This is a genomic window from Arthrobacter sp. Y3223166, from assembly GCF_059090935.1.
Genome location: NZ_JBNHGE010000003.1, coordinates 1 through 114427 on the forward strand (window position 1 = coordinate 1; position 114427 = coordinate 114427).

Annotated in this window: 106 protein-coding genes and 1 tRNA gene (1 of these 107 cut by a window edge); 54 read left to right on the forward strand and 53 right to left on the reverse strand. The window is 68.1% G+C overall.

Annotated features, from left to right (window positions below):
• Positions 1 to 296: 296 nt before the first annotated feature.
• Positions 297 to 1727 (forward strand): primosomal protein N', encoded by a 1431-nt coding sequence (locus tag AC5RUH_RS02645; RefSeq protein ID WP_494075009.1) that lies wholly within the window; start codon positions 297 to 299, stop codon positions 1725 to 1727.
• Here AC5RUH_RS02645 and AC5RUH_RS02650 read toward each other — a convergent pair.
• From AC5RUH_RS02650 to AC5RUH_RS02660, 3 genes are all read right to left on the reverse strand, one after another.
• Positions 1609 to 3150, reverse strand: a complete 1542-nt coding sequence (locus AC5RUH_RS02650) for an HNH endonuclease (protein WP_494075010.1) — start codon at positions 3148 to 3150, stop codon at positions 1609 to 1611. The genes AC5RUH_RS02645 and AC5RUH_RS02650 overlap by 119 nt on opposite strands.
• Before the next feature lie 537 nt (positions 3151 to 3687).
• The gene (locus AC5RUH_RS02655; RefSeq protein WP_494023038.1) at positions 3688 to 4773 is read right to left on the reverse strand and encodes a glycosyltransferase family 4 protein; all 1086 of its coding nucleotides are present in this window, start codon (positions 4771 to 4773) and stop codon (positions 3688 to 3690) included.
• Entirely contained in the window at positions 4770 to 5648 is an 879-nt protein-coding gene (locus AC5RUH_RS02660) for an alpha/beta fold hydrolase (protein WP_494075011.1), read from the reverse strand. Before AC5RUH_RS02660 ends, AC5RUH_RS02655 begins: the two co-directional genes overlap by 4 nt.
• Before the next feature lie 314 nt (positions 5649 to 5962).
• Here AC5RUH_RS02660 and glpK point away from each other — a divergent pair, with 314 nt between their 5' ends.
• From glpK to AC5RUH_RS02680, 4 genes are all read left to right on the forward strand, one after another.
• Positions 5963 to 7477 carry a glycerol kinase GlpK gene (gene glpK / locus AC5RUH_RS02665; RefSeq protein ID WP_494075012.1) on the forward strand — a complete coding sequence of 505 codons (1515 nt, stop codon included), beginning with the start codon at positions 5963 to 5965 and terminating at the stop codon, positions 7475 to 7477.
• A gap of 164 nt (positions 7478 to 7641) precedes the next feature.
• Positions 7642 to 10131, forward strand: coding sequence for a leucine--tRNA ligase (gene leuS, locus AC5RUH_RS02670; protein WP_494075013.1), 2490 nt, complete (start codon positions 7642 to 7644; stop codon positions 10129 to 10131).
• 17 nt (positions 10132 to 10148) lie between these two features.
• Complete coding sequence (locus AC5RUH_RS02675) at positions 10149 to 11102, forward strand: DegV family protein (RefSeq protein WP_494075014.1); 954 nt, start codon at positions 10149 to 10151, stop codon at positions 11100 to 11102.
• Positions 11103 to 11199: 97 nt separating this feature from the next.
• Positions 11200 to 11784, forward strand: a complete 585-nt coding sequence (locus AC5RUH_RS02680) for a hypothetical protein (RefSeq protein ID WP_494023043.1) — start codon at positions 11200 to 11202, stop codon at positions 11782 to 11784.
• A 146-nt stretch (positions 11785 to 11930) separates the two neighbouring features.
• Here AC5RUH_RS02680 and AC5RUH_RS02685 read toward each other — a convergent pair whose 3' ends face one another.
• Together AC5RUH_RS02685 and AC5RUH_RS02690 are read right to left on the reverse strand one after the other, a co-directional pair.
• Positions 11931 to 12641, reverse strand: a complete 711-nt coding sequence (locus AC5RUH_RS02685) for a hypothetical protein (protein WP_494075015.1) — start codon at positions 12639 to 12641, stop codon at positions 11931 to 11933.
• A gap of 105 nt (positions 12642 to 12746) precedes the next feature.
• On the reverse strand, positions 12747 to 13301 hold the full coding sequence (locus tag AC5RUH_RS02690) for a phosphoribosyltransferase family protein (protein ID WP_494014032.1): 555 nt from the start codon (positions 13299 to 13301) through the stop codon (positions 12747 to 12749).
• Positions 13302 to 14267: 966 nt separating this feature from the next.
• Here AC5RUH_RS02690 and AC5RUH_RS02695 point away from each other — a divergent pair.
• From AC5RUH_RS02695 to holA, 3 genes are all read left to right on the forward strand, one after another.
• The gene (locus AC5RUH_RS02695; protein WP_494075016.1) at positions 14268 to 15071 is read left to right on the forward strand and encodes a ComEA family DNA-binding protein; all 804 of its coding nucleotides are present in this window, start codon (positions 14268 to 14270) and stop codon (positions 15069 to 15071) included.
• A 536-nt stretch (positions 15072 to 15607) separates the two neighbouring features.
• On the forward strand, positions 15608 to 17833 hold the full coding sequence (locus AC5RUH_RS02700; RefSeq protein ID WP_494127851.1) for a ComEC/Rec2 family competence protein: 2226 nt from the start codon (positions 15608 to 15610) through the stop codon (positions 17831 to 17833).
• Positions 17834 to 17976: 143 nt separating this feature from the next.
• Complete coding sequence (gene holA, locus AC5RUH_RS02705; RefSeq protein WP_494075018.1) at positions 17977 to 18984, forward strand: DNA polymerase III subunit delta; 1008 nt, start codon at positions 17977 to 17979, stop codon at positions 18982 to 18984.
• Positions 18985 to 18987: 3 nt separating this feature from the next.
• On the opposite strand, the gene AC5RUH_RS02710 is transcribed toward holA, so the two are convergent.
• From AC5RUH_RS02710 to AC5RUH_RS02720, 3 genes are all read right to left on the reverse strand, one after another.
• Positions 18988 to 19494 carry a DUF2231 domain-containing protein gene (locus tag AC5RUH_RS02710; protein WP_494075019.1) on the reverse strand — a complete coding sequence of 169 codons (507 nt, stop codon included), beginning with the start codon at positions 19492 to 19494 and terminating at the stop codon, positions 18988 to 18990.
• A 247-nt stretch (positions 19495 to 19741) separates the two neighbouring features.
• Positions 19742 to 20002, reverse strand: coding sequence for a 30S ribosomal protein S20 (rpsT, locus tag AC5RUH_RS02715; RefSeq protein WP_493978395.1), 261 nt, complete (start codon positions 20000 to 20002; stop codon positions 19742 to 19744).
• Between the two features lie 267 nt (positions 20003 to 20269).
• Positions 20270 to 20848, reverse strand: a complete 579-nt coding sequence (locus AC5RUH_RS02720) for a type II toxin-antitoxin system PemK/MazF family toxin (protein ID WP_494075020.1) — start codon at positions 20846 to 20848, stop codon at positions 20270 to 20272.
• A gap of 233 nt (positions 20849 to 21081) precedes the next feature.
• On the opposite strand from AC5RUH_RS02720, the gene lepA reads away from it, so the two are divergent.
• Complete coding sequence (gene lepA, locus AC5RUH_RS02725) at positions 21082 to 22935, forward strand: translation elongation factor 4 (RefSeq protein ID WP_493999775.1); 1854 nt, start codon at positions 21082 to 21084, stop codon at positions 22933 to 22935.
• 47 nt (positions 22936 to 22982) lie between these two features.
• Positions 22983 to 24212 (forward strand): radical SAM family heme chaperone HemW, encoded by a 1230-nt coding sequence (gene hemW / locus AC5RUH_RS02730; RefSeq protein WP_494014025.1) that lies wholly within the window; start codon positions 22983 to 22985, stop codon positions 24210 to 24212.
• On the opposite strand, the gene AC5RUH_RS02735 is transcribed toward hemW, so the two are convergent.
• A complete protein-coding gene (locus AC5RUH_RS02735; protein WP_494075021.1) occupies positions 24160 to 24786 on the reverse strand; it encodes a TetR/AcrR family transcriptional regulator in 627 nt (208 codons plus the stop codon). The two genes, hemW and AC5RUH_RS02735, sit on opposite strands and share 53 nt — an antisense overlap.
• A gap of 55 nt (positions 24787 to 24841) precedes the next feature.
• Here AC5RUH_RS02735 and AC5RUH_RS02740 point away from each other — a divergent pair, with 55 nt between their 5' ends.
• Positions 24842 to 25327 carry a DUF4188 domain-containing protein gene (locus AC5RUH_RS02740; RefSeq protein WP_494025936.1) on the forward strand — a complete coding sequence of 162 codons (486 nt, stop codon included), beginning with the start codon at positions 24842 to 24844 and terminating at the stop codon, positions 25325 to 25327.
• Between the two features lie 79 nt (positions 25328 to 25406).
• Here AC5RUH_RS02740 and AC5RUH_RS02745 read toward each other — a convergent pair whose 3' ends face one another.
• Entirely contained in the window at positions 25407 to 25829 is a 423-nt protein-coding gene (locus tag AC5RUH_RS02745; RefSeq protein WP_494014022.1) for a DUF4870 domain-containing protein, read from the reverse strand.
• 109 nt (positions 25830 to 25938) lie between these two features.
• Positions 25939 to 26781 (reverse strand): DUF3097 family protein, encoded by an 843-nt coding sequence (locus tag AC5RUH_RS02750; RefSeq protein ID WP_494075022.1) that lies wholly within the window; start codon positions 26779 to 26781, stop codon positions 25939 to 25941.
• Positions 26782 to 26927: 146 nt separating this feature from the next.
• Here AC5RUH_RS02750 and hrcA point away from each other — a divergent pair, with 146 nt between their 5' ends.
• The 3 genes from hrcA (at position 26928) to AC5RUH_RS02765 (ending at position 29978) form a co-directional block, all read left to right on the forward strand.
• Complete coding sequence (gene hrcA / locus AC5RUH_RS02755) at positions 26928 to 27941, forward strand: heat-inducible transcriptional repressor HrcA (RefSeq protein ID WP_494025935.1); 1014 nt, start codon at positions 26928 to 26930, stop codon at positions 27939 to 27941.
• A 73-nt stretch (positions 27942 to 28014) separates the two neighbouring features.
• Positions 28015 to 29148, forward strand: a complete 1134-nt coding sequence (gene dnaJ / locus AC5RUH_RS02760; RefSeq protein WP_494026062.1) for a molecular chaperone DnaJ — start codon at positions 28015 to 28017, stop codon at positions 29146 to 29148.
• A gap of 2 nt (positions 29149 to 29150) precedes the next feature.
• A complete protein-coding gene (locus tag AC5RUH_RS02765; protein WP_494075023.1) occupies positions 29151 to 29978 on the forward strand; it encodes a 16S rRNA (uracil(1498)-N(3))-methyltransferase in 828 nt (275 codons plus the stop codon).
• A 23-nt stretch (positions 29979 to 30001) separates the two neighbouring features.
• Here AC5RUH_RS02765 and AC5RUH_RS02770 read toward each other — a convergent pair whose 3' ends face one another.
• A complete protein-coding gene (locus AC5RUH_RS02770) occupies positions 30002 to 31003 on the reverse strand; it encodes a GerMN domain-containing protein (protein WP_494014019.1) in 1002 nt (333 codons plus the stop codon).
• Positions 31004 to 31281: 278 nt separating this feature from the next.
• Here AC5RUH_RS02770 and AC5RUH_RS02775 point away from each other — a divergent pair, with 278 nt between their 5' ends.
• The 5 genes from AC5RUH_RS02775 (at position 31282) to AC5RUH_RS02795 (ending at position 36998) form a co-directional block, all read left to right on the forward strand.
• Positions 31282 to 32388, forward strand: coding sequence for a PhoH family protein (locus tag AC5RUH_RS02775; protein WP_494014134.1), 1107 nt, complete (start codon positions 31282 to 31284; stop codon positions 32386 to 32388).
• On the forward strand, positions 32385 to 32858 hold the full coding sequence (gene ybeY, locus AC5RUH_RS02780) for an rRNA maturation RNase YbeY (RefSeq protein WP_493978405.1): 474 nt from the start codon (positions 32385 to 32387) through the stop codon (positions 32856 to 32858). The genes AC5RUH_RS02775 and ybeY overlap by 4 nt, the downstream gene beginning before the upstream one ends.
• 9 nt (positions 32859 to 32867) lie before the next feature.
• A complete protein-coding gene (locus AC5RUH_RS02785; RefSeq protein ID WP_494076061.1) occupies positions 32868 to 34202 on the forward strand; it encodes a hemolysin family protein in 1335 nt (444 codons plus the stop codon).
• 50 nt (positions 34203 to 34252) lie between these two features.
• Positions 34253 to 35194 (forward strand): GTPase Era, encoded by a 942-nt coding sequence (gene era / locus AC5RUH_RS02790; RefSeq protein WP_494023308.1) that lies wholly within the window; start codon positions 34253 to 34255, stop codon positions 35192 to 35194.
• A 115-nt stretch (positions 35195 to 35309) separates the two neighbouring features.
• Complete coding sequence (locus tag AC5RUH_RS02795; protein WP_494075024.1) at positions 35310 to 36998, forward strand: LCP family protein; 1689 nt, start codon at positions 35310 to 35312, stop codon at positions 36996 to 36998.
• A gap of 6 nt (positions 36999 to 37004) precedes the next feature.
• Here AC5RUH_RS02795 and AC5RUH_RS02800 read toward each other — a convergent pair whose 3' ends face one another.
• Entirely contained in the window at positions 37005 to 38945 is a 1941-nt protein-coding gene (locus tag AC5RUH_RS02800) for a M13 family metallopeptidase (protein WP_494025931.1), read from the reverse strand.
• 211 nt (positions 38946 to 39156) lie between these two features.
• Here AC5RUH_RS02800 and leuA point away from each other — a divergent pair, with 211 nt between their 5' ends.
• The 3 genes from leuA (at position 39157) to AC5RUH_RS02815 (ending at position 42526) form a co-directional block, all read left to right on the forward strand.
• Complete coding sequence (leuA, locus tag AC5RUH_RS02805; RefSeq protein WP_494023060.1) at positions 39157 to 40908, forward strand: 2-isopropylmalate synthase; 1752 nt, start codon at positions 39157 to 39159, stop codon at positions 40906 to 40908.
• Between the two features lie 68 nt (positions 40909 to 40976).
• Positions 40977 to 41729, forward strand: coding sequence for a DNA repair protein RecO (gene recO / locus AC5RUH_RS02810; protein WP_494023061.1), 753 nt, complete (start codon positions 40977 to 40979; stop codon positions 41727 to 41729).
• Positions 41726 to 42526 carry an isoprenyl transferase gene (locus tag AC5RUH_RS02815; RefSeq protein WP_494025930.1) on the forward strand — a complete coding sequence of 267 codons (801 nt, stop codon included), beginning with the start codon at positions 41726 to 41728 and terminating at the stop codon, positions 42524 to 42526. The genes recO and AC5RUH_RS02815 overlap by 4 nt, the downstream gene beginning before the upstream one ends.
• A gap of 24 nt (positions 42527 to 42550) precedes the next feature.
• Here the strand turns inward: AC5RUH_RS02815 and AC5RUH_RS02820 are convergent, their stop codons facing one another.
• Positions 42551 to 43567 (reverse strand): alpha/beta hydrolase, encoded by a 1017-nt coding sequence (locus AC5RUH_RS02820; RefSeq protein WP_494074479.1) that lies wholly within the window; start codon positions 43565 to 43567, stop codon positions 42551 to 42553.
• 92 nt (positions 43568 to 43659) lie between these two features.
• Here AC5RUH_RS02820 and AC5RUH_RS02825 point away from each other — a divergent pair, with 92 nt between their 5' ends.
• Positions 43660 to 44727, forward strand: coding sequence for a quinone-dependent dihydroorotate dehydrogenase (locus tag AC5RUH_RS02825; protein WP_494074480.1), 1068 nt, complete (start codon positions 43660 to 43662; stop codon positions 44725 to 44727).
• Positions 44728 to 44931: 204 nt separating this feature from the next.
• On the opposite strand, the gene AC5RUH_RS02830 is transcribed toward AC5RUH_RS02825, so the two are convergent.
• Complete coding sequence (locus AC5RUH_RS02830; RefSeq protein ID WP_493999757.1) at positions 44932 to 45516, reverse strand: DUF3043 domain-containing protein; 585 nt, start codon at positions 45514 to 45516, stop codon at positions 44932 to 44934.
• A 110-nt stretch (positions 45517 to 45626) separates the two neighbouring features.
• On the opposite strand from AC5RUH_RS02830, the gene AC5RUH_RS02835 reads away from it, so the two are divergent.
• From AC5RUH_RS02835 to AC5RUH_RS02860, 6 genes are all read left to right on the forward strand, one after another.
• Positions 45627 to 47006 (forward strand): M20/M25/M40 family metallo-hydrolase, encoded by a 1380-nt coding sequence (locus tag AC5RUH_RS02835; protein ID WP_494074481.1) that lies wholly within the window; start codon positions 45627 to 45629, stop codon positions 47004 to 47006.
• Between the two features lie 138 nt (positions 47007 to 47144).
• Positions 47145 to 47531: a HesB/IscA family protein gene (locus AC5RUH_RS02840; protein ID WP_493978415.1), complete on the forward strand. Its 387-nt coding sequence runs from the start codon at positions 47145 to 47147 to the stop codon at positions 47529 to 47531.
• A gap of 173 nt (positions 47532 to 47704) precedes the next feature.
• Complete coding sequence (gene ctaC, locus AC5RUH_RS02845; protein WP_493999755.1) at positions 47705 to 48550, forward strand: aa3-type cytochrome oxidase subunit II; 846 nt, start codon at positions 47705 to 47707, stop codon at positions 48548 to 48550.
• A gap of 17 nt (positions 48551 to 48567) precedes the next feature.
• A complete protein-coding gene (gene ctaD, locus AC5RUH_RS02850; RefSeq protein WP_493999754.1) occupies positions 48568 to 50295 on the forward strand; it encodes an aa3-type cytochrome oxidase subunit I in 1728 nt (575 codons plus the stop codon).
• Between the two features lie 2 nt (positions 50296 to 50297).
• The gene (locus tag AC5RUH_RS02855) at positions 50298 to 50699 is read left to right on the forward strand and encodes a cytochrome c oxidase subunit 4 (RefSeq protein WP_493999753.1); all 402 of its coding nucleotides are present in this window, start codon (positions 50298 to 50300) and stop codon (positions 50697 to 50699) included.
• Between the two features lie 143 nt (positions 50700 to 50842).
• Positions 50843 to 51628, forward strand: coding sequence for a GntR family transcriptional regulator (locus AC5RUH_RS02860; RefSeq protein ID WP_493999752.1), 786 nt, complete (start codon positions 50843 to 50845; stop codon positions 51626 to 51628).
• Between the two features lie 232 nt (positions 51629 to 51860).
• Here AC5RUH_RS02860 and qcrB read toward each other — a convergent pair whose 3' ends face one another.
• From qcrB to ctaE, 4 genes are all read right to left on the reverse strand, one after another.
• Positions 51861 to 53507, reverse strand: a complete 1647-nt coding sequence (gene qcrB / locus AC5RUH_RS02865) for a cytochrome bc1 complex cytochrome b subunit (protein WP_493999751.1) — start codon at positions 53505 to 53507, stop codon at positions 51861 to 51863.
• A gap of 2 nt (positions 53508 to 53509) precedes the next feature.
• A complete protein-coding gene (qcrA, locus tag AC5RUH_RS02870; RefSeq protein ID WP_493978421.1) occupies positions 53510 to 54538 on the reverse strand; it encodes a cytochrome bc1 complex Rieske iron-sulfur subunit in 1029 nt (342 codons plus the stop codon).
• 90 nt (positions 54539 to 54628) lie between these two features.
• A complete protein-coding gene (gene qcrC / locus AC5RUH_RS02875) occupies positions 54629 to 55441 on the reverse strand; it encodes a cytochrome bc1 complex diheme cytochrome c subunit (protein ID WP_493999750.1) in 813 nt (270 codons plus the stop codon).
• Between the two features lie 82 nt (positions 55442 to 55523).
• Positions 55524 to 56162 (reverse strand): aa3-type cytochrome oxidase subunit III, encoded by a 639-nt coding sequence (gene ctaE / locus AC5RUH_RS02880; RefSeq protein WP_493999749.1) that lies wholly within the window; start codon positions 56160 to 56162, stop codon positions 55524 to 55526.
• Positions 56163 to 56310: 148 nt separating this feature from the next.
• On the opposite strand from ctaE, the gene trpD reads away from it, so the two are divergent.
• The gene (gene trpD / locus AC5RUH_RS02885; RefSeq protein WP_494076058.1) at positions 56311 to 57363 is read left to right on the forward strand and encodes an anthranilate phosphoribosyltransferase; all 1053 of its coding nucleotides are present in this window, start codon (positions 56311 to 56313) and stop codon (positions 57361 to 57363) included.
• 92 nt (positions 57364 to 57455) lie between these two features.
• Here trpD and AC5RUH_RS02890 read toward each other — a convergent pair whose 3' ends face one another.
• Positions 57456 to 57737, reverse strand: coding sequence for an Lrp/AsnC family transcriptional regulator (locus tag AC5RUH_RS02890; protein ID WP_493978425.1), 282 nt, complete (start codon positions 57735 to 57737; stop codon positions 57456 to 57458).
• 47 nt (positions 57738 to 57784) lie between these two features.
• Complete coding sequence (locus tag AC5RUH_RS02895; RefSeq protein WP_493999747.1) at positions 57785 to 58192, reverse strand: DUF3054 domain-containing protein; 408 nt, start codon at positions 58190 to 58192, stop codon at positions 57785 to 57787.
• A gap of 136 nt (positions 58193 to 58328) precedes the next feature.
• Between AC5RUH_RS02895 and AC5RUH_RS02900 the strand changes: the two genes are divergently transcribed.
• The 5 genes from AC5RUH_RS02900 (at position 58329) to AC5RUH_RS02920 (ending at position 61019) form a co-directional block, all read left to right on the forward strand.
• Complete coding sequence (locus AC5RUH_RS02900; protein ID WP_494076057.1) at positions 58329 to 58703, forward strand: VOC family protein; 375 nt, start codon at positions 58329 to 58331, stop codon at positions 58701 to 58703.
• Positions 58704 to 58765: 62 nt separating this feature from the next.
• On the forward strand, positions 58766 to 59353 hold the full coding sequence (locus tag AC5RUH_RS02905; RefSeq protein ID WP_494023067.1) for a sigma factor-like helix-turn-helix DNA-binding protein: 588 nt from the start codon (positions 58766 to 58768) through the stop codon (positions 59351 to 59353).
• Positions 59350 to 59874 (forward strand): hypothetical protein, encoded by a 525-nt coding sequence (locus AC5RUH_RS02910; RefSeq protein WP_494076056.1) that lies wholly within the window; start codon positions 59350 to 59352, stop codon positions 59872 to 59874. Before AC5RUH_RS02905 ends, AC5RUH_RS02910 begins: the two co-directional genes overlap by 4 nt.
• A gap of 226 nt (positions 59875 to 60100) precedes the next feature.
• A complete protein-coding gene (locus AC5RUH_RS02915) occupies positions 60101 to 60430 on the forward strand; it encodes a hypothetical protein (RefSeq protein WP_494014006.1) in 330 nt (109 codons plus the stop codon).
• Positions 60431 to 60542: 112 nt separating this feature from the next.
• Positions 60543 to 61019 (forward strand): VOC family protein, encoded by a 477-nt coding sequence (locus tag AC5RUH_RS02920; RefSeq protein ID WP_494014005.1) that lies wholly within the window; start codon positions 60543 to 60545, stop codon positions 61017 to 61019.
• A 49-nt stretch (positions 61020 to 61068) separates the two neighbouring features.
• Here AC5RUH_RS02920 and AC5RUH_RS02925 read toward each other — a convergent pair whose 3' ends face one another.
• Complete coding sequence (locus AC5RUH_RS02925) at positions 61069 to 62208, reverse strand: glutamate--cysteine ligase (RefSeq protein ID WP_493999741.1); 1140 nt, start codon at positions 62206 to 62208, stop codon at positions 61069 to 61071.
• A 309-nt stretch (positions 62209 to 62517) separates the two neighbouring features.
• Between AC5RUH_RS02925 and AC5RUH_RS02930 the strand changes: the two genes are divergently transcribed.
• From AC5RUH_RS02930 to AC5RUH_RS02940, 3 genes are read left to right on the forward strand one after another with little or no spacing between them, the layout of a single operon-like run.
• Entirely contained in the window at positions 62518 to 63009 is a 492-nt protein-coding gene (locus AC5RUH_RS02930) for a cation:proton antiporter regulatory subunit (protein WP_493999740.1), read from the forward strand.
• A 2-nt stretch (positions 63010 to 63011) separates the two neighbouring features.
• Complete coding sequence (locus AC5RUH_RS02935) at positions 63012 to 64196, forward strand: cation:proton antiporter (protein WP_493999739.1); 1185 nt, start codon at positions 63012 to 63014, stop codon at positions 64194 to 64196.
• Positions 64193 to 64438, forward strand: coding sequence for a GNAT family N-acetyltransferase (locus tag AC5RUH_RS02940; protein ID WP_494074484.1), 246 nt, complete (start codon positions 64193 to 64195; stop codon positions 64436 to 64438). The genes AC5RUH_RS02935 and AC5RUH_RS02940 overlap by 4 nt, the downstream gene beginning before the upstream one ends.
• A gap of 595 nt (positions 64439 to 65033) precedes the next feature.
• Here the strand turns inward: AC5RUH_RS02940 and AC5RUH_RS02945 are convergent.
• Both AC5RUH_RS02945 and AC5RUH_RS02950 read right to left on the reverse strand, forming a co-directional pair.
• Complete coding sequence (locus AC5RUH_RS02945) at positions 65034 to 67421, reverse strand: ATP-binding cassette domain-containing protein (RefSeq protein WP_494074485.1); 2388 nt, start codon at positions 67419 to 67421, stop codon at positions 65034 to 65036.
• A gap of 191 nt (positions 67422 to 67612) precedes the next feature.
• Positions 67613 to 68554: a 5'-3' exonuclease gene (locus AC5RUH_RS02950; protein ID WP_494074486.1), complete on the reverse strand. Its 942-nt coding sequence runs from the start codon at positions 68552 to 68554 to the stop codon at positions 67613 to 67615.
• 61 nt (positions 68555 to 68615) lie between these two features.
• On the opposite strand from AC5RUH_RS02950, the gene AC5RUH_RS02955 reads away from it, so the two are divergent.
• Positions 68616 to 69518 carry a putative periplasmic lipoprotein gene (locus AC5RUH_RS02955; protein WP_494074487.1) on the forward strand — a complete coding sequence of 301 codons (903 nt, stop codon included), beginning with the start codon at positions 68616 to 68618 and terminating at the stop codon, positions 69516 to 69518.
• 91 nt (positions 69519 to 69609) lie between these two features.
• Positions 69610 to 70242, forward strand: coding sequence for a peptide deformylase (locus AC5RUH_RS02960; protein ID WP_494074488.1), 633 nt, complete (start codon positions 69610 to 69612; stop codon positions 70240 to 70242).
• A gap of 25 nt (positions 70243 to 70267) precedes the next feature.
• On the opposite strand, the gene AC5RUH_RS02965 is transcribed toward AC5RUH_RS02960, so the two are convergent.
• Complete coding sequence (locus tag AC5RUH_RS02965; protein ID WP_494074489.1) at positions 70268 to 72340, reverse strand: S9 family peptidase; 2073 nt, start codon at positions 72338 to 72340, stop codon at positions 70268 to 70270.
• A gap of 74 nt (positions 72341 to 72414) precedes the next feature.
• On the opposite strand from AC5RUH_RS02965, the gene AC5RUH_RS02970 reads away from it, so the two are divergent.
• Positions 72415 to 73317 carry a methyltransferase domain-containing protein gene (locus AC5RUH_RS02970; protein WP_494074490.1) on the forward strand — a complete coding sequence of 301 codons (903 nt, stop codon included), beginning with the start codon at positions 72415 to 72417 and terminating at the stop codon, positions 73315 to 73317.
• A 24-nt stretch (positions 73318 to 73341) separates the two neighbouring features.
• On the opposite strand, the gene yczE is transcribed toward AC5RUH_RS02970, so the two are convergent.
• Positions 73342 to 73989, reverse strand: a complete 648-nt coding sequence (yczE, locus tag AC5RUH_RS02975) for a membrane protein YczE (protein ID WP_493999731.1) — start codon at positions 73987 to 73989, stop codon at positions 73342 to 73344.
• Positions 73990 to 74256: 267 nt separating this feature from the next.
• Here yczE and AC5RUH_RS02980 point away from each other — a divergent pair, with 267 nt between their 5' ends.
• From AC5RUH_RS02980 to AC5RUH_RS02990, 3 genes are all read left to right on the forward strand, one after another.
• Positions 74257 to 74730, forward strand: coding sequence for an NfeD family protein (locus AC5RUH_RS02980; protein WP_493999730.1), 474 nt, complete (start codon positions 74257 to 74259; stop codon positions 74728 to 74730).
• Between the two features lie 60 nt (positions 74731 to 74790).
• Positions 74791 to 75726 (forward strand): SPFH domain-containing protein, encoded by a 936-nt coding sequence (locus AC5RUH_RS02985; protein WP_494013994.1) that lies wholly within the window; start codon positions 74791 to 74793, stop codon positions 75724 to 75726.
• Positions 75727 to 75997: 271 nt separating this feature from the next.
• Entirely contained in the window at positions 75998 to 76345 is a 348-nt protein-coding gene (locus tag AC5RUH_RS02990; RefSeq protein ID WP_493978444.1) for an RNA polymerase-binding protein RbpA, read from the forward strand.
• An 89-nt stretch (positions 76346 to 76434) separates the two neighbouring features.
• Here the strand turns inward: AC5RUH_RS02990 and AC5RUH_RS02995 are convergent, their stop codons facing one another.
• The 18 genes from AC5RUH_RS02995 to AC5RUH_RS03080 form a co-directional block, all read right to left on the reverse strand.
• Positions 76435 to 77166: a polyprenol monophosphomannose synthase gene (locus tag AC5RUH_RS02995; protein WP_493999728.1), complete on the reverse strand. Its 732-nt coding sequence runs from the start codon at positions 77164 to 77166 to the stop codon at positions 76435 to 76437.
• 507 nt (positions 77167 to 77673) lie between these two features.
• On the reverse strand, positions 77674 to 79308 hold the full coding sequence (locus tag AC5RUH_RS03000) for an amidohydrolase (protein WP_494074491.1): 1635 nt from the start codon (positions 79306 to 79308) through the stop codon (positions 77674 to 77676).
• 40 nt (positions 79309 to 79348) lie between these two features.
• The gene (locus tag AC5RUH_RS03005) at positions 79349 to 82168 is read right to left on the reverse strand and encodes a DEAD/DEAH box helicase (RefSeq protein WP_494025916.1); all 2820 of its coding nucleotides are present in this window, start codon (positions 82166 to 82168) and stop codon (positions 79349 to 79351) included.
• 67 nt (positions 82169 to 82235) lie between these two features.
• Positions 82236 to 83096 (reverse strand): twin-arginine translocase subunit TatC, encoded by an 861-nt coding sequence (gene tatC, locus AC5RUH_RS03010; protein ID WP_493999725.1) that lies wholly within the window; start codon positions 83094 to 83096, stop codon positions 82236 to 82238.
• Positions 83097 to 83101: 5 nt separating this feature from the next.
• A complete protein-coding gene (gene tatA, locus AC5RUH_RS03015; RefSeq protein WP_493999724.1) occupies positions 83102 to 83386 on the reverse strand; it encodes a Sec-independent protein translocase subunit TatA in 285 nt (94 codons plus the stop codon).
• Between the two features lie 42 nt (positions 83387 to 83428).
• Positions 83429 to 83764: a hypothetical protein gene (locus tag AC5RUH_RS03020; protein WP_494013990.1), complete on the reverse strand. Its 336-nt coding sequence runs from the start codon at positions 83762 to 83764 to the stop codon at positions 83429 to 83431.
• Between the two features lie 10 nt (positions 83765 to 83774).
• Positions 83775 to 85772 carry a helix-turn-helix transcriptional regulator gene (locus AC5RUH_RS03025; protein WP_494074492.1) on the reverse strand — a complete coding sequence of 666 codons (1998 nt, stop codon included), beginning with the start codon at positions 85770 to 85772 and terminating at the stop codon, positions 83775 to 83777.
• A 112-nt stretch (positions 85773 to 85884) separates the two neighbouring features.
• Complete coding sequence (locus tag AC5RUH_RS03030; protein ID WP_493978452.1) at positions 85885 to 86280, reverse strand: FKBP-type peptidyl-prolyl cis-trans isomerase; 396 nt, start codon at positions 86278 to 86280, stop codon at positions 85885 to 85887.
• A gap of 69 nt (positions 86281 to 86349) precedes the next feature.
• Positions 86350 to 87258: an FKBP-type peptidyl-prolyl cis-trans isomerase gene (locus tag AC5RUH_RS03035; RefSeq protein WP_494074493.1), complete on the reverse strand. Its 909-nt coding sequence runs from the start codon at positions 87256 to 87258 to the stop codon at positions 86350 to 86352.
• Positions 87259 to 87343: 85 nt separating this feature from the next.
• Positions 87344 to 88705, reverse strand: a complete 1362-nt coding sequence (gene pafA / locus AC5RUH_RS03040; protein ID WP_494013987.1) for a Pup--protein ligase — start codon at positions 88703 to 88705, stop codon at positions 87344 to 87346.
• Positions 88706 to 88707: 2 nt separating this feature from the next.
• Complete coding sequence (gene prcA / locus AC5RUH_RS03045; protein ID WP_494049943.1) at positions 88708 to 89439, reverse strand: proteasome subunit alpha; 732 nt, start codon at positions 89437 to 89439, stop codon at positions 88708 to 88710.
• Positions 89440 to 89441: 2 nt separating this feature from the next.
• The gene (prcB, locus tag AC5RUH_RS03050) at positions 89442 to 90278 is read right to left on the reverse strand and encodes a proteasome subunit beta (protein WP_494074542.1); all 837 of its coding nucleotides are present in this window, start codon (positions 90276 to 90278) and stop codon (positions 89442 to 89444) included.
• A gap of 3 nt (positions 90279 to 90281) precedes the next feature.
• Positions 90282 to 90485 (reverse strand): ubiquitin-like protein Pup, encoded by a 204-nt coding sequence (locus tag AC5RUH_RS03055; protein ID WP_493978456.1) that lies wholly within the window; start codon positions 90483 to 90485, stop codon positions 90282 to 90284.
• 42 nt (positions 90486 to 90527) lie between these two features.
• Positions 90528 to 92126 carry a depupylase/deamidase Dop gene (gene dop, locus AC5RUH_RS03060; protein ID WP_494014131.1) on the reverse strand — a complete coding sequence of 533 codons (1599 nt, stop codon included), beginning with the start codon at positions 92124 to 92126 and terminating at the stop codon, positions 90528 to 90530.
• Between the two features lie 14 nt (positions 92127 to 92140).
• Positions 92141 to 93829 (reverse strand): proteasome ATPase, encoded by a 1689-nt coding sequence (gene arc, locus AC5RUH_RS03065; RefSeq protein WP_493978557.1) that lies wholly within the window; start codon positions 93827 to 93829, stop codon positions 92141 to 92143.
• A 206-nt stretch (positions 93830 to 94035) separates the two neighbouring features.
• Positions 94036 to 95076: a tRNA (adenine-N1)-methyltransferase gene (locus AC5RUH_RS03070; protein ID WP_494074494.1), complete on the reverse strand. Its 1041-nt coding sequence runs from the start codon at positions 95074 to 95076 to the stop codon at positions 94036 to 94038.
• Positions 95077 to 95186: 110 nt separating this feature from the next.
• Positions 95187 to 96344, reverse strand: a complete 1158-nt coding sequence (locus AC5RUH_RS03075) for a site-2 protease family protein (RefSeq protein WP_494074495.1) — start codon at positions 96342 to 96344, stop codon at positions 95187 to 95189.
• The gene (locus AC5RUH_RS03080; protein ID WP_494074496.1) at positions 96341 to 97069 is read right to left on the reverse strand and encodes an HAD family hydrolase; all 729 of its coding nucleotides are present in this window, start codon (positions 97067 to 97069) and stop codon (positions 96341 to 96343) included. Before AC5RUH_RS03080 ends, AC5RUH_RS03075 begins: the two co-directional genes overlap by 4 nt.
• Positions 97070 to 97280: 211 nt before the next feature.
• On the opposite strand from AC5RUH_RS03080, the gene AC5RUH_RS03085 reads away from it, so the two are divergent.
• Entirely contained in the window at positions 97281 to 98141 is an 861-nt protein-coding gene (locus AC5RUH_RS03085; protein WP_494001254.1) for a PAC2 family protein, read from the forward strand.
• A gap of 161 nt (positions 98142 to 98302) precedes the next feature.
• Here AC5RUH_RS03085 and mshC read toward each other — a convergent pair whose 3' ends face one another.
• Entirely contained in the window at positions 98303 to 99565 is a 1263-nt protein-coding gene (mshC, locus tag AC5RUH_RS03090) for a cysteine--1-D-myo-inosityl 2-amino-2-deoxy-alpha-D-glucopyranoside ligase (RefSeq protein WP_494023083.1), read from the reverse strand.
• A gap of 111 nt (positions 99566 to 99676) precedes the next feature.
• Entirely contained in the window at positions 99677 to 100501 is an 825-nt protein-coding gene (locus AC5RUH_RS03095; protein ID WP_494074497.1) for an undecaprenyl-diphosphate phosphatase, read from the reverse strand.
• A gap of 198 nt (positions 100502 to 100699) precedes the next feature.
• Between AC5RUH_RS03095 and AC5RUH_RS03100 the strand changes: the two genes are divergently transcribed.
• Positions 100700 to 101635, forward strand: a complete 936-nt coding sequence (locus AC5RUH_RS03100) for an aldo/keto reductase (RefSeq protein WP_493999712.1) — start codon at positions 100700 to 100702, stop codon at positions 101633 to 101635.
• A 70-nt stretch (positions 101636 to 101705) separates the two neighbouring features.
• Here AC5RUH_RS03100 and AC5RUH_RS03105 read toward each other — a convergent pair whose 3' ends face one another.
• On the reverse strand, positions 101706 to 101984 hold the full coding sequence (locus AC5RUH_RS03105) for a hypothetical protein (RefSeq protein ID WP_493978463.1): 279 nt from the start codon (positions 101982 to 101984) through the stop codon (positions 101706 to 101708).
• Between the two features lie 52 nt (positions 101985 to 102036).
• Here AC5RUH_RS03105 and AC5RUH_RS03110 point away from each other — a divergent pair, with 52 nt between their 5' ends.
• The gene (locus AC5RUH_RS03110) at positions 102037 to 102270 is read left to right on the forward strand and encodes a DUF5703 family protein (RefSeq protein WP_493999711.1); all 234 of its coding nucleotides are present in this window, start codon (positions 102037 to 102039) and stop codon (positions 102268 to 102270) included.
• A gap of 27 nt (positions 102271 to 102297) precedes the next feature.
• Here AC5RUH_RS03110 and AC5RUH_RS03115 read toward each other — a convergent pair whose 3' ends face one another.
• Together AC5RUH_RS03115 and AC5RUH_RS03120 are read right to left on the reverse strand one after the other, a co-directional pair.
• Positions 102298 to 103455, reverse strand: a complete 1158-nt coding sequence (locus tag AC5RUH_RS03115) for an acyl-CoA dehydrogenase family protein (protein ID WP_494127852.1) — start codon at positions 103453 to 103455, stop codon at positions 102298 to 102300.
• Between the two features lie 32 nt (positions 103456 to 103487).
• Complete coding sequence (locus AC5RUH_RS03120) at positions 103488 to 104792, reverse strand: M20/M25/M40 family metallo-hydrolase (protein ID WP_494067822.1); 1305 nt, start codon at positions 104790 to 104792, stop codon at positions 103488 to 103490.
• Between the two features lie 252 nt (positions 104793 to 105044).
• Between AC5RUH_RS03120 and AC5RUH_RS03125 the strand changes: the two genes are divergently transcribed.
• Positions 105045 to 105128, forward strand: a tRNA-Leu gene (locus AC5RUH_RS03125).
• Here the strand turns inward: AC5RUH_RS03125 and AC5RUH_RS03130 are convergent.
• Positions 105093 to 105644 (reverse strand): DNA alkylation repair protein, encoded by a 552-nt coding sequence (locus AC5RUH_RS03130; protein ID WP_494074500.1) that lies wholly within the window; start codon positions 105642 to 105644, stop codon positions 105093 to 105095. The two genes, AC5RUH_RS03125 and AC5RUH_RS03130, sit on opposite strands and share 36 nt — an antisense overlap.
• Before the next feature lie 43 nt (positions 105645 to 105687).
• Positions 105688 to 107517 carry a thiamine pyrophosphate-requiring protein gene (locus AC5RUH_RS03135; protein ID WP_494127853.1) on the reverse strand — a complete coding sequence of 610 codons (1830 nt, stop codon included), beginning with the start codon at positions 107515 to 107517 and terminating at the stop codon, positions 105688 to 105690.
• A 114-nt stretch (positions 107518 to 107631) separates the two neighbouring features.
• Between AC5RUH_RS03135 and AC5RUH_RS03140 the strand changes: the two genes are divergently transcribed.
• On the forward strand, positions 107632 to 108183 hold the full coding sequence (locus tag AC5RUH_RS03140; RefSeq protein WP_494127854.1) for a flavin reductase family protein: 552 nt from the start codon (positions 107632 to 107634) through the stop codon (positions 108181 to 108183).
• A 41-nt stretch (positions 108184 to 108224) separates the two neighbouring features.
• Here AC5RUH_RS03140 and AC5RUH_RS03145 read toward each other — a convergent pair whose 3' ends face one another.
• Positions 108225 to 108731 (reverse strand): hypothetical protein, encoded by a 507-nt coding sequence (locus tag AC5RUH_RS03145; protein WP_494049951.1) that lies wholly within the window; start codon positions 108729 to 108731, stop codon positions 108225 to 108227.
• Between the two features lie 129 nt (positions 108732 to 108860).
• On the opposite strand from AC5RUH_RS03145, the gene AC5RUH_RS03150 reads away from it, so the two are divergent.
• The 5 genes from AC5RUH_RS03150 (at position 108861) to AC5RUH_RS03170 (ending at position 113953) form a co-directional block, all read left to right on the forward strand.
• Positions 108861 to 110036, forward strand: a complete 1176-nt coding sequence (locus AC5RUH_RS03150; protein ID WP_494127855.1) for a type III polyketide synthase — start codon at positions 108861 to 108863, stop codon at positions 110034 to 110036.
• Positions 110037 to 110053: 17 nt separating this feature from the next.
• Positions 110054 to 110779, forward strand: a complete 726-nt coding sequence (locus AC5RUH_RS03155) for a class I SAM-dependent methyltransferase (RefSeq protein ID WP_494127856.1) — start codon at positions 110054 to 110056, stop codon at positions 110777 to 110779.
• Positions 110763 to 112034 carry an FAD-dependent oxidoreductase gene (locus AC5RUH_RS03160; protein ID WP_494127857.1) on the forward strand — a complete coding sequence of 424 codons (1272 nt, stop codon included), beginning with the start codon at positions 110763 to 110765 and terminating at the stop codon, positions 112032 to 112034. The genes AC5RUH_RS03155 and AC5RUH_RS03160 overlap by 17 nt, the downstream gene beginning before the upstream one ends.
• Before the next feature lie 118 nt (positions 112035 to 112152).
• Complete coding sequence (mshA, locus tag AC5RUH_RS03165) at positions 112153 to 113385, forward strand: D-inositol-3-phosphate glycosyltransferase (RefSeq protein ID WP_494023092.1); 1233 nt, start codon at positions 112153 to 112155, stop codon at positions 113383 to 113385.
• Positions 113386 to 113440: 55 nt separating this feature from the next.
• A complete protein-coding gene (locus AC5RUH_RS03170; RefSeq protein WP_493999700.1) occupies positions 113441 to 113953 on the forward strand; it encodes a GNAT family N-acetyltransferase in 513 nt (170 codons plus the stop codon).
• 16 nt (positions 113954 to 113969) lie between these two features.
• Here AC5RUH_RS03170 and AC5RUH_RS03175 read toward each other — a convergent pair whose 3' ends face one another.
• Positions 113970 to 114427, reverse strand: partial view of a kynureninase gene (locus tag AC5RUH_RS03175; RefSeq protein WP_494127858.1) — the 3' portion only. It continues 772 nt past the right edge of the window; 458 of the gene's 1230 nt are visible here — the last part of the coding sequence; its start codon lies off the right edge, out of view; its stop codon occupies positions 113970 to 113972.

A 114427-nucleotide genomic window follows, 5' to 3' on the forward strand; every position in this document is an offset into this window, starting at 1 on the left:
CGCCTTCGGCTGACCCGGCACCTCCGGCTAGCACCGCGCCTTCGGCTGACCCGGCACCTCCGGCTAGCACCGCGCCTTCGGCTGACCCGGCACCTCCGGCTAGCACCGCGCCTTCGGCTGACCCGGCACCTCCTGCTACCGCGCCGGCTCCGGATGGTGCGGAGCAAGCCTTCGCCGGTTATGACGGCGCTGGTGATTTTCTGGCCCGGCTGGCGTCGGGTGCCGCCCCGCGTGCCGTGTTGGCCAGCCACAAGTCCTACGGCCCTGCTTCGTGGACAGCCCAGGTAGCCCACGCCGTGGCGAGCGTACGGCAGAGCGGCCGCGGCGCCGTCGTCGTCGTTCCGGACGCCAAGGACCTGGCGCGGCTGGAAGCCGAATTGGAGCGCGTCCTTGGCGCGGACCAGTATGTCCGCCTGACCGCCGAGGACGGGCCGACGCCCCGCTACCGGAACTACCTGCGGTTGCTGCATGGCGACGTGTCGGTGGCCGTGGGGACGCGCTCGGCCGCCTTCGCTCCGGTGCAGGATCTGGGACTGGTGGCGATGTGGGACGACGGCGACGACCTGTTGCTGGAGCAGCGTTCCCCGTACCAGCATGCGCGCGAGGTGTTGTTGCTGCGCACGGCACAGGCCGGTTGCGCGGCCCTTTTCGCCGGGGTCTCGCGCAGCGGCGAAACACAGCGGTTGGTTGAGAGCGGCTGGGCGTCGGCGCTCACACCTGCCCGGCCGTTCTTGCGCCAGGCCACCCCGCGGATCCTCAACACCGCGGATTCGTTCCAACAGGAACGCGATCCCATGCTGCGCCACGCCCGTCTGCCGCATGCCGCGTGGCTTGCCGCCAAGGAAGGCCTGGAGCGCGGCCCGGTGCTGGTCCAGGTGGCGCGGACCGGCTTTTCACCTGCCCTTGCCTGCCAGGACTGCCGCGCGCCTGCCAGATGCACCGACTGTAATGGGCCTCTAGCGCAGCCGGGCCGGTCCGCGGCGCCGGCGTGCCGGTGGTGCGGCCGATTGGCCACGAACTACTCCTGCCCCGAATGCGGGTCCCACAGGCTCCGGGCCTCTGCGGTCGGCGCCCTGCGCACGGCGGAAGAACTGGGACGTGCGTTCCCAGGGGCGACGGTCGTGTCTTCCTCGGGGGAACACATCAAGTCCGTGGTCGAGTCACGTAAAGCCCTGGTGGTCGCAACACCGGGAGCCGAGCCGGTGGCGCCCGATGGGTACGCCGCGGCGTTGCTGCTGGATGGCAACGCCATGCTCAGCCGCGAGTCTCTGCGCACCCCCGAAGACGTGCTGCGCCGGTGGTTCCGCGCCGCGTCGTTGGTGCAGCCGTCGTCCGAAGGGGGGCTGGTGGTAGTCACCGCCGACCAAGACGCGGTTGTGGCGCCGTTGGTTCGGTGGGACCCAGCCGGCGCCGCAGCCCGGGAAATTCAGTTGCGGCGTGAGCTTCAGCTTCCCCCAGCCGTGAGGATCGCTGCCCTGACCGGGAAGCCCTCAGGCATTGAAGCCTTCATGGCGGACTTTGAGCTCAGCGGCAGCCTTCGAAGCGTCGGACCCGTTGAGCTTCCGGCCCGATCGGGGGAGAGCAGCGAGCACCGCCTGCTGCTGTTCTTCAGCTATCAGGACGGACCCCGCGTGACTGCCGCGCTTCGTCACCGCAAGGCCGCGCTGTCCGCCAAGCGGGTCCCCGACCCGGTGCAGGTGCGCTGCGACGGGACCGACCTGCTGTAACCTTCCGCACGCGCGGTCCGGCGCCGGGCGCGGGAGCAGGGGCTGCTTTTGTTTCCGCCGGCGGAGTGCCTGGTAGTGGTGGCGGGGTGGAGGTGTAGGTGTGGCCGGTGGGTGTAGTGGTTTCCACCGTGTGGTGTGGTCCGTCAAGGGTGCGGCTGGACCAGCCTTCGGCTTCCTTTGACTGGTTGCATTGTTCGCACAGTCCCTGGCCGTTGGCCATGGTCGTTTCACCGCCTTGCCTCCAGGGCACGATGTGGTCGATGTGCCGGATCGGGGCGTCGCACCAGGGCCTTGCGCAGACGGCGTCGCGGGCGTGGATCATCCGGCGCATCCCGTCGGGGAATCTCCGTGCGGCCGAGTCCATCCCCAGCAGCTGCCCGGTCCCCGGCGCGGTGTAGAGGCGGCGGACCCAGACGTCCTCCACGCTGGCCTGTTGCAACACCTTGGTGCGTTGGGCCTGCTCGCGGGCGGTCTTCCACCCCGGCTCGGTCCCGGCCGGCGGCGCCTGCTGCCCGGCCCCGCCCGGCGGGCTGCCATCGGCTGCCGGCGGTTGCGGCGGGCGGGTGAGGTTGCGGGCGTAACCGGCCGGGACGATGCCGTGCCCGGTCAGCCAGGCCGGCTCGGCCTCACCCCGGAGCAGGGCGCGGTCGGTCATCACCAACTGGATTTCCAGCCGGGCCGGGTCGGCGGTGCTGCGCCCGGTGACGCGTTCGAACACGGTATCGGCCATCAGCTGGCCCCGCGACCGGGGGTCGCCCGTGCTGCGCAGCCGGTCCGCTTCCTTGTGCAGGGCGGCCATCACCGCCACCCCCTGGACGACCGGCAGCAGGGTCCGGACCGAGACCATCGTGTCCGGTTCGGGCCGGGAGGACACATGCCGGTCCGCTTCGGCCTTCGCAGCCCGCTCCACCACCGAGCGGGGATCGAGCCGGTAGGCCAGGCGCTTGGCTTCGACCCGCAGCGCCCGGTTCCCGAGCCCGCGCAACCGCTCCCGGTTCCCGGCCAGTTCCCGGTCCACCCGGGCCCGGTGCTCCCGGGACAGGCAGCCGGTCTCCTGGGCCAGGATCTCGGCCCGGTATTCATTCAGGTGCCCTGCGGCGAGGGCGGCCAGGGTGTGCGGCATCTGTGCGACCAGGGTCCGGGAGAGGTTCAGCACGACCGAGGCACGGTGCGGGGACTCGCGCCTAGCCAACCCGATCTGGGCGGCCACCCCGGCGCCCTGCCGGTCTTTCGGGACCCCGGCGCAGGCACGGCGGGCACGCACCGATTCCTCCAACGCGACCTGCACCCTGGCCTGCGCGGCCGCCGCGGCAGCCTTCAAACCCTCCAACGCCGTAAGCTCCTCCACCAACTCCCGCTCCGACGCACCCACGTCGATGCCCTCGAGGGCGGCAGCCGCAGCCCGAACAGCGGCAGAATCCACCGGTGCCGAGTCCGGCCCAGCGTCCCGCCTCGAACCGCTGCCTGCAGGTGATACCGGGGCAAGCACTGCTGCGGCGGGAGGATCGGGTACGGCCGGATCAAACATCTCAGCGTCTCAATCTTCAGCATGCGTACTGCATGGCCTCGACTACGAACGGTCACGAACCCTGCACGGATCCGCAGACGCCGCCGGCAAACCCCAGAATCCGGCGGCCAACGATGGTGCACAACTGCTACTGAAAAAAGGCTATCGGCCGCCACTGACAGTTTCGGAGGGTGCGGCCTCCGCATGCGCATCCGCATCCGCCTCCGGTGACGCTGCCGGTGGCGGTGACGATGACAGCGATGGTGCAGGTGACGGCAGCACGGCAAACGGTGGAGTGGGCCCTGCTCGAAAGCGCCACATTGAAACGGAACTCCACCGTCAGCCGCAGCTCAACCCGCTCGCGCGGTGTGGGAAGAAGAAATGAGTCGACGTGTCGATCGGGCGCTTCAGGATCGACATCCAACGGCTCCTTCCCGCCTGCCGGCCACCAAACTACCGGGACCGGCCCCGCCGTCGTTCCAGCACTTCCTCGGCGGCGGCGACCAGCTGCTTGGCCGACTCGTTCCAGTCGTAGGCCGCCGCTCGACGGATGCTGGCCTCCGACGCCGCGCGGAAGGCACCGGGCTGGTCGAGCGCCGCCACCGCCGCTGCGAAGTCTGCGGGCTCGTCCGGGTCCACGAGCGTGACGGCGCCGCCACCGACCTCGCGGAAGATAGGAATATCGCTGGCGATCACCGGTGTGCCGGCTGCCATGGCCTCGATCAGCGGCAGGCCGAAGCCTTCGTCACGGGAGAGGGTGACCAGCGCCGTGGCCCGTCGCAGCAGCTGCTGATACCCGTCGTCGGAAATCCCGTTGTGGAAGACCAGCCGGCGAGGGTCGACGGCCCGCGCCTCCAGTTCGGCCTGCCGATCAGGACGCACCGGGCTGAGCAGATGGAGCCGGTAGTCCGGCAGCAGCGCCATGGCGTCAACGATGGTTTCAACGTTCTTGTACGGCATGAACGAGCCCATGTAGAGCAGCGTCTTGTCGCGGCCGCCGGCGGGATCACGCGGCGCTCCCTGCGGCTGGGCGGCGTTGGAAACAATCCGGATCGGCCTGCGGGTGAGCCGGTGACGTTCCATCAGCGCCTGCGTGGTGTGGCTGATGGTGGCCACCGTGTCCGCACGGTTCAACAGCAGGCGCTGCGGCCAGTAGGCCTTGTGGTAGAGCCGCCACAGCCACTGCACCGGCTTCGGCAGGAAGCCCGGCGGTTTGGGGTGGGAGTAGTAGATCAGGTCGTGCAGCGTCAGGATAAGCCCGTATCTGCGGCCGAAACTGCCCATGGTCTGCATCGGGCAGACGACGACGTCGGCGCCCAGCTTGTTCACGCGGCGCGCCACGAAGAGTTCGGCGGGGGAGAGGGGACTGCTGATCTTGACCCAGGGCACGTCGGGCAGGAACTGCAGCTGCCGCTCGTCGTTGATCAGCATGCTCACGTCCGCCAGCCTGGACGCGGCCTCGATGAGGCTGGCGCCGTAGCGGCTGATGCCGTCCAGCTGGTCGGTTCGGGTGAACCGGGCGTCAATCAGGAGTTTCATGCACTCATTCCGTCGATGAAGTCCCGGATGAAGGCGGCCGCCGCTGCCGGGGTTTCGTAATGGATCAAATGCCCGACGGCGGGGATCACTTCCAGCCGGGAGTCCGGGATCATCGCCGCGAGCCTGCGCTGGCTGGCCACGGAACCGATGTCGTCCCGTTCGCCGGCGATCAGGAGGACCGGAAGCTCCAGCAGGCCGGCTACCTGCGCGACGTCGGCGGAGATGGAGGCCCGGAAGGCCTCCAGCACCACCCGGCGGTTCGCGAAGGCGCTGAAGTAGGCGTCGTGCTGCCCGTGGATGTAGGAACGCAGCTGCGGGTCGCGGGTCTTCGCCATCATGATGCTCATGCCCCGGACGATCAGCCGGTGGCGCAGCAGCCAGAGACCCAGCCGCTCGGGCAGCTTTGCCCCGGCGAAGTAGTAGAACCCGGCGAGCCGGGAGGGGATCGCCTTGGGTCCCTGCAGCGCGGGTTCGCTGATCGGGTTGACCAGGACGGCGGCCCGGAAGCTGCCCGGATGCGCCGCCAGGTAGTGGCCCACCACGATGGACCCGAAGGAGTGTCCCATGACGTAGGTGTCCGGGCCCAGCTTGAGTTCGCCGGCCAGGGCGTGCAGGAACCGGGTGTAACCCTCGATCCCGTGGCTGCCGGCAGTAAGCGGCTCCGATTCGCCGAAGCCGGGAAGGTCGGGGGCGATCACCCGGTAACCGGGCAGCCGGCCCACCACGAGTTCCAACCCGTGGTGATCACCGCGGAAGCCGTGGATGACCAGGAGGGTGGGCGCGCCGTCGTCGTCCGCGGGATATTCCCAGTAGCGCACCCGGGCGCCGTCGAGCAGAAGTTCGCGGCGCACCGCACGGTCGGCAACGGCGGTCACGCCGGGGTCCTTCCTGATTTCATGCCTTCGACTCTACCGACCTGCGGGCGCGTTGCCGCGCAGCGCGGCCAATGTTGCCCAGGGCCGACGACGGCGACCGCCGCGGGAGCGGCACAGGTGAGGGCACAGCCGGGGGCCGGCATCGGACAGGCGCGGGGCGCAGATACGGAGGCAGGCGCCGGCTGGCACACGCCGCAAGCGGGCCGCACGGCGGACGACGGCGAGGGCGCGCTCGATTGACGCTGCCGTGCGCCGCCGGTTAGGTTCAACAGCAGCCGGGCACCGAGGCCCGGATCGGAGCGTGGAGGACACAGATGGCGGAGTTCGTGCTGGCGATCGACCAAGGGACCACCTCCACGCGCGCGATTATTTTCGACCACGCCGGGACGCCGGTCTCCACCGGCCAGCGCGAGCACCGGCAGATCTTCCCGCAGCCGGGCTGGGTGGAACATGACCCGCTGGAAATCTGGGACAACACCCGCGAGGTGGTGGGCACGGCGCTGTCCCGGGCCAGCCTGACCCGGCACGACATCGCCGCCGTCGGCATCACCAACCAGCGCGAAACCACGGTGGTGTGGGAGAAGAGCACGGGCCGGCCGGTGTACAACGCGATCGTCTGGCAGGACGTTCGCACGCAGCAGATCTGCGATCAACTGGCCGCCGAGGGCGGCGTGGACCGCTTCCGGGAGCAGACCGGACTGCCGCTCGCGCCCTACTTCGCCGGCACCAAGCTGGCCTGGATCCTGCGCAACGTGGACGGGGCGCGGGAACGGGCCGAGGCCGGCGAGCTGCTGTTCGGCACCACCGACAGCTGGGTGCTGTGGAACCTGACCGGCGGGCCGGGCGGCGGCACGCACGCCACCGACGTGACCAACGCCTCCCGCACCCTGTTCATGGACCTGCGCACGCTCCAATGGGACCGGGAGATCCTGGACGCCTTCGGCGTGCCGGCCGCCATGCTGCCGGAGATCCGCTCCTCGTCCGAGCCCTATGCGACCGTGCACGGCTCGCAGCTGCTGCGGCACGTCCCGGTCGCGGGCATCCTCGGCGACCAGCAGGCGGCCACGTTCGGGCAGGCGGCCTTCAACCCCGGCGAGGCCAAGAACACGTACGGCACCGGGTGCTTCGTGCTGGTCAACACGGGCGAGGAGATCGTCAGGTCATCGCACGGCCTGCTGACGTCCGTGGGCTACCAGTTGGGCAAGGCGGCGCCGCACTATGTGCTGGAGGGGTCGATCGCCGTCGCAGGGTCGCTGATCCAGTGGCTGCGCGACAACCTGGGCCTGGTCTCATCCGCCCAAGAGGCGGAGCAACTGGCGGGCACGGTCGAGGACACCGGTGGCTGCTACTTCGTGCCCGCCTTCTCGGGCCTGTTCGCCCCGTACTGGCGGCAGGACGCCCGCGGCGCCCTGGTCGGCCTGACCCGCTTTGTGACCAAGGCGCACATTGCCCGGGCCGCGCTGGAGGCCACGGCCTTCCAGACCCGGGAGGTCCTGGACGCGGTGAACGCGGACGCCGCGGTGCCGCTGACCGGCCTCAAGGTCGACGGCGGGATGGTCGCCAACGACGCGCTGATGCAGTTCCAGGCGGACATCCTGGGCGTTCCCGTGAGGCGGCCGCGGGTCACCGAGACCACGGCGCTGGGAGCGGCCTACGCCGCGGGCCTCGCCGTCGGATTCTGGGAGGACACGGACCAGCTGGCCCGGAACTGGATGCAGGACAAGGTGTGGGAGCCGCAGATGCCTGCGGAAGAGCGGGAACGCAGGCTGCGTTTGTGGAAGAAAGCGGTCACCCGGACCTTCGACTGGGTCGACGACGATGTCCTGTGAACGTGCGGTAAAGTGGTCCCATGTTCGCACTGCTCCTTAGCTAGCCGCTGCCGCGGGGCCCAGGCCCTGCTTCAGCGGCCCGCCCCTCCGATGCCGAGGGGCTTTTGTGTGTCTAGGGGAGTCAGGCCAGTGCGCAGTACAGACAAAAGGACGAGGCAAGCACAGTGAGTACGCAGCCGGGAACGGAACAGCACGAGTACAGTTTCTCCGCCATGGAGGCCAAGTGGCCGGCCGTGTGGGAGGAACTTGATGTCTTCGCTCCCGCCGACGACGGTTCCCGCGAACGCCGCTACGTGCTGGACATGTTCCCCTACCCCTCCGGCGACCTGCACATGGGCCACGCCGAAGCCTTCGCCATGGGCGACGTGGTGGCCCGCTACTGGCGGCTGAAGGGCTACGACGTCCTGCACCCGATCGGCTGGGACTCCTTCGGCCTGCCGGCCGAGAACGCCGCGATCAAGCGCAACGCCCACCCCAGCGAGTGGACCTACGCCAACATCGACACCCAGGCGGCGTCCTTCAAGCGCTACGCGATCAGCGCCGACTGGTCGCGCCGGCTGCACACCTCCGACCCGGAGTACTACCGCTGGACCCAGTGGCTGTTCCTGCGGTTCTACGAGCGCGGCCTGGCCTACCGCAAGAACTCCCCGGTCAACTGGTGCCCGAAGGACCTGACCGTCCTGGCCAACGAACAGGTGGTCAACGGGGCATGCGAACGCTGCGGCACGCCCGTGACCAAGAAGAGCTTGAACCAGTGGTACTTCAAGATCACCGATTACGCCGACCGCCTGCTGGACGACATGGACGAGCTCAAGGGCCACTGGCCGGAGCGCGTGCTGGCGATGCAGCGGAACTGGATCGGCCGCTCCGAGGGCGCGCACGTCCGTTTCACGGTGGAGGAAGCGGGCGGACGCCCGGCCCAGGATGTCACGGTTTTCACCACCCGCCCGGACACCCTGAACGGCGCCACCTTCTTCGTGGTCGCGGCCGACGCGCACCTGGCGCTGGACCTGGTGGCCCCGGAACACCACGATGCCCTGATGGCCTACCGGGAGCAGATCAAGGCACTCTCCGACATCGAGCGCCAGTCGACCGAACGCGAGAAGACCGGGGTGTTCCTAGGCCGCTACGCGGTCAACCCGCTCAACGGCGAAAAGCTGCCGGTCTGGGCCGCCGACTACGTGCTGGCCGACTACGGGACCGGCGCCATCATGGCCGTGCCGGCGCACGACCAGCGCGACCTCGACTTCGCGAAGGCCTTCGACCTGCCGGTCCGCGCCGTCGTCGACACCGGGGAAGGGGATCCGGCCGAGACCGGGATCGCCACCAGCGGCGAAGGCACCCTGATCAATTCCGGCGAGCTGGACGGCCTGTCCAAGACCGAAGCCATCGCCCGCGCCATCGACCTGGTGGAGGCGGCGGGCACCGGCGAGAAGACCGTGAACTTCCGGCTGCGCGACTGGCTGCTGTCCCGGCAGCGGTTCTGGGGCGCGCCGATCCCGATCGTCCACTGCGACGAGTGCGGCGAGGTCCCGGTTCCCGATGACCAGCTGCCCGTGCGGCTGCCCGACGACCTGCGCGGCGAAGCCCTGTCGCCCAAGGGCACCTCGCCGTTGGCCTCGGCCGCGGACTGGGTCAACACCGACTGCCCGAACTGCGGCAAGGCCGCCCGCCGGGACACCGACACCATGGACACGTTCGTGGATTCGTCCTGGTACTATCTGCGCTTCGCCTCGCCGGACTACGCTGAGGGCCCGTTCGAGAAGGACGCCGCAGCCCGCTGGCTGCCGGTGGACCAGTACGTCGGCGGCGTCGAGCACGCCATCCTGCATCTGCTCTACAGCCGGTTCTTCACCAAGGTGCTCAAGGACATGGGCCTGATCGATTTCGACGAGCCGTTCCGTGCGCTGCTGAACCAGGGCCAGGTGCTCAACGGCGGCAAGGCGATGAGCAAGTCGCTGGGCAACGGCGTGGACCTGGGCGAGCAGCTGGACAAGTTCGGCGTGGACGCCGTGCGCCTGACCATGATCTTCGCCTCGCCGCCCGAAGACGACGTGGACTGGGCGGACGTCTCTCCCTCCGGCTCGGCCAAGTTCCTGGCCCGCGCCTGGCGGCTGGGACAGGACGTCGCCTCCGCTCCGGGCACGGAGTACGACGACGGCGACCGCGCCCTGCGCTCGGTCACCCACCGGACCGTTGCCGACGCGGCGGAACTGCTCGATGCCGGCAAGTTCAACGTGGTCATAGCCCGGCTGATGGAGCTGGTCAACGCCACCCGCAAGGCCATCGACGCCGGACCCGGTGCCACCGACCCGGCCGTCCGCGAGGCCACCGAGGCCGTGGCCATCATCCTGAGCCTGTTTGCCCCCTACACCGCGGAGGACCTCTGGGCCCGGCTGGGCCACGAACCGTCCGTGGTCAAGGCGTCCTGGCCGGCCGTAGACCAGTCCCTGCTGGTGCAGGACACCGTGACGGCCGTGGTGCAGGTAGCCGGGAAGGTGCGCGACCGGCTGGAGGTGGCAGCCGACGTCGACGCGGACGAGCTGGAGAAGCTCGCCCTGGCCTCGCCGCAGATCATCCGGACCCTTGACGGCCGCGGAGTGCGCAAGGTGATTGTGCGCGCGCCGAAGCTGGTCAACATCGTGCCGGCCTGACCGGCGGCCCGGCCCCGATGAATTGGCTCGAGCACCTCGTACAGCGGTCCAGGCAGCTGCTGCACCAGCAGCAGGCGCCTGCCCGGCCCGGGCAGGCGTCGCGGCACCGGGTCGCCGTCGTCACGGATTCGGCGGCTTCGCTGCCCGCGGACTGGGTCAACCAGCCGGACACCGCGGACTGGCTGCGGGTGGTGCCGATGCCGGTCATGATCTCCGGGCAGATTTACGGGGAAGGCGTCGACGACGTCGCGTCCGCCCTGGCGGTCGGGCTCGCCGAGGGGCGCGACATCAAGACGTCGCGGCCGTCCCCGGGGCTGCTGGAGCGGACCTACCGGGAGCTCGAAGACCTGGGCTTCGACGCGATCGTCTCCATCCACCTCTCGGCCGAGCTTTCCGGCACAATCGAAGCGGCGGGCCTGGCGGCCGACGGCGTGGGCATCCCGGTGGAAGTGGTGGACACGCGCAGCGCCGCGTTGGGTGAGGGATTCGCCGTCATTGACGCCGTCATCGCCGCGCAGAGCGGTCTCGACCGGCAGGCCGTGACGGAGCGGGCCAAGGCGGCCGCCGTGTGTTCGGACGTCTTCTTCTACGTGCCCAGCCTGGACCAGCTGCGCCGCGGCGGCCGGATTTCCGCGGCCTCCGGCCTGCTCGGCTCCCTGTTGGCGATCAAGCCGCTGCTGGCCATCCGCGACGGTGCCATCCTGCCGCTGGAGAAGGTGCGGACCGCCGCCCGCGCCCAGGCCCGGCTGCAGCAGCTGGTGGTGCGCCGGATCGAGGAACTCGACTACGAACCCCGGGTTGCGGTGCATTACTTCGGCAACGAAACCGAGAGCCGGGCCATCGCGGAAACCCTGCAGCAGTACCTGAGCGACGAGGTGCTGCTGACCCCGGTTCCCTCGGTCCTGGCCGCCCACACCGGCCTGGGCGTCGTCGCGGTGGTCGTCGGTCCGCCGACGCCGCCCCTGGACTAGTCGTTCCGGGGAACAACCTTTTGCTTACCTGCGGCACAACTCTCATATCGATACTCGTGTGCCAGTAATTCCAAAGGTGAAGGAACGACAATGAAACATGGCCGCGCCCGAAGTATGGACACGCGCTCCGAAAAGCAAACTGGAGCGCATCTCTGATCACGCCATGTGGTGGCTGCCCATGGTGGCTTTGCTGCCTGCAAATATGCTGCTGCCGAATGCGGACCTGGGCGCCCGGATCCTCGCCAGCCTCGGGGTAGTCATCCTCGTCGAAGCCCTGCTGCTCGCCGGTGTGAGACGCGACAAACGCAAGCGTCTGATCGTGGATATCGAAGAACGCGGGATCATTGATTGCCTCCTCCGGTACCCCAACGCTGTGCCCGGGTCACTGCGCGACCGCTGGGCACCCGGGTCGGCTCAGCTCAAACCAGGCACCATCGTGTTCAGAGAGCGCAACGTCATCGAACCCTTTGGCCTGGACCAGGCTATCGGAGCCCCCCGAATCCTCCATGTCCAGCCACTCCCCGAGCAACGGGTGCCGCCTCCGCATACGCGAAAGGAGCTCCGAAGGGACCAGCGCGTGGTCAGTATCCGAACGAGCGACGGTGAAGTGGAAGTGGCAGCTGATGAGATGAGCCTCAACTCCTTGCACCGGCTCGTCTACGGAACAAACGATGGCGATTGAACGCTCACAACCGTGGTCGAGGCACGCCGGGCGAAGCCGGCGGTGATGCCAGGCCTAAGCGAGCTGCTCCAGTTTGTAGGTAGCCATGACGGGGCCATCATCTCTAACAGGTACCGGGAAATTTGTTGCTCAACGCGACACCAGCTTCAGGAGTACCTAGGCCCGGGCTTTACTGCGACCGAGCGCCGGCCGGCCCACGCTGCCATCAACAGCCCTGCCAGCACCGCCGCGCCGGCGAAGCCCCGCGGCGAAGCCCATCCGAGCTCCGGCAGCGTCAGCGCCACTGCAACGACCGCGCAGGAGAGCAGGAACTCGACGGCGGCTCGCAGGAGCCGCTGCCTGTAAGCAGGCGACGCGATGAAGTGTGCCAGCGGTACTACCGGCACGATGGCGAGTAGGGCGGTACCGAGAAACGGGTAGAGCCCGTAAAAGACGAAGAACAGCGACGACGCCGCCAGGAGCACCACGAAAAGTGCCAGCTTTGCCGCCCGCTGCGTCCCGCCGTAATCGTCCCAGCGCCGGCAGACGATGGCCCAGGCCGGCAGGCCCAGCAACCAAAGCCCGCCCCAGTAGCCGGTGCCCAGCACCCACAGCGCCACCATCAACAAACCGGGCAGAACGAATGCCAAGACGCGGCCCCAAGTGACATCTCTGCGACCAGGACCGTAAATGAACAGCCCAATCACTGCGTACACGATCAAATACCCAGGCAACAGCTCAGCATCGGGCCGGGTCGCCAGCTCAAGGAGGAGGAACAGCATGCCAATGGCTGCGACAGCCACAGCGGCCACTACCCAGGGGCGGCCTGGAGCCGCCACATCGTCAAGCCACGCCCGCCGATGCATCAGGGTTTCCATGCCTGCAGTATTGCAGAGCGGGCGGTAGATACCCCGCCCGCTCTGCCGCCCATCCTGCACGCCGCACATCAGGACGCGGCAGCATGCGGGTGTTCGCAGGATTGATCAGAAGTCTCGAACGTGGAAGACAGACTTGAGGTTCAACTGGCGCCGGGGCTGGCTTTCTTTGAGGTTGTCGATTAGAACCGATGCTCCAACCCACGTCGCGCCGATTTCGTGGGTGAGTCGTTGGAGCGCCAAGAGTTGACCGCCTGTATCGACCAAATCGTCCACGGCAAGGACGCGGTCTCCGGATCTGATGAGGCCTTTGGGGAGCCCAAGTTGAAGGTGGCGGTCTTTATAGTCGGGCTGGCTCGTGACTGTGACCCAGGGATCGCTGTCGAAGGTTGGGGCTGCGTCTTTTGGCACTGGACAGAACCCGACGCCCAGAGTCGACGCAGTCAGTGCCCCTGTCAGGTACCCGCTGGCGGACGGGCCAATGACAACGGTGGGAGCGGCTGCGCGGAAAGGTTCGGCGAGCAGTTCGCCTATGCCGGCCAAAACCTCTGGCTCCCGCCACCAACTAAAAAGATTGAAGTAGTTTTGGTTGATTGAGCGGGTCGTTTTCCACTCGAATAGCTCCGCCATACGCTGTCGGAGTGCTCTAGGTTTCGCGGCCATGGGCTGAATCCTAATATCCAAGACCGTTTCGCAGGCATCCCCATGCCTAGCTGGAACCATGCCACCAGTGGGAGTGCGAAAGCGCTGAGAATGCCCCGTTGCTTGGCCTGCCGCCGCGGTCCCTTGGGGACTTCGGAACGAATCCGGGGGCTTGTTATCTTGGGTAACCTCCTGCTTCACGCCCGAAGTCGACGGGCTACGGCCAGTATGTCCGCTATTTTCGGTCCGTGCGGGGCGCGAATAAGCGTCGAAAACCTTTGAGCGGCGTAGGCCGGGAAGCTCGCTCTTCATAGTGCCCCCGAAGATCCTGCAGAAGGTTTTCGTATTCGGTCCGCTCAAAGGTGAAGGACTGGCTCGGGAAGATCCAAGGCTCGTCGTCAGCGGCCTGCCAGCCGAATCTCTGCCATGTGATTGTCTGGGGCGTCTGCGACAGTTCCATGCTTACCGTGCCGCACCATAGATCGCCGCAGACCGGACAGAGCAGGAGCGCAATACGCCCGTCGTCGAAGTCACCCGGCATATGTCCCAGCAGTCGGTCTAAGTACTCCAATGCAGCCTTAGTGGCCGACCGTCAACCAGGAATCCGAGGAAGTCCAGCGGGTGCTCTCGTCCTGTGGGAAATTCCGTGTAGTGCGAGGTAGCAGTTTCGACACTTAGTCGGTGGCGATCGTTTCCCATGCACTCAGTATTGCTGGAGATTTGATTGTCCATGCAGATTTCTGATTTCTTCCGAACAGACAATACGCGTCAAGAGGTACATGCGTGTCTCGTGGGTCAAACAGGGGGGGGAAGCAGAGACTAGCGGGCGTCGGTGTCAGGACAGGCGTCCCCGCGGAGGTGTCCGGACCGCAGCGGCCATCCTGAAGCTGCGTATTCCTTTCCTCCACAGACGGCGCCGCCGGAGCCGCTGTCCACGACAGTTTGCTGCACGGCGGGGCCGCAGCACCGCCGACCTAGTGTTGCCGCATGGGCCGACACCGCTGGCTTCCGGCAGCCGCCCGCGGCGGCATCGCGTCGCGGTCGCGGCGAACTCCGCGCTTCCGCGTAGCCCTCGGGGCAGCGTTCGTGGTGGCCGGGCTGTGCCTGGGCTACGGACTTGTTTCGCTGGCCACGGCTGATGTGAGCCGCTCGGCTGCTCCCATCCTGGAGAGCATTCCGCTGACGTCCGACCGGGCTGCCGGCCCGGCTGTCGACGAAGAAACGAAAGGGACGCCGCCAGCAGCGCCCTCTGCTGCCGGCGAGGACGGTACGGAGACCGCGGATGAACCGTCAGGCGACGGCCCCGGCCTCATCGTCCATGTGGCCGGGGCCGTCGCCTCGCCGGGGATCGTCCGGCTGGCCGACGGCTCTAGGGTGTTCGAGGCCATTGACGCTGCCGGGGGTGCGACGAAGAAGGCTCGGCTTGAGGCGTTGAACCTGGCGGCGATGTTGACCGACGGACAGCAGGTCTTCGTGCCCTCGCCGGATGCGCCGGGACCGCCGCAACAGGCGGACGGGTCGGGAGGCGGCGGCGGTGCCGGCGGATCCGGCGGCGGCGCCGAGGAGCCAGGCGGGGGCGGCGCCGCGGGCGGTCCGGCTGCCAAGATCAACATCAATACGGCGACGGCCGAGGAGCTCCTCGAACTGCCCCGGGTCGGACCGGTTCTTGCCGCGCGGATTGTCGAGTTCCGCGAGCAGCACGGCCCGTACGGGCAGCCGTCGGATCTTGATGCAGTGCCCGGCATCGGGCCGGTCATGCTGGAGGCGCTGGTGGAACTGGTGTCGGTATGAGCCGGCCGCCGCGCTGGCAGCGGTACGCGGATGCGGCCCGACGTCCGAACGTCGTGGCGCCGGACCAGAATGAGTTGGGTCAGCCGCCCAGACGGCGCAGCGACCTGGGCCGGTGGTTGCTGCGGCACCTCAAGCCGGATCCCGCGGCCGCTGAGGCCGCCGCGACGGAGGCCCGAGGCCGGCGCCTGGATCTTCGCCTGGGGCTCGCGGTGGTGGCATGTTGGGCAGCTGCCTTGGCCCTGCCGCACGCGCCGCCGGGGGTGGCCCTGCTGTTTGCGGGTGTGCTCTTGGGAACCGCCTGTGCAGCGACCGCCCGTTTGCTGTTACCGCTGCGGCCGGCCCGGCTCCTGCCTCGTCCAGCCACCAGGTTGGGACGCCATCTTCGGCCCCGGCCGCGGGAAGACCCGCCCCAGCCACGGCCCCCACGGCAGGGAAGCCGGCACCACCCGCAGGCCCGGCAGCAGGGGAGCGGAGCTCACCCACGCGACCGGCCTCGGCGCGGCCGCCGCGGCGCGGGAGGCATCGCCGTCGTCATTGTGCTGTGCAGCTGCACCGGGCTGCTGGCCCTGACGGTGGGGCTGCAGCAGGCGGAGCGGCTGGCGGGCCCGATCGGGACGGCCATCACCGGCGAGCAGACCATCACCGCCCGCCTGGTGGCCACTGGGGACGCTGCCGAAGTGAAGGCGCCGCGGCAGTTTGGGAGCGGCCCGCGTTTCCACCTGACCGCCACCATCGTCGAGGCCACGGCCGGCCGCGTGCGGTTCGAGGCCGACACGCCGGTGCTGGTCCTCGGTGGGCCGGAGTGGTCCCACGTGCGGTTCGGCGAGCGGCTGCGGACCTCAGGCAAGCTCGTCCGGGCAGACCCGGGCCAGGCCGTCGACGCCCTGCTGATCGCATCCACTGCCCCGTCGGAGCGCTCGGCGCCACCCCTGGACGCGTGGGTCTCGGGCCTGCGCGTCCAGTTCGTGGCGGCGCTGGCCGGATTGCCGCCCGACGCCCGGGGGCTCCTTCCCGGGATGGTGCTGGGGGACAAGGAACACCAGGGTACGGACCTCGAGGAGGCCATGCGGCGTACCGGGCTGACGCACCTTCTCACCGTCAGCGGCGCCAATGTTTCCTACGTGTTGGCCTTCATCTACCTCCTCGGATCGGCAATCAGGCTGCCCCGGTGGGCGAAGGCGGCTGCCGGCCTTGTTGGTCTCGCCGGATTCGTGCTGCTGGTCCGGCCGGAGCCCAGTGTGCTGCGGGCGGCGGTGATGGGCTCGCTGGGAGTAATTGCGGTACTGAGCGGGCGGCGCAGGGCAGCGCTGCCCTTCCTGGCCGTTGCGGTGCTGGTGTTGCTGATCGTGGATCCGTGGTTGGCCGCCAGTTACAGCTTCGTGCTCTCGGTGTTGGCCACCCTCTCCCTCGTGCTGCTGGGGACCGCGTGTTCCCGCCGGCTGCAGCGCTTCCTGCCGGTCCCGCTGGCACACGCGGTCGCCATGCCGCTGGCCGCGCAGGTCTTCTGTGCCCCGGTCATTGTCCAGCTCCAGCCCGAACTGGCCTTGTATGCTGTCCCCGCCAATGTGGCTGCGGGACCGCTGATTCCTTTCATCACGGTTGCCGGAATGATAGGGACGGGGCTGCTGCCGCTGTTTCCCGGACCGGGCGCGGCCATGCTGCATGCCGCGGGCTGGATGACCTTGTGGATCGCAGGCGTCGCGCGATGGTTCTCCGAATTGCCCATGGCCGCGCTGCCGTGGGCGGGTGGCCCGCTCGGTGCAGCCGGAGCGGCAGGTGCCGGTTTGGCGCTCCTGTGGGGATTGCGGGCCGCGGACAGGCGGCGGGATTCGCAGGAGAAGCATCTTGGGTCCGACGACGAGGGCGGGTCGGAGTTGCAGGGGCGCGGCGTCGCTTCCGGCATGCGCGCTGCGTTGTTCAAGCTGGTCTGCTGGACGGCCCTCCCAGGGCTCGCGGCAGGGGCGCTGGCGGGTGCACTGCTGCGGCCGGCACCGGCGGGGGAGTGGGACGTGGCGGCCTGCGACGTCGGACAGGGTGATGGGTTGGTCGTGCGGACAGGCGAGGGCAGCGCGATCGTGGTGGATACCGGACCCGACCCGGAGGCGATGGACCGGTGCCTTGACGGACTCGGCGTGAAGCGGCTCGACCTGCTGGTGCTGACTCACATGCACCTGGACCACTACGGCGGACTCGCGGGAGCCGTGGCGGGACGGCAAACAGCGCGGGTTCTGTACTCGAGCGCCGAGGCAGCGCCACCGGCTTCCGTGCTGGCCTCGCTTGAAGAGCGGCGGCTTCAGGCAGAGCGTGCCTTCGCGGGCCTTTCCGGCTCGTCCGGAGCAGTTGCCTGGGCGGTGCACTGGCCGGTGGAGGGCAGCGCCGGCCTGTCCGAAAACGACGCGAGCCTCGTCATCGACATCACCCTGCCCTCTCCTGCCGGCGGATCGACGCGGATGCTGCTGACCGGTGATTTGGAGGAGGAGCAACTGCCGGCCCTGATGCGCCGGTTGGGCCCGGACTTCCCCGTCGACGTGCTCAAGGTCAGCCATCACGGCGCACGGAACGGGGGAACGGCGCTCATCACGGCCCTGCGGCCCGCGGCGGCCCTGATCTCCGTGGGCGCCGGCAACCAGTACGGCCATCCGGCGGATGAAATCCTGGCGGCGCTTCAGGCGGCCGGCACGCACGTCCTCAGGACCGACGAGCTGGGAACGGTCTTCGTGGACGTCGGTGACCGGGAATTGTCCGTCCGCGCCAACCGCTAGCCGGGCAGCGGAGACCCGAGCCGACGCGTATGGGTGACCTGAGCCCGCGAGGTAGCGGAGACCGAGCGAGGCGGCAGCGGGGACTGCTTTGGGCAAAAGGCCCGGATCGTGAAACTCTGGACCTGAACAAGGAGGAACCTGCCGTGAACCCGCCACCCGGATCCCGCTCTTCGGCTGCCAAGAAGAGCGCCGTCACCGTCTCCTGGCGTGACGTCGAGCCGGCCGCCGTCGTGCTCGTCAGCGGTCCGGAAGAGTACCTGGCCCACCGGGCCAAGGAACGCGTCCGGGGCCTCCTGCGTGGCCGGCACCCGGACCTCGAGCTGGTCCAGCTCGATGCCTCCGCCTACACCACCGGCGAGCTCACCATGCTGGCCAGCCCCAGCCTCTTCGGAGAAGCGAAACTAATCGAGGCGTCGTCGTTGGCGCAGATGAACGACGAGTTCCTCACGGACCTGCTGGCGTATGTGGCGGCACCGGCCGAGGACGTCTGGCTCGTCCTGCACCACGGAGGCGGGACCCGCGGAAAGAAACTGCTGGACGCCGTCAAAGCTTCGGGCGCCCCCGTGGTCGACTGCCAGGCCATGAAAAAGGACTCCGAAAAACTGGACTTCGTCAGGCAGGAGTTCAAGTCGGCCCGCCGGGCCATCGAACCCGCCGCGGCTCAGGCCCTGGTGGCCGCCGTCGGCTCGTCGCTCCCGGACCTGGCTGCCGCCTGCTCCCAATTGATCTCCGACGCCGACAGTGCGGTCACCGAAGAAACGGTCGAGAAGTACTACGGCGGGCGGGTCGAAGCCACCGGCTTCAAGGTCGCGGATGCGGCCGTTTCCGGCCGCGGCGCGGCGGCCCTGTCATCCCTCCGGCACGCACTGGCCACCGGGGTGGATCCCGTGCCGATCGTCGCCGTGCTGGCCCTGAAGCTGCGCCAGATTGCCAAGGTCAAAAGCGCATCGGCCAACGCACGCGACCTGGGCATGGCGCCGTGGCAGTTCGACCAGGCCCGCCGGGACGCGCGGCTGTGGGAATCAGATGCTTTGGCCCGCTGCATCCAGGTTTTGGCCGAGACCGACGCCCAGGTCAAAGGCGAGGGCCGCGACCCGGAATATGCCGTGGAGCGGGCCGTCACCTTGATCGCCACCAGCGCGCGCCGCTGAACCTCAGGCGCCGCTGGCGTTTCCGCCGTGTCCCCGGACCCGGCTGCCCATGTAGCCGCCGAGGAAACCTCCGGCGATCGCAACGGCAGAGCCTGCCCGCGCCAAGCCGATCCCCAGCCCCTGACGTCCCCTCCGGCGGGCCAGCCACGAGCCGGCGAATACCAGGGTGGCTGCCGTGGCTGCCGCTGAATGCAAAACGCCGATGCGCCGCGTGGCCGGGTCCGCGGTGGTCCACTCGGCCAGGCCGGCCACTGCGGTGGGTAGGGCGGCCAGCACACCCAGACCGACCAGACGGCGGGCAGCCCGGCGTTCTCCTCCATCGTCGTCAAACAAGTCGAGGAACACGGCCATGAACCAGGCACCGAACGGCGCGTCGGTCAGGACCGCGTGCGGAGGGATGGCTGTGTCCACCCCACTGAAGAACCGCCTGAAGGCCGGCTTCCCGACCAAGGGAGCGCCCAGCCCGCCCAGCACCCTGACCGCCCCGTCCAGGGCGGGTGAACGCCCCATCCGGTCGACTAAACGCAAGTAAGCATTCGCGCCGTTCATTTCGCCCGCCCCATCCCGCCCAAGCTACCGGCCCGCGCCGCCCCCAGCGCCCCGCGGGAGAAAACCCGCCCAACGGGACACAACCAAAGGTACCCTCCGGGCAGGCCGCCGTCTGCAGCCGGATGCACAAAAGCCGGAGGCCGCCTCCCCAGACGGGTGGCGGCCTCCGGCCTTGGCTTGGGTCGGCCTCTCGGCCGGAACGCGCTGCTTAGAGCGCGTTGACCTTCTTTGCCAGCGAAGACTTGTGGTTCGCGGCGTTGTTCTTGTGGATGACACCCTTGCTGACGGCCTTGTCGAGCTTCCGGCTCGCGGCGACCAGGGCGGTGGCGGCGGCGTCCTGGTCGGCAGACTGGACGGCACCGGTCACGGCGCGGATGGCGGTCTTCAGCTCGGACCGAACCGAGATGTTGCGCTGGCGTGCCTTCTCGTTGGTGAGGATGCGCTTCTTCTGGGACTTGATATTGGCCACGAAATAACTCTCTTTGTTGAGGAACTTGGTCTTTTGAGGGCAGTCGGTCCGGTCATTGACTGAGCGGCGTGGGGTACCGTAATGGCAACCGGCCCGAGGTGCCCGTCGACCTGCGCGGACACACAGCTATAAATGTTAGCAGATCCGTGCTCAGGGCGGCGGATCTGAGCGCGACCGACACGCCGCGCCCCGGCGGCGGGCCTGCGGGCGGCCGACACGCCGGGACCGGGCCGCAGCCGAGCCCGGGACTGCGATCCGACCCTCCGATCAGCTCCAGCCGCGGCGGCGCATGGCCCGGGCAACTTCGTCGAACGAGGCCCGCGGCAGCACCGCTCCTTCGCGCCGGACCCGATCCGGCTCTAGTTGCAGCACGCGGTCGAGCTTGACTTCACTCGGGCGGCCCCGGACGTCCCAGGGGCCCGAGCCCAGGTCGAGGTAGTCGCCGTCGCGCCGGCCGTCGTTGTTCCGGTCCCGCGTGGTCAACATGAGCGCCAGCAAACGGCCGCGGTGGTAGCCGATGACCAGGACGGGCCGGTCCTTGCCCCGCGTGTAGTCCTCCTCGTACGGCACCCACGTCCAGACAATCTCGCCCGGATCCGGCGCGCCGTCGGCCTCGGGGGAGTAGCTGATGGTCCCCGTGCCCCGGTAGTCGCCCGGATACCCCGAGCCCGGACCGGATTCCGCACCCCGGCGCCCGGCCACGCCCCCGGGAGGCTGGCCCTGCCTGCCGGCCACCGGACCGCGTCCTTGGGTGGAACCTCCGGAGTGTCCGGCACCGGACAGCCCGCGGACGGCCCGCACGGCGGAACGAAGCAGACGGTTGAGGCCGCGCTGGGAAAATGCCATGGCTCTAGGCTACCGACGGCGGCACGGCCGCGATATCGGCGGGGCTGCCGAATCAGCACCACAGGCGAGATCGGCGGGTCCAGCGATCCGGCACCCGCGCGGTCCCGGCAGGCACGCCCCCGGGTGCGCGGATCGCGGGCAGGCGTGGGACACTTATAGTTGAGCAAATTCAGCGTGCTGGTCGACCCGGCCGCATTGCCGTAGCCCGCTTGTCTGAGAGTAAGGAACCATCTGTGTCACCGATGGCCCGCACCGCGCCGGTGCCTGCCGCCACCGATCCGGCGATCATCAGGAACTTTTGCATCATCGCCCATATCGACCACGGCAAGTCCACTCTTGCCGACCGGATGCTCCAGCTCACCGGCGTGGTCCAGCCGCGCGATATGAAGGCCCAGTACCTGGACCGGATGGACATCGAGCGGGAACGCGGCATCACCATCAAGTCCCAGGCCGTGCGCATGCCGTGGGAGCTTGACGACGTCAGTTACGCCCTGAACATGATCGACACCCCGGGCCACGTGGACTTCACCTATGAAGTTTCCCGTTCGCTGGCAGCCTGCGAAGGCGCGGTCCTGCTGGTGGACGCGGCCCAGGGCATCGAGGCCCAGACACTGGCCAACCTCTACCTGGCGATGGAGAACGACCTCACCATCATCCCGGTCCTGAACAAGATCGACCTCCCGGCCGCGCAGCCGGAAAAGTACGCGGCCGAGCTGGCCAACCTGATCGGCGGCGATCCCGAAGACGTGCTGAAGGTCTCTGGCAAGACCGGCGTGGGCGTCGAAGCGTTGCTGGACAAGATCGTGCGCGACCTGCCGGCCCCCACGGGCGACGCGGACGCACCGGCCCGCGCGATGATCTTCGACTCGGTCTACGACACCTACCGCGGTGTGGTCACGTATGTCCGGGTGGTCGACGGAAAGCTCTCGCCGCGCGAACGCATCCAGATGATGTCTACCCGGGCCAGCCACGAACTGCTCGAAATCGGAGTCAGCTCGCCCGAGCCAACGCCGTCCAACGGCCTGGGCGTCGGCGAGGTCGGCTACCTGATCACCGGCGTGAAGGACGTCCGCCAGTCCAAGGTTGGCGACACCGTCACCAACCTGCTCAAGCCGGCGGCGGAGTCCCTGGGCGGCTACGCAGACCCCAAGCCCATGGTCTTTTCCGGGCTCTACCCGATCGACGGCACGGACTACCCGGTACTGCGCGACGCGCTGGACAAGCTCAAGCTCAACGACGCGGCACTGATCTACGAGCCGGAGACCTCCGCAGCCCTCGGCTTCGGCTTCCGAGTCGGCTTCCTCGGGCTGCTGCACCTGGAAATCACCCGGGAACGGCTCGAGGCCGAGTTCAACCTGGACCTGATCTCCACCGCCCCCAACGTGGTCTATGAGGTCACGCTGGAGGACAAGAAGGTCCTGACGGTCACCAACCCGAGCGAATATCCGGACGGGAAGGTTTCCGAGGTCCGCGAGCCGATGGTCTCCGCGACCATCCTCGCGCCCAACGAGTTCGTCGGCACCATCATGGAGCTCTGCCAAGGCCGCCGCGGCGAGATGAAGGGGATGGATTACCTCTCCGAGGACCGCGTGGAGCTGCGCTACCGGCTGCCGCTGGCGGAAATCGTCTTCGACTTCTTCGACAACCTCAAGTCGCGCACCCGCGGCTACGCATCGCTGGACTGGAAGGCCGACGGCGAACAGGTGGCCGATCTGGTCAAGGTGGACATCCTGCTGCAGGGCGAACAGGTCGACGCGTTCAGCGCCATCACGCACCGCGAGAAGGCCTACAGCTACGGCGTCATGATGACCTCCAAGCTGCGCGAACTCATCCCGCGCCAGCAGTTCGAGGTGCCCATCCAGGCCGCCATCGGTTCCCGTATCATCGCGCGCGAAAACATCCGCGCCATCCGCAAGGACGTGCTGGCCAAGTGCTACGGCGGCGACATCTCCCGTAAGCGGAAGCTGCTGGAGAAGCAGAAGGAAGGCAAGAAGCGGATGAAGATGGTCGGCCGCGTGGAGGTCCCGCAGGAGGCCTTCATCGCCGCACTGTCATCGGATGACTCCAAGGACAAGGCAAAGAAGTAGCTCTGCAGTGCTTGTGACCACAACGACGACGGCGGAGGCGCGCCTCAGTGCCTAGCGTCCTTCCCGTGGGGGACCCAGCGCCGGCCGACGGCCTGCTGCCCGCTCAGGCAGCGGCAGGCGCGGAGGACCGCGCGTTCTGCCTGTATGTGCACATCCCGTTCTGCCGGGTGCGCTGCGGCTACTGCGATTTCAACACCTATACCGCCAAGGAACTGGGTTCCGGCGCGTCGCAGGATGAGTACTCGGGCACCCTGAACACGGAGCTGGAGCTGGCGGCGCGGGTGCTGCGTGACTCCGGCCTGCCCGACCGTCCGCTGGCCACCGTGTTTTTTGGCGGCGGCACACCGACCCTGCTGCCGGCGGCGGACCTGGCGTCGATGCTTCGCCAGGCCGCGGACCTGTGGGGTTTGGAGCCGGGCGCCGAGGTCACCACGGAAGCCAACCCGGACTCGGTCACGCCGGAATCACTGAAGATCCTGGCCGACGCCGGTTTCACCCGCGTGTCCTTCGGCATGCAGTCGGCCGTGCCGCATGTGCTGAAGGTCCTCGACCGTACCCATAACCCGGAACGGGTGCCGCAGGCGGTGCAGTGGGCCCGCGACGCCGGGCTGAACGTCAGCCTGGACCTGATCTACGGCACGCCGGGGGAGTCCATCGCGGACTGGGAAGCCAGCCTCGACTCCGCGATCGCCTGCGCGCCGGACCATATCTCCGCCTATGCCCTGATCGTCGAGGACGGGACCAAGCTCGCGGCGCAGATCCGGCGCGGCGAGGTGCCCGGAATCGACGACGACGACCACGCCGCCAAGTATGAGATCGCAGACGCGCGGCTCGGCGCGGCCGGGTTCGGCTGGTACGAGGTCAGCAATTGGGCCCGCACTCCCGAGGACCGCTGCCGGCACAACCTGGCTTACTGGCGCGGGGACGACTGGTGGGGAGCCGGCCCGGGCGCACACTCGCACGTGGGCGGCGTCCGGTGGTGGAACGTGAAGCACCCCGCGGCCTACGCCCAGCGGCTGGCCACGGGGGTATCTCCGGCAGCCGGCCGCGAAACGCTGGACACCGGCACCCGCCAGCTGGAACACGTGATGCTGCAGACCCGCATCATCGACGGGCTGCAGACCCGGGACCTGGGCCCGAACGGCCGGAAGGCCGTGGCCGGGCTGATCGCCGACGCCCTGGTCGACCCGGCCGCGGCCTTCGCCGGGACGATCCGGCTCACCCTCAAGGGCCGGCTGCTGGCCGACGCCGTGGTGCGGCGGTTGCTCGAGGACTGACCGCGCCGGCCTCCAGCGACCGGCCGATCCGGTGCAGGGCCGCCTCGTAGGCGGAGTCCCAGCTCCACCCGGCAGCCGGCGCGCCCGCCAGCTCCAGCGAGACGAGCCCGTGGACCTGGCCCCACACCACGCCCACCATGGACGCGACTTCGTCGTCCGATGCCCCGGGCAGGGCGGCGGCGACGGCGGCAAACAGCGGCGCGATCGCCGGTTCCGCGGCGCCGGGCGTCGGCTGGCACGGCACCTGGCTGGCCAATGAACCGCCGAACATGAGGCCGTACAGGACCGGATGCTCCAGGGCCCACGCCCGGTAAGCCTTGCCCAGCGCTTCCAGTCCGTCGGGAGCGGCGCGCTGCTGGGAGGCCGCGAAGGAGGCGAAACCGTCGTCGAGGATGGCGGTGAGCAACTCCGCCTTCCCGCCGAAGAGCGAGTACACCGCCGTCGTCGACGTCCCGGCCGCCGCCGCGATCGCCCGGAGGGACACGCCGGGGGCGCCGTCGCGGGCGATCAGGGCCGCGGCAGTGTCGAGGAGTGTGCGGCGCAGCGAATCATCGTGGACTATGGGTCTTGCCATGAGCCCAGTATTCCATAACAATGTTCTGTAACACTGTTACGAAAGGAATCGGCTCATGTCTGAACACGTACACACAGGACGGTTCACAGCCGATCCGGGAGTCGAGCGCGTCACGGTTTTCCTCATCGGGATGCGGGCGAACCGCTGGTGGAAGATCGGCAAGGTGGCGCGCACCGCGTCGGCGATGCCGGCGATGCTGGCGCACCTGGCGGCATCGCCGGAGGCCGGCCTGCTGGGCTTCCACCAATGGTTCGGGCGCACCACGATCATGCTCAGCTACTGGAAGAGCCCGGAACACCTGCAGCGGTTCGCGTCCGACCGCTCGGCGCCGCACCTGGAACCCTGGCGGCGGTTCATGCGCGAATCGGCCGGCAGCGGGGACGTCGGTGTGTGGCACGAAACGTACGAGACGGTGCCGGGGGGCCGGGAGAGTGTCTACAGCGACATGCCGCGCTTCGGCCTGGCCGCGGCGACCGCCCACGTGCCGATCGCGGCGGGGATGAACACCGCCCGCCAGCGGTTCTCGCGGCAGGCAGGGTAGGAGGGCGGCACTGTAGGAGGCCGCAGCGCTGACGGAACGGCAGCGCTAACGGAGCGGCTGTGGGGGCCGGATGTCAGATCTACCGAAACAGGCGCAGGTTGTAGGCGTACCGGTAGGGAACGCCGCGGTTGCACTTGACGCCGGCGATGACGGAATAAACCGTGAGGAAGACCCAGATGGCGGCCGCGATGACGGCAAAGAGTCCGCTGACCGCCGGGATGAGGATCAGCAGGTTCGCAATGATGGCCACCGCCGTGGGCGGAACCGTGAAGTTCAGGGCCTCTTTGGACTCCTGGGCGGTAAAGGGACCCCGGTCCTTGAAGATCAGGTAGATCGCCAGCGACGGGAAGCAACCCAGGATGCCGCCGAAGTGCGCCATGGTGGCCCATTGCCGGTCCTCCGAAGGGGTCAGGGGCAAAGCGGACGCCGACGCGCTCTGGTACTGCTGGCGCGGAGCGGACTTGCGCTCCGGCTGCTGCTGACGAGCAGAGTTCTCGGACACTGGACCTACCTTCGGAAAATCTTCTGACGGCTCACTTCTGTTCCTAGCCTAGCTGTTCCAGCCCGTCTCCCGGTGCATTCCGCGGGCGGGGGCGCCCGACGGAACCGGCTCAAACCGTCAGGAAATCGATGACTTCTTCCACCCGGCCCAAGAGACTGGGCTCCAGGTCGGCATAGGTGTTAACACTGCCCAGCAGCCTCTTCCAGCCGTCGGCGATGTCTATCTGGGTCCGGTGCGGCCAGCCGAGGCCGGCGAGGATGCCGGTCTTCCAATCGGTGCCGCGCGGAACCACCGGCCACGCGGACCGGCCGATGACCGCCGGTTTAATGGCCTGCCACACGTCGACATAGGGGTGGCCCACAATCAGTACGTTGCCCGCCGCCGCGGGCACGGCCATGGCGGCCTCGGCTATCCGCCACTCCTTGGAGTTGGGGACCAGGTGGTCCACCAGGATGCCGAGCCTGCGCTGCGGGCCGGGGGAGAAGTCCGCCACGGCCGCTGCCAAATCGTCCACGCCGTGCAGGGGTTCGACCACGATCCCCTCTACCCGGAGGTCGTCTCCCCAGACCTTCTCCACGAGTTCGGCGTCATGCTTGCCTTCGACCCAGATCCGGCTGGCCCGCGCTACCCTGGCCCGCTGCCCCTCGACCTTGACCGAACCGGAGGCCGTCCGTTGCCGGACGGGAGCCTTCGCCGCGGGCGCCGCCGGCACCACCTTCACCGGCTCGCCCTCGAAGAGGAAGCCGAAACCCAGCGGAAACGAGCGGACCTTGCCCCGGCGGTCTTCCAGCGACACCAGATGCACACCGCCGGACTTCTCCACCCGGTCGACGGCGCCGACCCACCCGCTCTGTGCGTCCTCGAGCACCAATCCCGGTTCGGCGCCGATTTCGCGCAGTGCCCGGGCCTTGGGGGCGGTGAGATCCTGGGGGCCCCAGCCGTAGCTGCTCATAAAATTTAAGTCCTCTGCTGGTTGTCGTCCTCACGGCACGGCCGCCCGACAATGCTAACAACGGCGGCGACGTATTAGACTTAGCACTTGGACGTGTTGAGTGCTAACGGTCTGTCCGCAGACGAGTTGGAGACAGGAGGAGTGCAGTGAGCGAGGTCCGGAGGCTGGAAGTGCTCCGCGCCATTGTCGAAGACTATGTGCACTCGCGTGAGCCGGTGGGCTCCAAGGCACTGGTCGACCGGCACAGCCTGGGCGTATCGTCAGCCACGATCCGCAACGACATGGCGGCGCTGGAGGAAGAGGGGCTGATCGTCGCCCCGCACACCAGTGCCGGCCGGATTCCCACGGACAAGGGCTACCGCCTGTTCGTGGACCGGATTTCGGACGTCAAGCCGCTCTCTGCCCCCGAGCGCCGCGCCATCCAGAAACTGCTGGAAGGCGCCGACGACCTTGACGATGTCATGGAACGCACCGTGCGGCTGCTGTCCCAGTTGACCAACCAGGTGGCCGTCATCCAGTATCCCCAGCTGGGTGCTGCCAAGGTGCGGCACATCGAGTTCATCCTGCTGGCTCCCAAAAGGGCCCTGGTCGTGCTGATCGCGGACAACGGCAAGGTGGAGCAGCATGTCGCGGCGCTTCCGGCGGACGTCACCGAGGATGCCCTGGCCACGCTGCGCACGGCATTCCTGTCGGTGCTGTCCGGGAAGCCGCTGGCGGCAGTGCCGGGGCTGCTGAAGACCTCCCCGGTGCCGCCGCAGGCGGGGCCGGCGGGCACGGCCGAGGCCCTGGCGTCGCAGCTTTCGCAGCTTGCCGCGGCCACGAACGAGGAGCGGATCCTGATGGCCGGCACGGCCAACCTGGCCCGTTCCACGGTCGACTTCCAGCTGAGCATCGGTCCCATCCTCGAGGCTCTTGAAGAACAAGTGGTGCTGCTGCAGTTGCTCTCCGAACTGCATCAGGACGCGCGTGGCATGTCGGTGAGCATCGGCAGCGAAAACCCCTACGGTTCGCTGGCCGAAACCTCCGTGGTGGCCACCGGATACGGCCCGGGCGCGACGGCCAAGGTCGGCATCCTCGGCCCCACCCGGATGGACTATCCCACCACCATGGCCGCGGTCCGCGCCGTCGCACGTTATTTGTCACGGATCCTCGCCGGCTAGCCACACGCCGCGCAGTGTCCGCACCGGCCGTCGGCGCCGGTGAACCGATCCCCAGGAAGTGAAGTACTACAAGGTGAGTAACCACTACGACGCCCTCGGTGTCAGCCAGGACGCCTCCACCGAGGAAATCAAGAAGGCCTACCGCAAGCTGGCCCGCAAGCTGCATCCGGACGTGAACCCCGGCCCGGAGGCAGCCGAACAGTTCAAGCAGGTCAGCCACGCGTACGAGGTGCTGTCCGACCCGCAGAAGCGGCGCATCTACGACACCACCGGCAACGAGAACGGCAACGACACCGGCTTCGGCGGCGGCTTCTCCGGGTCCGGGTTCGCCTTCCAGGACATCTTCGAAAGCTTCTTCGGCGGCGCCGGAGCGGGCGGCGCCGGTCCGGCCTCCCGGACCCGCCGCGGCCAGGACGCCCTGATCAACGTGCGGATCGACCTCAAGGACGCGGTCTTCGGCGTCAACAAGAAAATCGAAGTGGACACCGCCGTTGTCTGCCCCACCTGCGACGGCAGTTGCTGCCGCCCCGGCACCAGCCCGCGCACCTGCGACATCTGCGGCGGTTCCGGCCAGGTCCAGCGTGCGGTGCGGTCCATCCTGGGCCAGGTCATGACCACTGCCGCGTGCGGCAGCTGCCAGGGCTTCGGCACGGTCATTCCCGACCCCTGCAACGAGTGCAACGGTGAGGGCCGCGTCCGCAGCCGGCGTTCGCTGACCATCAAGCTCCCGGCGGGCGTCGGGACCGGAACGCGGATCCAGCTGGCCGGCCAGGGCGAAGCGGGCCCCGCCGGCGGCCCGCAGGGCGACCTGTATGTGGAAATCCGCGTGAACCCGGACAAGAACTTCATCCGCGAGGGCGACGACCTGCACGTCACGCTCTCGGTGCCGATGACCGCCGCCGCGCTGGGCACCGACCTTACACTGGACACCTTCGACGGCGAACAGGAAGTCAGCATCAAGCCCGGCACGCAGGCGGGCGAGACCCTCACCCTGCGCGGCCTGGGCGTGACCCACCTGCGCGGCTACGGTCGCGGCGACCTGCAGGTGCACGTGCATGTGGAGACTCCCAGCAAGCTGGATGCGGAGCAGGAGGACCTGCTGCGCCGGCTCGCCAGTGCCCGCGGCGAGGAATACACCGAGGGCAAGCTGGCGTCCTCCGGCACGGGCGTCTTTGCCCGCCTGCGGGACCGGCTCGGTAACCTCTAGGCGTGACCAGCCACCTGTTTTTCACAGCTCCGGGCGAGCTCGACGACGTTGCTCCGGGCGACAGCTTCACCCTGGCCGGGGACGAGGCGCGGCACGCCGTCACGGTCAAGCGGATCGAACCGGGTGAAGCCGTCGATCTGGCCGACGGGCGGGGCCGGCGGCTGGTAGGGGAGGCCGTTGCCGGCACCTCAGGCCAGCTCACCGTCCGCGCGCTCCGGATCCTGCAGGAGCCGCGGCCCGACCCGGAGTTGGTGCTGGTGCAGGCGCTGGCCAAGGGAAACCGCGACGAACTTGCCATCGAGGCGGCCACCGAACTGGGCGTCGATGCCGTGGTGCCGTGGCAGGCCGAACGCAGCATCGTGCGCTGGAAGGCGGACAAGGCGGCCAAGGGCGCGGCGAAATGGCAGCTGGCGGTCCGCGCGGCCGCCAAGCAGTCGCGGCGTGCCCGCGTTCCGGAGGTGGAGCCGCTGGTGGAACGGGCCGGGCTCTGTGCCCTGATCCGGGACAGCAGGCTCTCGCTGCTGCTGCACGAGGACGCCGCAGGCACTGTGGCCGACGCCGTGGAGGGGGCCGGGTTGGGTGCCGGCTCCTCCGTCGGGGAGCGCGGCGGAAACGGCGGCGGCGCTGCCTTGCCCGATGCCCGTACCGGCGGCGCGGGGCGCGTGCTGATGATCGTGGGCCCCGAAGGCGGGATGAGCCAGGCCGAAGTGGAGGCGATGCTCGACGCCGGGGCGGTGGCCGTGCGGCTGGGGCCGCACGTCCTGCGGTCCTCCACGGCCGGACCCGCCGCCTTGACCTTGCTCAGCGAGTTGCTGGGCCGCTGGCACTGACCACGTCGGTCAGCAGCACTGGCCTAGGTGATGGTGAAGACCTTGCTGTCCGCATTCTGCCGTTCGTCGGTCCGCCCGTCCTGGTCCTTTTGGAACACGTACAGCCGGTAGGTGCCCGGGTCCAGCTTCTGGCTGAACCGGAACTCGCCGATCTGCCCGCTGTCGGCATCAACGAGGGCCGTGCCGTCCTTGACCAGGTCGCCTTCGGACGTGTCGTCGGAGCCGGCCAGGCGGAAAATCTGCCAGCTCAGTTCCGATTCGTACGCGACGCCGCGGCCGAACACCTCCACGCGTCCGGCGGCGGTGGCACCGTCGGCCGGATCAATGATCCATACCGGGGCCGCCAGACTGCTGTTCCGGCCCATCGGCTGGCCCAGCGGCACATGGCCAAAGGCTTCGTAACCGTGATGTCCGTCCACCAGGATGACCACTTCCAGCGGATCGTCCGACGTGCTCAGCCCGGCGTTCGCCGCCGCGGCCGTGGCGGTGAAGACCAGTTGCTGCACGGCCCGTTCGGCGATGCCGGCATCCACGCGGCGGCTGAACGCGTCCGAGGAAATGTCCAGCGTGATGACCGACCCGTTGGTGATGGAGGCGCCCACCTTGCTCGCCGGGCTGAGCGGATTGAAGTAGTCCGGATCCAAGGGCTGCAGCCGCGTCAGCGCGGCCACCGCCGTCGTAATGGGATCACCCAGGTTCTCCGCCTGGCGGTATTCGCGGTACAGGAACACGTTCCCGGCGTTGGTGCCCAGCCAATAGACGGGGGAGAGCTCCGAGGAGCGCAGGGTCTCGACCGGCACGCTGGAGACCAGGGGGCTGCTGGCCGAAGCGGGGTCGGTGGGGTTGGGCATGGAGGTCTGTCCGCCTCCGCCACCGCCGGCGGCCTGCGGCGAGCATCCGAGCAGCACCAGCGATGAGGCAGTGACCAGGGCCAACCACGCACCGAAGCGGCGTGTTGGGACCGAGCCTGCAGGCTGCCGGAGCTGGTTGCTGGTGATGCTTTCGATCCCTTCTGACGTTGGCAATGACCGGGTTTTTGTGGGCCGAAAAGGGCTGCTGCCGCCTTTCCTGCCTCACTAGCTTGGCATACGGGAGGGGGGCTGATGGCTGCTTTAACCGGCGCTCAACCGGACTGATGCAGGATTGATGCAGGATCGATACCAAGGCGTTTTTCGTGCCCGCAGAGGACTGTGCGGCGGCTCGTGCCGTAGCATGGACGTGTACCGTCGGGACCGGATCCATTTCCGGTTACCGCCAGCAAGCGCCCACCGAAGGAGCGATGAAAGGCCACATCGGCCGGACTATGTCCCAATCACGCCTGGATGTCGATCCGCTGGGATCAAGCAGCCGTTCCGTCCATTTCGATTCGTCGGAACACATGGTCAGGGCGCTCGGCGCCCACGACGAGGTGCTGCGGGTCATCGAGTCGGAGTTCAGCGATGTGGACCTGCATGTACGCGGCAACGAACTTTCAATCACCGGCCCCGCCGACGCGGTGCAGCTCACGCTCAACGTGGTGGAAGAGATCCGCGCCCTGGCAGCGAAGGATACGAGGATCACCGCGCAGGTGGTCGCCCAGCTGCTGCGCATGCTCGGCGAACAGTCGGCGCAGCGGCCGGCAGAAGTCCTGACCCTGAACATCCTCTCCTCGCGCGGCCGCAACATCCGGCCCAAGACCCTGAACCAGAAGAACTACGTCGAAGCCATCGACAACCACACCGTGGTGTTCGGCATCGGCCCCGCGGGCACCGGCAAGACCTACCTGGCGATGGCCAAGGCGGTCCAGGCCCTGCAGCACAAAGAGGTCAACCGCATCATCCTGACCCGACCCGCCGTCGAGGCGGGGGAGCGGCTGGGCTTCCTGCCCGGCACGCTCAGCGACAAGATCGACCCGTACCTGCGCCCGCTCTACGACGCCCTGCACGACATGATGGACCCGGAATCGATTCCGCGCCTGATGGCCGCGGGCACCATTGAGGTGGCGCCGCTGGCCTACATGCGCGGGCGCACGCTCAACGACGCGTTCATCATTTTGGACGAGGCGCAGAACACGACCCCGGAACAGATGAAGATGTTCCTCACCCGGCTGGGCTTCGGTTCCAAGATGGTCGTGACCGGGGACGTGACGCAGATCGACCTGCCCGGCGGCACCAGCTCGGGCCTGAAGATCGTCAGCGAAATACTCGACGGCGTGGAGGACGTCCGCTTCTCCCGGCTGGACGCCACCGACGTGGTCCGCCACCGGCTGGTCAGCGACATCGTGACGGCGTACAGCCGCTGGGACGAGTCCCGCCGCGGCGAGGGCGGCCGGGACGAGTCGCGCCGCTCAGACGGCGGCCGGGGACCGCGCCGCGCACCCGCGGCCAGGCGGAAGACGGACGTGGAAGCCGGCCCGGAGGATCGAGCATGAGCATCGAGGTCAACAACGAATCGGCCGTCGCCGCCAACGAGGAAGAGCTGGTGCGGCTGGCACGGTTCGTGCTGGACTCGCTCTACGTCCATCCGGAGGCGGAACTGTCCATCATCATGGTCGACACCGAAGCGATGGAGCGGCTTCACATCGAGTGGATGGACGAGCCGGGCGCCACCGACGTGCTGTCCTTCCCGATGGACGAACTGCGTCCCGGCACCGCGATGAAGCCGGGCCCGCCCGGCGTGCTGGGCGACATCGTGATCTGCCCGCAGGTGGCGCAGGAGCAGGCAAAGAAGGCCGGCCACGGCCTGTTGGACGAAATGCTGCTGCTGACCACGCACGGCATCCTGCATTTGCTCGGTTTCGACCACGCCGAGCCGGCCGAGAAGGAAGAGATGTTCGGCCTGCAGCGCCAGTTGCTGTCCTCCTTCACCGGCAAGGCAGCCCCCACCGAAACCACCCTGTAGAGCCCGGCGATGCTCTGGATACTCGCCGCCATGACGCTGGCTTTCACGCTGTTCGCCGGGGTGCTGACCGCCGCCGAGGCCGCCTTTACCTACCTGCCGCGCCACGACGCCGAAAACCTGCTGCGTTCCGGGCGGAGCCGCAGCCTGCGCCTCATCCTGGCCTCGCCGGCGGCCCACATGCACGGGCTGCGTTTCTGGCGCGTCTGGTTCGAGATGGCAGCCGCCGTCGCCATCGCCCTGCTGTTCCACGACCTGCTGGACAACATCTGGCTGGCCGGACTGCTGGCCACCGTCACCATGGCCGCCGTCGGGTTCGTGCTGGTCGGGGTCTCCCCGCGGCAACTGGGCCGGATGCACGCCGGCGCCGTCGTGCTTTCCACCGCCTTGCTGGTCAGGCTGCTGTGCTCGATCCTCGGTCCCGTGCCCCAATGGCTGGTCCGTTTGGGCAGCGCGGTGGCCCCTAACGCGCCCCGCGCCGACGCGGCCTTCTTCACCGAAGAGGAGTTCCGCGAACTCGTGGACCGGGCCAACGAGTCCGACATGATCGAGGACACCGAGGCGGAACTGATCCACTCCGTCTTCGAGCTGGGCGATACCAAGGTCCGGGCGGTGATGGTGCCGCGCACGGACATGCTCAGCATCGACTCCGGCTCCACCCTGCAGGAGGCCATGACGCTGTTCCTGCAGTCTGGCTATTCACGGATCCCCGTGATCATGGACACCGCGGACCAGATCCGCGGCATCGTCTACCTGAAGGACGTGGCCGCCCGGATCCACGGCCGGGAGGACCACGGCGCCGGCATGCTGGTGGACCAGATCTGCCGCGAGGTCCGGTACGTGCCCGAGTCGAAGTCGGTCGGCGAGCTGCTGCAGGAAATGCAGCGCGAGTCCACGCACGTGGCCATCGTGATCGACGAATACGGCGGCACCGCCGGCCTGGTCACGCTGGAGGACCTCATCGAGGAGATCGTCGGCGAAATCGTCGACGAATACGACACCGAGCGCCCCGAAATCGAGGCGCTGCCGGACGGCCTGTACCGGGTCAGCGCGCGCACCGGTATCGACGACGTCGGCGAACTGTTCAATCTGGAGCTTGACGACGAAGAAGTGGACACCGTCGGCGGGCTGCTGGCCAAAAGCCTCGGCCGGGTGCCGATCGTCGGCAGCGAAGTGGAGCTGGACGGCCTGCACCTGCGCGCCGAACGGCTGGAGGGCCGGCGCAACCGCGTCAGCCATGTCCTGGCCTGGTACGAAGCGCCCGCCCGGGACCAGTACGCCAACGACGACGGCGCTGCCGCCGCCGATGACCCCGCCCGGATGCCCGGGACGGAGAGGGAACGATGACCAACCCCGAAAACGCCACCGGCGCCAACAGCACCGACAAGGCCGTGGCCATGCCGTCCAGCGGCTGGCCCAAGGACTACCGCGCCGGTTTCGTGTCGCTGGTGGGCCGCCCGAACGCGGGCAAGTCCACGCTGACCAACGCGCTGGTCGGGCAGAAGGTGGCCATCACCTCCGCCAAACCGCAGACCACGCGGCACACCATCCGCGGCATCGTGCACCGGCCGGATGCCCAGCTAGTGCTGGTGGACACTCCCGGCCTGCACCGGCCCCGGACCCTGCTGGGGCAGCGGCTGAACGACCTCGTGGCGGACACGCTTGCCGAAGTGGACGCGATCGGCTTCTGCCTGCCGGCCAACGAGAAGATCGGCCCCGGCGACCGCTTCATTGCCAACCAGCTGGCCGCCCTGTCCGGCAAGCCCGTGGTGGCACTGGTAACCAAGACGGACCTGATGGACAAGCAGGCGCTGGCCGAGCAGCTGCTGGCGGTCGCGGCACTGGGCGCGGAGATCTTCGGCCCGGACGGCTTCGCCGACATCGTGCCGGTTTCCGCCGCCAAGGGAGACCAGGTCCAAACGGTCGCCGATGTGCTGGTCCGGCAGATGCCGCTGTCGCCGCCGCTCTATCCCGACGGAGAGCTCACGGACGAACCCGAAGCCGTGATGGTGGCCGAACTGGTCCGGGAGGCGGCGCTGGAGGGGGTACGCGACGAACTGCCCCACTCGCTGGCCGTGGTGGTCGAGGAGATCGTTCCGCGCGAAGGCCGCAGCGCCGACAACCCGCTGCTGGATGTCCGGGTGAACCTCTTCGTGGAACGTCCGTCGCAGAAGGCCATCATCATCGGCAAGGGCGGGGAGAGGCTCCGCGACGTCGGCACCCGCGCGCGCAAGGGGATCGAGGGCCTCCTGGGCACCCGCGTCTACCTTGACCTGCACGTAAAAATAGCCAAGGACTGGCAGCGCGACCCCAAGCAGCTGGTGCGGCTCGGTTTCTGAGCCTCCGGCGCCGCCGGGAACTTTCCCCGGCCGCAACCCGTAGAATACTTAGCGGCCAGTGATGGGCTGGCCGCGTCTTTTTTATCTGGCTTACAACCGTGCAGAGGGGTATCCCGTGGATCATCGCGGCAGTTCCGGTGATGACCCGCAGACCCCGACGGGACAGCCGTCCGCGGGGCAGGATCCCGCCCCGCGGTCACCGGCCGGCGGCGCGCCGCGGCGCGCGCAGGCGCGGGCCGCCAATCCGAGGCACATGGGCCGCGGGCCCAAACTGCTGTGGCTGAAGGTCGTGGCGGGCGCGCTGGCGCTGGCCCTGGCGGCCGGTGTGGGCGTCGTGGTGTTCAAAATCGTGGGCCTGCGCGACAGCATCAGCACCTCGCCGCTGAACCTGGGCACCGGCGCCCAAGGGCTGCCGGTGGACCTGAGCCGTGATCCCGTGCAGATCCTCATCCTGGGTACCGACACACGCGCCGGCAGCGACGGCCGGTACGGCTCGGACGGCTCGTCGGCCGGCTTCGGCAAATCGGACGTGATGATGCTGATGAACCTGTCCGCGGACCGGGAGCGGGTCACCGTCGTCAGCCTGCCGCGCGACCTGCTCACCACCATCCCCACCTGCACCGATCCGGAGACCGGCGAGGTGTACCCGGAGCAGCAGGAAGCCCAGCTCAATGCCGCCCTGACCTATGGCGGCCCCGGCTGCACCGTGGCGGCCGTCAACGAAATGACAGGCCTGGAGATAGACCACTTCATGATGGCCGACTTCAACGCCGTCAAGGAGCTCTCCACGGTGATCGGCGGCGTGGAAGTCTGCGTCAACGAGCCCATTAATGACACCTACTCCAAGCTGCGGCTCCCGGCCGGCGTGAGCACCGTGCAGGGCGAGCAGGCGCTGGCGTTCCTGCGCACCCGGCACTCCTTCGGCGACGGCGGAGACCGCGGCCGGATCCGTGCGCAGCAGAGCTTCCTGGCGTCCATGGCCCGCAAGATCCAGTCCGAAGGCACGCTGACCAACGTGCCCCGCCTCTACTCCATCGCCGAGGCCGTGGTCAACAACCTCACGGTGGACGAAGGCCTGGCCGAGGTTTCCCGGCTGCTGGCCCTGGCCGACCGGGTCAAGAGCGTTGACCTGGGGAAGGTCGCGTTCGTCGCGCTGCCCACTAAGAGCGCCCCCATGGACGAGAACCGCCTGGTCTTGGACGAGGAACCGGGACAGGCCCTGTTCCGGATCCTGCGCCAGGACGGCGACGTCACCGCACCGGAGGTCAACACCGCCGGGTCGCCCGACCCGACGACGACGGGGGAGGCCGGCGGAGAACCCGCGGCCGGCGCCTCGGGCGGCGGCACCCCGTCCCCGACGGCAACCGACGACGGCGGGCCGACGGCCGGGGCGACGACCGCGCCGGGCGGGGACCCGACGGCCGGCGTGCCGTCCTTCGACCCGGCCGTGCAGCCCGTCGAGGTAATCAACGCCTCCGGCGCGGCCGGCCGCGACGAGGAACTGGCCGAACAGCTGCAGGCGCTGGGGTACCTGCTGGCGGCCCCGGGCGACGGCGGATCCGAACGCACCACCACGCAGCTGTTCTACTCGGCCGGATTCGAACACGTGGCCCTCTCCCTCGCGGAAGAACTGAACGTCCCCCGGGCCAACGTCCTCGCCTCCGGCGACCACTACGGCGTCGCGCTTTCGGTCGGTCGGGACTTCGCCAGCGGTACGCAACTGGCCGAGACCGGCGGCGTGGCCGGCGGCTTCAAGGGCCAGACCGCCGACCAGGTCACCTGCCAGCAGCCCGGCGCCTTCTAGCAGCCGCTACCAGATCCTGACCCGCTCGGCCGGGTCGAGCCACAGCCCGTCGCCCGGAGCGGTGCCGAACGCTTCGTGGAACGCGTCCAGGTTGCGCACCACCTGGTTGCAGCGGAACTCGTTCGGGGCATGCGGGTCGATCGCCAGCCGGCGCGCCGCCTCCTCCGAACGGATCTTCTGCCGCCAGCACTCGGCCCAGGAGTAGAAGAACCGCTGGCTGCCGCTCAGCCCGTCAATCACCGGGGCTTCCCGGCCCGCCAGGCTCAGCCGGTACGCGCGGTACGCGATGGCCAGCCCGCCGAGGTCGCCGATGTTCTCGCCCAGGGTGAGTTCGCCATTGACCGTGTTGCCGGGAGCCTCCGCCGGACTGAGCGCCGAGTATTGGGCCACCAGCTGGCCGGTGAGCCGCTCGAAGGCGGCCCGGTCCTCGTCGGACCACCAGTTCCGCAGCGCGCCGGTGCCGTCGTACTGCGATCCCTTGTCGTCGAAGCCGTGGCCGATCTCGTGGCCGATGACCGCACCGATGGCGCCGTAGTTCGCCGCGGCGTCGGCGTCGGCGTCGAAGAAGGGCGGCTGCAGGATCGCCGCGGGGAAGACGATCTCGTTCATCGTCGGCATGTAGTAGGCGTTGACGGTCTGCGGCGTCATGTGCCACTCGGCCTCGTCGATGGGCTTACCCAGCTTCGCCAGGTTGCGCCGGACCTCGAACTCGTTGGAGGCGAGGACGTTGGACCAGACATCGTTCCCGGGCACGAAGGCGGAGTAGTCGATCCACTTCTCCGGGTAGCCGATCTTGGTGCGGAAGGCCGCCAGCTTCTCCAGCGCTTTCCCGATCGTTGCGCTGCTGAGCCACGGCAGGGCGGAGATGCTCTCCCGGTAGGCGGCCAGCAGGTTGGCGACCAGTTCTTCCATCCGTTCCTTATGCGCCGGCGGGAAATGCCGCGCCACGTATTCCTGCCCGATGGCCTCCCCGAGGGCGCCTTCCACCAGGGACACGCCGCGCTTCCACCGCTCCTTGAGTTCCGGGGTGCCGCTGAGGGTGCGGCCGTAGAAGCCGAAGTGCGTCTGGACCGCTTCGTCGTGAAGATAAGGCGCCGCCGTCGTCAGCACGTGGAGCCGCAGCCAGGCCTGCCAGGCCTCCAGCGGCTCGCTGTCCAACAGGGCGTCGAGCGTGCCGAGGAACCCGGGCTGGCAGACCACCAGCTCGGCCGCGCCGCCCGCTTCGGGGCCCAGTGCCGCCAGCCAGTCAGGCATCCAGTCCGCCATGGCGGCCACCTGCCCGGCGGTGCGCAGGTTGTAGGTCTGCTGCGGGTCGCGGCAGGAGACCTTGTCCATGTGGCCGGCCGCCAGCTTGTGCTCCAGATCCAGTGCCGCGTCCGCCTGCACCGGGTCGAAGCCGGCCAGTTGCAGCATCTTCCGGGCGTAGTCCCGGTAGGCCTCGCGGATGGGGCCGAAGTCGTCCTCGCGGTAGTACGCCTCGTCCGGCAGGCCCAGTCCCGCCTGGTACAGGTAGATCAGGTAGCGGGTGGGGTCGCCGGCGTCGTTGTTGACGAAGAACGCGAGCGGATACGCGGCGCCGCTGCGGCTGAAGGCCCCGATGGCCTCGCGCAGCCCGTCCCGGTCGGAAATCTTCGCGATCGCGGCGAACTGCTCCGCCAGCGGCGAGAAGCCCTTGGCCTCGGCCGTGTCGGTGTCCATGAAACCGGCGTAGAGGACGCCGATCTTACCCGCCGGGCTGGTGGGATCCGGGTGCGCGGCGGCGTCTTCGATGATGGCCCGCACGGATTCTTCGGATGCGTCGCGCAGGGCCGTGAAGGAGCCTTCCAGCGCCCGGTCGTCGGGTATGGCGGTCTCCGCCAGCCACTTCCCGTTCACGTGCCGGAAGAGGTCGTCCTGCGGGCGGACGGCCGGGTCGACGTTGGACAACACGATGCCGGAGCGGCTCATGTGCGCCTCATTTCTTCGTTGCTTTCATCTATTCCCTCACATCCTACGCACCGTGCTAGTGTGAAATTGTGCGCGCAGGAATGCTCCTTCTTAGCTGCCGCGGCGAGGCCACGCGAACTACTGTTTGACAGGCCGAACCCTCGCTGCGGAGTTTGTGTTGCCCGGCCAAAATTTTTCGATTAGCTCACATGAGAAAAGGCCACACACCAAAATGCGAAACGCACAAAAGTCCTCCGGAATGCCCATCCATAAGTACATTCCCTTCCAGGACCAGATCGCCGTAGAACTGCCCGACCGCACCTGGCCGGACAAAGTGATGACGAAGGCCCCGCGCTGGTGCGCCGTGGACCTGCGCGACGGGAACCAGGCGCTGATCGATCCGATGAGCCCCGAACGCAAGCACAAGATGTTCGACCTGCTGGTGAAAATGGGCTACAAGGAGATCGAAGTCGGTTTCCCGTCCGCATCGCAGACCGACTTCGACTTTGTCCGCCAGCTGATCGAAGGCGACCGGATCCCCGATGATGTGACCATCCAGGTCCTCACGCAGTCCCGCGAGCACCTGATCGAGCGCACCTACGAGTCCATCGCCGGCGCCGGCCGCGCCATCGTGCACCTGTACAACTCCACCTCCGTGCTGCAGCGGCGGGTGGTGTTCCGGGAAGACCAGGACGGCATCGTGGACATCGCCTTGCAGGGCGCCCGGCTGTGCCGGAAGTATGAAGAGGGCCTGAAGGGCACCGAGATCACCTACGAATACTCGCCCGAGTCCTACACCGGCACGGAACTGGAATTCGCGGCCCGCATTTGCAACGCCGTCACCGACGTCTTCGAGATCTCCGCCGACCGGAACGTCATCCTGAACCTGCCGGCCACGGTGGAGATGGCCACCCCGAATGTCTACGCCGATTCCATCGAGTGGATGTCGCGGAACCTGAACAACCGCGAGAACGTGATCCTCTCCCTGCACCCGCACAACGACCGCGGCACCGGGGTGGCGGCGGCGGAACTGGGCTACCTGGCCGGCGCCGACCGGATCGAGGGCTGCCTGTTCGGCAACGGCGAGCGGACCGGCAACGTGGACCTGGTGACGCTGGGGCTGAACCTGTTCAGCCAGGGCATCGACCCGATGATCGATTTCTCCAACATCGACGAAGTGCGCCGCACCGTCGAATACTGCAACCAGCTGCCGGTGCCCGAACGCTCCCCGTACGGCGGCGACCTGGTGTTCACCGCATTCTCCGGCTCCCACCAGGACGCCATCAAGAAGGGCTTCGAGGCCATGGAGGCCGACGCGGACGCCCAGGGCAAGACGGTGGACGAACTCGTCTGGGCGGTGCCCTACCTGCCGGTCGATCCGAAGGACCTGGGCCGCAGCTATGAAGCCGTGATCCGGGTGAACTCGCAGTCCGGCAAGGGCGGCGTGGCCTACCTGCTCAAGCACGAGCACAACCTGGACCTGCCGCGCCGCGCCCAGATCGAGTTCTCGGGCGTCATCCAGCGGCGCACGGACACCGTGGGCGGCGAGGTCAGCCCCGCGCAGCTGTGGGAGACCTTCACCGACGAGTACCTGCCGACCCCGGACAACCGGTGGGGCCACTACACCCTGGGATCCGTCAAGACCGACAGCGCCGATGACGGTTCCTTCCAGCTGACCGCCACCATGGGCGTGGACGGCGTCCAGAGCCGCCGCACGGCCGAAGGCAACGGCCCGATCGCCGCGCTGCTGGAAATTTTCCGGCAGGACGGCGTGGATGTGCGGGTACTGGACTACACCGAGCACGCGCTCTCCGAGGGCGGCAACGCCCGGGCCGCCGCCTACGTGGAGTGTGCCGTGGGCGACCGGGTGCTGTGGGGCATCGGCATTGACACGAACACCACCATGGCCTCCCTGAAAGCCGTCGTGTCCGCGGTGAACCGCGCCATCCGCGACGAAGGCGCCAAGGCCGCCGGCTCGCTCTAGGGAACCGTCCAGCGGGCTTCCCTGCCGTGCCGCGGCGGGGGAGCCCGCTTTAGTGGGAGAATGGGACGGTGTCCAACAGATCCTTCGCCTCCCGCACGTACCGGGACCAGGGCGTCATCCTGCGGACCCACAAACTCGGCGAGGCCGACCGGATCATCACGCTGCTCACCAGGCAGCACGGCCAGATCCGGGCGGTTGCCAAAGGCGTGCGCCGCACCAGCAGCAAGTTCGGCGCGGTGCTGGAACCCTTCATGGTCGCGGACCTGCAGCTGGTCTCCGGCCGGAGCCTGGACATCGTTACGCAGGCCCAGATGGTCGGGCCGTACGGGCGGGACATCGCCGCCGACTACACCAAGTACACCTCCGCCGCCGCCATCTGCGAGACGGCGGAAAAACTCACCGACGTCGACGGCGAATCGGCAGGAGCGCAGTACGGGCTGGTCATCGGCGCGCTCTCGGCGCTCAGCCGCAGCGTGCACGCGCCCGAGCTGATCCTGGATTCCTACCTGCTGCGGGCGCTTGCGACGGCGGGCTGGGCCCCGAGCTTCGACCAGTGTGCCCGGTGCGGCGCCCAGGGGCCGCATACCGCCTTTGCCGCTCCGCTGGGCGGCGCGGTATGCCACGACTGCCGTCCGCCCGGGTCGGCCTCGCCCGCACCGGAAACGATGCAGCTGCTCGCCGCCCTGCTCTCCGGAGACTGGCCGGCAGCGGACGCCTCCGCCGCCGGCCCGCGCCGTGAGGCCGCCGGCCTAGTGGCCAGTTACCTGCAGTGGCACCTTGAACGAACCCTGAAATCCCTCAAGCATGTGGAGCGAGTGTGACCCCGATTTCCCGGCAACCGCAGCAGCCATGGCCGCATCCCTCCGGCGCCAAACCGCCCGCCCTGCCTCCGGCGCTGGTCCCGGAACACGTGGCCATCGTGATGGACGGCAACGGCCGCTGGGCGAACCAGCGCGGGCTGCCGCGGACCGAGGGGCACCGCGCCGGGGAAGCGGCCCTGCTGGACGTGATGGCCGGCGCGATCGAAATCGGGGTCAAACACGTCAGCGTGTATGCCTTTTCCACCGAGAACTGGAAGCGGTCCCCGGAAGAGGTCCGCTTCCTGATGGGCTTTAGCCGGGATGTGCTGCGCCGCCAGCGCGACCAGCTCGACGATTGGGGGGTGCGGATCCGCTGGTCCGGCCGCCGGCCCCGGTTGTGGAAGTCGGTGGTCAACGAACTGGAGGTCGCCGAGCGACAGACGGCCGGAAACTCCACCTGCACCCTGACCATGTGCGTGAACTACGGCGGGAGGGCGGAAATTGCCGATGCCGCCGCCGCCATCGCCGCCGACGTTGCGGCCGGACGGCTGCGGGCGTCGTCGGTCTCGGAAAAGACCGTGCAGCGCTACCTCGACGAGCCGGACCTGCCGGACGTCGACCTGTTCCTGCGGACGTCGGGGGAGCAGCGTTTCTCCAACTTCATGCTGTGGCAGTCCGCGTATGCGGAGATGGTGTTCATGGATACCCTCTGGCCCGATGTGGACCGCCGCACCCTTTGGGAAGCCATCGACATTTACGCCCGCCGCGACCGGCGGTACGGGGGAGCGGTGGACGCCGCCGCGGCCGGCGGGGCCTAGCCGGTTGCAACCGCGGCGGCCGTACTACCGCTGCTGGGTGTCCGTAAGGTCCTCGGTCCGGTCGTCCTGCAACACGTAGGCCTGCGCCCAGCGCTGCAGCCGGGCATAGGCGTCCCGCCGCACGTCGGTGCGGGAGAGGAACACGTCGTGCAGGGCGTCATGCACCTGCTCGATGGAGACGCTGTATCCCAGCCGGACCGCCCGCTCGGTCATGGTGCGGATGTCCAGCACCACGTCGGTGCTCCTCATGTCCTCGTGCCAGACCGAGCCGTTCATGCTGCGCGTCGAAGACATCACCAGCACCGGGATCTCGAGCTTCAGCCCCTTCGCGACCTTCGACTGTCCCTCCCAGATGGCGCTGAGCCAACCGGCGCGCACGGGGAAGGACTCCGGCGGCCGCAGCCTGGGGTCCAGATCCCATTCGCCCTCGGCGGTGCGGCTGATGCTGCGGTAGTAGAAGCCCCGGACCGGCAGTTTGATCTCGGTTTCCGGCTTGAGCCGGGACAAGGGGTCCAGCACCGCGCCGGCGGCTCGCCGGACCAGGGAGCTGCCGTGCATTTCCAGCCAGGGACTGTTCAGGACCAGGGCGCGCAGCTCGCCCGGGTGTTCCGCCGCCCACAGGGCCGCCACCAGCCCTCCGGTGGAGTGTCCCATCAGTGTGATCTTCGTCTCCGACTGGCCGCGTTCCTCACGGATCAGATCGAGCGCCAGCGAAATCTCGTCCTCGTACTGGCGCAGGTCCGTCACGAAGCCCGCCGGATCCCCCTCCCGCAGGCTGCGTCCGTGATGGTGCAGGTCCAGCGCAAAGAACGCCACGCCTTGGCGGTGCCAGAACTCCGCCAGTTCCGTGTTGAAGAAATAGTCGCTCCAACCGTGCACATACAGGACGGCGTGCCCGCCGGGGGAGCGCTGCGGGGAGTGCGGCAGGTAGCGGATCAGCGTCGCCCGCTGCTCCCGCCCGCCGGGGGCCGGCACTTGCAGGACCGTGGACTCGAACTCCGGGCCGAGGATGTCTTCTTGCCAGTCGGCTGCCGTCGCCACGTGGTCCTTCCTCTCTGTCCGGTTGCTGCCCCCATGTTATCGCCGGGTGGACACGGTTTGGTGCGGCGGCCTCCGCACGGAAAACTAGGACCATGCGCCTCTACCCCGCCTTCTTCCGCGCCGCGTTCTCCTGGATGGACGCCGAGCGTGCCCACCGAATCGGTTTCCAGCTCATCCGTGCCGCGCACCGGTGCGGGGCAGGGGCAGTGCTGCGCCGCGTCACGCGCCCGGATCCGTCCCTGGCCACCGCGGCGCTGGGCCTGACCTTCCCCTCGCCGTTCGGCCTGGCCGCGGGCTTCGACAAGGAAGGTTTCGGCATCGAGGCGCTGGCCGACCTGGGTTTCGGCGCGGTGGAGGTCGGCACCATCACCGGGAGCGCGCAGCCGGGCAACGCGCAGCCCCGGCTGTTCCGGCTGGTCGAGGACCGCGCCGTGATCAACCGGATGGGCTTCAATAACGACGGCGCGGCCGCCGTCGCGCCGCGGATCGCCGCCGCCCGGCGCGGCCTGGCTTCCCGATACGGCACGCTCCGGCCCGTCATCGGCGTGAACATCGGCAAGACGAAGGTGGTGGAACTGGCCGATGCCACCGAGGACTATCTGAAGAGCACCCGGCTGTTGGCCCGGTCCGCCGACTACCTCGTGGTCAATGTTTCGTCGCCGAACACGCCCGGATTGCGGCTGCTGCAGAACGTGGAGACGCTGCGGCCGCTGCTGCGGGCAGTGGGGGAGACCGCCGATTCCGCGGCCGGCCGCCATGTCCCGTTGCTGGTGAAGATCGCCCCGGACCTCAGCGACGAGGACATCGACGACGTCGCCCGGCTCGCGCTGGAACTGAACCTGGACGGCATCATCGCGACCAACACGACGGTTTCCCGCGAGGGCCTTGTCTCGGACGACACCAAGATCGCGGCCTGCGGGGAAGGCGGCCTCTCCGGGACCCCGTTGAAGCAGCGCTCCCTCGACGTGCTGCGCCGGCTGCGCGCCGCCGTCGGGGACGACCTGGCGCTAATCTCCGTGGGCGGTGTCGAGACGGCCGGCGACGTGCAGCAGCGGCTGGACGCCGGTGCGACCCTGGTGCAGGGCTATACGGCGTTCCTGTACGAGGGACCCTTCTGGGCAAGCCGCATCAACCGCGGCCTGGCCAAGCGCCGGCGCTGAACCGACCCGCGCCATCCGGCGCCCCGGCATGCCCTCCGAAGGGCGACCGGGCCTCGGATGGGATGCAAAAGGACCGAAAACCGCGATGCTCCCGGCCGATGGCATGCGAAAGGGCCGGGAGCCGCGATGCTCCAGGCCCCAGGGATGCGAAAGGGCCGGGAGCCGCGATGCTCCCGACCCTTCGACCGGCCCCTCCCCGCTGGATCAGGCGGGGTATTCGCCGCGCTTGACCTGCGGCTTCGGCAGGCGCATCCGGCGCAGCTGCAGCCCGCGCATCACGCCGTACCAGACTGCCCCGCGCTCCACGTCGCCAAACTTGGCGGCCAGGCGCTTCTTGAGCTGGCGGCCGAGGATGAAGGCATCGATGGCGACCAGCGCCAGCAGCACCCAGAAGCCAAACAGGATGAACGCCTGGACGTTGAGGTCGCGGATAAAGCTGAGGACCACGAAGATGAGGGCGAAGACGATCAGGAATTCGCCCAGCACCCAGCGGGCGTCCACGAAGTCGCGGACGAAGCGCTTCTGCGGCCCCTTGTCGCGCAACGGCAGAAAGCGCTCGTCGCCGGTGTTCATGGCCTCGCGCATCTTCAGCCGCTGATCCGCCATGGCGGCCCGGTTGGCCTCCTTGGCGGCCTTGCGGTCGTTCGGGACCAGGGGGCGCTTGCGCGCAGCTTCCTGGTCCTTGCGCCGGGGCGTGGGCGCGCCCTTGCCGTATCGAGGCTGCTGGGCGTCGTTGGCCTGGTCGATGGTTTCCTGGGGCGTGGGAGCCTCTTTTTTACGTCCGAACACCAGTCAAGAATACCGGACCGCGTACGGCCGTTGTCCCCCTTGGGACCCGCGCCGCCGGGGGAGTCACGGGGGCATCGTCGCGACGGAGCCCGGGCGATAGGGTGTCGACTATGACCAATGTGAACGTAGACGAACTTGCGGCCGCGGTCGACGCCGGCATGGGGCTCACCATCTCCTCGTTGGAACAGCTGGTTTCGATCCCGGGGATCGCCTGGCCGGCCTTCGACCCGGAGGACCTGGCGCGCAGCGCGGATGCCGTAGCCGGCATGGTCCGGGAGCTGGGCCTGGAGGACGTGCAGATCCTCAGCGTCGCGAACGGCGGGGCCGCCGGCGGCCCCGCCGTCGTGGCCCGCCGCCCGGCCGCGGCCGGCAAGCCGACCGTCCTGTTGTATGCCCACCACGACGTGCAGCCGCCGGGGGACCCGGCGCTCTGGCGGACGGAACCGTTCAAGGCCACGGAGATCGACGGCCGCCTCTATGGGCGCGGAACGGCCGACGACAAGGCCGGGATCATGGTCCACCTGTCCTCGCTGCGCACGCTGCTGGAGGTCCTCGGAGACGATTTCGGGCTCGGCATCACGTTGTTTATCGAGGGGGAGGAGGAGGCCGGCTCGCCAAGCTTCCGCCCGTTCCTCGAAGCTCACCGCGAACTGCTGCGGGCAGACGCCATCATCGTCGCCGACTCCAGCAACTGGAAGGTCGGCGTCCCGGCACTGACCACGAGCCTGCGTGGCCTGGTGGACGGCACCGTGGAGCTGCGGGTGTTGGAACACGCCGTCCATTCGGGCATGTTCGGCGGGCCGCTGCTGGACGCGCCCACGCTGCTGGCCCGGCTGATTGCCACCTTCCACGACGACGACGGGTCGGTCGCCATCGAGGGCCTCGTGTCCGCTCCCGCCGCCTCGGTGGACTATCCGGAAGAAGACTTCCGCCGCGATTCGTCGGTGCTCGAGTCCGTGCGGCTTGCGGGCACCGGAAGCATTGCCGACCGGCTCTGGAACAAGCCGGCCTTGTCGGTGATCGGCTTTGACGCCCCCAGCGTCGAGCTCGCGTCCAACACCTTGATCCCCGCCGCCCGCGCCAAGATCAGCCTGCGGCTGGCACCGGGACAGGATCCGGACCGGGCGATGGAGGCGGTGGCCGCGCATGTTGCCGCCCACGCGCCCTTCGGCGCCGCCGCCACGTTCGTGCCGGGGGAACGCGGCCACGCGTTTGCCACCGACACCTCCGCGCCGGCGGCCCGGGCGGCGCTGTGGGCCCTGGAGCAGGCGTGGGGCACGCTGCCGGTGGAGGCCGGCATGGGCGGGTCCATCCCGTTCATCGCCGACCTCACGGAGGTCTATCCGGAGGCACAGATCCTGATCACCGGCGTCGAGGACCCCGATTCGCGGGCGCACTCGGCCAACGAGTCGCTGCATCTCGGGGACTTCCGCAACGCGGTCCTGGCCCAGGCGCTGCTCCTGGCACGGTTGAACGGCGAGGGACTCTAGGCCTGTTCGCGCCAGGCTGGAGGCGGGGGAGAGTTATCCCATTTCGGCCCACCAGACGTACGATGGATGGGAAGCCCGACGCACCACTGAGTAATAGCAGCAGGTCACCGGACGGCCCGAAATAGATAAGGAAGTGCAATGAGCGCAACGACCAACTCGTCCGCCCCCACCACGGCACCCGAAGCGGCAGAACTGCCCACGCATGAAGTTGCTTTGACCGACGTCGCCGCCGGAAAGGTCCGCAGCCTCCTGGAGCAGGAAGGCCGCACGGATCTGCGCCTGCGCGTTGCCGTACAGCCGGGCGGATGCTCCGGCCTGATCTACCAGCTGTACTTCGACGAGCGGATGCTCGACGGAGACGCTGTCCGTGATTTCGACGGGGTCGAGGTCGTCGTCGACAAGATGAGCGTTCCTTACCTCTCGGGCGCCTCGATCGACTTCGAGGACACGATTTCCAAGCAGGGCTTCACCATCGACAACCCGAACGCCGGTGGCTCCTGCGCCTGTGGAGACTCCTTCCACTAAGGGCCTGCAGGGCGCTCTCCGGCCGCCGGGACGGCCGACGCACGGGGGAGCCTGTCACATGGAAGTCATGTGGGCGGGTAAGCTCTACAGTGAGTAGTAAAACTGGATATGCGGCCAGGCTCAGCTCTGCCATGGCCGCATCACTTGCACGAAACAAAGAGGAAGGGCCGTCTGTGAGTTCGCAGGTTCGAACCGGCAGTCGACGCGCCAGAATCGCCAAGGCTACAGGTCTGGGTGCACTCGGTGCGTTGTTGTTGACGGGATGTTCAGAAGAAGTCCGTTTGGGTTGGTTGCCCACCGAGCGGGACGTTACCAACCACACGCCCGAAATCATTGATTTGTGGGTCAACGGATGGATCGCCGCGCTGGCCGTCGGTGTCGTGACCTGGGGCCTGATCCTCTGGTGCATCATCGCGTACCGCCGCCGCAAGGACGAAACGGGTTACCCGCGCCAGCTGAGCTACAACCTGCCGCTGGAGATCTTCTACACCGCGGTTCCCGTGGTCATGGTCATGGTCTTCTTTTACTTCACGGACAAGACCACGTCCAACATCACCGAGCGGGTGGACAACCCCGACGTCGTCGTCGACGTGCGCGGCAAGCAGTGGGCCTGGGACTTCAACTACGTCAAGCAGGACAAGTACTTTGCCGGCGTGCAGGCCCACCTGACCGGCGAGACCGGCGTCCCGGAGACCCTGCCCACGCTGTACCTGCCGGTCAACCAGAGCGTGGAGCTGCAGATCAACTCCCGCGACGTCATCCACTCGTTCTGGGTTCCCGCCTTCCTGCAGAAGGTGGACATGATCCCGGGCAAGACCAACTTCCTGAACTTCACCCCCACCCGTGAGGGCATCTACGACGGCAAGTGCGCCGAGCTTTGTGGCGAGTACCACTCCGAAATGCTCTTCCGTGTCGCGGTGGTCTCCGAGGCTGAATTCGACGCTCAGATGGCGCGGCTCAAGGACGGCCAGCTCGGCGAAGAGTACGACCGCAACCCCTACGCTGAAGCGTCTGAGTAAAGGAGCGAGGGCCACAAGTGTCAACGTACGAATACACAGCTGACGACCGGGCTACCACGGTAGCTCCGCGCGTCGTGCCGGTGTCCAAGGGGCGCATCGTCGTCAACTGGATCACCTCCACGGACCACAAGACCATCGGGTACATGTACCTGATCGCGTCGTTCATCTTCTTCTGCCTCGGCGGCGTGATGGCCCTGGTCATCCGCGCCGAACTGTTCGAGCCCGGCATGCAGATCCTGCAGACCAAGGAACAGTACAACCAGCTGTTCACCATGCACGGCACGGTGATGCTGCTGATGTTCGCCACGCCGCTGTTTGCCGGCTTCGCCAACGTCATCATGCCGCTGCAGATCGGTGCCCCCGACGTAGCGTTCCCGCGCCTGAACGCGCTGGCTTTCTGGTTCTTCCTGTTCGGCAGCATCATTGCGGTGGCCGGTTTCATCACCCCGCAGGGCGCCGCTTCCTTCGGCTGGTTTGCCTATGCACCGTTGTCCAACACCACCTTCTCCCCGGGAGTCGGCGGGGACTTGTGGGTCTTCGGCCTGGCGCTGTCCGGCTTCGGCACCATCCTCGGTTCGGTCAACTTCATCACCACGATCATCACCATGCGCGCCCCGGGCCTGACCATGTGGCGGATGCCGATCTTTACCTGGAACACGCTGGTCACCGCCATCCTCGTCATGATGGCATTCCCGCCCCTGGCCTCGGCGCTGTTCGCCCTCGGCGCCGACCGGCGCTTGGGTGCGCACATCTTCAACCCGGAGAACGGCGGTGCCATCCTCTGGCAGCACCTGTTCTGGTTCTTCGGCCACCCTGAGGTTTACATCATCGCCCTGCCGTTCTTCGGCATCGTTTCCGAGATCTTCCCGGTGTTCAGCCGCAAGCCGATCTTCGGATACAAGGGCCTGGTCTACGCCACGATCGCCATCGCCGCGCTGTCCGTGACGGTGTGGGCCCACCACATGTACGTCACCGGCTCGGTGCTGCTGCCGTTCTTCGCCTTCATGACGATGCTCATCGCGGTGCCAACCGGGGTGAAGTTCTTCAACTGGATCGGCACCATGTGGCGCGGATCGATCACCTTCGAGACGCCCATGCTGTGGAGCCTGGGCTTCCTGGCGACCTTCCTGTTCGGCGGCCTGACCGGCATCATCCTGGCTTCCCCGCCGCTGGACTTCCACGTCTCCGACACCTACTTCGTGGTGGCGCACTTCCACTACGTGGTCTTCGGCACCGTCGTGTTCGCAATGTTCGCGGGCTTCTACTTCTGGTGGCCCAAGTGGACCGGCAAGATGCTCAACGAGCGCCTCGGCAAGATCCACTTCTGGATGCTGTTCCTGGGCTTCCACGGCACCTTCCTCATCCAACACTGGCTCGGCGTCGAGGGCATGCCCCGTCGCTACGCCGACTACATGCCGGAAGACGGGTTCACCGCGATGAACCAGTTCTCCACGGTTGCATCCTTCGTGTTGGGCGCCTCGATGATCCCGTTCTTCTGGAACGTCTACATCACCTGGCGCAACGGCAAGAAGGTCGAGGTCGACGACCCCTGGGGCTTCGGTGGTTCGCTTGAGTGGGCGACCTCCTGCCCGCCGCCGCGGCACAACTTCACCTCGCTGCCCCGCATCCGGTCGGAGCGCCCCGCCCTGGACCTGCACCACCCGGAGCTGGCACCGCGGCACACCCCGACGACTCCGGCACCGGTGGCCCAGATGGCCGGTCCCGCTGACCAGAAGGACGCATAACTGTGAAGATTGAAGCCTGGCTATTCATTGCGCTTGCGCCGTTCTTCGCCCTCGTTGCCACCGTCTACGGCTACATGGGGAACTGGGAAGAGCCCGTCGGCTGGCTGGCGCTGTACCTGACGGCCGGATTGTCCCTGATGATCGGCGGTTACCTCTGGTTTACGGCGCGGCGCATCGGTGCCCGTCCGGAGGACCGGGTCGACGCCGAGATCCATGAGGGTGCCGGCGAGCAGGGCATGTTCAGCCCGTGGAGCTGGTGGCCGATCGTGCTCGGTCTCGGTGCCGCCACTGGGTTCATGGGCCTGGCGGTCGGCTGGTGGATCGTCTACATCGCCGTTGGCCTGACCACGGTAGCCATCATCGGCTGGGTCTACGAATACAGCCGCGGGGACCACGCGCACTGATTCCCGCAACTACACGACGAAAGGGTCCGGAACCGTCAGGGTTCCGGACCCTTTCGTCGTCCCCGCCGGGGGGCCGGGCGCGGCGACGCTGGTCTAGACCGGATAGGATGAAAGGGAATTAAACCGGCTGAGCAGGAGGCCGCATGTCCGTGAACGCCGCCGCGATCGAGGGTGGGCTCGATGGCTCCTCCCGTACCGCCAAGCACGTCCAGCTCAGGGACATTTTGCGCAGGCATGCCCAGGAGCGCTGCGAACCCGGGGCCGCTTTTCCCTCGGAGCGGGAACTGGCCGAACGCTTCGGCGTGGCGAGGATGACCGTGCGCCAGGCGATCGACTCACTGGTCGCCGAACAGGTGCTCGAACGCATTGTCGGCCTGGGAACGTTTGTGCGGCAGCCGAAGCTGGACCTGCAGGTCAAGCTCACGTCCTACAGCGAAGAGATGCAACGCCGCGGCATGGTTCCCGATGCCCGCGTCCTCAGCTTCGAGCAGATCGGCGCCACCCCGCTGGTGGCCCGCGAGCTGCAGATCGAGGAGGGGCAGCCAGTGGTGCGCTTCCGCCGCCTGCTGCTGGCGGACGCCGAACCGATGAGCGTGGACGAAAACTTCATTCCAGCGCAGCGCGTGCCGGGGATCCTCGACGAGGGCCCGCCGTCGTCGCTGTACAACGTCTTGAGCGAACGATACGGACTCATCATGGAGTGGGGCGAGGACACGATTGAGGCGACCGCGGCCCAGCCCTCCATCGCGCGGCTCCTGAGCGTGGACATCGGATCGCCGCTGCTGAAGATCCAGCGGCATGCCTACGTTTCCAAAACCATGGTCGACTTCTCGATCTCGTATTACCGCGCGGACCGGTACAAGCTGTGGGTGCCGCTGCAACGGCCCGGGGGACGTGCGCCGCGTTCCTACAACGTCAAGCGCTTCTAACGGCTGTACGGCGCTGCTGAAGGCCGTCTCGGCCGCAAATGGCGCCGCCGGCCGGGCCCAGAGCTACTGCTGCGCCGGGGGAGCGCCGTGCGGCCGCGTTCCGCCCGTGGTCGCCGTGAGAGCCCGTCCCGCCCGGTATACGCAGGGAGCCCCACCGCGGTGAAGCAAAGGGGTGAGACAGAGAAATGGCCCCGGACCAGGTCCGGGGCCTTTTCTCTATGTGGATATTGCCTTAGCGGGCGGTGACTTCCGCCTTCTCGGCGGGTGCCTCGACCTCGGCGTGGTGGCTGTGTGCAGCCTCCAGCTCGGCCGGGGTAACCGGTGCCACACGGTCTTCGAAGAAGAACCGGGACAGGGCACCGCGCAGCTTCTCGGAGCGCTTGATGTGCCCGGCCCTGTTCGGCTGCGCCGGGATTACCTCGGGCGACTCGTAGCTGACCAGCCGGTACTGCTTGTACTCGTTCAGCGGCTCGTGGACCTCGATGAACTCGCCATGCGGCAGGCGGACAATGCGTCCGGTCTCCCGGCCATGGAGGGCGATCTCGCGGTCCTTGCGCTGCAGCGCCAGGCAAATGCGGCGCGTGACGATGAAGCCGAGGATCGGGCCCAGGAAGAACAGAGCGCGCAGCCAGTACGTCACGTCGTTGAGCGACACGTGGAAGTGCGTGGCGATCAAGTCGGAGCTGGCAGCTGCCCACATCACCGAGTAGAAGACGATGCCGGCGACGCCGGTGGCGGTGCGGAACGGGACGTTGCGCGGGCGGTCCAGGATGTGGTGCTCGCGGGTGTCCTTGGTCACCCAGCTTTCGATCCACGGCCAGGCGAACATCACGGTGAACAGCAGGGCCGCCGGGCCGAGGGCCGGGATGAGCACGTTCAGCGAAATGGTCCGGCCGAAGATCACGAACTCGCCCACACCGGGCATCAGGCGCAGCGCGCCGTCCACCCAGCCGATGTACCAGTCAGGCTGGGTACCGGCCGAGACGGGGGAGGGGTCGTAGGGGCCGTAGTCCCAGATCGCCAGGATCTGGAAGTTCGCGGCAATGACGGCCAGGATGCCGAAGACAACGAAGAAGAAGCCGCCTGCCTTGGCCGCGTAGACCGGGCCGATCGGGAAGCCGACGACGTTGGTCTCGGAACGGCCGGGGCCGGGGTACTGGGTGTGCTTGTGCACGACAACCATGAACAGGTGGACGGCGATCATCAGGAGGATCAAGGCCGGGACCAGCAGGATGTGGAGCACGTACAGGCGGCCCACGATGTCCGTACCCGGGAACTCGCCGCCGAACAGCAACAGCGATATGTAGGTACCAACCAAGGGGATTGCCTTGATCACGCCGTCGATGATGCGCAGGCCGTTACCGGAGAGCAGGTCGTCCGGCAGGGAGTAGCCGGTGAAGCCGGCTGCCAGGGCCAGGATCAACAGGACGCAGCCGACAACCCAGTTCAGCTCACGCGGGCGGCGGAACGCGCCGGTGAAGAACACGCGCAGCATGTGGAACGAGACCGAGGCAACGAACAGCAGCGCAGACCAGTGGTGCAGCTGACGCATGAACAGGCCGCCGCGGACCTCGAACGAGATCTCCAGGGTGGACTGGTAGGCGACGGACATTTCGACGCCCTTGAGCGGCACGTACGGTCCGTCGTAGTGCGTCTCGGCCATCGAAGGATCGAAGAAGAACGTCAGGAACGTTCCGGTGAGCAGCAGGATGACGAAGGAGTACAGCGCCACTTCGCCGAACATGAAGGACCAGTGGTCGGGGAAGATCTTCCGACCGAATTCCTTGACGATCCCCGAACCGCCGACGCGGGTATCGACGAAGTTGGTGATCCGCCCGACCCGCGTCTTGGGTACGTAGGTATCAGTTGAAGCGCTCATGCTTAGCCACGCTCCCAGTAGCTCGGTCCGACAGGTTCATGGAAATCGCTCGTGGCGATCAGGTAGCCCTCGTCGTCGACGCTGATCGGCAGCTGGGGAAGGGCGTGCGCGGCCGGGCCGAACACTACCTTGCATTCCTGGGCGGCATCGAAGGTCGACTGGTGACAAGGGCAGAGCAGGTGGTGCGTGTGCTGTTCGTACAGCGCCACCGGGCAGCCAACGTGGGTACAGATCTTTGAGTACGCAACGATGCCATTGTAGTTCCAGTCTTCGCGGCCTGGGGAGACCTGGAGGACGTCGGGATTCAGGCGCATCAGGAGGACGACGGCCTTGGCCTTCTCCTCGAGCTTGTGCTCGGCCTCGTTGAGCCCCTCGGGGATGACGTGGAACGCGGAACCAATGGTGACATCCGAGGCCTTGATCGGGGTGCCGCTGGGGTCGCGGGTCAACCGGACGCCTGCGTCCCACATGGTATGCCGCAGCACCTCAGGGTTCAGGTCCTTGGACAGGTCGCGGAAGATGCCGATGGCCGGCAGGATCGCCAGCACGCCGGCGCCGATCAGGGTGTTGCGGATCAGCGGGCGGCGGGAGATGCCGGACTCGTCCAGGACCTGGCCGATGATCTGCTCGGCGTCCTTGCGGTCTTCCTCGGTGCGGACCTCGTGGCGCTCTTCGACGATCTCGTGGTCCGGCATGAGGGTCTTGGCCCAGTGGACAATGCCCACGCCAATGCCCAGCATGGCAAAAGCGGTGCCCATGCCGAGGGTGAAGTTCTGCAGTCGCAGCGTTGCGGTGGTGTCATCCAAGCGGATGCCAAAGTACCCGACGAAGAAAAGTACGGTGCCGATGATGGAGATTACGAAGAGTATCGCAACCTGGCGTTCGGCTCGCTTTTCCGCCCGGGGATCTTTGTCGGCACGGCGCGGGCGGTGCGGGGGGAGTCCAGGATCCTGAAACTTCTCCACGTCGCTCTGACCAGCCGTAGCAACGGTGCCCGAGGTGTTCGGACTGCCGTGACTATGGTCGCCCATGATCCCTCTCATCCTTCTCTAAATAGTTCAAAACTCATTAATGACTGTTGGCGCTTCTCCGGCGGCCCGTTGGGCCGCCGGAAGCGAAGGTTAGGAAGACCGCTGGGTCAGCCAAATGGTGAACGCGATGACCACGCCCAATCCAAGCGTCCACATCAGCAGGCCCTCGGACACGGGGCCGAGCCCGCCAAGCGAGATCCCGCCGGGGGAGGGCTGCTCTTCGATGGTCTTCAGGAAGGCGATGACGTCGCGCTTCTCCTCCGGGGAGATGTTCGCGTCGCTGAACACCGGCATGTTCTGCGGACCGGTGGCCATGGCTTCGTAGATGTGCGCTTCGCTGACGCCGCTAAGCGCCGGCGCGAACTTGCCGCGCGTCAGGGCACCACCTGCTGCGGCAGCGTTGTGGCACATGGCGCAGTTGACCCGGAAGATCTCACCGCCGGCCGCAGGATCACCCTGGGAGACGTCGAGGAATTCATCCGCCGGAATTGCGGGACCGGCGCCGAGGGAGGCTACGTAGGCCGCCAGCTGCATGGTCTGCTCTTCGTTGAACTGGTTCGGCTTTTCCAGTGCCTGGGGGCCGGACATCTGCATGGGCATGCGGCCGGTTCCTACCTGGAAGTCCACGGCTGCGGCGCCGACGCCGATCAGCGACGGACCGGCCTGGTTGCCGTGCGCACCCTCCGGGGCCCCGACAGCACCGATTCCGTGACAAGTTGCGCAGTTGGCCACGAAGAGCTTCTCGCCCTCTTCGATGTCCTGCGCGGAAAAGGTGGTGGTTTGGGCCTTGGCCTCGTTGACGTTCCCGGCAACGGCGTACAGTCCGCCGGTGACGAGCAATCCCATGAGCAGCAGGGCAACGGCCGCCAGGGGATGTCGTCGCCTCTGGGAGAGTGCCTTCACTTGTTGGTTCCTAACTTTGCGGTGCGTGTGCGTAGATGTTCGGCTGGCTCGGTTCGCAGCGAGGCGCGGACCTTTCGGCCGTCTACTTAAGGAAGTAGATGATGATGAAGAGAGCGATCCACACGACGTCGACGAAGTGCCAGTAGTACGACGTGACGATGGCCGATGTGGCTTCGAAATGGCCGAACTTCTTGGCGACGTAGGCGCGGCCGATGATCAGCAGGAAAGCGATGAGGCCGCCTGTGACGTGGAGGCCGTGGAAGCCGGTGGTGATGTAGAACGCCGAACCGTAGGAGTTCGAGGACATCGAGACGCCTTCGGAGACGAGCATCGCGTATTCGTAGGCCTGGACGGAGACGAAGATGGCGCCGAGGATGAATGTCAGCAGGAACCATTCGACCATGCCCCACTTGGCGACATTGAAGAGCCCGCCGGAGCGGCGGGCCTGCAAGCGCTCTGCGGCGAAGACGCCGTACTGGCAGGTGAAGGAACTGGACACCAGGACGATGGTGTTGGCCAGCGCAAACGGAACATTCAACTTCTCGGTTTCCATCGCCCACATCTCGCCGGAGGTGGCGCGGAGGGTGAAGTACATAGCGAAAAGGCCGGCGAAGAACATCAGCTCGCTGGAGAGCCACACAACGGTTCCGACGGAAACCAGGTTGGGGCGATTCAGCGTTGGATGCGCCGGGGTACTGGGGGCATGGGTTGCAGTTGTCACAAGGCCATTATGTCTATAAATCTGCCCACTTCACCAATGCATTTGAACGCGTGGCGCCGCGTTCCGGTTCCTGAACCGCCGGATTCCGCGGAACGGCGCGGAAGTTAACAATCCGGAAGTTTCTACAAAACGTAGATAACCTAGTGAAGTGACGACCGAACCCAACGCTCAGAACACACCCACCTGGCCTGAACTGATCTCTGCCCTGATCTCCCGGCAGGACCTCACGGCGGCCCAAACCCAGTGGGCGATGAACACGATCATGTCCGGCGGGGCCTCCGACGCGCAGATGGCCGGCTTCCTGGTCGCGCTGCGGGCGAAGGGGGAGACGGTCGACGAGCTGACCGGCCTGGTGGAGGCCATGGTCGGCAACGCCCGGCCGATTGACATCCCGGGGGAGAAGCTGGACATCGTCGGTACCGGCGGGGACCGGCAGAATACCGTCAACATCTCGTCCATGGCCGCCCTGGTGTGCGCGGGGGCCGGGGCCCGGATAGTCAAGCACGGAAACCGCGCCGCGTCGTCGTCGTCCGGTTCGGCCGATGTGATCGAAGCCCTGGGCGTGCGCCTGGACCTCCCGGTGGACCGCGTGGCGCAGACCGCCGTCGAAGCGGGGATCACGTTTTGCTTCGCGCAGGTGTTCCACCCCTCCATGCGTTATGCGGGCGCGGTGCGCGCGGAACTCGGGGTGGCCACCGCCTTCAATTTCATGGGACCGATGACCAACCCGGCGAATCCCACGGCGGCCGCCATCGGCGTTGCCGACGCCCGGCTCGCGCCGCTCATCGCCGGCGTGCTGGCCGCCCGGGGCATCCGCGCACTCGTCTTCCGCGGCGGGGACGGCCTGGACGAGCTGACCACCACGGGCCCCTCGTCGGTATGGGAGGTGCGCGGCGGCGCCGTGACGGAACACGACCTGGACCCGCTTAACCTCGGCATCCCCCGGGCCACGCTGGACGACCTGCGTGGCGGGGACGCCGCCGCGAATGCCGAAGTGGTGCGCCGCGTGCTCGCGGGGGACAAGGGGCCGGTGCGCGACGCCGTCGTCCTCAACGCAGCCGCCGCCCTGGTGGCCAACGAGGCAACAGCCGACGCTCCGCTGCTGGAGCGGCTGGCCGCCGGTTTGGAACGGGCCGAGGAAGCCATCGACAGCGGTGCCGCGGCCGAGGCGCTGCAGCGCTGGATCGACGCTACCCGCTGACCTTCCGGCCCGCGCGGGGGGCGCAACAGCTTAACAATTAACAAGGAGTGCCCCGGACAAAATGTCCGGGGCACTCCGCCTGTCCGCGGAGCCTAGTGCTCGAACCCGAGCGAGAAGGCTGCATCCAGGTCGTGCTTGGAATAGGCGCGGAAGGCGATGTGAGTGGTCGTTGCCTGAACGCCTTGGACCTTCGAGAGCCGGTCGGCGATGACATCGGCCAGCTCGTCGTGCTTGGCGACCCGTGCGACGGCGATCAAATCCCATTCCCCGGTGACCGAATAGACCTCGCTGATGCCCTCTATCTCGGAGATCTCCTGGGCGCACTCCGGAATCCGGGTCGCATCGGTGCGGATGAGAACGAATGCTGTAGCCACTGCACTGCCTTTCTGCTGGAACTGGGTGTTCTTCCCTATGTCCGAGGTTATTCCACCCGTCGGGCGAAACGTAGTTTGATGAACAGTGCGGCGGCCGCGCGCCACCCCAACAGCAGGGCGCCGAGCACCAGGAAGGCCACGATCTGGAAGGACGGCGCGAGCCCGCCGCCCGCGAGGCCGCGAAGGGCGAGCCCCAGGGCCACTGCGGCCAGCCAGACCGCGACTCCGGTCGGCCAGAGGGCGGCCGGCCGGCGCCAGGCGCGCGAGGCCAGCCAGCCTACGAGTGCCCCGGCCAGGAACGGGCTCGCGGTGATCAGGATTCCGGCCAGCGCCATTCCGTGTTCGTGCGTGTTTCGGCCCGCCGCCGCAAAAATGACGACGGCGGCCAGGTCCAGGGCGAGCGATGCTGCCACCAACGGGATGCCCGCGCGGAGCCGGGGCGATGTTTCAGTCACCCCTCCACACTATCGGGCAGGCACGGGCGTACGATTCGAGGACGAGCCGGTCGGGTCCCTGGCGACGGGTCAGGGGCCGAAGCCGGTCGGCTGGTCAGGGGCCGAAGCCCGCGGCGGATGGGGAGGAGCCGAAGCCATGAAGTTGGCACAGGTTGCGCTCGGTGTGCACGAGCTCGAGCGGGCCACCGCTTTCTACACCGACCTGCTCGGTTATCCGCCGGCCGGGGTCTTCAACCCTCCGGGCCTGGTGTTCTTCGATCTCGACGGCGTGCGGCTGCTGCTGGAGGTGGGCGCGCCGGCCGCCCTGTTGTATCTGCAGGTCGACTCGGTGCGGGACCGGGTCGAGGAACTGCGCGCCCGGGGAATACCGGTTGCCGAAGAACCACACATCATTTTCCGGCATGCCGATGGTGCCTTGGGACCTGCCGGCATGGATGAATGGATGGGCTTCATCCGCGACTCGGAAGGCAATCTCGTGGGGCTGGTCAGCCACGAGCAGGCGGAGCATTAAGGTAGCATCCGTGCCCACAACCGTGCATACTTGTTGCTTGAGCAACAAGGAAGCAGATTTGTATGTATGTGTTGACGGTCGATCAGCGGCGCTCCCGGCGCCACGTGGACCTCGTCGAGGGCGCGCTCGGCGCCCTGAATGACGACCCGTCCCGTCCGCTGGTGCGCGGTTTCGAACGCACCGCCGGCGACGAGATGCAGGCGGTGGTCGCCGACCCGGCCGTCGCGGCTGATCTTGCCCTGGACCTGGCGGTCAGCAACCACTGGAGCGTGGGAATAGGCGTGGGCGGGGTCGTCACCCCGCTCCCGGAGTCTACCCGCGCGGGTTCCGGCGAGGCCTTCGAGCGCGCGCGCGAAGCGGTGACCGCGGCCAAGACATCGCCCGGCAACGTCGCCGTCTCCGGTGCCCGCGAGGAGGCCGGCCATGCCGAAGCGGTGCTGCAGTTGCTGGTATCAGTGGCACGGAAGCGCAGCAGGCAGGCGACGGAAGCCGGGTTGCTCAGTGATGAAGGACTGACCCAACAGCAAATTGCCGACCGGCTGGGGATCACCCAGCAGGCCGTCTCCAGCAGGCTGCACAGTGGGCTCTGGCCCGAGTGGCGACGCGCACGGTTGGCGGCCCAAGCGTTGCTGGAAGGGGCCGACCGATGAGCGTCATCGCACTGCTCACGCTCTGCGTGGCCACGGCCGTGGCGGCGCCCATGTACTTCGAGCGGTTCCAGGGCCGGGGCAACCGCTGGCTGTACGCCGCCAGCGCCGTATCGCTGTTGCTCTTGGGCATTGCGGCATTGTTGGCGGTCCTGGGGTCGGGCGGTCTAGGCCCGGCAGCCTATGCGCTGGGCGTGGCGGCCGCCGCGATCGGCGGTGGCCCGGCCACCGTGACCATCCTGCGGTTGTCGTTCAATGCCTCGCACCCTGACAACCACACCGACCCCGAAGCATCCCCGGTGCTCCGCGGAGGGGCCTGGATCGGGGTGCTCGAGCGGACGGCCATCGCGGCCACCCTGCTGGCCGAGTGGCCGGAAGGATTGGCAGTCGTCCTCGCGGTGAAAGGCCTGGGCCGGTATTCCGAACTCGGTCAGTCCGGGGCGGCCGAGCGATTTATCCTGGGCACCTTCGCGAGCGTGCTGTGGGCCGCGGCCGCTACCGGCATCGCGGTTCTCCTGCGCTGAGCGCAGGCGGGCTCGGCATTCCCGGGCCAAGGCGGCGGCGCCAGGCCAGCGGCGCGCAGTCCGTAACAAAAACCACGGTCCCGCCCGGTGCTGCCGCCGCCCCTGCTGGGCCCGTGTTCCGTCCCCACGAAATATTGCCCGCGGTCTGTTGCCCACGCCACATTCGGCCTCTTATGATGATCACCGGTCAAGGAGCGGCCATGGGGAACTCTTGAGGGGACAAAGCATGGATCCCAAACTGCGAGTGGTCGTCCGGCTGGATATCGATCGGGAATCCGCCAATATCGAAGTGCGCGGGCACGTGACAACCCGAAACATCGTGGCGCTGTATTCGTTGGTTCGCCGCACCAGCGCCCTTGCGCCCGGTCGGGGCGTCACCATCAACCTTCAGCATGCCCGGATTGAAGCTGCCGCGCTGGAAGAGCTTCACCGCTGCAGTGAAAGCAAGCAGCTTCCCGGTTATGCGGCGCCCGAAGGGGAGGGGTGCCGCCTGCAGGTGATAGACCCGGGTGGCAGGGACGCCACGGCCCCGGTGCTGGCCGGTGCCCCCGGCTGAGCTGGAGGCATAATTTTTGGCTGCCGGTGGGTGCCCGGTTCACGTTGAACACCCGATTCATGGACGTTCGAGGGGCGGTTCTGGTACGCCTGACGCAGGGGAGGAGCCCATCATGCAGAAGATCACGCCATGCCTGTGGTTCGACAGCGAAGCCGAAGAGGCGGCACAGTTCTATGTCCAGCTGTTCAAGAACTCGAAGATCCTGGACGTAACGCATTACGGCGAGAGCGGTCCCGGGATGGAAGGCCAGGTGCTGACCGTAGAGTTCGAGTTGGACGGCCAGTCCTTCACGGCCCTGAACGGGGGAGCCCAGTTCACGTTTAATGAGGCCGTGTCCCTGCAGGTGGATTGCGAGGACCAGGCGGAGGTCGACCGGCTCTGGGACGCCCTGACCGCCGACGGCGGTGCCGAGAGCCAATGCGGATGGCTCAAGGACAAGTACGGATTGTCCTGGCAAATCATTCCCTCGGTGCTGCCGCGGCTGATCGGGGGACCGGATGCGCAGAAGGCCCAACGTGCCATGGAAGCCATGCTGCAGATGCGGAAGATCGACATCGCCGAACTGCAGCGCGCCTACGACGCCGGCTAGCGCCTTGTCCGCCGCGAGCCCTTTCTGTCCGCTGCCGCCGGCCGGGTGCTCACAGGATGCCGGCCGGCAGGTGCGTGTTCCTGACTGCGTCGAAGACGACGTCGGTGAGTCTGTGCTGGCGCGCGAGGACTCTCCGCTGCCTTGCCGCGCCGGTGCCGTCGCGAAGGATTCCGTCGACGACGACCTGTATGGGTTCCAGATCGTCCGTTTCCGCCAGCACGGGGCCGACGTGTTCGAGCAGGGCGCTGACCACGTTTCGGGCCGGGGTGCGGTCGCTCTTCAACGGGTGGAGCAGTTCGTCTTCCAGTCCTGACCTGCTGGCCCGCCAGGACGCAAGACGCAGCAGCTCTGCCGGTACCGGAGGCGGCGGGCTGCCGTCGCTCCATTGGCGGGCAGCCGTCTCTACCAGCGCCCGGCACAAGGCGGCCACGGCGGCAGCTTGTTCCGCTTGCAGGCAGACATCGGCCACGCGTATTTCAACCGTGGGATGCCGTTGACCGAGCCGCGCGTCGAAATAGATCATGCCCTTATCCAGCAGCACGTCGCACTCGAGCAGCATCCCCAACAGTTGGTGGTAGGCAGCGGGGGAGCCGAAGATGCCGGTCGGCCCGGCGGTGGGCCACCGTTTCCAGACCTGGTAGCGGAAGCTGGCGTAGCCACTGTCCACGCCCTGCCAAAAGGGGGAGTTGGTGCTCAGCGCTAGCAGGACCGGCAGCCAGACCCGGATCCGGTCAAGCACGGCAACGGCTTCCTCATCGGAGGCAACCGAAACGTGCACGTGGAAACCGCACGTCAGCTGTTCGTGCAGGGTCAGACCGAACCGGGCTTCCATGGCCTGGTATCGCGGGCGCGGCACGAGACTGGTAGTGGCGGGCAGGGGATAGGTGCCCAATGCTGCAGCCCTGGCGCCAAAACGCCGCGCCTGTCGGTCAGCCTCGGCGCGCCCGGCCCTGATACCCGCTGCCAGCTCCTGCAGATCCTTGTACGGAGCGGACACCGCTTCGAGCTGTTCCTGCTTGACCTCCGACATCAGGCTGCCCTTGTAGCCTCCGCGGGACGCCGTATCCCGAGGTGTATCCAACGTCGCAGGCTCTCCCTGCCCCCGGAGCAGTTGTTCCGAGACTGAGGCCAGGGCGCCGGTCTTGGCGTCCACCAGGAGCAGCTCTTCCTCCACGCCAAAGGTTCGCATGCTGTTTAGTGTTCACCACAGGCGGGCTTGGCGAAAGACCGTCGCGGCCCGCCGGACATTCCTTGGGGGCCGGACGCGGCACGTTCACGCCGGTTGATCAGGTTCGCCCGCGGTCATGACCGCATTCAGGGGTCCCGCCGGGCCGCAAAACGGGATACCGTAGCCGTCACGGAGGAGCGCATGCACCTCCGGCAGGGCCCGCAACCGATCAGAATCCCCACGGCCTGATCTTCGCAAGGCCGCTTTGCAGCCCCGGGGTCTGTGCCGTTGCGAGCCGGCGTATATCGGCCCTCACCCTAGGATCGTGCTGTGGAAATCGTCGAAACCATGCTCCCCGGCGTCGGCATGCGTTATGACCTCAAGACGAGGACCAACGTCAATTTTTCCCTGGTGATAGACCGGAATGGCGGGGCCGACATCCTGACCTTTGACGAGGCCGATCCGGACCGGGCAATCAGCAAGCTCCAATTGGAACCGGAAGAAGCGTTACAGCTGGCCGAGCTCTTGGGCGCGCCCAGGATCACGCAGCGCTTTGCGGATCTTTCCAGGGAGGTCCCGGGATTGGAAACCAGCCGCTTCACCGTTCGGCCCGACTCACCGTATGCGGGCCGGGCTCTGGGTGACAGCAAGGCCCGCAGCCGGACGGGGTGCTCAATCGTGGCGATCATACGAGGAGAGCGCGTGATCACGGGCCCGACCCCGCAAGAGCAACTCCTGGCCAACGATGACCTGATAGCCCTGGGTTCGGCCGACGGGCTCGCCGCACTTGAGGCCCTCATCAATGCGCCGACCGCCACCTGAACGTGACACACCTGTCGCTCCTCCTGATCGAACTGGGAGTGCTGTTCACCGTCCTATCCGGGCTCGGGCTTCTGGCCCACAGGCTTGGCCTTTCACCGGTCCCGTTTTACCTCCTTTCCGGCTTGCCGTTCGGAGAGGACGGACTGCTGCCGGTGCATGCCGCGGGGCCCTTCGTGGAAACCGCGGGGGAGATCGGCATTGTCCTTTTGCTGCTCCTGCTGGGACTCGAGTTCTCCGCGGCCGAGCTGATGTACAGCCTCAAGCGGCATCGTGTCTCGGGTTTGATCGATTTCCTGCTGAACGCGGTACCCGGATTCCTGCTGGGACTGGTGCTGCAACTGCCGTGGCAGGCGGCTTTGGCGCTTGGGGGAGTCACCTGGATATCCTCGTCCGGCATTATCGCAAGGTTGCTTGATGACCTGGGCCGCTTGGGAAATCGGGAGACGCCGGCGGTGCTGTCGATACTGGTCCTGGAAGACATGGCCATGGCACTGTTCCTGCCCATCCTGGTGGTGGTCCTTGCCGGCGGCGGAGCCTGGCAGGCAGCCGGGGGAGTCGCCCTGGCCGCAAGCGCTGTGACACTGGCCCTTGTCGCGGCACGCAAGGCCGGGTATCGGATGGGACGTCTGTTGTCTCATCCCCAGAATGAACAGGTCATGTTGCGCCTCCTGGGCATTACATTGGCCGTTGCCGGAGTGGCCGAGGGTATGGGCGCCAGCGCAGCAGTCGGCGCGTTCCTGGTGGGCATAGCGATTCCTCAGCACTTTGCCGACCGTGCCCGGCACGTTTTGAGCCCGCTGCGCGACCTCTTTGCTGCGATCTTCTTTGTGACCTTCGGCCTGGCCATCGATCCTGCGGACATGTGGCCCATCCTGCCAGCAGCCCTGCTGTTGTCCGTCGTGACCGCTGCTACGAAACTGGGTACAGGCTGGTGGGCAGCAGGAAAGGAAGGCGTGCGGCAGCGTGGACGGCTCCGGGCGGGGGCCGCCCTGGTCACCCGGGGTGAGTTTTCCGTCGTCATTGCCGGTCTGGCGGTTGCGGCAGGCTACACAGTGGTGGGGCCCATCGCCGCAGCATATGTGATGATCCTGGCGGTCGCAGGTCCTCTTCTGGCCCGCTTCAGCGACGCATGGGTGCCTCGAGCGGACGGTAAGGGCCTGCCGAAACCGGGCCCCGAACCGAGGTGAAGACTTTTTACGCCGAAGCCGGGGCGCGCGGGCAAGACGTCCTGGTGCACCCGGCGTTTCAGGGAACAGGCGTAGGGCGCGCCCTTTTTGATCATGTGAGGCAGCGGTACCAGCACGTTCGGCAAACGGTGCTCATCACCGATGATGAACCTCGGCAACGCGCCTTCTACCAATCCATGGGACTGACCGAGGGATCGGATTTCGAATCAGGTCCCGTCCGCGTCTTCGCCCGGTTCCGCTGACGTGCGACCGTCCAAATACCGACGGCGCTGTGCTCTTCAAGACGCCGCCGCCCGCGCTTCAGCGCAATCTGGCCCTGGGCAGCACGTCTCTGAAGTCCCGGCCGTCAGGGGACAGGATGGATGCCCCAGCCGAGCCACTACTTGACATAATGTTGATTATCGGCGTTACGGAAAGGCCTAAGCGGGGACCTAATCCGTGGCGGTTCGCCTCCTGCTGCGGCGCATGTATACGCGGTCGTCGGCTGCGCGTTATGCCCAGCTTTCGAGTGTCCTGGCATGCGCGCCTGACCGGTGCATCTCGCTGCAGGCCGGCTGTGTTCGGCTCGTGGGTCCAATGATCCCTTGTCGTCCACAGACACACGAGCTCGCCGAACGTTGGCAACAGGCAGCCAGGACTCAATGTCACGCTATCTGTGCGGCGAGTTCGAGGCGAGACCCGATAGTGGGCTGGAAAAGCTGTTTTCCCGCAACCGCGTGTGCAATCGGGATCCCCTCGAACAACGTCGGCACTCCCCTCAAACCATCATTAGGTTGACATAACTCTGCACCCGCCTGCTGCCGTCGGCGCTCCGGACTCCGGCGGCAAGCTTGGTCCTCAGGCGCCGACGTAGGCCGCCAGGTGCTTGCCGGTCAGCGTGGAACGATCGGCGACGAGATCAGCAGGCGTCCCCTCGAAGACAATGCGGCCGCCGGCATGCCCGGCCCCGGGGCCGATGTCGATAATCCAGTCGGCGTGGGCCATGACGGCCTGGTGGTGCTCGATCACGATGACCGACTTGCCGGAGTCGACGAGGCGGTCCAGCAGGCCGAGGAGCTGCTCGACGTCGGCCAGGTGAAGTCCCGTCGTTGGCTCGTCGAGCACGTAGACGTCGCCCTTTTCGGCCATTTGGGTCGCCAGCTTGAGCCGTTGCCGCTCGCCGCCGGACAGCGTGGTGAGCGGTTGGCCCAGCGTCATGTAGCCGAGTCCCACGTCGGCGAGTCGTTCCAGGATCTTGTGGGCGGCCGGGGTGCGCGCGTCGCCTGTGCCGAAGAACTGCTCGGCCTCGGTCACCGGCATGGCGAGCACCTCCGCGATGTTCCGGCCGCCGAGCCTGTATTCCAGCACGGCCGCCTGGAACCGCTTCCCCTCGCATTCCTCGCAGGTGGACTCGACGGTTTCCATGATGCCCAGTTCGGTGTAGATGACGCCGGCGCCGTTGCAGACGGGGCACGCGCCCTCGGAATTGGAGCTGAACAAAGCCGGCTTGACGCCGTTGGCCTTGGCGAATGCCTTGCGGATCGGTTCGAGCAATCCGGTGTAGGTGGCCGGATTGCTGCGCCGGGACCCTTTGATCGCTCCCTGGTCAATCACCACGACGCCGGGGCGGCGGGCGACCGAGCCGTGGATCAGCGAACTCTTGCCCGAGCCGGCGACCCCGGTAATCACCGCGAGTACTCCGAGCGGGACGTCAACGTCCACGTCCTGCAGGTTGTGCGTCGAGGCGCCCCGGACCTCCAAGGCGCCGGTGAACGGGCGGACCGACTCCTTCAGGGACGCCCGGTCGTCGAAGTGGCGGCCGGTGGTGGTGTCGCTCCCCCGCAGTTCCTCAACGCTGCCTTCGAAGCAGATCGTCCCGCCCGACGTGCCCGCGCCCGGCCCGAGATCCACGACGTGGTCGGCAATCGCTATGGTCTCGGGCTTGTGCTCCACCACCAGCACGGTGTTGCCCTTGTCCCGCAACTGGAGCAGCAACTGGTTCATCCGCTCGATGTCATGGGGGTGCAATCCGATGGTGGGTTCGTCAAACACGTAGGTGACGTCGGTGAGCGACGAGCCCAGGTGGCGGATCATCTTCGTTCGCTGTGCCTCTCCCCCGGACAGCGTCCCCGCCGGCCGGTCGAGCGACAGGTACCCCAATCCGATCTCCGCAAACGAATCGAGCAGGTGCTGCAGCCCGGTGAGCAGCGGCGCGACCGACGGCTCGTCCAGAGCGCGGATCCAGTCGGCCAGGTCGCTGATCTGCATCTGGCAAAGATCCGCGATGTTCTTGCCGCGGATTTTCGACGACAGCGCCTCTTGCGCGAGCCGGGTCCCGTTGCACTCGGGGCAGGTGGCGAAGGTGATTGCGCGGTCCACGAAGGCCCGGATGTGCGGCTGCATCGCCTCACGGTCCTTGGAGAGCATCGATTTCTGGATCTTGGGAATCAAGCCCTCATAGGTGAGGTTGATCCCCTCCACCTTGATCTTGGTCGGCTCCGAATAAAGCAGCTGGTGGAGCTCCTTCTTCGTGTACTTCGCAATCGGCTTGTCCATGGGCAGTCCTGCACCGCTGAAGATGCGGCCGTACCACCCGTCCATGCTGTAGCCGGGTACCGTCAGCGCGCCTTCGGAGAGCGACTTCGTGTCGTCGTAGAGCGCGGACAGGTCGAAATCGCTGACCGAGCCCATGCCTTCGCAACGCGGGCACATCCCGCCGAGGCGGTTGAAGGTGGCCTTCTCCGCCTTGGTCTTGCCGCCGCGCTCGACCGTGATGGCCCCGCTGGCCTTGACCGACGGGACGTTGAAGGAGAAGGCGTTGGGCGACCCGATATACGGGTCTCCCAGCCGGCTGAAGAGGATCCGCAGCATGGCGTTGGCGTCGGTGGCCGTGCCCACGGTGGAACGCGGGTTGGCGCCCATGCGTTCCTGGTCCACGATGATTGCGGTGGTCAGGCCGGCGAGGAAGTCGACCTCGGGACGCGACAATGTCGGCATGAAGCCCTGGACGAACGCGCTGTAGGTCTCGTTGATCAGGCGCTGCGACTCCGCGGCAATGGTGCCGAACACCAGCGAACTCTTGCCCGATCCCGAGACCCCGGTAAACACCGTGAGCCGCCGCTTGGGGATCTCGATATTGATGTCCCTGAGGTTGTTCACCCGCGCGCCCTGCACCCGGATCTGGTCGTGGCTGTCCGCCGAATGCAGCGACGGCTGCTGCAGGTCCCTCGTCGTGGCCGTGCTCATTGCTGTCTCCATCCCTTGGGTGCCTCGCCCGCACGGCCCGACCCTGCGCCGGCGAGACCGCTGTCCGCTCGGTTCGGGGTGCCTTGCCTGCGGGCGCCCCTCCGCCCGACGCGGCAACGGTTACGTCTCTTTACCTTAATGGACTAGCCCGGAACCCGCTCCGGATTTTTGGTCCGCCGCGCGGCCGGTCGTTACTCCGCGGCCTCGCCGACCGCTTCGAGTGCTTGGCGGATGCGGCGGGACGGTCCGCCCAGGTTCAGGTCCTTCGCGAGCTGCTCAAGCCGCTCTGCCTCTTCGGGGCGCAGCGGCCGGAGGGCGGCATCGAACGTCCCGAGCTCCAGGTCGCGGACGACGCCGACAACGGTCGGCGCGACGTCGAGGTAATCGGCGGCCTCCGTGATCCTGGCCCGCATACGTGCCGCCATGGCAGCCGTGGGATCCGCTGCCGCCGCAACGATCCCGCCGAGGCTGCCGTAGTCCTTCAGCAGCCCGGCCGCCGTCTTGTCGCCGATGCCCGCAACTCCGGGCAGGCCGTCGGACGTGTCCCCGCGCAACGTGGCGAAGTCCGCGTACTGACTGGGCAGCACGCTGTACTTGCGCACCACCGACACATCGGTCATCACCTCGAGGTTGCTCATGCCCCGCGCCGTGTAGATCACCCGCACACCGCGGTCGTCGTCCACCAGCTGGAAGAGGTCCCGGTCCCCTGTGACGATATCCACCGGCACATCGGCCTGGGCCGCGAGACTGCCGATGACGTCGTCGGCCTCATGATGGTCCGCGCCAACGACGGCGACATTGAGCGCGTCGAGCACCTCGCGGATCAGGGGCAGTTGCTCGACCAGGCCCGCCGGTGTCTCCTCGATATCGAGACCGTCGGGCACGCGCCGGGCCACGCGGTGGCCCTTGTAGGTGGGGAGCAGCTCAACCCGCCAGGCGGGGCGCCAGTCGTTGTCCCAGCAGGCCACCAGCCGGGTGGGCCGGTAGTCGGCGATCAGCCGGGCCATGATGTCGAGCAGCCCGCGCACGGCGTTCACGGGGGTGCCGTCCTTGGCCTTGATCGTGTCCGGCAGGGCGTGGAAGGCCCGGAAGTACAGCGACGCGGTGTCGAGGAGCATCAATCGTTCGGCCACAGGTTGCCCTTTCGCTGCCGGTGAGGAGCACGTCCACGGGAGTTGGTACTACCTTAGTGGCATGGCTCCCGGTCCCCTGCGGTACCGCAGCGGCTTGGTGGCGCTGCCGATGACGGCGGCCCTGCTGGCCGCATGTTCGGGCGCTCCCGGGAGCCTCTCCCCTGCTTCCCCGAGTGCCCGGAACGTGATCACTGCTGCCGTGGACCAGAGCCGGGCGGACTACACGGACCGGGTGGTCAGCCTCATGATCACCAACACCTCCGCGCAGCCCCTGCTCGTCACCTCCGCGGCGCTGCATTCCCCGCTTTACGACGACGCCGCCGACTGGAAGCCAACGCGCACCGGCGGGACCAAGGTGGCCCCCGGTGCGACGGTGAGCCTGCCGGCCGACCTGCCGGCCGCCCGGTGCTCCGCCGGTCCGTCCCCGACTGCGGCGGAGTATCGGATAACCGTGACCCTTGACGGCGAGGGCCCCGCGCCGGGCACGGTGGAGGTCCCTGCCAGGGATCCGCACGGTGTCCTCGCGCGCAACCACACCGGGGACTGCCTGGCCCAGGCGGCGGCTTCGGTGGCCGGGCTTCGGGTCAACCCCGGGCTTCAGGTGCTGGCCGGGAGCCGCGCTGCCGTCGTCGGAGTCGAGGTCCGGCCGTCCGGCGGGAAGGGCTCGCTGGTGATCGAATCCTTCGGGACCACCACCTTGCTCAGCGAAGACGCCGAACACCCGTGGCCCAAAAACATCCGGGTGGCCGGGACGGATCCGGCGTCGCGGCTGGCCCTGCATGTCGTGCCGACCCGCTGCGATCCCCATGCGCTGGCCGAAGACAAGCTGGGCACCAAGATTCCGGCAACGATCAGGACGGCGGGCGGAGCGGGCGTGCTGCGGCTGGACGGCGGACGGGATTTCACCCGCGAGGTATACCGGTTTATCGCCGACGCCTGCTCCTCCGCGGACCGGAGCGGCTAGCGGCGCAGGATCGACCGGAGCGGCTAGCGGGGCAGGATGGGACGGAGCGGCCAGCAGCGCAGCAAGGGCTGGCGCCCCTACACTGACAGCTGTGACTGACTACCCTGCGGAACGCCTGCGCGATCTCGTTCATTCGCTGGTCGCCTCCGGCGACCCTGCGCCCATCCTGCAGGTCGGCGAGCCCGTGCTGAGGCAGCCTGCCGCGACGTTCGACGGGCAATTGGACGACGCGGAACTGAACGCCCTGCTCGCACTCCTGCGCCGGACCATGCACGCGGCGCCCGGCGTCGGACTGGCGGCGCCGCAGATCGGCATCCCGCTGCGCATCGCGGTCCTCGAGGATGCCTTCCCAACGGCGCCCGAGGTGGCCGCCACCCGGGAACGGGCCCCGCTCCCCTACTTCGCCATCATCAATCCGTCCTACCGCGCCCGCGGCGACGAGACAGCCGCATTTTACGAGGGGTGCCTGTCCTTCGCGGGCTACCAGGCGGTGGTGGAACGCCCCCGCAGCGTCGACCTCGACTTCGAGCGGCCCGACGGCGTCCGCGTGCGCGAGACCTTCTCGGGTTGGCAGGCCCGAATCGTGCAGCACGAAACGGACCACCTCTCGGGCACGATCTACGTGGACAAGATGCAGCCCCGGTCTTTGAGCGGCAATGACGAGTACACCCGGCACTGGGCGCAGCCGACGATTGACCTGGCACGCGCCGGCCTGGCCTTCTAGGCCCCGCAACGGCCCAGCCGCCGTGCTACGCCCGGGCTGCGGGATCCGGTTCGGCGGCTGCCGCCCGTCCGCCGTCGTTGTTCTGCGCCGTGGGAAGGTGGGCCGCCCACCAGCGCAGGATTTCGTCGAAGCGCTGCTTCCGGTGCCACGGCGTACCGGTACGGGACAGCTCATGGTTCTCCCCGGGGAAGATCAGCAATTGCGTGGGCACGCCGCGCTGCTTGAGGCCCACGTAGTAGCGCTGGGCCTGTTCCAGCGGGCAGCGCAGGTCGTCTTCGGAGTGGATGACGAACACCGGCGTCCGGACGGAATCCAGCAGGGCGAACGGGTTCTGGCTGTGCACCTGCTCGGGATCCGTGCCGGTGTATTCGTCGGAGAAGAACCAGCCGATGTCCGAGGAGCCGGCGAATGACGGCGGGTCCAGGTAACCCCGCTCCACGATCGCGGCGGTGAACCGGTGGTCCCGGGACACCGTCCAGGCGGTCAGGTAGCCGCCGTAGGATCCGCCCATGATGCCCTGCCGCGTACCGTCCAGCTGCGGGTATTTGGCGACGGAACCCTCCAGGAACGCCAGGACATCGGCCATGGCGAGGGTTCCCAAGGCACCCTTGACGGCGCGCCCGTGCGCCTGCCCGTAGCCCGCGGAACCGCGCGGGTTGCACATGACGACGGCGTAGCCGGCCCGGGCATAGACCTGTGCCTCGTCGAAAACCTCCCAGCCGTACTGCGCGAACGGCCCGCCGTGGATGTTCAGCAGCACGGGATGCGGCCCCCGGCCCTCGGGCAGCAGCACCCAGCCGTGCACCGGGTATCCGTCGGCCGAAGCAAAAGTCTCTTCCCGCGGCGCAATGAGGCCCGAGTCCCGCAGCTCCGCGGAGAAGTCGGTCAGCCGGGTGAGCCCGCCGCCGGCCACGAGCCCCAGATCACCGGCGGTCGACGCGTCGGAGAAACTGACGACGGTGTGGCCCGCCGCCCGGTCGGCCGCCGCTGCGTTCAGCGGCCCGTCGACCAGGACCGCCATGCCGCCGGTTGCCGAGACCTCCACCAGCTGCACGGCGCCGCGCTGCCGGTTCAGGGCCAGCACCGCATCCGGGCCGGCCGCCACCAGCGTGCCTTCGCCCAGGTCCGTCCCCTCCGGATCGGTCAGGCGGCGCACCTCGTGGGGGGCGGAGACCGGAGCCGCGTACAGCGCGGCATTCTGCGCGACGAAGTCCCTCCCGCCGCCGATGAGGCTGCCGAGGTAGAACAGCCAACGGCCGTCGGCGCTGGGCTGCGGCGACGCGGCGGCCAGGAGCGGGCCGGAAAGGTTGGACATCAGCCACGGGCTGCCGCCGGCAGCGTCGGGCTCCAGCGCGTACACGTCCCGGCGCAGGTCCTCGTCGGCTCCCTCGTGGAGGGCGGCGGTGAAGTAGAGCGTGCGGCCGTCCGGGCTGAAAGCCGGGCAGTCATGGTCGGCGTCCGCGAACGTCAGCCGGCGCGCTTCGGGCACGGCGGTGAAAGCGGCTTCGCCGTCCCGGCCCGCCCGCCGGGCGGCGCGGCCCACCGGGGCGACCGGCGGTTCGGCCTGCAGATCCGGTGCGTCCACCGCGAACAGCTGGGCCCGCTTGTCGCCGGTGTAGCCGACCCCGTTCAGGCGGTACTTGTAGCCGGTGACCAGCCGGGCATCCTCGGCGCCGGGGCCAACGCCGTCCATCGTGCCGTAGCGCCCGTCCGCGGGGACCCGGGCCGCGAAGACCAGGCGGCGTGAGTCCGGGGACCAGACGAACGAGGAGACCCCCAGTTTCTCGTCCGTGACCGCGACCGGCTCCCCGCCCCGACTGTCCACCACCATCAGTTGCGCCCGTTCCCCCGGTCCGGCCGCGCGCAGGAACGCCAGGCAGAGCCCGTCGGGCGAGTAGGCGGGTGCGGTGTCCCTAAAGCCGCGCGTGAGGCGGCGGGGCGCACCGCCGCCGTCGTCCAGCGGGACTTCCCACAGTTGCCCCACGTAGCTGTCCGACGCGAAGTCGGGATGCGTGGCCGAAACCGCGGCCCGGCCGCCGTCCGGATGGAGCGTGGGGGCGGACACGGAATTTAATAAAGCAATGTCTTCAGATCGCACGACTGTGAGCCTAGTCTCACCAGCAGGCCGGAGCCAATCGGCGGATCGTGGTCCGGCTTTGCCTAGGATGGAGCATGCCCTCCGCCCCGCACTTCCAGGACCTGATCCCGCTGCTGCTCTGCCCGGTCTGCGGGGAAGGACTGCTGGCCGCCGGGCCCACCCCGGCCCAGGGGCTGCGCTGCGCGGAGGGCCACCAGTACGACGGCGCCCGGCAGGGTTACGTCAATATGCTCACCGGGCGCGGCACCCGGTTCACCCCGGACACGGCCGACATGGTGTCCGCCCGGGAGGCGTTCCTGGCCGCCGGCCACTACGCACCCCTGGCGGACCAGCTGTCCCGGACGGTCCGCGCCCTTCAGCCCGGCTCCCCCGCTCCCGTGGTGCTGGATGCCGGCGCCGGTACCGGCTACTACCTCGCGGCCGTCCTCATGGGGCTGGGCGACGGGCGGGCCGTGGCGCTGGACCTGTCCAAGTTCGCCCTCCGGCGCGCGGCCCGGATGCTGCCGGACGCCTTGTGCCTGGTCTGGGACCTCTGGAAGCCGCTGCCGCTGGCGGCCGGGACCGTGGACCTGATCCTCAACGTTTTTGCGCCCCGTAACCCGGCCGAATTCGCCCGTGTGCTGAAACCGAACGGGCACCTGGTGGTCGCCACCGCTGCGCCGGGGCATTTGGACGAGCTGCGTGACGTGGTCCCGCTGCTGGCCGTCGACACCGATAAGGCCGACCGGCTGGGGGCGGCCCTGGGCGGCGACTTCGAAGAACTGGCCGCCGATCCGCTGCAGGTGCCGCTTCAGTTGGGCGCCGAGGACATCGTGCGGCTGGTCATGATGGGGCCCAACGCCCACCACACCGACGCCGACGCGGTGCGTGCGGCCGTCGGGGATGCCGGACGGCCGCTGCAGGTTACCGCGCGTTTCACCGTGAGCACGTACCGGCGCCGCGGCCGCGACGGGGAGCCCGTCCGCCCCGCCGGTTAGCCGCCGCCGGTGTCCGAGCGCCCCCTAGCCGCGGCCGGGCCTGGCGGGGGATTTCTTCCGGACGCCCGGATTCAGGTCGACGAACATCCACTTCAGGAACAGCTGGATCAAGGGTCCGATGGCCAGGACGAACACCAGGGTGCCGAGGCCCACGACGCCGCCGAGCAGCCACCCGGCGAGGGTTGCCGCTGCTTCAATGCCGGTGCGGACTATCCAGACCTGCCAACCGGTCGCGGCGTGCAGGCCGGTCATCAAGCCGTCCCTGGGTCCGGGTCCGAGGCCTGCCCCGATATACAGCGCGCTGGCCGCCGCCAGCAGGACCAGTCCGGCCGTGAACGAGAGGACCTGCGCGGCCAGGTGATCCCAAACCGGGATGAGCAGCAGCCCGAAGTCGGCGAAAAACCCCACGAGGATGGCGTTCGCGACCGTTCCCGCGCCCGGCTTTTGCCGCAGCGGGATCCACAACAGCAGCACGGCCGCGCTGATCGCCACCGTGGCCCAGCCGAAACTGATGCCCGTGGCCTTGGCGACGCCCTGGCTGAGCACATCCCAGGGGGCCGAGCCAAGATTGGCCCTGATCATCAGCGCGATGGCGATCCCGTAGGCGAAGAGGCCGGCCAGCAGCCGCAGCGTCCGCAGGGACAGCCGATTGCTGGTCAGCAGGGTTCGCATGGCCGGTTCCGGGGTGCGCGGCAGGGCGCGGTGTTCAGCACTGGATCATCCTATCCGGCAACGCACCCAGGCCCGCGGGACGGCCTATCTGGTCACAACTTGGCCACGAAACGCCTCGTAGCGTCCGGAAGTGACGGATTTCACTCCGCCGCGCGTCGTCGTCGGGCATGATGGAGGTACTAAGGGCACCGGCAGCCCGCGGTTTCATGCATGCGTGCAAGAGGCAGGCTCGGGAGACGGCGGCTGCTCCAACATCAGGGGGTACTGATGATCGAATGGCTCGTCGCCAACAGCTGGGTCCTCTGGCTGGCCGTGTTCCTGATCCTGGCCATCGTCGAAATGATGACGCTGGACCTGTTCTTCATCATGATGTCCTCCGGGGCGCTCGTGGCCCTGTTCGCGGCACTGCTCGGCCTGCCCTTCTGGATGCAGGTGGTCATCTTCTGCGTGGTCGCGTTGCTGATGGTCCTTTTCGTCCGACCGGTAGCGCTGCGGCATCTGCGCAGCGGACCGCGGGACCTGGCTACCAACGTTGACCGGCTGATCGGCGAATCGGCGATGACCCTCGAATCCGTCACCGATCATTCCGGCGTCGTGAAGATCGGCGGCGATACGTGGTCGGCCCGGTCGGCGGACGGCTCGCCCATCCCGGCCGGCCAGCGCGTTTCGGTCGCCCGGATCGAGGGGGCGACCGCCGTCGTGACTCCGCAGCGCGCGGACGGGCCGCTGCCGGCCCAGTAAGACCCGGGCGGGCATCGTGCCGGCACCGTGACCCACTGAAACCACTCTTAGAGGGGAACTATGGATAGCAATATCGGAATCTGGATCGTGCTGCTGGTCCTGATCGTCTTCGTCGTAATCGTGCTCGTCCGCGCCGTGCGGATCATCCCGCAGGCACGGGCGGGCGTCGTGGAACGGCTGGGCAAGTACCAGCGCACGCTGAACCCCGGGTTGACCATCCTGATCCCCTTCGTGGACCGGCTGCTGCCGCTGCTGGATCTGCGCGAACAGGTCGTGTCCTTTCCCCCGCAGCCGGTCATCACCGAAGACAACCTGGTGGTCTCCATCGACACCGTCGTCTACTTCCAGGTGACCGATGCCCGCGCCGCGACCTATGAGATCGCCAACTACATCCAGGCAGTGGAGCAATTGACCACCACCACGCTCCGCAACGTGGTGGGCGGCCTGAACCTGGAAGAGGCGCTCACCTCACGCGACCAGATCAACGGCCAGCTCCGCGGCGTCCTGGACGAGGCGACCGGGCGCTGGGGCATCCGCGTCTCCCGCGTGGAACTCAAGGCGATTGACCCGCCCCACTCCATCCAGGACTCCATGGAAAAGCAGATGCGGGCCGAGCGCGACCGCCGGGCGGCCATCCTGACGGCTGAAGGCACCAAACAGTCCCAGATCCTGACGGCCGAAGGCCAGCGCCAGGCGGCCATCCTCGCCGCCGAAGGCGACGCCAAGGCAGCGATCCTGCGTGCCGACGGCGAGGCCCAGGCAATCCAGAAGGTGTTCGACGCCATCCACAAGGGCAACCCCACACAGAAGCTGCTGGCCTACCAGTACCTGCAGACGCTGCCCAAGATCGCCGAAGGCGAGTCGAACAAGCTCTGGATCATCCCCAGCGAGGTGGGCGAGGCGCTCAAGGGCATCGGCAGCCTGCTGGGAACGGCCACCCCGGACAGCGAGACAGCCCCGGCCGCCTCAACAATCGGCAGCGAGCTGCGCGGCTGACACAGCAGAAAACAGGCACGGGGCCGGGAGCCCGGAGCGTCAGCCGGTCGGATGCTCCGCGCCCCGGCTTCGGTTTACCCGGGACCGCCGCCCGGACTATAATGGGTGGTTTGCCGGGAAGTTGCCGCCTACAACCATCCTTGACGCAGGCGGGATTCGCGTTATCATCGCGGCCGGGAACAGACGGCCGCCCGCCGACGTTGAGAGTGTTAGCGAGCCATCGCGGACGCGGTCCAGCCGCCTGTCCGCCACAAGACAAGAGGGAGAGATCATGAGCGATCGTAGCCTGCGGGGTATGCGCCTCGGAGCGCAGAGCATGGAGACTGAATCCGGTGTTGAACCGGCTCCGCGCCAGCGCGTTGAGTACCGTTGCGAGGACGGCGAGCAGGTGTTCGTGACCTTTGCCGCAGAAGCCGAGATCCCCCCGGTATGGGTTTCCAAGTCGGGGAAAGAAGCACTCCTGGTCAACGGAGAAAAGCCCGTCGACCCGAATGCCAAGCCGGTGCGCACCCACTGGGACATGCTGCTGGAACGCCGCAGCGTTGAGGAGCTCGAACAGATCCTCGAGGACCGCCTGACCAAGCTGCGCGAACGCCGCGGGGAACGGCGCACGGCTTAAGGCCTGACAGCCCCGTCCTTAAAGAGAGGGAGCGCGCCCGCCGGGGCGCGCTCCCTCTCTTTGTGCCGTGGGGTTGTGTGCGGTCGCGGTCAGCCTTTGCGGGCGCGGAGTCTCCGCCACTTGTCCGCGATCCCCCACTTGGTGACCAGCAGGATGGACTCCAGCACGATGCCGCCGCTCATTTTCGAGTCGCCGTATTCGCGTTCGACGAAGGTGATCGGCACTTCACGGACCGCCAATCCTGCCTTCAGCGTCTGCCAGGTGAGGTCGATCTGGAAGCAGTAACCAACCGATTCCACGCTGTCGAGATCGATGGCGCGCAGGGTCCCGGCCTTGAAAGCGTTGAAGCCGCCGGTGATGTCCCGGATAGCCACGCCGAGCATGAGCCGGGAGTACAGGCTGCCGGCCAACGAGATGGCCTTGCGGTGGAGTGGCCAGTTGACGACCTTCCCGCCCGGAATCCACCGCGAGCCCTTGACCATGTCCGCGCCGCCATCGAGTGCGCCCAGTAACCTGGTCAGTTCCTCGGGCTGGTGTGAGCCGTCGGCGTCCATCTCCACCAGGACGTCGTACCCGGCGTCAAGCCCCCAGCGAAAGCCGGCGATGTAGGCGGCGCCCAGCCCCGCTTTCCCTTCGCGGTGGAGGACATGGATGGCGGAGTCATCGGCCGCCAGCCGATCGGCCAAGGTTCCGGTGCCATCCGGGGAATTGTCGTCGACCACCAGGATGTCCGAGCCGGGTACGGCGGTGCGAAGGCGGGCTACTGTCTTCGGGAGGGACTCGATCTCGTTATACGTCGGGATGATGGTGACGACCCGCACTCAGTGGCCTTTCGAACGTTGTGCTGCAAACCGCAGATTTCCTCGTGCCGGAGATACCCGGAGGCTTCCGCATCGACGGTCCAGTATAGGCCATGAGTTTGTACCGGAGGCCGGCGGGCACGCCCGGCCGCGCGGCCTGAAGGTGAAAGGAAGGGTAGGTCCACACGCCTTCGGGCCACGAAAGCAAACCTGTGGGGGAACGCAGACATGTTTTCTACTGACGTGCGGACCTACCCCGGAAGTGCCGGTTCGTCAAGGGACGTCGGGCGCAACCGCCCGCAGGCAGGTGCCGCCAGCAGCCTCTCTCCCCGGCACGGACCGGTATCCGCGAAGAAATACCGGCCCATTGAGAGTTCAGCCTACTGGTTGTGCGGGATGTGTCAATACCGCTCTGACCTGCGGTTTTGTCCATACCTGCACGTCAGAGCGGGGCTCCCGGCGGTCGAAAGTTCTCGAAATCAAACAAATCGTTCAGATTTTTCCGCGACCGCCGAAAACGGAACTACCTCAGGAGCCGTCATAAATGGTTACTCCATTCATCACCGTGCGGACACACACCGGCAACCTGCCACTGTCCAGGGAGGGCAGCATCGGCGTGCCCGCACGCGCATCGGTGCTCCAAGCGGACACCCGCGAGTCGGGAGTCTGGATGGAAAGTTCGTCCGCGTCCCAGACGGCGAACGTCGCGGGAGTACCCGGAGCCAGCTGGCCCTCCATGGGGTTCCGTTCGCCCGCGGCCCGCCAACCGGCCCTGGTGTGCGCCAGGAACGCCGCCCGGGCGGAGATCTGCTCGGACCGGTTATGGTGCTCCAGGCACGCCTTCACGGCGGCCCACGGGCTTTGTTCCGTGACCGGGGCGTCGGACCCGATCGCGACCGGAACGCCCGCAGTCTGCAACGTTCCCACCGCGTTCATGGCGAGTGCAGACTCGGCGCCCAGCCGCGTGGCATACATGCCTTCCGCCCCGCCCCAATAGGCGTCGAAGAGCGGCTGCATGCTGGCGGTCACCCCGTGCCGGAGCATCCGCTCCAGCGCCCCCTCGGGGACCATTTCCACATGTTCAAGGCGCGGGCGGGCCGACCGTACCGCCGCGTCCCCGACGCGTTCGGCGGCCAGGTCCAGGGCGTCAAGCACCCGCAGCAACCCGGCATCGCCAATCACGTGGAAACCCGCCTGGATGCCCTGCTCCGCTGTCAGTTCCACATGCCGCGCAGCAGCCTCGGTGTCGAGATAGAGCGTCCCGTGCTCCCCCGGGAGGTCGGCGTAGCCCGCACTGACGGCCGCCGAATGCGATCCGACGGACCCGTCCATGGTCAGGTCCCCGCCCAGCCCCCGCAGGCGGCCGGAGAAGTAGTGCACCGTTTCCTTGACCTGTTCGGCGGAGGTCATCAGCTCCCCCCAATACGGCAGGATCCTCGGCCCGGGCTCGGCATCGCCGAGTTCGAGCAGCGCCAGCAGGTCCTCGGCGGGACCCAGCTGCGGGGCAGCCATTTCCGTGACGGCGACGTACCCGCGGGACGCAGCGTGCCGCAGGGCCAGACGCTGGAGCTCTTCGCGCCGGCCGGATGCAGGGATCTGGACCGCGGCCCGGGCCCGTGCAAGGGCCGGCCCGCTGGCCGTCCCGGTCTCCGACCAGCCGGGCAACTCCGAGAGCGACAGGCGGGTCGCCAGCGCGGCCGAGACGGCCGCGGAATGGACATCCACCCGCGTCAGGAAGACATCCGCCCCGCCCGACGCGCGATCCAGTTCGGCGGCGGAGGGGGCGCGGTTCTCGGGCCAGCGGGTTTCGTCCCAACCGTGGCCCAGGACGGGGCCGCCGTCCTGCCGGGAAGCGGCGGCGACGGCGTCGAGCAGTTCCACCAGCGACGCGCAGCCGGTCAGGTCGAGCGAGGACAGGGCGAGCCCCGTCTGCGTCACGTGGGCGTGCGCGTCCACGAAACCGGGCGCCACCAGGCGTCCATCGAGGTCGACCACCCGCATGCTGCCGTCGGCAATGGACGTCGCGGCGTGCTCCGACCCGATCCAGGCCACGGTGCCGCCGTCGACGAGCATCGCCGTGGCGTACGGGTCGGCGGCGCTGTAGACGCTGCCGTTGCGGTACAGCGTAAGGCCCGTGGCAGCGGGCAGGACAGATTCGCTCATGGAAATCCTTTCAGAAGGTGGTGTGCGCGCGGTAGCCGGGCTATTCGGCCACGGCGGCGTAGGCGACGACGCCCCGGCGGACCAAGCCAATGGCTTGCCTGCCGCGGGCCGCGAGCTGAGGATCGAGGGCGGGCACTTTGATCAGCTGGTCCAGCAGGTCGATCACCTGCTTGGCCCACCGGACAAAGTCGCCGGCGGCCAGGTCCGTGCCCTTGAGCGCGGTCTGCAGGGACCGGCCGCTGGCCCACTTGTACATCGGCCAGGCGAGTCCGAGCTCCGGCTCGCCGGTGAGCGGCAGCCGGTGCTGTTCCTCAAGATCGGTCAGCTGCGACCATTCACGGACGGCGATCATGACCGACGCTTCCATGGCGGCCGAGGGCATCTTGGGCCGGATGCCGGCCTCTTCCCGCTTGGCCTGGTACACGAGGCAGGACACGAAGGCCGCCAGTTCCGCGGCGGTGAGCCCGGCGAAGGCGTCCTGCTCCAGGCACAGCGCCACCAGCAGGTCACGGTCGCCGTAGATGCGCCGCAGCCGTTCCCCGGCGGGGCTGATGGCGACACCGTCGCCGCCGGTCTCCAGGTAGCCATAGCTGTCCAGCACCTGGCAGACCCGGTCGAAGGTCTTGGCGATGGTGTTGGTGCGGCCCTGGATCTGCGTCACCAGCTGGTCGGTTTCCTTGCGGAGGTTCCACCAGCGCTCCGCCCAGCGGGCATGGTCTTCCCGGTCGCTGCAGCCGTGGCAGGGGTGGGCCTTGAGTTTGCGGCGCAGGTCGTTGATCTGCCGCTCGGCCTGGGTCCCGCCGGGAACGATGAAGTCACGGTGCTCGCTCCCCCGCCGCGGCGGGCGCTTGTCGTGCAGCGCATTGCGCAGCGAGGACGCCAGGTCGCGGCGTTCCTTGGGGCTGCGCGCGTTGAAGGTCTTGGGGATCCGGATGGTGGAGAGTACCTCCACCGGGCCCTGGAAGTCGTCGACGGAAATGCGGCGGATGTGCTTCTCCTGGGTCAGCACCGTGGGGCGGGGCTCGCGGGCGGCTTCGTCCCGGTCCAGCACCACGGCGTAGCCGAGGTTCCGGCCCGCCGAAATGTCGATGATGTCGCCGCGGCGCAGGCGGTCCAGGGACGATGCCGCCGCCGAGCGCAGGTGCCGGGACTGGGTGCGGGAGGCGCGTTTCTCGACCTCGTTCAGGTCCCGGCGCAGGCGGGCGTATTCGTTGAAGTCGCCCAGGTGGCAGCTCATGGCCTTCTCGTAGCCTGCCAGCGACTCTTCCCGGCTGCGCACCTGCTTGGCAAGGCCCACCACGGAGCGGTCGGCCTGGAACTGCGCGAACGAGGTTTCCAGGATCTCCCGGGCCGGGCCGCGGCCAAACTGCGCGATCAGGTTGATGCTCATGTTGTAGGTGGGCCGGAAACTGGAGTTCAGCGGATACGTCCGCCGCGACGCCAGGCCGGCTACGGCTCCCGGATCCGTGCCGGGCTGCCAGAGCACCACGGCATGGCCTTCGACGTCGATGCCCCGCCTGCCGGCGCGGCCGGTGAGTTGCGTGTACTCCCCTGCCGTGATGTCGACGTGCGCCTCGCCGTTGAACTTGTCCAGTTTCTCCAGCACCACCGTCCGCGCCGGCATGTTGACGCCCAGCGCCAGCGTCTCCGTGGCGAAAACGGCGCGGACCAGGTTGTCGGCGAAGAGCTTCTCGACCACTTCCTTGAACGTCGGCAGCATGCCGGCGTGGTGGGCTGAAAAGCCGCGGGACAGGCCTTCGCGCCAGGTCCAAAAGCCCAGCACGTCCAGGTCCTCTTCGGCTATGTCCTGCACGGCCTCGTCCACGCGGCGGACGATGACGGCGCGTTCCTTTTCCGTGGTGAGCAGCAACCCGGATTCCAGGCACTGCTTCACGGCGGCGTCGCAGCCGTTGCGGGAGAAAATGAACGTGATGGCCGGCAGCAGTCCCTCGCTGTCGAGCTTGGCGATGACCTGCGGCCGGCTGGCGCGCCGAATCCGGGTCAGCGCCTGCCGCGGGGGTTCGGGCGCGCGCCGCCCGCGCCGGCCGCCGGAACGGCCCCAGTTGGCGCTGCGGTTGAGCCGGTGCTCGGCCGACGCCAGTTTCAACAACTCGGGGTTCACCTCGTAGGCGCGGCCGCTGCCGGTGCCGGATTCCTGCGCGGTTTCGTCGAAGGCGACGTCGCCGGCGAAAAGATCGAACAGGTCCGAGCCGACCATGACGTGCTGCCACAGCGGCACCGGGCGGTGCTCGGACACCACCACGTCGGTGTCGCCGCGGACGGTGTCCAACCAGGCGCCGAATTCCTCCGCGTTGGAGACGGTCGCGGACAGTGAGACCAACTGCACGTCGTCGGGCAGATGGATGATGACCTCTTCCCACACGGCGCCGCGGAACCGGTCGGCCAGGTAGTGGACTTCGTCCATCACCACATAGGCCAGGTCCAGCAGGGTGTCGGAATTGGCGTACAGCATGTTCCGCAATACCTCGGTGGTCATCACCACCACGTCCGCGTGCGGATTGACCGAGGTGTCCCCGGTGAGCAGCCCCACCCGCTCCGCGCCGTAGGTCGCCACCAGTTCGTTGTACTTCTGGTTGCTCAGGGCCTTGATCGGCGTCGTATAGAACGCCTTGAGTCCCCGCTGCAGGGCCATGTAGACGGCGAACTCGCCGACGACGGTCTTGCCGGCGCCGGTGGGGGCCGCGACCAGGACGCCGCGGCCGCGCTCCAGGGCCTCGCACGCCTCGCGCTGGAAGGGGTCGAGTTCGAATCCGAGCGTCTGGCTGAACGAGTACAGCCGGGTCTTGGAGAAGGCCACCCGTTCGGCGGCCGCAAGGTAGCGTTCGGAGGGGGAACTCATAGCAAAAGCCTATCCGCTTAAATCCGCCGGCCCGATGGGTGCCGCCGGCCCCTGGCCGGGCCGCAGCCTATTTGGCTCCGTCCTGCTCCGGGTTGTCGGCCTTCAGCTGATCGAGCGGCGTGGCCTGGTCGACGCCGGCGGCTACTTCCGCTTCACGGACCTTGCGCCGCTTGTCCCGCCGCTTGTCGTTGAGCAGGCTGATGCCGGTTGCCACGAAGAACAACGCCAGCAAGGGGGCCGCCAGCAGGAACATGGACATGGCATCCGGGCCGGGGGCGGCCATCGCCGCCACCAGGCAGACCACGAACACCACGATCCGCCAGCTCTTGATCACGCGGCGGCCGGACAGCAGGCCGGCGAAATTCAGCCCCACCAACACCACGGGAAGCAGGAACGCGATGCCGAGGGAGAGGAACATCCGCATCACGAATGTGAGGTAGTCGGTGGCCAGGATCTGGTTCACGCCGCCTTCCGGCGTGAACATGGTCAGTACCTTGACGATCTCCGGGAGCACGATCCAGCCGAAGTAGATCCCGAGCAGGAACAGCGGCACGGCGGCGACCATGAAGCCGAGCGTGTAGCGGCGTTCCTTGGTCTTCAAGCCGGGCGTGATGAAGGCCCACACCTGGTAGATCCACACCGGGGAGCTGACCAGCAGCCCCAGGAAGATGGAGACCTGGATTTTCAGGTCGAACGGAGATCCGACACTGCCGTAGTTGATTTCCGCACGCCGGCCCTCTTCCGCCGAGATTTCCATCAGCGGTGCCTGGACGGCGACCATCACGGGGTCGTACAGGAACCAGCCGGCGACCGCGCCGAGCAGGACGGCAATGCCGGAAACGATGAGCCGGTTGCGGAGTTCTTTCAGATGGGCCTTGAGCGGCATCCGCCCCTCAGGGTTGGCCTTCCGGCCTTTCTTACCGGCCACGGCCCTTACTGCTGGTGCGGCGATGGGGATCCGCCGTTCGCATTCGGCTGCTGTCCGCGGTTGTCAGTGTTGTTCCGCGGCGGGTTGACCACGCGGCCCTCGACGGGTTCCGAGTCCGGGGCGGCGGTGGACGCGTCGTCGTCCTTCATCTGCTTCACCTCGGACTTGAAGATCCGCATGGACTGGCCCAGGCTCCGGGCAAGGCCCGGCAGCTTCGGTGCGCCAAAGAGCAGCAGCACAATGATCACCAGAATAATGATGGTCCAGGGGTTATCGAAGAGTCGTCCCATGCGTGGTTCCTTTCGTCTAGTCCATCCTATGCCATCGGCGGGTCAGGACAGCCGCAGATCGCGGAGGGACTGCCGCTGGCCGCGGGCGGCGCGCCGGGCGAACCTGCGCTGCCTCCGCTCCTCGCGCCTCCGCTCCTTGCCCTGGACGTATTCCTCCTTGAGTACCGTGGAGTCGGCGAAGAGTGCCAGCCGGGGGCGGTGCGGGTCGGCGGGCTGCCGTTCCGTCTGGAGTCCGCCGGCCAGCCGGTCGGCCGCCGCCTCGAATTCACGCAAAGTTCGCATGAACTGGCGGAAAATCCGCCAGCCGAGCAGGGCGATGAACACCAGGGCCAGCGCGCAAAGGGCAACCCAGAGAAGGATCCAGAACCAAAGGGGCATGCTGTCCACTCTAGCTTCCGGCCGAAGCCGGGGCCTCGCGGTAGGCCTCCAGCGCCTGCCGCAGCCATTCCCGGGTCTGGCCGGCCGCCTCCGCCGGTTCCAGCACGGCAACTTCGCCGCCGTGGCGTGCCGCCAGGCCGGGCAGCACAGCCGTGCTGGACAGCCGGATTTCGGCCGCGAGCGAACCGTCCGCAAGGACCGCGCGGCGCCGGGCATTGTATTGGTCGGCCAGTTCGGCCAGGCGCTCGGAGATCCGCAGGACCACCACCTGGTCCGTCTCCTGCGGGGTGAACAGGCTGTCGGGGAATTCGCTGCTCCGTTCGGCCGGCGGCTCAAAGTGCTCGGCGGTGGCGGCCAGGGAGCGCATGCGGTCTACCCGGAACTGCCGCACGGCCTGCTGGCGGTGGCACCAGGCCTCGGTGTACCAGTGGCCGTCCACGGCGAAGACCCGGAGCGGATCGATCCGGCGGTTCGTCATCTCATCCCGGGACGGCACGAGGTAGTCGATGTCCACGCTGCGCCGGGCGGCCGCGGCTTCCTGCAGCGCGAGCACCTCGGGCGTGCTGTCCTCGGCCGCCAGATCCGCGGCGATGGCCGTGTGGCGGGCGGCAACCCCGCCGGCCGCCGCCAACAGCTTGCTGAGCGCGCTGCGCAGGGCGGGCTGCTCCCCCACCCCGGGCACCGTCTCGAGGGCCTGCAGGCCGACCACCAGCGAGAGCGCCTCGTCCAGGCTCAGGCGCACCGGCTTGTCGATCTCGTCGGCGTTGTTGATGGAGATGGTGCCGTCTTCCCAGAAGGCTTCGATGAGCTGGTCCGGGCCGTAGCCGGGAGTCCCGCAGACGAACAGCAGGTTCAGGTCCTTGATCAGCTGGTTCTTGCTGATCTTGAACTTCTCGGCGGTGGCGTCCAGCGGCACCCCCGGATTCGCCGTGACGTAAGAGACCAGATCCAGCAGCCGCGGCAGATGGTCCAGGGACCCCGTCTTCCGTGCCGGCCGTGAGCTGTCCTCCAGCAGGGTGTACGACGGCGGTGCCTGGGTGGCGGCGGCCAGGGCGCCTTCCAGCCGGCGCACCACGGCGCCGCGCAGCTCGTCCGGACCCTGGACCAGGGCGTTGGCACCGTGCGAGGCAATTTCCTCCGCCAGCACCTCCGCGTCGCCGTAGCCAAGTGTGACGGCGTCCCAGCCCGCCGGCGGCCGGACGTCCTCGGCGGGTGCGGCGGCCGCACGCAGCGAGTTGGCCTTGTCCTGCCGGAGCAGGAGGACGGCGGTCCCGTTGTCCTCCGGCGCCTGCAGCCCGTCCAGCACCGTGCGCATGGCGAAGCCTTCCGGGATGCTGTAGGTCCCGTTCAGCTTCTTTATGGTGGAGGTGATCCTGGACAGCCGGAAGGTGCGCTGGGCGTCCCGGTCCAGGTCGCGGCCGGCCAGGTACCAGTGGCCGTAGCGGTTGCCCAGCCCCCAGGGCTCCACCCGCCGCGGCTGCGGCCGGCCGTCTTTGGGCGACCGGTAGTCGAAGGAGACCGGGGTGTGGTCCAACACCGCCTTGAGCAGCGGTTCGAAGGCCGGCTCCGCGGTGCGGATGCGCGGTTCCACCCCGATCAGTGGATCGCCGTCGGCCAGGGCTCCGTGCACGTCGAGCCGGCGGACGGCCCGGGCGGCTGCCGACCCCAGCGAGGCCTGCTGCCACAAGCGGGAGGCCAGCGAGAGCACCGCGCTCTCCCGGGCGGTGAAGTGGAGTTCCGGCAACCGGTACTTGTGCCGGTCGATCCGGTACCGCAGCCCGCTGTTGTCGTTTTCGTAGAGCGTGTCGTCCGGGAACGTCTCCACCGGGATGCCCATTTCCCGCAGGTCCTCTTTGTCCCGCTCGAACAGCCGGTTGAAGGCGTCGTCGCTGGTCGCCTCGCGATACGGCGGGATCAGCGCGCGCAGCTCTTCCTTGCTGTAGCCCCGGCGGCGTTCCAGCAGCGCGATCAGCAGGTTGAGGAGTCGTTCGGTCTTGGAGGCGGACATAGTTGAAACGTTACTGGCTGGAGGGTTTCGGGGCGAAGTCAACGCCGAAGGGGCGGAGTAACGATGAACTAACGTTCTCCGTCGCTCCGCCCCCGGCTGCCGGTCTGTGGGCTCAGCGGACGCCGAGCAGGTCCACCACGAAGATCAGCGATTCGCCCGGCGCGATCGCGGACCCGGCGCCGCGGTCGCCGTATGCGAGGTGCGCCGGGATCTCCAGCCGGCGGCGGCCGCCCACCTTCATGCCCAGCAGGCCCTGGTCCCAGCCCTGGATGACTTGGCCGACGCCAACGCGGAAGTCCAGCGGTGCGCCGCGGTTCCACGATGCGTCGAACTCTTCACCGGTGGACCAGGCGACGCCCACGTAGTGGGTGGACACGGTGTCGCCGGCCTTGGCCTCGGCGCCGTCTCCCACGATGATGTCTTCGATCACCAGGTCCTGCGGGGTTTCGGTCCCCGGGAAGTCGATCTCGGGTTTGGTGCGGTCGTATTCGCGCTTGCCAAAAGACATGCTGAACCTCTCTTGCTTGACGTGTATCTGGTGCTGCGTCGGCTACGTTACCGCACGGTGCGGCATCCCCTACCGGACGTCCGTAAGCTCCACATAGAAGATGAGGTCCCCCACGGCATCTCCCTGGCCCTGCACATAGGCCATCTCGGTGGGAATGGACAGCATGACCTTGGCACCTTCCTTCAGGCCGGTCAAACCCTTGGTCCAACCTTCGATGACTCGGTTGAGCGGGAACTCGGTGGCTTCCCCGCGGGAATAGCTGGAATCGAATTCGGTGCCCTTGGCCCAGTTCCATCCGGCGTAATTGGCCCTAACCGTGCTGGAAGCGGTGGCTTCCTTGCCCTTGCCTTCTTCGATGACCTTGACGATGAGGTTCTCCGGCGCGTCGTTGCCTTCAGGGATCTTGACCGAGGGGACGCCCTCGCCGTCGAGGGTGATCTCGGGAAGTTTGCCGGCCTTCTCCAGCTCGGCGACCTCGGCGGGACTTGCCTTGACGGCCTTGTCCTTGACATCCTCCACGGTCAGGACGAACAGTTGCGGGTTTTGCGCCGGCGCGGACGCGCCGGCGGTTTCCGGAGGCTGCAGGTAGTAAGCGATCTGGCTGCCCGGGTTGGAGCCCAGCAGAGCCCCGTACAGCGTCGGATCGGCAGCTTCCAGATCCTTGCTCAGTTCCACCGTCTGGTCCGCCAGGCCGGAGTAGGTCTCGACCAACTGTTCCCCGGTGACAGCGTCCTTGGCCAGCAGCCGGTAGCGGATCCACTGGCCCGCGGCAGCACCGTCCCCCTCGCCTTCGGTGATGACTTCGGCCCGGGATTCGGGCAGTTCCAGCGGCGCGGCGAATTCGACGGCGGGGGCGGCGCCTTCGGCGCCGGAGGTCACGGAGATGTCATCCAGGCTGTCCGAACCCGAATCGCCGTTGCCGCCGCACGCGGTGAGCAGCAGGGCGGCCGGCAGGAGGATGGAGAGTATTTTGCGCACAATCGACTTTCTTATCGCGGAACTTGCGGGCACGGGACATTCTCGCAGAGAAATCTGGTGATCCGCTTGGAATACGGGGCGGAGGTCACAAGGTGGCGAGCAGCGCCTCGACCCTGGGGTCCTCGCTTTTGAACGGATCCTTGCAGAGGATGGTCTGCTGGGAGCGGTCGTTGAGCTTCAGGTGGACCCAGTCGACCGTGAAGTCGCGGCCGTTTTCCCGGGCCGCGCGGACGAAGTCGCCGCGCAGCTTGGCGCGGGTGGTCTGCGGCGGCCGGTCCACGGCGTCCTTGACGTCCTGTTCCTCCACCACCCGGGCCACCTCCCCGCGTGCCTGCAGCAGGTGGTAGAGGCCGCGCCGGCTGGAGATGTCGTGGTAGGTCAGATCCACCTGCGCGATCCGCGGGTGATCCAGGTCGATGGCCTGGCGGTCCATGATCCGGTTGATCAGCCGCTTCTTGATGGCCCAGTCGATCTCCCGCTCGATGCCGCGGTGGTCGCCCGATTCGACGGCCGCCAGGGTCCGTTCCCACAAATCGAGGATGCGTTCCACGTGCGGGCTGTGTGCCCCGTTGGCCTGGACGAACCCGCGCGCCTTGGCCAGGTATTCCTGCTGCATGGCCAGCGCAGACATCTCCCGCCCGCTGGCCAGCTTCAGCGGCCTGCGGCCGGTCAGGTCGTGCGAGATGTCCCGGATGCTGCGGATCGGGTTTTCCAGCCGGAGGTCGCGCATGATGACCCCTGCTTCGATCATCCGCAGGAGCAGGTCCACCGTCCCGACCTTGAGCATGGTGGTGGACTCGGACATGTTTGAGTCGCCGTTGATGACATGCAGCCGCCGGTAGTACTCGGCGTCTGCGTGCGGTTCGTCCCTCGTGTTGATGATGGGCCGTGACCTGGTGGTGGCGGACGAGACGCCCTCCCAAATGTGGTCGGCGCGCTGGGAGAAGGCGAAGATGGAGCCGTTCTGCGTCTTGAGCACCTTGCCGGCGCCGACCAGGATCTGCCGCGTCACCAGGAACGGGATCATGATGTCGGCCAGCCGGGAGAATTCCAGTTTGCGCGGGATCAGGTAGTTTTCGTGGCTGCCGTAGGAATTCCCGGCAGAATCGGTGTTGTTCTTGAACAGGTAGACGCTGCCGCCGAAGCCCTCCCGCGCCAGGCGCTCCTGGGCTTCGTTCATCAGGTCTTCGAGGATCAGTTCCCCCGCCCGGTCCTGCGCCACCAGTTGGGCGACGTCGTCGCATTCCGCGGTCGCGTACTCGGGATGGGACCCGACGTCCAGGTACAGCCGGGACCCGTTGGTCAGGAACACGTTGGACGACCTGCCCCACGTGACCACCTTGCGGAAGAGGTAGCGGGCCACCTCTTCGGGCGAGAGCGGGCGCGAATCCGGCGCCGAATAGGAAATGCCGAATTCGGTCTCGATCCCGAAGATGCGTCGGTCCATGGCTAGCCGTCCATTCCCTCGCCTAATATCCGGTGCAGTTCAGCGGTCGGCAACCGGCGGAAGGCGCGCCGGCTCCCCCGGGTGGACAGCGGGTCGCGGTCCAAAACGGCGACTTCCAGGCCCTCGGGACGCAGTTCCCTGCCCTGCCCCGCGTCCTGCTCGCCGGTCCCGCCGGACAGGGCGGCCACCGCCGCCCGGACCGCGCCGGGAAAGTCCCGGTCCGCGGCCGGGTTGCCGCGCAGCCTCTCGCCCACCGCCTCGGCCGAACCACCCATCACCACGAAGCCGCGCTCGTCGGCGATGGACCCGTCGAAGGTCAGCCGGAACAGCCGGTCGTCGCCCGGCGTATCGCCGACCTCGGCGACGGCAAGCTCCACTTCGAACGGCTTGCTGTCGGCGGTGAACACGGCGCCCAGGCTTTGCGCGTACACGCTGGCGAGGCCGCGGCCGGTGACGTCATCCCGGTCGTAGGAGTAGCCGCGCACGTCGGCGTAGCGGACCCCGGCCTGGCGCAGGCTTTCGAACTCGTTGTATTTGCCGACCGCGGCGAACGCGATCCGGTCGTAGATTTCCCCGATCTTGTGCAGCGCCGGCGAGGGGTTTTCGGCGACCAGCGCGATTCCCTCGGAGCAGCTGAGCACCACCACGGAACGGCCCCGGGCGATGCCTTTCCGGGCGAAGTCCGCCCGGTCCTTCATCAGCTGTTCGGGCGAGACGTAGAACTGTTGCGTCATGCTCAGGCCTCCCGTCCGGCCGCGGCCCGCGCTCCGATGACGGCCTCGGACGTGGCGGCGAGTTCCCGGTCCGGGATCCGGCGGGCGCCGGCGGCGTTGACGGTGTAGATCACTGGCCACACCTGCCGGACGGCATCCGGTCCCCCGGTCGCCGAGTCGTCGTCGGCGGCGTCGTACAGGGCTTCGACGGCCACCCGGACCGCTGCCGCCTCCTCCAGGTTCGGCTGCCAGAGCTTCTTCAGCGCCCCGCGGGCAAAGACCGACCCGGACCCCACGCTGTGATGCTCCTGCTCCTCATAGCGTCCGCCCGTGACATCGTAGGAGAACAGCCGGCCAACCCGCCGCTCGGCATCGAATCCGGCGAAGAGCGGAATGACTGCGAGGCCCTGCATCGCCATGGGCAGATTCGACCGGATCATCGCGCCCAACCGGTTGGCCTTGCCGTCGAGGCTGAGCAGCGTGCCTTCGATCTTCTCGTAGTGCTCGAGTTCCACCTGGAAGAGCCGCGTGATGTCCAGGGCGATGCCGGCGGTGCCGGCGATGCCCAGCAGCGAATGGGAATCGGCCGGAAAGACCTTTTCAATGTGCCGGCTGGCAATCAGGTTGCCCATGGTTGCCCGCCGGTCGCCGGCCATCAGCACGCCGCCGGCGAACGTCATCGACACGATGGTGGTGCCGTGGGGCACCATCGGTGCCGCCCCCGCCGGCAGCTGCTGGGCCCCCCGGGCGCCCGGCAGCAGATCCGGGGCGGTGCGCGCCAGATACTCGCTGAAGGAGGCGGTGGCTGAATGGGAAATGTGGGCGAAAACCGAGCCCGGACCGCCGGCCGGCATGTCCATCAATTACTGGCCGCCCTTCTGCACGAAACCGCGCACGAATTCTTCCGCGTTCTGTTCCAGCACGCCGTCGATCTCGTCCAGCAGATCATCCGTGCCTTCGGTCTCGGCCTGCGCGGCCGGTGCGGCGGCAGGCTCGGGCGTGGGCTCGTCGTCGTACTCTTCGTCGTCGCGGCGCGAGTCCACGTTCTTGCGGTCCTGGGTTGCCATGATGGCCTCCTTCTGGTGGGACGATCGACTCTGTCCTAGTGCTTATGTTGCCACGTGGGGCTCGTCCGCGGGGCCCAGCAACGCCGTGATGAAGTCCTCTGCCGACGAAGCTTCCTCGAAGAGCCTGCCGGTCAGTGCGCGGTTGCCGCGCAACGGCTCGCGGGTGGGGATGCGCTGCAGCCGGCGCCGGTCGGGAAGATCGAAAATCACCGAGTCCCAGCTGGCCCCGACGACCTCGCGGGGGAAGTGTTGAATGCACTTCCCGCGGAAGTAGGCCCTGGTGTCCTCGGGCGGCTCGCCCACGGCGGCGTCGATCTGTGCGTCCGAGAGCAACCGGCGGATCCGGCCGCGTGCGGCCAGGCGGTGGTAGAGGCCCTTCTCGGGCCGCACGTCGGCATATTGCAGGTCGATGAGGCCCAGGCGCGGGTCGCCCCACTCCATGCCGTCCCGGTCCCGGTAGGCCTGCAGCAGTTTGAGCTTGGCCACCCAATCCAGCTGGTCGGCGGCGTCCATCGGGTCCCGGCGGAGCGTGTCCAGCACCGCAGCCCAGCGCCGCAGCACGTCCGCGGTCTGGCCGCTGTCGGTCCCGTGCCGGCGGCAATGCTCCACCGCTGCCTGCAGGTAGATCTCCTGCAGGTCCAGGCCGGTGACCATGCTGCCGTCCTTGAGCGGTACCTTCTGCTGCAGGGAGGGGTCGTGGCTGATCGCCTGCAGCGCCTGCACGGGGTCGGCCAGCTGGACGTCCGGTACCTCGCCGTGTTCGATCATCGACAGCACGACGGAGGTGGTGCCCATCTTCAAAAAAATCGACACCTCGCTCAGATTCGCGTCGCCGATGATCACGTGCAGCCGCCGGTACTTGTCCGCGATCGCGTGCGGTTCGTCCCGGGTGTTGATGATGGGCCGCCGGATGGTGGTCTCCAACCCCACTTCGGCCTCGAAGAAGTCCGCGCGCTGGCTGACCTGGTAGCCAGGGGTGCGGCCGTTGCTGCCCAGCCCCACCCGCCCGGCACCGCACACGACCTGCCGGGACACGAAAAACGGAATCAAGCCGGTGACAATCCGGTTGAACGGCACGCTGCGCGGCATCAGGTAGTTCTCGTGCGCGCCGTAGGAGACCGACTTGTTGTCGGTGTTGTTCTTGTACAGGTTCACCGGCGAGAATCCCGGCGTGGCGGCGATCCTGCGCATCGCGGCGAGCACGACGGCATCGCCCGCCTTGTCCCAGCGCACCGCATCCAGCGGGTTGGTCACCTCGGGCGAGGAATATTCCGGATGGGCGTGGTCCACGTACAGCCGGGCCCCGTTGCTGAGCACCATGTTCATGAGCACGCCGGAGGATTCGTCCGTGTAGAACTCGTTGCCGGCCGCGCGGCCGCCGGCCAGCGCTATCTGCTCGGCGTCGAGGATCGGCGGGACATCGGTGAGCTGGGAAGGGTCCGCCTGGTCACGCGACAGGTCGAATCCGCGGGCATCGTGCAGCGGCTCCTCGTCGGTGTAATCCCACCGGGTGCCGGCCAGGTTCCCCAGGCCCTTCCGCATGGTCGCCGCGTACGCGTTGATCACCTGCGAGGAGAGCACCGTGGAGTTGGCCAGGGGTTCGCCGGGAGCATGGATGCCATACTCCGTCTCCGAACCCATCACGCGATAGACGCTCACAGGTACTGCCCGGTGTTGGACATCGTTTCGATGGCCTTGCCGGCCTCCTGCCCGGCCTTGCCCTGCACGATCGTGCGGATGTAGGTGATCCGTTCGCCCTTCTTGCCGGAAATCCGGGCCCAGTCGTCCGGATTGGTGGTGTTGGGGAGGTCCTCGTGCTCGCGGAATTCGTCCACCACGGCGCTGAGCAGATGCTCGATCCGCAGGCCCTTCTGCTGGTTGGTCAGCAGGTCCTTGATGGCGTTCTTCTTGGCCCGGTCCACCACGTTCTGGATGACGGCGCCGGAATTGAAGTCCTTGAAGTAGAGCATTTCCGTGTCGCCGCTGGCGTAGGTGACTTCCAGGTACTCGTTCGACTTGTCGGTGGAGTACATTTCCTCGACCGTGCGCTGGATCATCGCGTCGATGGTCGCCTTGCGGTCCTGCCCGTGCTCAGCGAGGTCCTCGGCATGGATGGGGAGGTTGGTGGTGAGGTACTTGGCGAAGATGTCCGCGGCCGCCTCGGCGTCCGGCCGGTGGATCTTGATCTTCACGTCCAGCCGGCCGGGGCGCAGGATGGCCGGGTCGATCATGTCCTCGCGGTTGGAGGCGCCGATGACGATGACGTTCTCCAGCTTCTCGACGCCGTCGATCTCGGACAGCAGCTGCGGCACGATGGTCGTTTCGACGTCGGACGAGACGCCGGTGCCGCGGGTGCGGAACAGCGAATCCATTTCGTCGAAGAAGACCACCACCGGGCTGCCGTCGGATGCCTTCTCGCGTGCCCGGGCGAAAATCAGCCGGATGTGCCGCTCGGTCTCGCCCACGTACTTGTCCAGCAGTTCCGGTCCCTTGATGTTCAGGAAGTAGCTGCGGGTGTCCGTGCCGCTGCGCTCGATGGCCTTGGCGGCCAGCGAGTTGGCCACGGCCTTGGCGATCAGCGTCTTGCCGCAGCCGGGAGGGCCATAGAGCAGGATGCCCTTGGGGGCCTTCAGGCCGTGCTCGCGGTAGAGGTCGGGATGCAGGAAGGGAAGCTCGACGGCGTCGCGGATCTGGTCGATCTGCGGTCCCAGGCCGCCGATGTCCTCGTAGGAGATGTCCGGCACCTCCTCGAGGATGAGGTTCTCCACCTCGCTGCGTGGAATCTTCTCCAGCGCGTAACCGCTGCGGGCGTCGATGGACACGGCGTCGCCGACCCGGAGCCGTTCGGTCCGCAGGGCGCCGGACAGTTTGACGACCCGTTCCTCGTCGGCGCGTCCGACCACCAGGACGCGGTCACCGTCGAGCATTTCCTTGATGGTGACCAGTTCGCCGGAGCGCTCGAAGCCGAGCGCGGCGATCACTGTGAGCGACTCGTTGAGCAGGACCTCCTGGCCGGGGGCGAGGTGGTCCATCTTTACCAGGGGGCTGACCGCGACGCGCAGCTTGCGCCCGGACTGCACGATGTCGACGCTCTCCTGCACCACGGCAGCGTTGCTCGTGCCGGGCCGCGGCCGTTGCGCCTTGTTAACCTGGGTGATGGTCGCGAAGCTGAAGGGGGTTTCGCCGTCGCGTTCGAGGGCGGACTTAAGCCGGACAATCTCGCTCTTCGCGGTCTCGAGCGTGGAGACGAGGCGGGAATTGTTTTGGGTGGCCGCGGCCAACTGCTTGTCCAGGTGGCGGAGTTTGTCGCGCAGGACGTTGATCTGGCGCTGGGCGACCGTCAACGCGTCACGCGGGTCGTCCTGCCGTTCAGCCGGTGCCGGTTGGTTGTTCTGGTTCTGGTCGTTCATCACCGCGACCTGCTTCCGTGATCGGTTCCTTCCCTAGACACTAACCGGCCCCCGCGCCGGCTGCACCTGTCTACGAAAGAAAACGCCAAACCGAGACATCTTGTTCCGATGCCCCCGCGGAAGCGGCCCGCGTCCCGCCCTCAGTCGGTTTCGGGGTTGATGTCCTTGAACGCTCCGCGCTGCACGGTGGAGGCGGCATCCTTGGCAGCGCGGCGCAGCCGGCGGTCGGACACGGTCCGCTCCCCCAGTGCCTCGGCATTCCAATCGTCCTCGTCGCCGGTCCACGCCTGCACGTCCTCGGCGGCGAAGCCGGTCTTGGACGGACGACGCTTGGGCGTCAGGCCCGTCTCGCCGCCGGCCAGCCGGCGGGCCGTGAGCAGGAAACCGGTGTGCGCCACCATGCGGTGGTCGGGCCGGACGGCCAGGCCCTCCAGGTGCCAGCCGCGGACCATCGACTCCCAGCCGTCGGGCTCGGTGAACCGGCCGTCGGCCCGGATCGCCTCGGCAGTACGTGACAATTGCGTAACGGTCGCGACGTAGCTGATCCAGACGCCGCCGGGCGCCAGCACCGTCGCCACCGCGTCCAGGCACTCCCACGGCGCCAGCATGTCCAGCACCACCCGGTCCACGCTGCCGGGTTCCTCGGCTTTGACGACTTCGTCCTGGAAATCTCCCAGCGAGATCTGCCAGGCGGGGTGCGGTCCGCCGAAGAACGTTTCCACGTTGCCGCGGGCAACGTCGGCAAATTCCTCGCGCCGCTCGAACGAGTGCAGCCGTCCGCCGTCGCCCACGGCGCGCAGCAGCGATATGCTCAGGGCACCCGAACCGACCCCGGCCTCCACCACCCGGGCGCCCGGGAAGATGTCCGCCATGGTCACGATCTGGGCGGCGTCCTTGGGGTAGACCACGGCGGCGCCGCGCGGCATGGAGAGCACGAAGTCCGAAAGCAGCGGGCGCAGGGCCTGGTACCGGTGGCCCACCGTGTTTGCCACGACCGTGCCCTCTTGCCGTCCGATCACCTCGTCATGCGGCAGGAAGCCCTTGTGCGTATGGAACGCGCCACCGGGCGTCAGGGTGATGGTGTTCATCCGGCCCTTTTCGTCCGTGAGCTGGACCCGTTCCCCGGGCCGGAACGGCCCGCGTCGCTGGTCGGCGCCGTGCGCGCTGGTGGTGGAGCTCATGCGTGGGATCACTTCCGGTCGTTGTGTGTGCGGCCGCGGCGGTGTGTGCCGGGCCGGTTCGTCGATTGTATTCCGGCCGGCGGCCGGGTTCCCGGCGCCGACCGGCGGGATCAGAGCCTGCCGGCCTTGCCGGTGATGGCGCGGACCACCGTGCTTTGCTGGAGCACCCCGGTGACGCGGCCCTCGCCGTCGATCACGGCGTACTCGCTGCCGGCCAGCCGGGCCAGGTACTGCACCAGCTCCTGGCCGGCAGCCGCCTCCGGCACGTAGGCCCCCGGCGCCAGAGCCCGGGAGACGGCCGCGGCGGGAGTCCGGGGGGCGGCCGGCGGCGGCACCTGCTCCAGCGCCGTGGGGTCCACGACTGCTTCGGGCTGGCCGGTCGCGGCGGTGAGCACCACGGAGAGCCCGGGGTGCCCCTGGATCAGCTGCCGCACCTGGTCCACCGTGGCGGTGGCGGGCAGCGACGCGGCCGGAAGCTTGAGCTGCCCGGCGCTGACGGACGGCAGCCGCAAGCGCATCCGGGCGTGCGAGATGGCCGAGCTGGCGCCCATCCAGAGGAAACCGCACACCAGCACCATGAGCACCACCAGCTGGAGGTCCGGCGTGCCGCCCCGCAGCAACGGGACGCCGATCACGCCGATCACCAGCAGCACCACGATGGCGCGGCCGGCCCAGCCCGCCGCCACGGTCCCCTTTTCCTGGCTGCCGGTCGCCTTCCAGACGGCGGTCTCCACCAGACGCCCGCCGTCCAACGGGAGCCCCGGAAGGATATTGAAGACGGCCACCAGGAAGTTGGCCCAGATGAAGATGTCGGTCAGCAGGAACGGAATCGGTTCGCCGCGGAACAGCGGCAGGACGAGCATGCCGGCGCCGGCCAGCGCGAAGTTGGCCACGGGCCCGGACAAGGCCACCAGCAGGGACTTGCCCGGCGTGGCGTTGAAGTTGTCGAACTGGGTGTGGCCGCCCCAGAGATTGAGCACGATCTTGGCCGACGGCCACCGGAAGGTCCGGGCGGTCAGGGCGTGGGCGAGTTCGTGCACCAGCACCGAGAACAGCAGCAGCAGCGCGTAACCGAACGCCACGGCGTACGCTCCCACGCCGATCTCCGGCATCAGGCGCTGCACCTGGGGGCCGAAGATCAGCACGATGAAGGCGGCGATCACGAACCAGGACCAGGCCAGGACCACCGGGACGCCGAACATGCGGCCCAGGGGAATGCCTTCGCTGCGTTCCTTTTCCTCGGCCGGCCGGGGGGTTTGCGTGCTCATACTCCTGCTTCCTGGGCGGCGCCCACCAGGACGCCCTCCACGTCCGCCAGGCCCTTTCCGGCCAGGCTGTCCCAGTGCGGGCGCCCCGGTACCGGCGGAACGGGCACGACGTGTGGGATGGCCACGGTCACGAGGCCGGCGGCTTCGGCGGAGGCAACCCCGGGAACCGAGTCTTCCAGCGCCACGACGTACTGCTTGTCGGCGCCGGGCAGGTGGCCGCTGAGCCAGTCGAAGGCCTGCTGGTACGGTTCCGGGTCCGGCTTGCCGCGCGTGACCATGTCACCGGTGACGACGTGGCGGAAGCTGCCCTCGGGCAGCGCCCTGACCACTTCGGCGGCGAGCTTGGTCTCGCTCATGGTCACCAGGACCGACGGAATGCCTGCCCCGGCCAGCTCCGCGAGCAACTCCCGTGCGCCGGGGCGCCACGGGATGCGCCCGCGGACGCGTTCGGTCACGGCGTCGATCAGCCGGTCGACAATCTCGCGGATGCCCAGTTCGACGCCGGCCTGCTGCAGCACGGCGGCGGATGTCTCCAGCGCATTGCCCACCAGCTTTTTGCCCAGTTCGTCGTCCCACACCCCGCCGAACGAAGCAACCAATTCGGTTTCGGCTTCGATCCAGTACGGCTCGGTGTCGACGAGCGTTCCGTCCATGTCCCAGAAAACGGCCTGCAGGCCGGACGACGGATGGCTGGACGCAGCGGGGGAAGGGGAAATTTCGGGCATGCATCCAGTCTACGGGCCCTTCCTGCCCGGCCCCGGCATCGGCCCCATCACGGGCTCCGGCACGGGGCTACGGCACCGGAATCGGGGGCTATGCTGGGCGCGAATCGAATGTCGGCTCACTGACAAGCCGTGCCGGGAGGATTAGGGTGAAACCGTGAGTACTCAGGACAGTGGCGACCTGCCCACGGAAGGCGACGGCGAGCAGCGCGGTTTGCACTTGCTGTTCCCGCAGACGAAGCCCGGCGAGACACCGCGGCGTTATACCGTGATGCTGGCTGCATTCGAAGGCTGGAACGATGCCGGCGAAGCCGCCACGGACGCCGTCAAGTACCTGAGCCGGCTCTGGGACAGCCACAAGGTGGCCACGGTGGACCCGGATCTTTATTACGACTTCCAGTTCACCCGGCCGGTGGTGCACCGCACCGCCTCCGGGGAACGCCGGATCAAATGGCCGACGACGAAACTGACGCGCAGCAGCATCCCGGGCAGCCGGCTGGACATTATCTTTGTACACGGGGTGGAGCCGTCCTACCGCTGGCGGGCGTACACCGCGGAACTGTTGGCCCACGCCGAAGAGCTGGGCGTGGACTGCATCATCCTGGTAGGCGCCCTCTTGGCCGACGTGCCGCACACGCGTCCCATTCCCGTCACGGTCACCAGCGACGACGACGACGTCCGCCGCGCCCTGAATACCGAGTCCAGCCAGTACGAAGGCCCCACCGGAATCGTCGGAGTGTTGTCCGATGTCGCCTCGCTGGCCGGCATTCCCACGATGTCCGTCTGGGCCGCGGTGCCGCACTACGTGGGACAGTCGCCCTCCCCCAAGGCCGAGCTTGCTTTGCTGCACCGGCTGGAGGACATCCTGCAGGTCCCGCTGGAAGTGTCCGTCCTGAGCGAAGAAGCCGAAGCGTGGGAGCGCGGCGTGGACGAACTTGCCACCGAGGATCCGGAAGTCGCCGCCTACGTGCGGCAGCTGGAGGAGGCCAAGGACACGGCCGAGCTGCCGGAGGCAACCGGGGAATCCATCGCCCGCGAATTCGAGCGCTACCTCAAAAAGCGCGGTAAAGAGTAGGGGCCTCCACGGGAACCACACGCCGCTTAGCCGGTTGGGGCGGGCCCTGTCGTGTCGACTTCGTCGCCACGCCGGGTCCCTGCCCGCCCCGCCCTTCCCGCTCGTTCCTCGCTCGGCGATGCGCGGCTTAGTGGTTCCCGCCTCCGGCCCTAACTCTTGGCTTAGAGCCGGATGCCCAGCAGCGCGTCGAGCAGCGCCGCGAACTGCCCGGCGCCGTCACCGGCCTGCCCTCCGGCCTGCTGCCGGGAGTGCTCGGCGAAGCCGTCGATTTCGGCCAGGGCCGCGGGTGCGTTGAGGTCGTTCGAGAGCGCCTGGCGGATTTGCTGTGCCAGCTCGGGTACCTGTTCGGCCTGCACATAGGGGGCCGCGCCGCGCCACGCAGAAAGCCGCGCCTGCGCCTGGCGGAGCAGATCCCCGGTCCAGAACCAGTCGCTGCGGTAGTGCTGGCCCAGCAGCACGGTGCGGATCGCAGCCGGCTCCACGCCTTCTTCGCGCAGGGCCGAGACCAGCACGAGGTTGCCCTTGGACTTGCTCATCTTTTCGCCGTCGAGGCCGACCATGCCGGCGTGCATGAAGTGCTTGGCCAGCGGCTTGCCGGTCATCGCGTAGGCGTGCCCTGCGCTCATTTCGTGATGCGGGAAGCTCAGGTCCGAGCCGCCGGCCTGGACGTCGAAGGTTTCCGGCAGGAATTTGCGCGCGATTACCGAACACTCGATGTGCCAGCCGGGGCGGCCGGGGCCGAGCGAGGCGCCCGGCCACTCGGGTTCGCCGTCTCGGGCGACGCGCCACAACAGTGCGTCCAGCGGGTGTTTTTTGCCCGGGCGCTCCGGATCGCCGCCGCGCTCGGCAAAGAGCGGCAGCATTTGATCTTCGGTCAGCCTGGAGGTGGCGCCGTTGTGCCAGCCCGGTCCCGCTGCGGCAACGGAATCGAAGTACACGTCGCCGTCGGGCTCGCCGCCGGTGCCCGGTACGCGGTACGCGAGGCCGCGGGCCAGCAGGTCCTCCACCACCGGAACGATCCACTCGATCGATTCCACCGCTCCGATGTACTCGCCGGGCGGGATGACGTTGAGTTCTTCCATGTCCGTGCGGAACAGCTCGGTCTGGTCCTTCGCCAGCAGCTGCCAGTCCATGCCGGTGGCCGCGGCGCGTTCCAGCAGCGGATCGTCGATGTCCGTGACATTCTGCACATAGTTGACGGTGCGCCCGGCGTCGCGCCAATAGCGGTTGAGCAGGTCGAAGGCCACGTAGGTGGCGGCATGGCCCATGTGCGTGGCGTCGTACGGGGTGATGCCGCAAACGTACAGGCTTCCCGTCGAGGACGGCTCAAGCCGTACCAGCGACCCCACGGAGGTGTCGTGGATGGTCAGTTCGTCTTTGCCGCCCGGAATTTCGGGTACGGCACGGGCATTCCAACCAAGCACTCTTGGGTTTCCTTCCGATGAGGTGAACGGACGCGGATGGCGGGCGGGGCCGCCGTCGTAAATGACGCTCCTAACATTCAAGAATGCAGGAGCCGGATAAATTCCCGCGGGTCAGGCGTTGATGACTCCGGCGCCCAGCAGCACGAACAACAGCGCGCCCAGGGCGATCCGGTACCAGACGAAAAGCCGGTAGCTGCGGGTGGACACATACTTCAGGAACCACCCGATGATCACGAAGCCGACGCCGAAGGCCACCACCGTGGCCAGCGCCGTCTCCCCCAGCCCGTACGGCCCGGGTTCACCGAAGCTCTTGGCCAGCTGGTACAGGCCCGAGGCGAAGACCGCCGGAATCGCCAGCAGGAACGAATACCGGGCGGCGGCCTCGCGGGTGTAGCCCATCAACAGGCCGGCCGTGATGGTGCCGCCAGAGCGGGAGACGCCCGGGACCAGGGCCAGCGCCTGGGCCAGCCCGTACAGGATGCCGTGCTTGTAGGTGAGCTTGTCCAGCGTGCGCATCTGGCGGCCGATGGAGTCGGCGATGGCCAGGAACACGCCGAAGACAATCAGCATGGTGGCCACGATCCACAGGCTGCGGAAGGTGGATTCGATCTGGTCCTGGAACAGCAGCCCGAGCACACCGATGGGGATCGAGCCGATGATGACCAGCCAGCCCATCCGGGCGTCCGGGTCGTTCCGCGGCACCTTGCCGGTGAGCGAGCCGAACCAGGCCTTGATGATGTTGACGATATCGCGCCAGAAATAGACGACGACGGCGGTTTCCGTGCCCAGCTGGGTGATGGCGGTGAAGGCGGCCCCGGGATCGGCGGCACCGGGCAGAACCTCTCCGATGATGCGCAGGTGCGCGCTGGATGAGATCGGGAGGAACTCGGTCAGGCCCTGCACGAGCCCCAGGATGATTGCTTCTAGCCAATTCACATCCTCGACCTTATGGCACCAAGGCCCGCGGAACGGAAACGGACACAGCCGCGGCGGCGAAGATCCGCCCACGGCACGACGCCGGGCACCCGGCGCGGGGCCGGGGCGGATGGGCTGCCCGTGCGGGAGGACGAGGCACGCGCCTGCGTCGGCGGGCCGCTGCCAAGGGCGCGGCAGCGCAGGCCATAAGCTGGCTTTATGGAGCACAATCGCTTGGGTCACAGCGGGCTGAAGGTCCCGCAGCTGTCGCTGGGAACGATGACGTGGGGAGAGGAAACGGACGAGGAGGCCGCGGGCACCATGCTGCGCGCCTACCTGGACGCCGGCGGCACGCTCCTGGACACCGCCGCGCCGTACGCCGAAGGCCGCAGCGAGGCCATGCTCGGGGCGTTCCTGGGCGAACTGGTTCCCCGGCAGGAGGTGCTGGTGGTCTCCAAGGCGGGCGTGACGCGCAGCGAGGGCCGGCGCGAGGTGGACACGTCCCGCGGCGCCATGTTGCGCAGCCTGGACGCCAGCCTGGCCCGGCTGGGCACGGACTACCTGGACCTGTGGCTGGTCCATCTCTGGGACGACGGCGGCGCGCCGCTGGAAGAGACCCTGTCCGCCCTCGAGCACGCGGTCTCGTCGGGCCGCGCCCGCTATGTGGGAGTCTCCAATTACTCCGGCTGGCAGCTGGCCCGGGCTGCCTCGATCAGCCCGGTTCCGCTGGTCGCGGTGCAGAACGAATATTCGCTGCTGCACCGCCGGGCCGAACACGAGGTCATTCCGGCGGCGCGGGCCCTCGGGCCGGGCCTGATGGCCTGGTCGCCGCTGGGACGCGGCGTCCTGACCGGCAAGTACCGCACCGGCATTCCGGCCGATTCCCGGGCCGCCTCCGAGCAGCGCGCCGGGTACGTGGAACCGTACCTAAGCGGCCGGCCGGCCCGGATTGTGGATGCGCTGGCCACGGCGGCGCGCGGCCTGGACGTCCGGCCGCTGGACCTGGCGTTGAGCTGGGTGCTGCAGCGGCCCGCCGTCGGCACGGCCGTGGTGGGTCCCCGCACGCCCGCCCAGCTGGCAGAAATCTTGAAGGCGCCCTTGGACGCCCTGCCCGCCGCGATCGGCCAGGCGCTGGACGAGATTTCCACGCCGTAACGTTCCGTCCCGGGCGCGGCGGCGCCGGCCCGTCAACGCTTGATCGGGTCCGGGCGGCCTCGGGGGCGTGCTACTTTTCTTCGATCTCCAGATCGTCGTCGAAGGGGTCCACCACGTCGTCGGGTTCGTCCATGCCCTCGTCGTCCGACTCGTCGTAAATGACCAGCGGGGTCACTTCGCCGTAAGCATCGTAGAGCGCGTCCTCGTAGGTTTCGAACGATTCCATAATGGACGAGAAGGCCGCTTCCACGGCAGGATCGTCATCACCCCGGCGGCTGGAAGCGGCGGCCAGGTGCTCTTGCAGGGCGGAAACCAGTGACTCGAGTGCGACGCGCGGATCAATGCTCATGCTGTAGACGTTAGCCGCATTGTGGAGAATAAGTGAAGAGAACAGGAGGGCAATGAGAGAACAATTTCTGGGTGCCGCCGTCACCCGCGAACGCGACTACGCCCGGCAGTACGAATACCTGGTCCTGACCGTGAACAAAGACGAATCCGTCGGCGAGGCCCGCCGCGCGCTGACCGAGCACGCCGAGTACGGCAAGTGGGATCTGGTCCGGACCCGGCTGTACCTGGGCGGCGGCCGCAAGTACTGGCTCCGCCGCAGGGTACTGAAGGTCGAACGCACCGCCTGACCCCCGGCAGGCGGTGCGCGGCCCGCGTCAGTCTTCCAGCGGCCCCAGCCAGGCCGTTGCAACAGTGCTGTGCGCGGACTCGTCGTCCGAGGGGTGGTAGAGCCCGGCCAGCACGTCGCGGTACAGCCGCTCCAGTTCACCGCCGCGGAAGTACCCGCCGCCGCCGGAGACGCGTACGGCCTTCTCCACCACGTCCTTGGCGGTTTCGGTGGCCCTGATCTTGATGCCGGACAGTTTGGCGAACCAGAACCTGCCGTGGTCGGCCAGTGTATCCACGTCGCGGGCAATGGACGCCAGCTGCGGGTACAGCCCGTCCATGGCCAGGGCGGCGTCGGCCACCCGCCAGCGGATGTCCGGATCCTGCGCGTAGCTTTTGCCCGTTTTCAGCGAACGACGGCGGTGCACGGCTTCCACCGCGAGGTCCAGGGCCCGGGTGCCGATCCCCGCATAGACGGACGAGAGCAGGATTTCGAAGCACGCGAAGATGCCGAAGATCAACGGATCCGGGTTGGGTCCCACCGGCAGTTTCCGGAAGATCCGCTCCGGCGCGGCGACCGCGCCTTCCAGCACCGTGGTGTTGGACTGGCTGGCGCGCATGCCCAGCGTGTTCCAGTCGTCCTTGATCCGGTAGCCGGGCTTGTCCCGGTCGATGAACCCCCACACCAGCTGCGGTTCGGTGCCGGAATCGTCGCGGCCGAAGACACCGAGCCGCGTCCAGGCGGGCGAGAGGCTGGTGAACACTTTCGTGCCGGTGAACCCGTACCCGCCGTCCCCGCGGGGTGCGGCGACGGTGCGCGAATCGAAGAGGACCTGGTCGTTTCCGGCCTCGGAGACCCCGAACCCGAAGACTTCGCCGCGGCCGGCCTCGGCCAGGACGTAGTCCATGCTGTCGTCGCCACGGGCCTGGAGGACCCGCGCGACGCCGGTCCACACCAGGTGCATGTTGACGGCCAGCGCCGTGGCGGGTGCCGCGGTGGCCAGCCGCATCTGTGCCCTGGTTGCCTCCTCCAGCGTGTAGCCCAGGCCGCCGTCTTCCTCCGGGACGAACATTTTCAGGTAGCCCGCCTCGACGAGGTCGGCGAGGTCTTCGTGGAAGAAGCTGTTCGCTTCGTCGTAACCTGCGGCCCGGCCCCTGATGGTCTCAAGCAGGTCGTCCGGGAGCAGTTCTTCAACACTGGCGGGCATGCCGGTGGTCCTTTCGTCGTCGTTCCAAGTGGTCAGTAGGTGGTGAGCAGGCGCTGCAGGACGCGGGTGCCGAACTTCAGCGAGTCCACCGGCACCCGTTCGTCCACGCCGTGGAACATCCCGGTGAAGTCCAGGTCGTCGGGCAACCGCAGCGGAGCGAAGCCGTAGCCGGTGATGCCCAGCCGGGCCAGCGCCTTGTTGTCCGTGCCGCCGGAGAGCGTGTACGGGAGCACCACGGCGTCCGGATCCTCGTGCGCCAGCGAATCGATCATGGCGTCCACCAGGTTCCCGGCGAACGGCACCTCCAGCGACCTGTCCTGGTGCACGTAGCTGACCTGCACGTCGGGGCCCGCCAGTTCGCGGATGGTGGCCAGCACGAGCTCTTCCTGTCCGGGCAGTGTCCGGGCGTCGATCCGCGCCTCGGCCAGCCCGGGGATCACGTTTTCCTTGTAGCCGGCCTTCAACACCGTGGGGTTGGACGTGTTCTGCAGGGTGGCGCCGACGAAGCGGGCCAGGGTCCCCAGTTCCTTGAGCAGGATGTCCGGGTTGTCCGGGTCGAATTCGACGCCGGTCAGCTCGGTCACCCCGTCGAGGAACCGGCGGGTGGTGTCCGTCAGCTCGATCGGCCACTGGTGGGCCCCGATCCGGGCCACCGCCGCCGCCAGCGTGGTTACCGCGTTGTCCGTGTTGATCTGGGAACCGTGCCCGGCCCGGCCGGCGACTGCCAGCCGCAGCCACGCGATCCCCTTCTCCGCGGTCTGGAGCAGGTAGGCGCGGCGGCCGCCAATGGTGGCCGAGAAGCCGCCCACTTCCGAGATGGCCTCGGTGGCGCCGTCGAAAAGCTCGGGACGGTTCTCGACCGCCCAGCGCGCCCCGTAGGTGCCGCCGGCCTCTTCGTCGGCGAAGAACGCGAAGACGATGTCCCGGCGCGGCCGGGTGCCGCTGCGTGCCATGTGCCGCGCCACCGAGAGGATCATCGCGTCCATGTCCTTCATGTCCACGGCGCCCCGGCCCCAGATGAGGCCGTCCCGCTCCTCGCCGCTGAACGGATCCACCTGCCAGTCATCGGCTTGCGCCGGCACCACGTCCAGGTGGCCGTGCACGACCAGCGCCGGCGCCGAGGGGTCCGTGCCGGCCATCCTCGTGACCACCGACGTCCGGCCGGGCGCGGACTCGAACACGTCGGTGGCCAGTCCGGCTTCTTCCAGCAGTCCGGCCGCGTACTCGGCGGCCAGCCGCTCCCCCGGCCCCTCGTTGCCGCCGTAGTTGGAGGTGTCGATCCGGATCAGTTCCTGGCAGATCTCGGCCACTTCTTCGTGCGGGCTCGGTACAGTCATGAAGGCTCCTCGGAATCGATGTCTGTCCCCAGCCTAACGAGCGGGAGCGGTCGAAGGCAGCAGCTGTCCGCAGGAGGCGCCGCAGGTGGCGCCGCAGTTGGTACAGCCGGAGTCGGGCCCCGGTGCCGGCTCCGTCGCGCGCACGGAGGGCCCGATTCAACAGTTCGGGCAAAACATGTTAGAGTTTTTCTCGCTGCTTTCGACGGAATCGGTGCGCCTGAGGGCCTCTGGAGAACCGGCGAAAGTCCACCTGCGCGGGTGGCGGAATGGTAGACGCGCTAGCTTGAGGTGCTAGTCCTCTTATTGAGGGTGAGGGTTCGAGTCCCTTCCTGCGCACAGAGAAAGCCCCGGACTTCCGGGGCTTTTTTGTGCCCGCAGCGCGCGAAGAGCACAGGCGGCCCGGCGCAGCCACGGGTCCTCGTCTTCCGCCCACCGATCGAGGATTGCTTCCGCACGCATGCGGGACCGGCCGGTCAGCCCCTGGATCAAGGGACCGACGACGTCAATGGCGAGCGGGTCCGCCAAGGCCGCCAGGCGCGCGTCGCGCAGGAAGCCTTCCAGCCGGGTGAGGTCCGAGCTTCGCAAGAGGCGTTGGTTCGACTGCAGCAGCACCACGGCGGCCAGGCGCCGCTCGAAGACCGGCCGGGCCCACAGTTCGGAGCTGAGGGCGGTCACCTCGTCGTGCGAGAGCAGCCGGAACTTCCGCCCGGCGTCCCGGACCGTACCCCGGACCGCACCGACCGACGCACCGTAGTAGCGCAATCCGTCGCCCGCCTCGTTCTGCGCTTCCGCCCGTGCCCAGGAGGCTTCCCGCCGCAACGTGCGGTCGATAAATTCTGCCGCCTCGCTCATCCAGCAATTCTTTCATTCACTCACCGTCCCGGCCGCTACCCTCCTATCCGAATGCCCGATCGTTGCCGGCTTCTTCCTGGCCGGGCGCCCGTTCGTGACCGGCTTCTTCCTGGCCGGTGTAGGTGCGCAGCAGGTCTTTCGCGCCCTCGGCCGCCTGCCCTTCCTGATCCAGCGTCCGCTGCATGGTTTCCGCGTTCTCCCGGCCGGCCGGGAACGGCGGGAGCAGCGGAACGTCGGGATCGGTGAGCACCTCGATAAGATACGGCCGGTCGGCGGCCAGCGCCTCGTCCCATACGGCCCCGAGCTGCTCGGGGTCCTCGACCCGTTTCCCGTGCAGTCCGAGCAACCGTGCGTAGCCCGCGTAGTCGACATCGGGCAGGGCCTGGCTGTCGGCAAACCGCGGCTCGGCCTCCATCTCCCGCTGTTCCCAGGTCACTTCGGCGAGTTCCCGGTTGTTCAGGACGCACACCACAAAACGAGGGTCCATCCACCGCTGCCAGAGTCGGCCGACGGTAATCAGTTCGGCCAGGCCGCTCATCTGCATGGCCCCGTCTCCCGTGAGGGCAACAACCACCCGTTCCGGGGCGGCCAGCTTGGCGGCGATGCCGTACGGTATCGAACAGCCCATGCTTGCCAGGGTGCTGGAGAGGTGCGCCTGGGCCCCTGCCGGCAGCCGCAGCTGCCGGGCATACCAGTAGACGGAACTGCCGACATCGACGGCGAGCAGGCCGTCCGGCGGGAATCGTTCGCTCAGCTCAAAGGCCACCCGTTCGGGGTTGACCGGTTGCGCCGGCGTCATGGCCCGCTGCCGCGACAGCTCGCGAGACTGCCGCACCCAGCCTTCCACCTGCTCGCGCCACCCGCCGCCTGCGCGGTCCTCAAGCAGCGGCAGCAGCGCCGCCAGGGTGGTGGCGGCGTCGCCGGTGAGCGCCGCCTCGACCGGATAGCGGTTGCCGATGGCACTGGCGTCATTGTCGATCTGCACCGCTCGGGCAGCACCGGGCGGCGGGTAGAACTCAGTCCAGGGGTCATTGGAGCCCACGATCAGCAAGGTGTCGCAGTGTCCCAGCAGTTGGCCGCTGGCGGCGGTACCCAGATGCCCCATGGTTCCGGCCGCGAAGGGCAGCGACTCGTCCACATAGGGTTTGCCCAGCAGGCTGGTGGCAATGCCGGCCCCGAGCTTCTCCGCCACCGCAACCACCTGCCCGCGGGCATCCCGCGCTCCCTGTCCTACCAGCAGGGCAACCCGCTGCCCGGCGTTGAGCACGTCCGCGGCCGCGCGCAGGTCGTCCGGGTCCGGGACCACGTGCGGGGCACGCCAGATCGGCGCGGTGGTCACCACGCCATGGGTGTGCTCAAGTTCGGGGGCGGGAAGTTTCTGGATGTCGTGCGGAATGATCACCACGGCCGGGCCGCGGCCGCTCAGGGCCGCCTTGAAGGCGCGGTCCAGCACCAGCGGAACCTGCTCAGGGGTGCTCACCTGCTGCCGGAAGGTGGCCACGTCCTTCGTCAGGTTGGCCAGGTCCACTTCCTGCATGTACCCGGAGCCGAGCGCGGTGCGCGACTGCTGCCCGACGATGGCCACTACCGGGACGCTGTCGAGTTTGGCGTCGTACAGGCCGTTGAGCAGGTGCACGGCTCCGGGACCCTGGGTGGCCGTGACCACCCCCACCCCGCGCGTGTACTTGGCGTGCCCCACCGCCATGAAGGCGGCATTTTCCTCGTGCCGGGCCTGGACGAATTCGACCGTCCCCGCGCGCCGCAGCGCGCCCATGAACGTGTTGATGCCGTCCCCGCTGTAGCCAAAAATCCGCGACACCTGCCACGCGCGAAGCCGATCGACAATAAGGTCTGCAACGAGCCGCTGGGCCATATCCACTCCACTCGCAATTCTCAGGGTGCTTACTGTTTAACATCCCTATCATCCGCTGCCTCCGTTTTGAACCGTCCCTGAGCCGCCCCGCGGCCGGCATGCAAAGATGGCGGCATGGAACTGGACGGAGAACTGGCGGCCCATCCCGTCAGTCAGGGCGCAGTGGATCAGCGGGACATCGACCTGTACCGCACTCTCAGCGCCGACATTGCCGCGGGCGTCGCGGTGGTGTCGACGCGGTGGCGGAACCGGGACTACGCGGCGACCGTCAGCGGTTATCTCTCGGTGTCCTACGATCCGCCCACCATGCTGATCAGCCTCTTCGAGGAGTCGAGGATTTGCGACGCCGTGGCCAACTCGGGGACCTGGGCCTTGAGCCTGCTGGCCTCGCAGCACCAGGGCACGGCGAACTGGCTGGCGAGCCCGGGCAATCCGGTGGAAGGCCTGCTCAACCAGGTCTCGTACCGGCGCGGCCCGGCCACCGGTGCTGCGGTGATCGGCGGAGCCCCCGCGTGGTTCGAGCTGAGGACGACGGCGGTGCATCCGGCGGCGACCCACGTGCTGATCGTCGGCGAGGTGCTGGCCATGGGCCGGGACGCTGCCGGTTCGGAAAGCGCCGATCCGCTCATCCACTTCGGCTCCTCCTACCGGCGCTTGGGCCGCTAAAAGCGCCGGGCCACGGCCCGAGCCGGCGAGGCCGGAGTTGGTCAGGGCAGCGCCGGCGGCCCGGAGTAGGCGCCTTCCCAGACCGCCCGCGTTCCGGATTCGCCGGTCAGCACCACTGCCACCGTGGCGCCGGCACACACGGCCAGCACGGCGACGGCGACCACTGCCGCGATGACGCTGTATCCGGCGCCAAGCCTGCGCCGGGAGGAGGCGTCCGCCGTCGTTCCGTAGCGAAACCACAGCCACAGTCCCAGCGCCGTGGCGAAAAGGCCGGCCACCCACGGCAGCAGCATGTCGCCCAACCGCATGTGTTCGACGGCCAGCGGCGTCTGGTCGATCCTGAGGAACAACCAGTGGCCGGCCTGTTGGGTGACGGGCACCAGCACCAGGGCCAGCAGGGCGATCAGCGGGGTGGCAATCCCCAGGCGCCGCCTCGCGGCCGGCCAGAGCAGGGTGAGCGCAACGCACAGCGCCGCCAGCGGAACGATCACCACGGTGGCATGGACCAGGAGCACGTGCAGCGGCAGGGAATTGATTTCGTACTCCACCGGATCCGCTCCTTGTGTACCGGCTTGGCCCGTCAACCGGTAAGACGCCCGCGTATGACGTAGCGGTTCAGCCGGGAGCCGGGCGGCCGGTCCATTGTCTTACCCGGCTGCCTGCTCTATGAATGGACTATGACGGCCACGCTGCGAGCCCTGGAAACCGCTGTTCCGGATACCATCCTGATCCAGTCGGAGGCGCGGGACGTGTTCTCCACGCAACCGGGCCTGACCCGCCTGGGACAGCGCCTGGTGACCACATCGTTCGACCAGTCCGGCATCGACACCCGGTACACCGCCGTCGAGGAACTCACGACGGCCAAGCGGGCGGACAACCCGGTGTTCTTCGACGCCGATTCCCGGCAGCTGCTCTCTCCCAGCACGAAGGTGCGCAACGACATCTTCGCGGACAAGGCAACCCCGCTGTTCATCGAGGCGGCCGGCAAGGCGCTTGCCTCCTGCGAGGGGATCGGCCCGGCGGACATCACACACCTCATCACCGTCTCCTGCACCGGGTTCTTCAACCCGGGACCCGACTACAAGATCGTGCGTGCGCTGGGGCTCAATCCCGCCGTCCAGCGCTACCATCTCGGCTTCATGGGCTGCTACGCGGCGTTCCCGGCCCTGCGGGCGGCCAAGTCGTTCTGCGACGCCGATCCCCAGGCGGTGGTGATGGTCGTATCGGCAGAACTCTGCACGCTGCACGTGCGCACGTCCAACGACCCCGACACCATCGTCGGGTCCTCCCTGTTCGCGGACGGCGCGGCGGCAGCGGTCATCACCGCGCGCGGCCTGGACGAGACCGGGCCTGCCATCCGGCTGGACCACTTCGAAACCGTCCTCACCCCGGTCGGCGAGGAATCCATGGCCTGGAACATCGGTGACGAGGGCTTCGAAATGGTCCTGGGGACCTATGTTCCGCACATTATCGACGAACACATCGTTGGTGCGCTGGAGCCGTTGCTGGCCCGTGAACCGGACGTGGCGGCAAGACCATACCGCGACATTGAGCACTGGGCGATCCATCCGGGCGGCCGCAGCATCCTGGACAAGGTCGAGGCCAAGCTGGAGCTGACCGGGGAACAGCTCGTGCCGGCCCGGGAAACGCTGCGGCGGTACGGGAACATGTCCAGCGCCACCGTGATGTTTGTGCTGAAGCACATCCTGGAGCAACCGGCAGGGTCCGGGGAGGAGCGGATCTGCTCGATGGCCTTCGGCCCGGGCCTGACGGTGGAAACCGGGCTGTTCACCAAGACCGTGCCCGCCGCCACCCTCCGGGCCCGCCAGGTTTCCGCGGCAGCGGCGGTGTAGGGCGGGAACGGACCGCCGTGGCCGCCCGCCTGCCGGATCGCAAGGCGTCGACGTTCCTGGCCCTCCGCGCCACGGACGCCGTGGAGGAAATGGACAAGCCGGACTGCGACCCCGCGATGCTTCGGCGCACCTACGCCCAGTTTCCGCTGATCAACCGGGCGGTGTCGGGTTGGCACGGCATCTACCGGCGCCTGCTCCGCCCGCGCCTGGCCGGCCTTGAGGCCCCCACCCTGCTCGATATCGGCTCCGGCGGCGGCGACGTTCCCCGGCTGCTCGCCCGCCTGGCCGCCCGGGACGGCCTGGACCTGCGGATCACGGCGATCGATCCCGATCCGCGCGCCCATGCCTTCGCCGTGTCCCGGCCGCGGTCGCCCGGCCTCGAGTTCCGGCAGGCCTTCAGTTCCGAGCTGGTGGCCGAAGGACGCAGCTTCGACGCCGTCGTGTCCAACCACTTGCTGCACCACCTGACCGCCCCCGACCTGGCAGGCCTGCTGGCGGACTCGCAGCGGTTGTCGCGCGCCCTCGCAGTCCACAGCGACATCATCCGCAGCCGCACGGCGTATGTGCTGTTCGCCGCCGGGACGCTGCCGTTTTTCCACCGCTCCTTCATCCGCCGGGACGGGCTGACCTCCATCCGCCGCAGCTACACCCCGGAGGAATTGCGCGCCGCCCTCCCGCCGGAGTGGCGGGTGCTGCCCGATTCGCGTTTCCGCCAACTGGTGATCCATGAGCCCGATGCCTGAGGCGGCGCTCCCCCGGGGCCGGCCTGTTGAATCGCCCGGCGGCCGCCTGCTCGATGTCGCCGTGGTCGGCGGCGGCCCGGTGGGTTTGCTGATGGCCATCCTGCTGGCCCGGCGCGGGGTGGACGTCGCGGTCCTGGAGCGGCGCAGCGCACGCAGCAGCCACTCCCGGGCGATCGGGATCCATCCGCCGGCTTTGGCCGTGCTCGACGACGCGGGCGTGGGTGCGGAGCTGTTGGCGGCCGGCGTCCGCATCCGCCGGGGCGTGGCCCGCAGCCGCGGCCGGGACGTCGCGTCGCTCTCGTTTGACGGCATTCCCGGCGCGCATCCCTACGTGCTGGCCGTGCCGCAGGTCATCACCGAACGGCTGCTGGAAGAACGGCTGGAGGCGCTGCGTCCCGGGGCGGTGCGCCGCGCGGTGGCGGTGCAGGGGGCGTACGACGACGGCGCGACCGTGACGTTGTCCTGTCGCCGGGGCGCGGGACCGGAACCGGCGGCGGCGGGCACAGGCACGGGCAGGGCACCGGCACCGGCTGCCGGCGTGGCACCGGCTGCTGCTGCGGAGACGGTGCGGGCCAGGCTGGTGGTGGCGGCCGACGGCGCCTATTCCGCCCTGCGCCGCCAACTCGGCGTCCCGGTGCGGACGCGGGTGTATCCGGACGCCTACCTGATGGGAGACTTCGCCGACACCACCGGCGACGGCAGCACCGCCGTGCTCTATTTGGAGGCCGGCGGCATCGTCGAATCCTTCCCGCTCCCCGGGGGTACCCGGCGCTGGGTGGCCAGGATGCCCGGCGTGGTCAGCCATCCGACGCCGGACGGCCTCGCCTCCCTGGTCGCGCGGCGCACCGGGACGGGCCCGGACCCCGGCAGTTGCTCCATGCTCAGCGCCTTCTCCGTCAGCTCCCGGACGCCGCGGCGGCTGGTAGCCGGACGCGTCGCGCTCGTCGGCGACGCAGCACACCAGGTGAGTCCGATCGGCGGGCAGGGCATGAATTTGGGCTGGCTGGATGCCGCAGCCCTGGCTCCGATCGTGGCCGCGGCCCTGGCGGGCGAGCCGACGGGCATGGCGTTGCGAAGATACGAGGCGGACCGGCGGCGGGCGGCCAACACCGCCGTCTGGCAGGCTCACCTGAACATGGCCCTGGGCAGGCCGTTGCCGCCGCCGGTGCTCGCGGCCCGCAACCGCCTGTTCAGCACGCTCACCCGCTTCCCCGGAGTGCAGGACACGGTGGCCAGCCGCTTCACCATGCACTGATCCGTCATCAAGCGGCCGGGGCCTACCCGGGCGGCTAAAGTGGCTGCTAGACAAATTCGGCGGCACGTCGATTTTCCCGAGCCGGAGACGTCCCGGCTGACACGGTCTGGAGGTGGGCATGGTCGGCGCGGAGCGCATCGCCGTGCTGTCGCTGCACACCTCGCCGCTGGCTCTCCCCGGCGGGGGCGATGCCGGCGGGATGAACGTCTACGTGCGCGCCCTGGCGCGGGAACAGGCGGCGCTGGGCACCGCCGTCGACGTTTTCACCCGCTCCCTGCACGACGGGCAGGAACCCGTGGAACATCCCCGGGCCGGCGTCCGCGTGATCCACCTGGACGGAGCCCCCGCCGACGCGGTAACCAAGGAAGACCTGCCGCAGCGGTTGGCCGCACTGGAGGCTTCGCTGCGGCAGTTCACGCAGCAGGACGGGGCACGGTACGACGTGCTGCACTCGCACTACTGGCTTTCGGGTGCCGTGGGGCTGCGGCTGCAGCACGACTGGCACATTCCGCTGGTGCACTCGATGCACACGATGGGGCTGGTCAAAAACCTGCACCTGCAGCCCGGCGAACCGCCCGAGCCTGCCTCCCGGATCGACGGGGAGCAAGCCATAGCGTCCGGAGCCGGCCGGCTGATTGCCAATACCCTGACCGAGGCGGCCGAGTTGGTCGATCTCTACGGCGCGGACGAGGGGACGGTGGACGTGATCCCGCCCGGGGTGGACCTGCACACCTTCCGCCCCGACGGCCGCCGCGCGGACCGGGAGGCGGCGGGCATCGGCCCGGATACCTTCCACCTGGTGTTTGCCGGCCGCATCCAGGTACTGAAAGGGCCGCAGGTCCTGCTGGCCGCCGCGGCCGAACTGCGCCGCCAACGGCCCGACATCCGGCTGCGCGTGTCCATCATCGGCGAGATCAGCGGGTCCGCCGGGCTTGACCTGCCGGCGCTGGCCGGGAAGCTGGGGCTGGCGGACACCGTGACGCTCTCGCCCCCCGTGGAGCCGCGCGCCTTGGCGGCCACCTTCCGCAGCGCCGATGTGGTGGCGGTCCCGTCCTTCAGCGAATCCTTCGGCTTGGTCGCCCTGGAAGCGCAGGCGTGCGGTACGCCCGTCGTTGCCACCAACGTGGGCGGGCTGCCGGTGGCGGTCAGCCACGGGCTCACCGGGCTGCTGGTGGACGGGCACGACCCGGTCCGGTGGGCGGGGGCCCTCCGCGAGCTCCACGACTACCCGGAGTTCCGCCGGCGGCTGGGCGCCAATGCCGCGGTGCACGCCTCGTCCTTTGGCTGGGAGCAGACCGCCGCGCTGACGGCGCACAGCTACCAGCTCGCGGTCGACCACTTCCGCCGCTGAGCCTTGCGGTGCCGGTATGATCTGGGATCCGGGCAGCCGCAGCTAGGATTCATGGGTGCCAACCCCCGATTTCCGCATCCGCCGCGCCACCCCAGACGACATCCCGGCCACACTCGACATGAAGCTCGCCGCCTGGCGGGAAACCTACTCGTCCCAGCGGCCGGAGAGCTTCTTCGCCGCCGAAGCGGCCCGGCGGGACCAGCAGATCGACTGGTGGTCGCGCGGGCTGGCGGCGGGGGCGGAGCTGTGGGTCGCCGAAGACCCCGCCGGACGGATCATCGGCTGCTCGGGCGGCGGCCCCGTGCAGGACGACGACGCCGACGCCGGCGTGCCGCACGAACTGCAGATGCTCTACGTGCTGGCGGAGGCCTACGGGACCGGGCTCGGGCGGCAACTGCTGGAGGCGGCGATCGGTGGCGGGCCCGCGCTGCTCTGGGTCCTCGAGGACAACCCGCGCGCCCAGGCGTTCTACCGCAAGCACGGATTCGGCCCGGACGGACGCCGCGAGCCCCTGACCGGCCTGTGGGAAGGCCTGCACGAGATCCGGATGGTCCGGCGGGGCGGCTGAACCCGTTCGAGCTCGGCTACATCCGTTCGAGCTCGGCGCGAATGGCGGCGATGCCGCGCCACACCTCCTGGAAGCTGGTGGACATCGGCGAGAGCCCCAGCCGGAGGCCGTCGGGCTCGCGGAAGTCCGGTATCACTCCCTGCTCCCAGAGCCTGCCGGTGATTTGCTTGAAGTCCGGGTGGTCGATGGTGACGTGGCCGCCGCGTTCCGCCGGATCAAGCGGCGAGGCGATGGCTACGCCGAAACCGGCCAGCGCCTCCTGCACGGCCTCGACGGCAAACCCGGTCAGGGCGATCGACTTATCCCGGACCGCCGCCAGCCCGGCCTCGTCGATGAGGGCGACCATGTCCTGGAGGGCGGTCATGCCGATGATCGGCGGAGTTCCGGACGTGAACCGGCGGATCCCGCCGGCCGGCTGATACCCCTGACCCATCTCGAAGGGTTTGGCGCTGCCCAACCAGCCTTGGATCGGCT

Bases quoted from the DNA above. Each gene is read 5' to 3' on its own strand.
- AC5RUH_RS02720 (WP_494075020.1), bottom strand. From the start codon at position 20,848: ATGGCATTTTCCCAGCGCGGCCTCAACCGTCTGCTTCGTTCCGCCGTG.
- AC5RUH_RS02680 (WP_494023043.1), top strand. From the start codon at position 11,200: ATGGCCGCGCCCGAAGTATGGACACGCGCTCCGAAAAGCAAACTGGAG.
- ybeY (WP_493978405.1), top strand. From the start codon at position 32,385: ATGAGCATCGAGGTCAACAACGAATCGGCCGTCGCCGCCAACGAGGAA.
- AC5RUH_RS02915 (WP_494014006.1), top strand. From the start codon at position 60,101: ATGGATCCCAAACTGCGAGTGGTCGTCCGGCTGGATATCGATCGGGAA.
- AC5RUH_RS03075 (WP_494074495.1), bottom strand. From the start codon at position 96,344: ATGAGCACGCAAACCCCCCGGCCGGCCGAGGAAAAGGAACGCAGCGAA.
- AC5RUH_RS03070 (WP_494074494.1), bottom strand. From the start codon at position 95,076: ATGAGCTCCACCACCAGCGCGCACGGCGCCGACCAGCGACGCGGGCCG.
- tatA (WP_493999724.1), bottom strand. From the start codon at position 83,386: ATGGGACGACTCTTCGATAACCCCTGGACCATCATTATTCTGGTGATC.
- yczE (WP_493999731.1), bottom strand. From the start codon at position 73,989: ATGCGAACCCTGCTGACCAGCAATCGGCTGTCCCTGCGGACGCTGCGG.
- AC5RUH_RS02980 (WP_493999730.1), top strand. From the start codon at position 74,257: ATGATCGAATGGCTCGTCGCCAACAGCTGGGTCCTCTGGCTGGCCGTG.
- AC5RUH_RS03135 (WP_494127853.1), bottom strand. From the start codon at position 107,517: ATGGCCCAGCGGCTCGTTGCAGACCTTATTGTCGATCGGCTTCGCGCG.
- AC5RUH_RS03100 (WP_493999712.1), top strand. From the start codon at position 100,700: ATGGAGCACAATCGCTTGGGTCACAGCGGGCTGAAGGTCCCGCAGCTG.
- AC5RUH_RS03080 (WP_494074496.1), bottom strand. From the start codon at position 97,069: ATGCCCGAAATTTCCCCTTCCCCCGCTGCGTCCAGCCATCCGTCGTCC.
- AC5RUH_RS03030 (WP_493978452.1), bottom strand. From the start codon at position 86,280: ATGTCTTTTGGCAAGCGCGAATACGACCGCACCAAACCCGAGATCGAC.
- AC5RUH_RS02945 (WP_494074485.1), bottom strand. From the start codon at position 67,421: ATGAGCACGGCCACGACGAGGGACCTGCAGCAGCCGTCGCTGCATTCG.
- AC5RUH_RS03150 (WP_494127855.1), top strand. From the start codon at position 108,861: ATGACGGCCACGCTGCGAGCCCTGGAAACCGCTGTTCCGGATACCATC.
- AC5RUH_RS02695 (WP_494075016.1), top strand. From the start codon at position 14,268: ATGGGCCGACACCGCTGGCTTCCGGCAGCCGCCCGCGGCGGCATCGCG.
- AC5RUH_RS02785 (WP_494076061.1), top strand. From the start codon at position 32,868: ATGCTCTGGATACTCGCCGCCATGACGCTGGCTTTCACGCTGTTCGCC.
- mshA (WP_494023092.1), top strand. From the start codon at position 112,153: ATGGTCGGCGCGGAGCGCATCGCCGTGCTGTCGCTGCACACCTCGCCG.
- AC5RUH_RS03130 (WP_494074500.1), bottom strand. From the start codon at position 105,644: ATGAGCGAGGCGGCAGAATTTATCGACCGCACGTTGCGGCGGGAAGCC.
- AC5RUH_RS02655 (WP_494023038.1), bottom strand. From the start codon at position 4,773: ATGAAACTCCTGATTGACGCCCGGTTCACCCGAACCGACCAGCTGGAC.
- AC5RUH_RS03055 (WP_493978456.1), bottom strand. From the start codon at position 90,485: ATGGCAACCCAGGACCGCAAGAACGTGGACTCGCGCCGCGACGACGAA.
- AC5RUH_RS02925 (WP_493999741.1), bottom strand. From the start codon at position 62,208: ATGCGAACCTTTGGCGTGGAGGAAGAGCTGCTCCTGGTGGACGCCAAG.
- AC5RUH_RS02685 (WP_494075015.1), bottom strand. From the start codon at position 12,641: ATGGAAACCCTGATGCATCGGCGGGCGTGGCTTGACGATGTGGCGGCT.
- AC5RUH_RS03025 (WP_494074492.1), bottom strand. From the start codon at position 85,772: ATGTCCGCCTCCAAGACCGAACGACTCCTCAACCTGCTGATCGCGCTG.
- AC5RUH_RS02840 (WP_493978415.1), top strand. From the start codon at position 47,145: ATGAGCGCAACGACCAACTCGTCCGCCCCCACCACGGCACCCGAAGCG.
- AC5RUH_RS02990 (WP_493978444.1), top strand. From the start codon at position 75,998: ATGAGCGATCGTAGCCTGCGGGGTATGCGCCTCGGAGCGCAGAGCATG.
- AC5RUH_RS02825 (WP_494074480.1), top strand. From the start codon at position 43,660: ATGCGCCTCTACCCCGCCTTCTTCCGCGCCGCGTTCTCCTGGATGGAC.
- AC5RUH_RS02675 (WP_494075014.1), top strand. From the start codon at position 10,149: ATGAATTGGCTCGAGCACCTCGTACAGCGGTCCAGGCAGCTGCTGCAC.
- pafA (WP_494013987.1), bottom strand. From the start codon at position 88,705: ATGGACCGACGCATCTTCGGGATCGAGACCGAATTCGGCATTTCCTAT.
- AC5RUH_RS02985 (WP_494013994.1), top strand. From the start codon at position 74,791: ATGGATAGCAATATCGGAATCTGGATCGTGCTGCTGGTCCTGATCGTC.
- AC5RUH_RS02905 (WP_494023067.1), top strand. From the start codon at position 58,766: ATGTATGTGTTGACGGTCGATCAGCGGCGCTCCCGGCGCCACGTGGAC.
- AC5RUH_RS03110 (WP_493999711.1), top strand. From the start codon at position 102,037: ATGAGAGAACAATTTCTGGGTGCCGCCGTCACCCGCGAACGCGACTAC.
- AC5RUH_RS02955 (WP_494074487.1), top strand. From the start codon at position 68,616: ATGGCTCCCGGTCCCCTGCGGTACCGCAGCGGCTTGGTGGCGCTGCCG.
- leuA (WP_494023060.1), top strand. From the start codon at position 39,157: ATGCGAAACGCACAAAAGTCCTCCGGAATGCCCATCCATAAGTACATT.
- qcrA (WP_493978421.1), bottom strand. From the start codon at position 54,538: ATGGGCGACCATAGTCACGGCAGTCCGAACACCTCGGGCACCGTTGCT.
- AC5RUH_RS02920 (WP_494014005.1), top strand. From the start codon at position 60,543: ATGCAGAAGATCACGCCATGCCTGTGGTTCGACAGCGAAGCCGAAGAG.
- AC5RUH_RS03005 (WP_494025916.1), bottom strand. From the start codon at position 82,168: ATGAGTTCCCCCTCCGAACGCTACCTTGCGGCCGCCGAACGGGTGGCC.
- prcA (WP_494049943.1), bottom strand. From the start codon at position 89,439: ATGACGCAACAGTTCTACGTCTCGCCCGAACAGCTGATGAAGGACCGG.
- AC5RUH_RS02835 (WP_494074481.1), top strand. From the start codon at position 45,627: ATGACCAATGTGAACGTAGACGAACTTGCGGCCGCGGTCGACGCCGGC.
- AC5RUH_RS02735 (WP_494075021.1), bottom strand. From the start codon at position 24,786: ATGGCAAGACCCATAGTCCACGATGATTCGCTGCGCCGCACACTCCTC.
- glpK (WP_494075012.1), top strand. From the start codon at position 5,963: ATGGCGGAGTTCGTGCTGGCGATCGACCAAGGGACCACCTCCACGCGC.
- dop (WP_494014131.1), bottom strand. From the start codon at position 92,126: ATGGGTTCGGAGACGGAGTATGGCATCCATGCTCCCGGCGAACCCCTG.
- AC5RUH_RS03000 (WP_494074491.1), bottom strand. From the start codon at position 79,308: ATGAGCGAATCTGTCCTGCCCGCTGCCACGGGCCTTACGCTGTACCGC.
- AC5RUH_RS02910 (WP_494076056.1), top strand. From the start codon at position 59,350: ATGAGCGTCATCGCACTGCTCACGCTCTGCGTGGCCACGGCCGTGGCG.
- AC5RUH_RS02750 (WP_494075022.1), bottom strand. From the start codon at position 26,781: ATGAGCAGCTACGGCTGGGGCCCCCAGGATCTCACCGCCCCCAAGGCC.
- AC5RUH_RS02860 (WP_493999752.1), top strand. From the start codon at position 50,843: ATGTCCGTGAACGCCGCCGCGATCGAGGGTGGGCTCGATGGCTCCTCC.
- qcrB (WP_493999751.1), bottom strand. From the start codon at position 53,507: ATGAGCGCTTCAACTGATACCTACGTACCCAAGACGCGGGTCGGGCGG.
- AC5RUH_RS03140 (WP_494127854.1), top strand. From the start codon at position 107,632: ATGGAACTGGACGGAGAACTGGCGGCCCATCCCGTCAGTCAGGGCGCA.
- AC5RUH_RS02900 (WP_494076057.1), top strand. From the start codon at position 58,329: ATGAAGTTGGCACAGGTTGCGCTCGGTGTGCACGAGCTCGAGCGGGCC.
- AC5RUH_RS02800 (WP_494025931.1), bottom strand. From the start codon at position 38,945: ATGAGCCGCTCCGGCATCGTGTTGTCCAACGTCGACCCGGCCGTCCGC.
- AC5RUH_RS03120 (WP_494067822.1), bottom strand. From the start codon at position 104,792: ATGACTGTACCGAGCCCGCACGAAGAAGTGGCCGAGATCTGCCAGGAA.
- AC5RUH_RS02690 (WP_494014032.1), bottom strand. From the start codon at position 13,301: ATGGCCGCGAAACCTAGAGCACTCCGACAGCGTATGGCGGAGCTATTC.
- AC5RUH_RS03020 (WP_494013990.1), bottom strand. From the start codon at position 83,764: ATGCCCCTTTGGTTCTGGATCCTTCTCTGGGTTGCCCTTTGCGCGCTG.
- AC5RUH_RS02775 (WP_494014134.1), top strand. From the start codon at position 31,282: ATGTCCCAATCACGCCTGGATGTCGATCCGCTGGGATCAAGCAGCCGT.
- era (WP_494023308.1), top strand. From the start codon at position 34,253: ATGCCGTCCAGCGGCTGGCCCAAGGACTACCGCGCCGGTTTCGTGTCG.
- AC5RUH_RS02970 (WP_494074490.1), top strand. From the start codon at position 72,415: ATGCCCTCCGCCCCGCACTTCCAGGACCTGATCCCGCTGCTGCTCTGC.
- AC5RUH_RS03160 (WP_494127857.1), top strand. From the start codon at position 110,763: ATGAGCCCGATGCCTGAGGCGGCGCTCCCCCGGGGCCGGCCTGTTGAA.
- AC5RUH_RS03105 (WP_493978463.1), bottom strand. From the start codon at position 101,984: ATGAGCATTGATCCGCGCGTCGCACTCGAGTCACTGGTTTCCGCCCTG.
- prcB (WP_494074542.1), bottom strand. From the start codon at position 90,278: ATGGACATGCCGGCCGGCGGTCCGGGCTCGGTTTTCGCCCACATTTCC.
- AC5RUH_RS02710 (WP_494075019.1), bottom strand. From the start codon at position 19,494: ATGGGGCGTTCACCCGCCCTGGACGGGGCGGTCAGGGTGCTGGGCGGG.
- AC5RUH_RS02740 (WP_494025936.1), top strand. From the start codon at position 24,842: ATGTCTGAACACGTACACACAGGACGGTTCACAGCCGATCCGGGAGTC.
- AC5RUH_RS03115 (WP_494127852.1), bottom strand. From the start codon at position 103,455: ATGCCCGCCAGTGTTGAAGAACTGCTCCCGGACGACCTGCTTGAGACC.